This is a genomic window from Paenibacillus lautus NBRC 15380 (assembly GCF_004000945.1).
Taxonomy (GTDB): domain Bacteria; phylum Bacillota; class Bacilli; order Paenibacillales; family Paenibacillaceae; genus Paenibacillus_AQ; species Paenibacillus_AQ lautus.
The window spans coordinates 57,672-173,014 of record NZ_BIMF01000012.1 but is presented as its reverse complement, the minus strand read 5'-3'; the positions used below and the strand labels follow the sequence as shown (position 1 = coordinate 173,014).

At 51.0% G+C, this 115,343-nt stretch carries 103 protein-coding genes (1 of these 103 only partly in view); 67 read left to right on the top strand and 36 right to left on the bottom strand.

Annotated features, from left to right (window positions below; all coding sequences use genetic code 11):
- From PLA01S_RS20570 to PLA01S_RS20560, 3 genes are all read right to left on the bottom strand, one after another.
- On the bottom strand, nt 1-156 hold the 5' portion of the coding sequence (locus PLA01S_RS20570) for a response regulator (RefSeq protein ID WP_127593818.1). The gene continues 1,443 nt to the left of window position 1, outside the view; only the first 156 of its 1,599 coding nucleotides appear in the window; it begins with the start codon at nt 154-156; the stop codon falls past the left edge of the window.
- Nucleotides 131-1,948, bottom strand: coding sequence for a cache domain-containing sensor histidine kinase (locus tag PLA01S_RS20565; protein ID WP_127593817.1), 1,818 nt, complete (start codon nt 1,946-1,948; stop codon nt 131-133). Before PLA01S_RS20565 ends, PLA01S_RS20570 begins: the two co-directional genes overlap by 26 nt.
- Before the next feature lie 116 nt (nt 1,949-2,064).
- Nucleotides 2,065-3,354, bottom strand: coding sequence for a Gfo/Idh/MocA family oxidoreductase (locus PLA01S_RS20560; protein WP_127593816.1), 1,290 nt, complete (start codon nt 3,352-3,354; stop codon nt 2,065-2,067).
- 125 nt (nt 3,355-3,479) lie between these two features.
- Here PLA01S_RS20560 and PLA01S_RS20555 point away from each other — a divergent pair, with 125 nt between their 5' ends.
- Together PLA01S_RS20555 and PLA01S_RS20550 are read left to right on the top strand one after the other, a co-directional pair.
- Nucleotides 3,480-4,346 (top strand): AraC family transcriptional regulator, encoded by an 867-nt coding sequence (locus PLA01S_RS20555; RefSeq protein WP_127593815.1) that lies wholly within the window; start codon nt 3,480-3,482, stop codon nt 4,344-4,346.
- Between the two features lie 220 nt (nt 4,347-4,566).
- Nucleotides 4,567-5,673 carry a GIY-YIG nuclease family protein gene (locus PLA01S_RS20550; RefSeq protein ID WP_127593814.1) on the top strand — a complete coding sequence of 369 codons (1,107 nt, stop codon included), beginning with the start codon at nt 4,567-4,569 and terminating at the stop codon, nt 5,671-5,673.
- Between the two features lie 133 nt (nt 5,674-5,806).
- On the opposite strand, the gene PLA01S_RS20545 is transcribed toward PLA01S_RS20550, so the two are convergent.
- From PLA01S_RS20545 to PLA01S_RS20530, 4 genes are all read right to left on the bottom strand, one after another.
- Nucleotides 5,807-6,316, bottom strand: coding sequence for a hypothetical protein (locus PLA01S_RS20545; protein WP_127593813.1), 510 nt, complete (start codon nt 6,314-6,316; stop codon nt 5,807-5,809).
- A gap of 24 nt (nt 6,317-6,340) precedes the next feature.
- Nucleotides 6,341-7,303, bottom strand: coding sequence for a phosphotransferase enzyme family protein (locus PLA01S_RS20540; RefSeq protein WP_127593812.1), 963 nt, complete (start codon nt 7,301-7,303; stop codon nt 6,341-6,343).
- A gap of 169 nt (nt 7,304-7,472) precedes the next feature.
- Nucleotides 7,473-8,147 (bottom strand): beta-phosphoglucomutase, encoded by a 675-nt coding sequence (pgmB, locus tag PLA01S_RS20535; protein ID WP_127593811.1) that lies wholly within the window; start codon nt 8,145-8,147, stop codon nt 7,473-7,475.
- A 200-nt stretch (nt 8,148-8,347) separates the two neighbouring features.
- Nucleotides 8,348-10,636, bottom strand: a complete 2,289-nt coding sequence (locus tag PLA01S_RS20530; RefSeq protein WP_127593810.1) for a glycoside hydrolase family 65 protein — start codon at nt 10,634-10,636, stop codon at nt 8,348-8,350.
- A gap of 111 nt (nt 10,637-10,747) precedes the next feature.
- On the opposite strand from PLA01S_RS20530, the gene PLA01S_RS20525 reads away from it, so the two are divergent.
- The 9 genes from PLA01S_RS20525 (at nt 10,748) to PLA01S_RS20485 (ending at nt 23,059) form a co-directional block, all read left to right on the top strand.
- The gene (locus PLA01S_RS20525; protein ID WP_100539877.1) at nt 10,748-11,491 is read left to right on the top strand and encodes a helix-turn-helix domain-containing protein; all 744 of its coding nucleotides are present in this window, start codon (nt 10,748-10,750) and stop codon (nt 11,489-11,491) included.
- Nucleotides 11,492-11,528: 37 nt separating this feature from the next.
- Nucleotides 11,529-13,331: a sensor histidine kinase gene (locus tag PLA01S_RS20520; protein WP_127593809.1), complete on the top strand. Its 1,803-nt coding sequence runs from the start codon at nt 11,529-11,531 to the stop codon at nt 13,329-13,331.
- Nucleotides 13,332-13,337: 6 nt separating this feature from the next.
- Entirely contained in the window at nt 13,338-14,894 is a 1,557-nt protein-coding gene (locus PLA01S_RS20515) for a response regulator transcription factor (RefSeq protein ID WP_127593808.1), read from the top strand.
- Nucleotides 14,895-15,067: 173 nt separating this feature from the next.
- Entirely contained in the window at nt 15,068-16,315 is a 1,248-nt protein-coding gene (locus tag PLA01S_RS20510) for an ABC transporter substrate-binding protein (RefSeq protein WP_127593807.1), read from the top strand.
- Between the two features lie 98 nt (nt 16,316-16,413).
- Nucleotides 16,414-17,358: a carbohydrate ABC transporter permease gene (locus tag PLA01S_RS20505; protein WP_006207847.1), complete on the top strand. Its 945-nt coding sequence runs from the start codon at nt 16,414-16,416 to the stop codon at nt 17,356-17,358.
- 5 nt (nt 17,359-17,363) lie between these two features.
- The gene (locus PLA01S_RS20500; RefSeq protein ID WP_127593806.1) at nt 17,364-18,188 is read left to right on the top strand and encodes a carbohydrate ABC transporter permease; all 825 of its coding nucleotides are present in this window, start codon (nt 17,364-17,366) and stop codon (nt 18,186-18,188) included.
- A 26-nt stretch (nt 18,189-18,214) separates the two neighbouring features.
- Nucleotides 18,215-20,344 (top strand): glycoside hydrolase family 3 N-terminal domain-containing protein, encoded by a 2,130-nt coding sequence (locus PLA01S_RS20495; protein WP_127593805.1) that lies wholly within the window; start codon nt 18,215-18,217, stop codon nt 20,342-20,344.
- Nucleotides 20,345-20,368: 24 nt separating this feature from the next.
- A complete protein-coding gene (locus tag PLA01S_RS20490) occupies nt 20,369-22,441 on the top strand; it encodes an amylo-alpha-1,6-glucosidase (RefSeq protein WP_127593804.1) in 2,073 nt (690 codons plus the stop codon).
- A 147-nt stretch (nt 22,442-22,588) separates the two neighbouring features.
- Nucleotides 22,589-23,059, top strand: coding sequence for a DinB family protein (locus PLA01S_RS20485; RefSeq protein ID WP_127593803.1), 471 nt, complete (start codon nt 22,589-22,591; stop codon nt 23,057-23,059).
- 143 nt (nt 23,060-23,202) lie between these two features.
- On the opposite strand, the gene PLA01S_RS20480 is transcribed toward PLA01S_RS20485, so the two are convergent.
- Entirely contained in the window at nt 23,203-24,900 is a 1,698-nt protein-coding gene (locus PLA01S_RS20480; protein WP_127593802.1) for an NPCBM/NEW2 domain-containing protein, read from the bottom strand.
- A gap of 21 nt (nt 24,901-24,921) precedes the next feature.
- Nucleotides 24,922-25,977, bottom strand: coding sequence for a LacI family DNA-binding transcriptional regulator (locus PLA01S_RS20475; protein ID WP_127593801.1), 1,056 nt, complete (start codon nt 25,975-25,977; stop codon nt 24,922-24,924).
- Nucleotides 25,978-26,558: 581 nt separating this feature from the next.
- Here PLA01S_RS20475 and PLA01S_RS20470 point away from each other — a divergent pair.
- From PLA01S_RS20470 to PLA01S_RS20425, 10 genes are all read left to right on the top strand, one after another.
- Nucleotides 26,559-27,113: a glycerol-3-phosphate responsive antiterminator gene (locus PLA01S_RS20470; protein ID WP_127593800.1), complete on the top strand. Its 555-nt coding sequence runs from the start codon at nt 26,559-26,561 to the stop codon at nt 27,111-27,113.
- A gap of 300 nt (nt 27,114-27,413) precedes the next feature.
- Nucleotides 27,414-28,751: an ABC transporter substrate-binding protein gene (locus PLA01S_RS20465; RefSeq protein ID WP_127593799.1), complete on the top strand. Its 1,338-nt coding sequence runs from the start codon at nt 27,414-27,416 to the stop codon at nt 28,749-28,751.
- Nucleotides 28,751-29,707, top strand: coding sequence for a carbohydrate ABC transporter permease (locus PLA01S_RS20460; protein ID WP_371860441.1), 957 nt, complete (start codon nt 28,751-28,753; stop codon nt 29,705-29,707). Before PLA01S_RS20465 ends, PLA01S_RS20460 begins: the two co-directional genes overlap by 1 nt.
- A complete protein-coding gene (locus tag PLA01S_RS20455) occupies nt 29,697-30,557 on the top strand; it encodes a carbohydrate ABC transporter permease (protein ID WP_127593797.1) in 861 nt (286 codons plus the stop codon). Before PLA01S_RS20460 ends, PLA01S_RS20455 begins: the two co-directional genes overlap by 11 nt.
- Nucleotides 30,558-30,800: 243 nt before the next feature.
- The gene (locus PLA01S_RS20450) at nt 30,801-31,520 is read left to right on the top strand and encodes a glycerophosphodiester phosphodiesterase (protein ID WP_127593796.1); all 720 of its coding nucleotides are present in this window, start codon (nt 30,801-30,803) and stop codon (nt 31,518-31,520) included.
- A gap of 354 nt (nt 31,521-31,874) precedes the next feature.
- On the top strand, nt 31,875-33,323 hold the full coding sequence (locus PLA01S_RS20445) for an MDR family MFS transporter (protein WP_371860444.1): 1,449 nt from the start codon (nt 31,875-31,877) through the stop codon (nt 33,321-33,323).
- Nucleotides 33,324-33,381: 58 nt separating this feature from the next.
- Complete coding sequence (locus tag PLA01S_RS20440; RefSeq protein WP_246059708.1) at nt 33,382-33,951, top strand: TetR/AcrR family transcriptional regulator; 570 nt, start codon at nt 33,382-33,384, stop codon at nt 33,949-33,951.
- 165 nt (nt 33,952-34,116) lie between these two features.
- Nucleotides 34,117-35,148, top strand: coding sequence for a copper amine oxidase N-terminal domain-containing protein (locus tag PLA01S_RS20435; RefSeq protein WP_127593793.1), 1,032 nt, complete (start codon nt 34,117-34,119; stop codon nt 35,146-35,148).
- Between the two features lie 146 nt (nt 35,149-35,294).
- A complete protein-coding gene (locus PLA01S_RS20430; protein WP_127593792.1) occupies nt 35,295-36,617 on the top strand; it encodes an MFS transporter in 1,323 nt (440 codons plus the stop codon).
- A complete protein-coding gene (locus PLA01S_RS20425; RefSeq protein WP_127593791.1) occupies nt 36,589-37,506 on the top strand; it encodes a polysaccharide deacetylase family protein in 918 nt (305 codons plus the stop codon). The genes PLA01S_RS20430 and PLA01S_RS20425 overlap by 29 nt, the downstream gene beginning before the upstream one ends.
- Before the next feature lie 126 nt (nt 37,507-37,632).
- Here PLA01S_RS20425 and PLA01S_RS20420 read toward each other — a convergent pair whose 3' ends face one another.
- Nucleotides 37,633-38,352, bottom strand: coding sequence for a hypothetical protein (locus PLA01S_RS20420; RefSeq protein WP_127593790.1), 720 nt, complete (start codon nt 38,350-38,352; stop codon nt 37,633-37,635).
- Nucleotides 38,353-38,515: 163 nt separating this feature from the next.
- Between PLA01S_RS20420 and PLA01S_RS20415 the strand changes: the two genes are divergently transcribed.
- From PLA01S_RS20415 to PLA01S_RS20405, 3 genes are all read left to right on the top strand, one after another.
- Complete coding sequence (locus PLA01S_RS20415; protein ID WP_127593789.1) at nt 38,516-39,235, top strand: response regulator transcription factor; 720 nt, start codon at nt 38,516-38,518, stop codon at nt 39,233-39,235.
- Nucleotides 39,232-40,596 (top strand): sensor histidine kinase, encoded by a 1,365-nt coding sequence (locus tag PLA01S_RS20410; RefSeq protein WP_127593788.1) that lies wholly within the window; start codon nt 39,232-39,234, stop codon nt 40,594-40,596. Before PLA01S_RS20415 ends, PLA01S_RS20410 begins: the two co-directional genes overlap by 4 nt.
- 219 nt (nt 40,597-40,815) lie before the next feature.
- Nucleotides 40,816-42,276, top strand: coding sequence for an aspartate ammonia-lyase (locus PLA01S_RS20405; RefSeq protein ID WP_246059706.1), 1,461 nt, complete (start codon nt 40,816-40,818; stop codon nt 42,274-42,276).
- Nucleotides 42,277-42,446: 170 nt separating this feature from the next.
- On the opposite strand, the gene PLA01S_RS20400 is transcribed toward PLA01S_RS20405, so the two are convergent.
- A complete protein-coding gene (locus PLA01S_RS20400) occupies nt 42,447-43,058 on the bottom strand; it encodes a hypothetical protein (RefSeq protein WP_127593787.1) in 612 nt (203 codons plus the stop codon).
- A 239-nt stretch (nt 43,059-43,297) separates the two neighbouring features.
- Here PLA01S_RS20400 and PLA01S_RS20395 point away from each other — a divergent pair, with 239 nt between their 5' ends.
- The gene (locus tag PLA01S_RS20395; protein ID WP_127593786.1) at nt 43,298-44,929 is read left to right on the top strand and encodes an ATP-binding protein; all 1,632 of its coding nucleotides are present in this window, start codon (nt 43,298-43,300) and stop codon (nt 44,927-44,929) included.
- Between the two features lie 128 nt (nt 44,930-45,057).
- On the opposite strand, the gene tsaA is transcribed toward PLA01S_RS20395, so the two are convergent.
- The gene (tsaA, locus tag PLA01S_RS20390) at nt 45,058-45,516 is read right to left on the bottom strand and encodes a tRNA (N6-threonylcarbamoyladenosine(37)-N6)-methyltransferase TrmO (protein ID WP_127593785.1); all 459 of its coding nucleotides are present in this window, start codon (nt 45,514-45,516) and stop codon (nt 45,058-45,060) included.
- 19 nt (nt 45,517-45,535) lie between these two features.
- On the bottom strand, nt 45,536-46,336 hold the full coding sequence (locus tag PLA01S_RS20385) for an AraC family transcriptional regulator (RefSeq protein ID WP_127593784.1): 801 nt from the start codon (nt 46,334-46,336) through the stop codon (nt 45,536-45,538).
- Between PLA01S_RS20385 and PLA01S_RS20380 the strand changes: the two genes are divergently transcribed.
- From PLA01S_RS20380 to PLA01S_RS20295, 19 genes are all read left to right on the top strand, one after another.
- Complete coding sequence (locus tag PLA01S_RS20380; protein WP_127593783.1) at nt 46,335-46,526, top strand: hypothetical protein; 192 nt, start codon at nt 46,335-46,337, stop codon at nt 46,524-46,526. The genes PLA01S_RS20385 and PLA01S_RS20380 overlap by 2 nt on opposite strands.
- Before the next feature lie 15 nt (nt 46,527-46,541).
- The gene (locus PLA01S_RS20375; protein ID WP_127593782.1) at nt 46,542-46,994 is read left to right on the top strand and encodes an SRPBCC family protein; all 453 of its coding nucleotides are present in this window, start codon (nt 46,542-46,544) and stop codon (nt 46,992-46,994) included.
- Between the two features lie 351 nt (nt 46,995-47,345).
- On the top strand, nt 47,346-48,677 hold the full coding sequence (locus PLA01S_RS20370; RefSeq protein WP_127593781.1) for a hypothetical protein: 1,332 nt from the start codon (nt 47,346-47,348) through the stop codon (nt 48,675-48,677).
- Nucleotides 48,678-49,144: 467 nt separating this feature from the next.
- The gene (locus tag PLA01S_RS20365) at nt 49,145-50,239 is read left to right on the top strand and encodes a DUF4349 domain-containing protein (protein ID WP_127593780.1); all 1,095 of its coding nucleotides are present in this window, start codon (nt 49,145-49,147) and stop codon (nt 50,237-50,239) included.
- 119 nt (nt 50,240-50,358) lie between these two features.
- Nucleotides 50,359-50,493 carry a hypothetical protein gene (locus PLA01S_RS32870; protein WP_272868163.1) on the top strand — a complete coding sequence of 45 codons (135 nt, stop codon included), beginning with the start codon at nt 50,359-50,361 and terminating at the stop codon, nt 50,491-50,493.
- Between the two features lie 204 nt (nt 50,494-50,697).
- Nucleotides 50,698-51,714, top strand: a complete 1,017-nt coding sequence (locus tag PLA01S_RS20360) for an NAD-dependent epimerase/dehydratase family protein (RefSeq protein ID WP_100539907.1) — start codon at nt 50,698-50,700, stop codon at nt 51,712-51,714.
- Nucleotides 51,714-52,796 (top strand): dihydrodipicolinate synthase family protein, encoded by a 1,083-nt coding sequence (locus tag PLA01S_RS20355; RefSeq protein WP_127593779.1) that lies wholly within the window; start codon nt 51,714-51,716, stop codon nt 52,794-52,796. Before PLA01S_RS20360 ends, PLA01S_RS20355 begins: the two co-directional genes overlap by 1 nt.
- A gap of 39 nt (nt 52,797-52,835) precedes the next feature.
- Nucleotides 52,836-53,519: an L-serine ammonia-lyase, iron-sulfur-dependent subunit beta gene (gene sdaAB, locus PLA01S_RS20350; protein WP_100539909.1), complete on the top strand. Its 684-nt coding sequence runs from the start codon at nt 52,836-52,838 to the stop codon at nt 53,517-53,519.
- Nucleotides 53,516-54,448 (top strand): L-serine ammonia-lyase, iron-sulfur-dependent, subunit alpha, encoded by a 933-nt coding sequence (sdaAA, locus tag PLA01S_RS20345; RefSeq protein WP_127593778.1) that lies wholly within the window; start codon nt 53,516-53,518, stop codon nt 54,446-54,448. Before sdaAB ends, sdaAA begins: the two co-directional genes overlap by 4 nt.
- A 511-nt stretch (nt 54,449-54,959) precedes the next feature.
- Nucleotides 54,960-56,570 (top strand): ABC transporter substrate-binding protein, encoded by a 1,611-nt coding sequence (locus PLA01S_RS20340; RefSeq protein WP_127593777.1) that lies wholly within the window; start codon nt 54,960-54,962, stop codon nt 56,568-56,570.
- 79 nt (nt 56,571-56,649) lie between these two features.
- On the top strand, nt 56,650-57,615 hold the full coding sequence (locus tag PLA01S_RS20335) for an ABC transporter permease (protein ID WP_127593776.1): 966 nt from the start codon (nt 56,650-56,652) through the stop codon (nt 57,613-57,615).
- Nucleotides 57,609-58,490 (top strand): carbohydrate ABC transporter permease, encoded by an 882-nt coding sequence (locus PLA01S_RS20330; RefSeq protein ID WP_127593775.1) that lies wholly within the window; start codon nt 57,609-57,611, stop codon nt 58,488-58,490. Before PLA01S_RS20335 ends, PLA01S_RS20330 begins: the two co-directional genes overlap by 7 nt.
- 65 nt (nt 58,491-58,555) lie before the next feature.
- Nucleotides 58,556-60,796 carry a helix-turn-helix domain-containing protein gene (locus PLA01S_RS20325; RefSeq protein WP_127593774.1) on the top strand — a complete coding sequence of 747 codons (2,241 nt, stop codon included), beginning with the start codon at nt 58,556-58,558 and terminating at the stop codon, nt 60,794-60,796.
- 21 nt (nt 60,797-60,817) lie between these two features.
- Nucleotides 60,818-61,843 (top strand): zinc-dependent alcohol dehydrogenase, encoded by a 1,026-nt coding sequence (locus PLA01S_RS20320; RefSeq protein ID WP_127593773.1) that lies wholly within the window; start codon nt 60,818-60,820, stop codon nt 61,841-61,843.
- A 319-nt stretch (nt 61,844-62,162) separates the two neighbouring features.
- Nucleotides 62,163-63,386: a family 8 glycosyl hydrolase gene (locus tag PLA01S_RS20315; protein ID WP_127593772.1), complete on the top strand. Its 1,224-nt coding sequence runs from the start codon at nt 62,163-62,165 to the stop codon at nt 63,384-63,386.
- 276 nt (nt 63,387-63,662) lie between these two features.
- Complete coding sequence (abnB, locus tag PLA01S_RS20310) at nt 63,663-66,068, top strand: arabinan endo-1,5-alpha-L-arabinosidase AbnB (RefSeq protein WP_127593771.1); 2,406 nt, start codon at nt 63,663-63,665, stop codon at nt 66,066-66,068.
- Nucleotides 66,069-66,356: 288 nt separating this feature from the next.
- Nucleotides 66,357-66,761 carry a DoxX family protein gene (locus PLA01S_RS20305; protein WP_127593770.1) on the top strand — a complete coding sequence of 135 codons (405 nt, stop codon included), beginning with the start codon at nt 66,357-66,359 and terminating at the stop codon, nt 66,759-66,761.
- 22 nt (nt 66,762-66,783) lie between these two features.
- Complete coding sequence (locus PLA01S_RS20300) at nt 66,784-67,413, top strand: nitroreductase family protein (protein WP_127593769.1); 630 nt, start codon at nt 66,784-66,786, stop codon at nt 67,411-67,413.
- Between the two features lie 168 nt (nt 67,414-67,581).
- Complete coding sequence (locus tag PLA01S_RS20295) at nt 67,582-68,691, top strand: hypothetical protein (RefSeq protein ID WP_246059705.1); 1,110 nt, start codon at nt 67,582-67,584, stop codon at nt 68,689-68,691.
- An 84-nt stretch (nt 68,692-68,775) separates the two neighbouring features.
- On the opposite strand, the gene PLA01S_RS20290 is transcribed toward PLA01S_RS20295, so the two are convergent.
- The 6 genes from PLA01S_RS20290 to PLA01S_RS20265 form a co-directional block, all read right to left on the bottom strand.
- Nucleotides 68,776-69,210: a DUF6376 family protein gene (locus PLA01S_RS20290; RefSeq protein WP_127593767.1), complete on the bottom strand. Its 435-nt coding sequence runs from the start codon at nt 69,208-69,210 to the stop codon at nt 68,776-68,778.
- A 145-nt stretch (nt 69,211-69,355) separates the two neighbouring features.
- Nucleotides 69,356-69,853: a hypothetical protein gene (locus PLA01S_RS20285; RefSeq protein ID WP_127593766.1), complete on the bottom strand. Its 498-nt coding sequence runs from the start codon at nt 69,851-69,853 to the stop codon at nt 69,356-69,358.
- Between the two features lie 264 nt (nt 69,854-70,117).
- A complete protein-coding gene (locus tag PLA01S_RS20280; protein WP_127593765.1) occupies nt 70,118-70,768 on the bottom strand; it encodes an amino acid ABC transporter permease in 651 nt (216 codons plus the stop codon).
- Nucleotides 70,769-70,810: 42 nt separating this feature from the next.
- The gene (locus tag PLA01S_RS20275) at nt 70,811-71,464 is read right to left on the bottom strand and encodes an amino acid ABC transporter permease (protein WP_164817482.1); all 654 of its coding nucleotides are present in this window, start codon (nt 71,462-71,464) and stop codon (nt 70,811-70,813) included.
- A gap of 142 nt (nt 71,465-71,606) precedes the next feature.
- A complete protein-coding gene (locus PLA01S_RS20270; protein ID WP_127593763.1) occupies nt 71,607-72,416 on the bottom strand; it encodes an ABC transporter substrate-binding protein in 810 nt (269 codons plus the stop codon).
- A 105-nt stretch (nt 72,417-72,521) separates the two neighbouring features.
- A complete protein-coding gene (locus tag PLA01S_RS20265) occupies nt 72,522-73,295 on the bottom strand; it encodes an amino acid ABC transporter ATP-binding protein (RefSeq protein WP_127593762.1) in 774 nt (257 codons plus the stop codon).
- 147 nt (nt 73,296-73,442) lie between these two features.
- Here PLA01S_RS20265 and PLA01S_RS20260 point away from each other — a divergent pair, with 147 nt between their 5' ends.
- The 11 genes from PLA01S_RS20260 (at nt 73,443) to PLA01S_RS20215 (ending at nt 85,889) form a co-directional block, all read left to right on the top strand.
- The gene (locus PLA01S_RS20260) at nt 73,443-74,624 is read left to right on the top strand and encodes an acyltransferase (protein WP_127593761.1); all 1,182 of its coding nucleotides are present in this window, start codon (nt 73,443-73,445) and stop codon (nt 74,622-74,624) included.
- 225 nt (nt 74,625-74,849) lie between these two features.
- The gene (locus PLA01S_RS20255; protein ID WP_127593760.1) at nt 74,850-76,490 is read left to right on the top strand and encodes a glycoside hydrolase family 5 protein; all 1,641 of its coding nucleotides are present in this window, start codon (nt 74,850-74,852) and stop codon (nt 76,488-76,490) included.
- Nucleotides 76,491-76,518: 28 nt separating this feature from the next.
- Complete coding sequence (locus PLA01S_RS20250) at nt 76,519-76,983, top strand: pyridoxamine 5'-phosphate oxidase family protein (RefSeq protein ID WP_127593759.1); 465 nt, start codon at nt 76,519-76,521, stop codon at nt 76,981-76,983.
- A 304-nt stretch (nt 76,984-77,287) separates the two neighbouring features.
- Nucleotides 77,288-77,488, top strand: coding sequence for a cold-shock protein CspD (cspD, locus tag PLA01S_RS20245; protein WP_006207896.1), 201 nt, complete (start codon nt 77,288-77,290; stop codon nt 77,486-77,488).
- 96 nt (nt 77,489-77,584) lie between these two features.
- Nucleotides 77,585-77,821 (top strand): cold-shock protein, encoded by a 237-nt coding sequence (locus PLA01S_RS20240; protein ID WP_071222231.1) that lies wholly within the window; start codon nt 77,585-77,587, stop codon nt 77,819-77,821.
- Nucleotides 77,822-78,009: 188 nt separating this feature from the next.
- The gene (locus PLA01S_RS32065) at nt 78,010-78,183 is read left to right on the top strand and encodes a hypothetical protein (RefSeq protein ID WP_164817479.1); all 174 of its coding nucleotides are present in this window, start codon (nt 78,010-78,012) and stop codon (nt 78,181-78,183) included.
- Between the two features lie 335 nt (nt 78,184-78,518).
- The gene (locus PLA01S_RS20235; protein WP_127593758.1) at nt 78,519-79,508 is read left to right on the top strand and encodes an ABC transporter permease; all 990 of its coding nucleotides are present in this window, start codon (nt 78,519-78,521) and stop codon (nt 79,506-79,508) included.
- Between the two features lie 31 nt (nt 79,509-79,539).
- Nucleotides 79,540-80,421: a carbohydrate ABC transporter permease gene (locus PLA01S_RS20230; RefSeq protein ID WP_127593757.1), complete on the top strand. Its 882-nt coding sequence runs from the start codon at nt 79,540-79,542 to the stop codon at nt 80,419-80,421.
- Nucleotides 80,422-80,560: 139 nt separating this feature from the next.
- Complete coding sequence (locus tag PLA01S_RS20225; RefSeq protein ID WP_174819232.1) at nt 80,561-82,225, top strand: extracellular solute-binding protein; 1,665 nt, start codon at nt 80,561-80,563, stop codon at nt 82,223-82,225.
- 180 nt (nt 82,226-82,405) lie between these two features.
- Nucleotides 82,406-84,331, top strand: coding sequence for a cache domain-containing sensor histidine kinase (locus PLA01S_RS20220; RefSeq protein ID WP_127593756.1), 1,926 nt, complete (start codon nt 82,406-82,408; stop codon nt 84,329-84,331).
- Entirely contained in the window at nt 84,306-85,889 is a 1,584-nt protein-coding gene (locus tag PLA01S_RS20215; RefSeq protein ID WP_127593755.1) for a response regulator, read from the top strand. Before PLA01S_RS20220 ends, PLA01S_RS20215 begins: the two co-directional genes overlap by 26 nt.
- A 151-nt stretch (nt 85,890-86,040) precedes the next feature.
- On the opposite strand, the gene PLA01S_RS20210 is transcribed toward PLA01S_RS20215, so the two are convergent.
- From PLA01S_RS20210 to PLA01S_RS20205, 3 genes are all read right to left on the bottom strand, one after another.
- Nucleotides 86,041-86,790 carry an ArsR/SmtB family transcription factor gene (locus PLA01S_RS20210; protein WP_127593754.1) on the bottom strand — a complete coding sequence of 250 codons (750 nt, stop codon included), beginning with the start codon at nt 86,788-86,790 and terminating at the stop codon, nt 86,041-86,043.
- Nucleotides 86,791-86,972: 182 nt separating this feature from the next.
- Nucleotides 86,973-87,125 carry a hypothetical protein gene (locus PLA01S_RS32060; RefSeq protein ID WP_164817478.1) on the bottom strand — a complete coding sequence of 51 codons (153 nt, stop codon included), beginning with the start codon at nt 87,123-87,125 and terminating at the stop codon, nt 86,973-86,975.
- A 183-nt stretch (nt 87,126-87,308) separates the two neighbouring features.
- On the bottom strand, nt 87,309-88,178 hold the full coding sequence (locus PLA01S_RS20205; protein ID WP_127593753.1) for an AraC family transcriptional regulator: 870 nt from the start codon (nt 88,176-88,178) through the stop codon (nt 87,309-87,311).
- Between the two features lie 156 nt (nt 88,179-88,334).
- On the opposite strand from PLA01S_RS20205, the gene PLA01S_RS20200 reads away from it, so the two are divergent.
- The 4 genes from PLA01S_RS20200 to PLA01S_RS20185 all read left to right on the top strand — a co-directional run bounded on the left by PLA01S_RS20200 (nt 88,335) and on the right by PLA01S_RS20185 (nt 92,914).
- A complete protein-coding gene (locus tag PLA01S_RS20200) occupies nt 88,335-89,726 on the top strand; it encodes an MATE family efflux transporter (protein WP_127593752.1) in 1,392 nt (463 codons plus the stop codon).
- Between the two features lie 153 nt (nt 89,727-89,879).
- Nucleotides 89,880-90,422 (top strand): RNA polymerase sigma factor, encoded by a 543-nt coding sequence (locus PLA01S_RS20195; protein ID WP_100539938.1) that lies wholly within the window; start codon nt 89,880-89,882, stop codon nt 90,420-90,422.
- Entirely contained in the window at nt 90,412-91,227 is an 816-nt protein-coding gene (locus PLA01S_RS20190; protein WP_127593751.1) for a hypothetical protein, read from the top strand. The genes PLA01S_RS20195 and PLA01S_RS20190 overlap by 11 nt, the downstream gene beginning before the upstream one ends.
- Before the next feature lie 469 nt (nt 91,228-91,696).
- Nucleotides 91,697-92,914 carry an asparaginase gene (locus PLA01S_RS20185; RefSeq protein ID WP_127593750.1) on the top strand — a complete coding sequence of 406 codons (1,218 nt, stop codon included), beginning with the start codon at nt 91,697-91,699 and terminating at the stop codon, nt 92,912-92,914.
- A gap of 193 nt (nt 92,915-93,107) precedes the next feature.
- Here PLA01S_RS20185 and PLA01S_RS20180 read toward each other — a convergent pair whose 3' ends face one another.
- Nucleotides 93,108-95,108: an alpha/beta hydrolase family protein gene (locus PLA01S_RS20180; RefSeq protein WP_127593749.1), complete on the bottom strand. Its 2,001-nt coding sequence runs from the start codon at nt 95,106-95,108 to the stop codon at nt 93,108-93,110.
- 300 nt (nt 95,109-95,408) lie between these two features.
- Between PLA01S_RS20180 and PLA01S_RS20175 the strand changes: the two genes are divergently transcribed.
- The 3 genes from PLA01S_RS20175 to PLA01S_RS20165 all read left to right on the top strand — a co-directional run bounded on the left by PLA01S_RS20175 (nt 95,409) and on the right by PLA01S_RS20165 (nt 97,079).
- Nucleotides 95,409-95,993 (top strand): nitroreductase family protein, encoded by a 585-nt coding sequence (locus PLA01S_RS20175; RefSeq protein ID WP_127593748.1) that lies wholly within the window; start codon nt 95,409-95,411, stop codon nt 95,991-95,993.
- Nucleotides 95,994-96,093: 100 nt separating this feature from the next.
- Nucleotides 96,094-96,465, top strand: coding sequence for a hypothetical protein (locus tag PLA01S_RS20170; RefSeq protein WP_127593747.1), 372 nt, complete (start codon nt 96,094-96,096; stop codon nt 96,463-96,465).
- Nucleotides 96,466-96,746: 281 nt separating this feature from the next.
- A complete protein-coding gene (locus tag PLA01S_RS20165; RefSeq protein ID WP_164817477.1) occupies nt 96,747-97,079 on the top strand; it encodes a COG3415 family protein in 333 nt (110 codons plus the stop codon).
- Nucleotides 97,080-97,239: 160 nt separating this feature from the next.
- Here PLA01S_RS20165 and PLA01S_RS20160 read toward each other — a convergent pair whose 3' ends face one another.
- Nucleotides 97,240-97,695 (bottom strand): MarR family transcriptional regulator, encoded by a 456-nt coding sequence (locus PLA01S_RS20160; RefSeq protein ID WP_127593745.1) that lies wholly within the window; start codon nt 97,693-97,695, stop codon nt 97,240-97,242.
- Nucleotides 97,696-97,810: 115 nt separating this feature from the next.
- On the opposite strand from PLA01S_RS20160, the gene PLA01S_RS20155 reads away from it, so the two are divergent.
- The 3 genes from PLA01S_RS20155 to PLA01S_RS20145 all read left to right on the top strand — a co-directional run bounded on the left by PLA01S_RS20155 (nt 97,811) and on the right by PLA01S_RS20145 (nt 100,618).
- Nucleotides 97,811-99,067 (top strand): FAD-dependent oxidoreductase, encoded by a 1,257-nt coding sequence (locus tag PLA01S_RS20155; protein ID WP_127593744.1) that lies wholly within the window; start codon nt 97,811-97,813, stop codon nt 99,065-99,067.
- Between the two features lie 239 nt (nt 99,068-99,306).
- A complete protein-coding gene (locus PLA01S_RS20150) occupies nt 99,307-99,651 on the top strand; it encodes a transposase (protein ID WP_272868162.1) in 345 nt (114 codons plus the stop codon).
- 136 nt (nt 99,652-99,787) lie between these two features.
- Complete coding sequence (locus tag PLA01S_RS20145; protein ID WP_127593742.1) at nt 99,788-100,618, top strand: aldo/keto reductase; 831 nt, start codon at nt 99,788-99,790, stop codon at nt 100,616-100,618.
- Between the two features lie 107 nt (nt 100,619-100,725).
- Here PLA01S_RS20145 and PLA01S_RS20140 read toward each other — a convergent pair whose 3' ends face one another.
- The 4 genes from PLA01S_RS20140 to PLA01S_RS20125 form a co-directional block, all read right to left on the bottom strand.
- On the bottom strand, nt 100,726-101,310 hold the full coding sequence (locus tag PLA01S_RS20140) for a PadR family transcriptional regulator (RefSeq protein ID WP_127593741.1): 585 nt from the start codon (nt 101,308-101,310) through the stop codon (nt 100,726-100,728).
- A 4-nt stretch (nt 101,311-101,314) separates the two neighbouring features.
- Entirely contained in the window at nt 101,315-102,817 is a 1,503-nt protein-coding gene (locus PLA01S_RS20135) for an MDR family MFS transporter (protein WP_127593740.1), read from the bottom strand.
- Nucleotides 102,818-103,063: 246 nt separating this feature from the next.
- Nucleotides 103,064-103,471 (bottom strand): VOC family protein, encoded by a 408-nt coding sequence (locus PLA01S_RS20130; protein ID WP_127593739.1) that lies wholly within the window; start codon nt 103,469-103,471, stop codon nt 103,064-103,066.
- Nucleotides 103,472-103,746: 275 nt separating this feature from the next.
- A complete protein-coding gene (locus tag PLA01S_RS20125; RefSeq protein ID WP_127593738.1) occupies nt 103,747-106,209 on the bottom strand; it encodes a UvrD-helicase domain-containing protein in 2,463 nt (820 codons plus the stop codon).
- 290 nt (nt 106,210-106,499) lie between these two features.
- Here PLA01S_RS20125 and PLA01S_RS20120 point away from each other — a divergent pair, with 290 nt between their 5' ends.
- Nucleotides 106,500-106,694, top strand: coding sequence for a hypothetical protein (locus PLA01S_RS20120; RefSeq protein WP_127593737.1), 195 nt, complete (start codon nt 106,500-106,502; stop codon nt 106,692-106,694).
- 202 nt (nt 106,695-106,896) lie between these two features.
- On the opposite strand, the gene PLA01S_RS20115 is transcribed toward PLA01S_RS20120, so the two are convergent.
- The 8 genes from PLA01S_RS20115 to PLA01S_RS20080 form a co-directional block, all read right to left on the bottom strand.
- Nucleotides 106,897-108,147, bottom strand: coding sequence for an anti-sigma factor (locus PLA01S_RS20115; protein ID WP_127593736.1), 1,251 nt, complete (start codon nt 108,145-108,147; stop codon nt 106,897-106,899).
- On the bottom strand, nt 108,144-108,644 hold the full coding sequence (locus tag PLA01S_RS20110; protein ID WP_127593735.1) for a sigma-70 family RNA polymerase sigma factor: 501 nt from the start codon (nt 108,642-108,644) through the stop codon (nt 108,144-108,146). Before PLA01S_RS20110 ends, PLA01S_RS20115 begins: the two co-directional genes overlap by 4 nt.
- A 202-nt stretch (nt 108,645-108,846) precedes the next feature.
- Nucleotides 108,847-109,608 (bottom strand): stalk domain-containing protein, encoded by a 762-nt coding sequence (locus PLA01S_RS20105; protein WP_127593734.1) that lies wholly within the window; start codon nt 109,606-109,608, stop codon nt 108,847-108,849.
- 55 nt (nt 109,609-109,663) lie between these two features.
- Entirely contained in the window at nt 109,664-110,290 is a 627-nt protein-coding gene (locus PLA01S_RS20100) for a phage tail tape measure protein (RefSeq protein ID WP_127593733.1), read from the bottom strand.
- 174 nt (nt 110,291-110,464) lie between these two features.
- Nucleotides 110,465-111,565, bottom strand: a complete 1,101-nt coding sequence (locus PLA01S_RS20095; RefSeq protein ID WP_246059703.1) for an ArnT family glycosyltransferase — start codon at nt 111,563-111,565, stop codon at nt 110,465-110,467.
- Nucleotides 111,566-111,744: 179 nt separating this feature from the next.
- A complete protein-coding gene (locus PLA01S_RS20090; protein WP_100539963.1) occupies nt 111,745-111,975 on the bottom strand; it encodes a YczO family protein in 231 nt (76 codons plus the stop codon).
- 99 nt (nt 111,976-112,074) lie between these two features.
- Entirely contained in the window at nt 112,075-113,931 is a 1,857-nt protein-coding gene (locus tag PLA01S_RS20085; RefSeq protein ID WP_100539964.1) for a bifunctional diguanylate cyclase/phosphohydrolase, read from the bottom strand.
- A gap of 266 nt (nt 113,932-114,197) precedes the next feature.
- The gene (locus PLA01S_RS20080) at nt 114,198-114,815 is read right to left on the bottom strand and encodes a DUF5317 domain-containing protein (RefSeq protein ID WP_127593731.1); all 618 of its coding nucleotides are present in this window, start codon (nt 114,813-114,815) and stop codon (nt 114,198-114,200) included.
- Nucleotides 114,816-115,114: 299 nt separating this feature from the next.
- Between PLA01S_RS20080 and PLA01S_RS20075 the strand changes: the two genes are divergently transcribed.
- Nucleotides 115,115-115,318: a cation transporter gene (locus PLA01S_RS20075; RefSeq protein ID WP_100539966.1), complete on the top strand. Its 204-nt coding sequence runs from the start codon at nt 115,115-115,117 to the stop codon at nt 115,316-115,318.
- The last annotated feature ends 25 nt before the right edge of the window (nt 115,319-115,343 follow it).

Genomic DNA, 115,343 nt, shown 5'->3' with positions numbered 1-115,343 from the left:
GAGCAGGTCATACGAATGGGATTTCATGAGCTCTTCGGCTTCCAGGCCGTTCGCGGCCTCCCCCGAAATGGCAAAGCCCATGCTTTCCCAGTCGACTTTCAGCTTCAGCCCTTCACGAACCTCGATCTCGTCATCTGCGATCAATACGTTGTACATGATATTCCTCCTGTACCGGTAGAATCAGTTCGATGCATGTGCCCGCTTCGTTCCCGTTCCGGATATGAACGGCAAATAAGTCGTCGTAATGCAAGCGGCAGCGTGCAATCACGTTGCCGAGTCCAATGTGCCAGCTCTCGCTTCGGAGGATCGGCTCCAATTGCGAGGCCGCCGCGGGATCCTGGAGCTTGCGGATGATCTCGGGGGGCATGCCGGGACCGTTATCCGCGACGTGGAGATGCAGGCGGTTGACCTGCCTGCTGATCCGGATGTTCACCTGTGCCGTGGTCTGATGCTGAAAGCTGTATTTAACCGCATTCTCGATCAAGGGCTGGAGAATGAACTTGATTATCACCAGTGAATCCAGTCTGCCTTCCTCGTGGACGGTGATGTCGAGTTTATGACCGAAGCGGGTTTGCAAAATGGAGATATAGCGGCGGACATAAGCCAGCTCTTCGGCTAGGGGGACTCGGTCGTCGCTGGTATTCATGGAGAAGCGTATCATTTTGCCCAGGTCCTCGATCACCTGCACGGTATCGTCCGTCCGGCGCTGCATGGCAAGACTGCTCACCAGCTCCAGGGTGTTAAACATGAAATGGGGATTGATCTGCATGAGCAGCGCTTTATATTCCGCTTGCTGGCGGAGCAGCTTCAGCTCGAATTCGTTCTGGATATGCTGCCGCAGGCGGCTGACCATATAGCGGAAGGTGGAGATGACGTAACTGACCTCGCTTTTTACGTTTTTGTCAGGAGGAAGAAGGGACTCGGCCTGGTCGAAGGCTCCGCGCTGCACCTGCCTCATCGCCAGAACCAGGCGCGTTAAAGGCTTGGTGACGCCATAGGAAAGCCATGCGGCGGCAAACAGAGAGACCAAGATCAGAACGACCGTGACCACCATAATCGTGCTCTGAAGCTTGTGAAGAGAGGAGTACAGCTCCTTTTCCGGCGCCAGGCCGGCCAGCATCCAGCCGGTGCGTCCCAGCTTTTTGTAAACCAGAATGTCTCGCTGTCCCTCATCGTTGGTTAGATAGACGACGCCCGATTTCAGCGGGCCGTTTCGAATGCGATCGATCTCCGATAGAGCTCCGGCGCCGAGTTCATGTGCCTGCTGGGATAGAATCGGGCTTCCTTGCTCGTTCAACAGAAAAATCGTGCTGTTCTTGGCCAGATGGATCCGGCTGAGCGGCTCCAGAAAATAAGACTCGCTGACGTTAACCTTCATCACGTTCTGGGCCGTGGCATGATGGAAGGTTCCGATGGGCATCAGCAGGCTGACGACGGGATTACCGTGATCCCGGACGCGTTCATGTTGATCCATATGCGCTGGCAGCCATCGGTCCCCGGACGCGAAGAAGTTTGTGTACCACGATTCCCGCAAAAAGGCAGGGTCACTTTCGACTTGGTTCTCGCCGCCGATCCGAAGCCCGCTGCGCCGGTAGATGGATACATCGGAGATACTGGTGTAGCTGTTGGTCGCCTGGGTCAGGAAGCGGCTCATGGCAAGGTTGGCGAGCATTTTCTCCCCTTCGGGCAGCAGCGGGTCGCCGATGGCGTTATCCCAGTTCTTGGCCGTGTCACTGTTGAAGACCAGGGAAGCGACATCATAAATTTGCATCTGGACCATATCCACATAGGAACCGTATTCCTCCATCTTTTCAAGAGCCGAGGATTCGATGTAGGAGCGGATCACGGTGCGTGATTCCGTAAACAGCAGGAAGGAGAGCGTGCCGAAAGAGAGGACGAAGAGTGCGACGATAAAAGCGATCAGACGGCTTTTTAATGAGAAGAACATCGATTTCCTCCTTTACGAAAAGTGGATTTCAAGGCGGTCTGCGACATGTGAAAAAAGGCTGCGCGAAAATACGCAGCCTTTGATTGGAAAAGTTGCTTGAAGCCGCCTTGTACGGCTTAGAAACGAACCAGATTGTTGATTCGTACAGGCATACCGGTTGCGATGGCGCGGTTGGCTGCAATTCCTGTTAGTATGGATCTCGCTCCATCGATATGGTTGGCCGCACGGGCGTACGGATCTTCCACGGGTTCCCCGAACAGATCATTCAGGAGAACGGGGTCGCCTCCGCCATGCCCGCCTTTTTGCTCTTCGACGTGAACCTCGTACGGGGCATCGAACATCGGAAGCACCCGCAGCGTTTTGCCGATTAACGCGCCTTCTTGGTTCTTGTCGCCCAGCGAATTCACGTAGGATTGTTCAACAATGTTCATCTCAATCCGGCCTTTGGTGCCGTTGATAGCGATGCGATATCCTTCCCACGGCTGGTAAGCGACTAGCGAATACGTCAAAATGGCTTTGTTCTGATATCGCACGAGGACACCCATCGTATCCTCAATGTTGATGCCGTCCCCGAAGACGCTCTGATCCCGCTGATAGCCATCTTCCGGCTCAGCATCCAGATACATGGCTTTGAGATGCGCATCGGAATCCAGATGGAGCGCGAAAGGATCCTCCTTCGCAACCTTGTTGCCGGTGGCACGATTGTAAAATTGCGTTACGCCCCGTGCTTCGGCATTCTCTCTACCATAGTACATGAGATCTCCAAATGCGAAAACGGTTTCAGGATGCGAGCCGATCCAGAAATTGACTAAGTCGAAGTGATGGGTGGATTTATGGACGAGCAGTCCGCCGCTGTTCCGCTTGTCCCGGTGCCAACGCCGGAAGTAATCCGCTCCGTGGCGGGTATTCAGCAGCCATTCGAAGTGAACCGAGGTCACCTGGCCGATGGTATCATTCATGATTAACTCCCGTACCTTGGTATGGTGGGGAGCGTAACGGTAGTTGAAGGTGACCCTGATATTTTGTCCGGTCCGCTTGGCGGCATCCAGGATGGCTTGGCATTTCTCCTCGTCGATCGTCATTGGCTTCTCGGTCACGACATCGCATCCAAGCTCCATCGCGCGGATAATGTACTTGTGATGGGTCCGGTCGATGCTCGTGACAATGACGAAGTCGGGCTTCTCGTTCTCGATCATCTGGTCGAATTGGTCCGCCGGATAGGTAGGCACCTCGGTGTACTTATATTTTTCCCGCAGCAGCTGATTCGCATAATTCATGCGGGTTTGGTTAATATCGCAAAAGGCAGCAAGCTCGGATTTGTCGCGGAAATTCCGGGCCAAGGCGCCATAAAAAAATTCGGCTCGGCCGCCAGTTCCGACCAATACATAGCGTTTCTTGTCACTCATCTCTATCGCCTCCTTGAATATAGCTCTAGCCTATAACAAGGGAGCACTGCTTTCGCCGCATTTTATGCGTAATCGCTTTCAAATGCCGCATATTTTGCTATAATCCAAGAAAAGGGGGCAGCGACATGACGAAGCCGTTTCGAGCGGACTACCATGATCCCACCGGATATTTGGACATTGAATATGACCGTCGCATTGGATATTTCTCGATGACGGTTGACCATCTTCACGGTCATTATGAGCTGTATTACCTGTTATCGGGTGAGCGGATCTACTTCATTAAGGACCGTTCTTACCGGGTCCGGGCCGGTGATCTTGTTTTCGTGGACCGGAACGCCGTTCATAAGACGCTGGACAGCGGCCGGCCCGATCATGATCGGCTTGTCCTTTATATAAGCCCGGAGTTGTTCGCGGAACTGGCCGTGCCGCCTGATCTGGCCGAAGGGCTGAAGGAGCCGTTCGGCTGGGATGTTCCGATTTTAAGGCTTCCTTCGCCCGCAGGTGAAGTCGTGGAGCGAATGGTCGGCGAAATGGTGAATGAGATGATCCATCCCCAAGCGGGAAGCAGCTGGCTGCTTCGGCACCGAACGGTCGAATTGCTGCTCTTCGCCTACCGCAGCCGGCATCTGGGCACGGTTCGTTCCGCCGATACCGAGCCCATTCTTCATCCGAAGACCCAGGCGGTCGTCCGGTATCTTAATGACAACTACCAGAAGGCCTTAACGCTGCCCGAGATAGCGGAGGCGTTCCGAATCAGCCCGCACTATCTCAGCCGGCTGTTCAAGCAGACGACGGGTTTTACCTTTAGCGATTATCTCAACCTCCTTCGGGTTAAGGAAGCGCAGCGCCTCCTGCGGGAGAGCGATGATTCCATCACGGATATCGCCATGCGCTCGGGATTCAACAACTTCTCCCACTTTGGGAAGATGTTCAAGCGGGCGGTTCAGATGTCACCGAGGCAATATCGGCAGCAGTATCGAATGCGAAGTTAGAGGGATCTGGTTATGTCTTCTTTCTGGTTCACTAGAAAAAGCTGTATTGAAATGATAGTCTCGGGTAATAGAGACTGTAGCCCTAGTCCCTAATAGAGGCACCACGTCCATCGAGTTGGATCAGCCCGTGACTGTGGTGCTTTTTGATGTGCATATGGTATCTTGGAAGTGAACGAAAACGCCATGTTTGATAGATTCGTTGAGAGGATCGACAGTCAAAATGAAAACAAAAATACAAGAGTTGCCGCTGTCACCGGGCGTATATCTTATGAGAGATTCGCGGGGAACGGTCATTTACGTTGGCAAATCCAAAAGTCTCAAGAAGAGAGTACAATCGTATTTTTACAACAATAAATCGCATTCCCCAAAAGTGAAGAGGCTGGTTCAGCATGTCAAAGACCTGGAGCATATCGTCACCGACACGGAGTTTGAGGCGTTCATGCTGGAATGCAGGCTTATTCAGGACATAAAGCCGATGTATAACCGCAAGATGAAAAATCCGCTAGGTTATAGTTATATCGTATTGCGGCAAAAGCGAGATTGGCGATGGCTGGAAATTACAGATACACTGGATGAAGGCGGTACTGACCGGTCTCGTTTTTTCGGCCCCTATACAGCCAGTAGACATAGTCTTGAACATGCAGTGCAAAAGGTTAAGGAATGCTGTAAAATCGCCTGTAATCATACACCTGCCGCTTCTTCGGCAAATACTCCCTGCTTGAATTATTCGATTGGCCTCTGTCTTGGCAAGTGTCTTGGCGGCGAAACCGCGCGGCAATTTGATGAAATCATGGATCGATTCATTGCTCTGCTTCAAGGGGACGACCGAAGTTTATATGATGAAATGGAGCGAAACATGCTCGACGCCGCAGAGCGTTTCGATTTTGAGCAGGCTGCAAAATACAGGGACGGCATGGAGGCGGTGAACCTGCTCTTAAGTAAACGGCATGTGATCGAGTTTGCCGAAGAGAATCACAGCATTGTTGTCTACGAGTATTTAAACGAAGAAACGATCAAGTTATTCCTGATTAAGGGGAACGTTGTGCTGCACAGCGAGCGATGCTCTGTGGCTGCAACAGTGGACATTGAATCGTTGAGGCAGAGGGTCAAAGCCTGGATTCTCAGCTATTTCACGAGGGATATGGAATGCGATGCTGTCGAGGTTACCCGGGAAGATATCGATGCTGCACAAATCATCTACAGCTATTTGCAGAGCAGCGCCTGCTGCTATCTTGTTCTTCAGGATTCATGGATCGAAGACGGAGGGGAGCTTGCTATGGAGGCTGCACTGCGGGATTTTTTGAATAATTATGTTGTGTCATCTTAATTTGAGAATGAACCGGGCTGCTGCAGCCCGGTTTTTTATCGCCCATAAATCTCCAATCTTATTTTGAGGAGACGTTATCCCGCTGGGCGGAGATTGTATCGTAGGAAAGCTATCAGCAACACATCTATGATGATTAAGGTTTATTGAAAAATCGCCCCATCGGCATCTCCCTCGTAAACGTGATGCCCCCATACTTATATTTCACTTCAATTTGGGTGATGGGCTCATCGTTATAAAGACGGATGCCGTAATTAAGCGGAATCCGCGAACCTTGATTGAGCGCAGCTCTCTTCTCATCCGGCATGAGCTCGGGCTTTAGCGGCAGCTCCCGAATATCCACGAATTCGATATCGGGATCTTCATCAAGGCCCTCGCCGCCGACCAGATGAAGGGAATAACTGACGCCCAGCTCGGCCTTGGCTGGCTTCATGCCATCATTCACCCGCACGTCCAGCAGCTCCACATCGGCGAATCCTTCATTGATCACCTCGAAGATCAGGGCATTTTCATCCGTAAAGGATGTAAATCCACCCACCTTGATGGGCGTGGGGCGAAGGAATAGCAGGAATAGAAGGATGGCCGAGAGGAGCAGCCCCAGGCCCAAATAGCAGAGCCTGCGGAGAGGTTTGGATTTTATTTTCATGGTTGAGCAATCTTCCTTCTCTTATTAAATAGACAGCTTTACAACCGATTTGCCTGCCTCAATATCGGCTTTCATCCCTAAGAGATAATTCCGAGTACGTTCATCCAACTCGTTCCAATTTACGAATTTGGCGAAGTATACATAGGAGTAGATATTGCGGAAGTCGACGAACAACGGGATCCGCTGGATCCATTCCTCGCTCAACGTATTCTCTTGAAGATAGCCGGATAAGAACGAGTCGAGAAATCGGGCCACAAATTCGGCTTTCCGGTTTTCCGGAACCGTCTGGACCGCATGATAGATGGCGATGGCGATATCATAGGCGAACCAATGGTACGAGACATCCCCGAAATCGAAAAAGATAATCTCCCCGTTATGTACGTGAAAATTGTGATGGTGGAGGTCATTGTGGACGATGCCGTAACCTTCCTGATCTTGCGGGAGGGACTCCAATTCCTTCAGATACTGCTTCCACTGCGTATGGACTCTTTCACCTGCAGCCTCCGGGAACGCATCGGTAAAGACTACATGATCATTCCACTGGGGAAAGGCCATTCGGTGAACGAGCGAAGCTGCGGTGGCGTCCTTTTTGCCGAGTTTATGCATACGGCCCATCCCGCTCCCCCACTGCTTGATCATCGCAAAATCCGATGTTACATCCGTTAACGGGCTGCCGGGAGCCTTCGTAAAAGCGATGACATGATATTGTTTGGAATCGTGGGTTACCTCTTCAATAAGAAGATCCTGAGCGGATCGAATGGACTCCGCTATGTTCAGACCCTGCTCGGCGAGATAGGCCATCCACGTAAGCTCGCGAATGATGGAGGCTTTGCGGTATTTGGACGCGTCCAAGAATTTAATAATGAATTGGCGTCCGTCTTCACCGTTGTATTCAAATACATTCTGATCGAATCCCCCAAGCAACTTCAGCGAATAAGTATCTCGTCCGAATCGTTCGGCCCCTTGATCCAAGACAGCCTGTTCCATGGAAAGTCCCCTTTATCGTATTCTCGATATGATGCTCATGCGTACATACCGGATAAGTTACATTTATTTACCAACAACTACAGTCTAACGAAGATAATGAGTAGTTGCAAAAAATGGGAGGGCATACGAAAAAGGGCGCTCCCTTAGGAGCACCCTTACATTTTCTTTATCAACCTTCGAATTTCTGCGCCAGCTCGCGGAAGTCCAACTCCGCCGTGCTGGACAACACGATATCCGCATGCGGGAAATGGGCTGCGTTGCCGATCGCGACGGCGAACATACCGGCGCCCTTGATGGCGTCAACGCCGGATGCGGCATCCTCCACCCCGATGCAGTCGGCAGGCTCTACGCCAAGCTCTGCGGCAGCGGTGAGGAAGATCTCCGGGTCCGGCTTGTTGTTCTTCAGCTTGGTGACGTCGACAATCACGTCGAACTGGTCCATGACCCCAAGCCGTGTAAGCACGGCAATGGCGTTCTTGCTGGCTGACGCGATGCCGGTCTTCAGGCCGGCCGACCGGATGTCTGCCACAAACTCCGTAATGCCCGGCAGTAGATCGGCTGGCGTAATCGTTTCGATCAGCTCGACGTACAGCTTATTTTTGCGGTCTGCCAGCTGTACCAGCTCTTCATCGGTATAGTTTACAGGCGTCTCCGCCTGGCTTAGCAGGAGCTTCAGGGAATCCATGCGGGATACCCCTTTGAGATTCTCGTTGAATTCTCTCGTGAAGGGAATGCCCAGCTCGGTTGCCGTGGCTTTCCATGCCTGATAATGATACTCCGCGGTATCGGTAATGACGCCGTCCAAGTCAAAGATGACAGCCTTCAGCTTGCGTGTTTCATTCATATCTTATAGCTCCTTTTTGAGATATCGGAAAGTATAACCGAAACAGGGACCTTCCTGAAATCGCAAGAAAAATAACGGTTTATCGCAGTCTGTTTTCATAGAAAACTTGTCGGGAAATGTGTCGATCGATCGTTTTCTTCGTAAACCGGGAGTGATGCCCTATGGATAGGGAGGGCAATCACCTCAAGACATAAACATCATTAATTGCTCTGAAGCGCATGTTTCAGGGGTTTCCCGGCTTCAAGCGTTACGGCCTCGTCGTACAGCTGGATCTCAATGGAATCGCCCTCCACGATCTCCAAGGTCACGCCGTCCTTCTCGATGGATACGCCGATGAGGCGGCCGCGGAAGTTCAGGCGGAATGCATACTTCTCCCAGTCCTTCGGGATGGCCGGGGAGAGGGAAAGTCCGCTTTCCTTCAGACGCATGCCGGCAAAGCCGTAGACGATCGACATCCAGGTACCGCCCATGTTGGCCATGTGCAGGCCGTCCTTCGTGTTGCCGTGCGTATTGTCCAGGTCAAGGCGTGCCGTCTCGATGAAATACTCATACGCTTTGTCCATATTGCCGATCTTCGAGGCCATGATGCTGAAGATACAGGAGGACAGGGACGAATCATGCGTCGTGATGCCTTCATAGTAGTCATAGGAACGCTGTATCGTTTCAAAGCTTTGCTCGTCTTCCAGCAGGAAGTGAGCGAGCACCGTATCCGCCTGTTTACACACCTGGTAACGGTAAATGGTCAGCGGATGGTAGTTCAGCAGCAGCGGATATTTGTCCTCCGGCGTGTTGTCGAAATCCCATACCGCTTTGCGGAGGAATGTATCATCCTGCGGGTTAATGCCGAGTGCTTCATCATACGGAAGCAGCATAGCATCCGCCGCTTTCGCCCAAGCTGAAATTTCATCCTCGGTTACGCCAAGTCGGTCACACAGGGACTTGAAGCCTTGCGTATCGTAGGATTCCAGAATGGCGCAGCTCTTGGCAGCCCATTTCAGATTATGCTTTGCCATGACGTTGGTGTAATAGTTGTTATTCACGCAGCAGGTATATTCATCCGGCCCCGTCACCTCATCAATATGGAAAGCGCCGTTATAATAGTGGCCGATGTCGGCCCACAAGCGGGCGGTTTCGATCAGCACCTCGGCCCCGTAAGACAAGAGGAAATCCCGGTCCTGCTCGGCGAGATAATACTGAATATAGCTGTAGGCGATGTCTGCGCTGATATGGTATTGCGCTGTTCCCGATGGGAAGAAGGAGGAGCATTCCGTTCCGGATATCGTGCGCCACGGGAACAGAGCGCCTTGCCGGTGGCCCATTTCCCGGGCTCTGTCTCTCGCTTGCTCCAGCGTGGAATAGCGATACAGCAGCAGCTGGCGCGCAATGTCCGGCTGCGTCATCAGGAATACAGGGAACATGTAAATTTCCGTGTCCCAGAAATAATGGCCTTCATAGCCTTCGCCGCTCAGTCCTTTGGCGGAAATATTGCTGTGCTTGTCCCGACCGGCGGATTGCAGCAGCTGGAATAGATTGAAGCGGATGCCTTCCTGGAGCTGGTCATCGTTCTGAATCACCACATCGGCCGATTTCCAGTAGGCGTTCAGATACTGGGCCTGCTCGGCAAGCAAGTCCTCGAACGAAGTACCCTTCAACTCCTCCTGCAGCTGAATGCCACGCTCGATCATCTCCTGCCCGTGACGAAGACTGTCGGTATACAGATTGTATTTCGTAAAGTGGATCGGTCCGGTCAATGGAAGGGTAGCCGTGAACGTAACCACTCCGGTTCCAGCCTCGAGCTGAATGTCGGCCTCGGCATCCAAGCGGTGACGGGTCACGCAGGCAGCGCGCAGCTTGGACGCCATCGTCTCGTCAACGACATAGGCATCGCTGCCCTTGACGCCGGCATCGATGACGGTCATCCGTTCCGCATGCCCTGCGCCGACCCGGGGATCATTGGCATTGGTGTAGTTCTTCACGTTGCCGTTCACGGTGGAGACGATGCGGATCTGCCCGTTGAAATTAACCGGTTCGATCCTTACATGGATCGCAAACAATTCCCGGTGTGTGAAGGACACCAGGCGGCGGAAGGTCAGCTTGATCTCTTTGCCTTCAGGCGATTTCCACTGCACAATTCGCTCTGAGTACCCCTTGTCCATATGCAAGCGGCGGTCATGCGAAGTGATCGTGCCGTGATCGAGGCGGAAAGGTTCTTTTTCGTCGCCTAAATAGATCAGGACCGTTTGGGCATCAATATTGTTAACGAGTTTTTGCTGTGTATCGGGAAAGGCGAAGAGCTTTTCGCCGTAAGGGATTTCAATCACGTCGTGGAAAGCGTTCAGATAGGTACCGCGAATGGTGGACATGCTCTCTCCGTAGCCTTCTTCGAAATTGCCGCGTACACCCAAGTAACCGTTTCCGAGTGCAAAAATACTTTCCATATTCAGCAAGGCTTGCTGTGACAAATCAGGATTTGATATATTCCAGGTCATGGTCTACACTTCCTTCCTAGCATGGTTATGCTTGAATTTTAGAGCCAATCGGGGTTATGTTATACTAAAATATCAAGGTTTTTATCAATATTTTTAGGTGGTGTGGAAATAATGAAAGAGCCTTCACGCTCGGGAAACCGTCCTTTTTACTTGTCTTCTCGCATGCATTATTTGCGTGAGAATTTTATCCATCCCCCGTTTGACTATGAGCACGAGCTGCTGGAAGCGATCCGCTTCGGCGATGAGAATAGAGCCATGGACATGCTGCGCAAAATTAACGAGCTGGAAGCGGCTGTGCTGGCGACGTATCCGCTTCGGTCGAAGAAGAATGCCCTGATTGCGTCCTGCACCTTATTTACCCGGGCGATTATCAAAGGCGGCGTGGATCCTGAAATTGCATTTCATTTAAGTGACACGCTGATCCTGGAGATCGAGCGAATGAGCGATGTGGAGCGGCTGGTTCATTTTGAATATGAGATGCTGGTGCAGTTTGTGTCGATGATTCGCTCCGAGAAGGAAGACGTGTCTTTCTCTCACATTGTGAACCTGGCGATCTATTACATTAGGGAGCATATTTTTGAGGAGCTGACCCTGCAGAGGGTTGCGGAATATTTGAAAGTCCACCCGAGCTATCTGTCCGATCGTTTTAAGCGGGAGACGGGCGTATCCATAACCACCTTTATTAATCGGCGGAAGATTGAGGAGTCCAAGCATTTGCTGGCCAATACGAATCAGTCGATATCCGAAATTGCTTTTACGTTCAAGTTCTGCAGCCAGAGTTATTATACGCAATTATTCAAGAATTTTACGGGGATGACGCCGAGAAAATTCCGAATAAGCGGGACGGCGCGTTAAAGGACGATCATATCGAGCAACGAGAAGAGAGACACTCATGAAGAAACTAAAGCAGAACATGCTTCACTTAAGTCTGGAGAAAAAACTGATTGCGGCGTTCTCCGCCTTTATCATCGTTCCCCTCCTTCTGATCGGGGGAATTGTATCCTGGGTATACGTGGAGAACAACCGAAGTACGATGATTGATGCAGCCGTTGAGAACAACAAACAAATTATTAAAAATATCGACACCTCTTTACAGCCGCTGCTGCGACTGTCCATGTTCCCGATTCAGGATTCCACGGTGTACGCCATTATGCGCAAGGATTACGGCAAGGTGACGTATCCATTGCTTGAACGGGGGCAGGATTTCGATAAAGTGAACGGCTTGATCCAGAGCGGGATCATGCTGTATTCCGATTTGATTGACTCCGTTGTCATCTACCACGAGAACAGCCAGTCCATTATTGGACGAAGCAACCGGGAATATATGAATTTTGCATACTTCAAGGAGCAGTTTACCGGCGAGCCTTTTGTCCGGCAGATCCGGGAAGCCTACGGCGGCTTTGTTCCTGTAGGGATTCATCAGGAGCGGCTGCTGTCGACAAAAGGAATTCCGGTCGTGTCGGTGGGCAGGGCCATCATGGATCCGTACACGAAGGAGGATCTCGGTTTTATCCTCTTTAATATTTCGGTGGATAAACTCAAGACGCTGTGGAGTCAGTCGGCATTTTCCGAGAATACGAAATTTTACTTGATCGACGAAACCGATCATATCGTGCACAGCGTCCATCCCGAGGAAATCGGGCTGGCGGCGTCCGAGGTATTGGGGAGCGACTTTCAATATAACGCGGACGGCCAAGTCAACACGCAGATCAATCGCGATACCTACATGATTTCTTCTTCCTCCTCCATGGCGAATTGGAAGGCGGTTACGGTCATACCGAAGAAGGACTTGTTCTCGATTGTTTATCTTATGGTTGCCATCTTGATCGGCGTATTGATCCTGCTGCTCGTGCTGTCCATCCTGATCTCGGCCCGGATCGCCACCACGATCATGAAGCCGTTGGCGGTGCTGAACAGCAAAATGAAGCTTGTCTCCCAAGGGCAGCTTGACGTAAGCTTTGATACGAGACAGCACGGCGAAATCGGCGTGATCAGCCATACCGTGGACCAGATGCTTCACGAAATTCGCGATTTAATCGAGCGGATCTATGTGGAGGAAGAGGAGAAGCGGAATCTGGAGATGAATGCGCTGCAGTCGCAGATCCGTCCGCATTTTATATATAATACGCTGAATGTGATCAAGTGGATGGCCAAGATCCAAGGGGCAACCGGCATTGAAGAAGCGCTGCAGGCCTTCTCTTCGGTCATCAAGTTCACGGTGAAGAAGGAAGGCGACTACGTGACCATTGCGGAAGAAGTCGAATTCATGGAGAACTATACGAAAATTCTCGATTTTCGTTATTTTAATAAATTTGATGTCACGTACGAGGTGGATCCGGCCGTAATGAATCATAGGACCCTGAAGTTTCTGCTCCAGCCCCTTGTGGAGAACGCGGTCTTTCATGGCTTTGAAGGCATCGATTACAAGGGCAGCCTTGTCATATCGATTTATGAGGAATCGGATGCTCTGATTATGAAAGTAAGTGATAACGGGCGCGGTTTTCCGGAGGGCGGACAAGCGAAGGTGGAGCAGGGCGGTCCGCAGGATACCTTCAACTCGATCGGATTGAACAATATACGGAACAGGATATCCCTTCATTTCGGGCCGGAATACGGCCTGTGGATCCAGAGGGGAGAGCATGACGGAACGGTCGCATGGCTTCGGGTTCCGATCATCACAGAAGAAGCAGGGTGATAGCAAGTGCGAATACTTATAGTAGATGACGAGCCGCTCGTTCGGATCGGGATCAAATCGGCGATTGACTGGGAAGCCCAGGGCGTAGAAATTGTCGGTGAAGCGGGGGACGGCGAAGAAGCGCTGCGTCTGATAACGGAAACGGCGCCGGACGTGGTACTGCTGGATATCAAAATGCCGAAGATGGACGGGCTCGAGGTGCTCCGGACGATCAAGGACCGGCAGCTCCCGGTTCAAACGGTTGTGTTGAGCAGCTTCGATGATATTGCCTACGTGAAGGAAGCGTTGAAGCTGGGGGCTTTTGATTATTTCCACAAACCCGACATGAATGAACGCGAGCTGACCGCGATGCTGAAGAGCGTCCGGGAGCAGTTTGGGAGCCGGGGGATTCCCGCTCAAGTAGGGCCGAATGCAGCAGGCAACCGGAAGGAGCAGATTTTATATAATGCTCTCCATGGCCATGTTCATGATCTGCATGAAACGGGGCTCAAAGAGGGCAATATGTACGTCGTCCTTTTCAGAATCAAAAATTATCACACGGTCATCAAAAGGTATGCCAAGGAAACCGAATCGATTCTGCCGAATACGGTGCAAAACGTCGTCAGCGAGATTCTGTCCACGGAGAAGGAAGTCGAGTATCTTCAGCTGGATGAACAGTGCAGTGCCGTATTCATCAGCAATAGTGAGCTGAAGAGCCTGCTGGCCTCGTTGACGCGGGTCAATAAAATGGTGCAAATGATCAGCTCGGCGCTCAAACGGTTTGTCAATATCGACATCGTGCTGGGCATCAGCGACTGGTTTGCCGATTTCGACGGCATTCGGACGGGGTACGAGCAGGCGTGCAAAGCGCTATCCCATCAATTTTATCACCCGGATACGTCGATCTTCTATTATCAGCATCTGAAGCAGAAGGGTGAGCATGTCTATAAAAAGGCCGATGCCTATTTAAGCCAGATGAAGTCTGCGCTAAGGGAAGAAGCGAACGACCGGTTTATGGAGCTGCTGTCCAAGTGGGAGAAGTTTCTGGCGCAAGAAGAATGCATGGAAGAGAAGGATGTCCGCAAGGTATACGAAGGTCTGCTGTTTATGATCGGGGAAGGCACGGGCGTATCGGGCGGGGAAGACGTTCAAGAAGAAACATCAACCTTTGAAGAGATCCATGAATTCGAGCAGCTGTCAGCCGCATACCGGGCCTTGTTCAAGGAGCGGTTCAAGAATCGCAGCCATCTGGAGATGAAGGGATACAGCCAGCTCACGCGCAATATTATGGAGTATACGGAAGAGCACTACCCCGAGAGTCTCTCCTTGAAATTGTTCGGGGAGCTGTTTCATGTCAGCCCGAATTATGTCAGCCGGTTGTTTAAGCAAGAGGTCGGTCAAGGACTGTTCGATTATATTAATGAGCTCCGGATCGAGAAGGCGAAGGTGCTGCTCAAGGACTACCGTTACAAAATCTATGACGTTGCCGAGATGGTAGGATTTAATAATCAGGCCCATTTTGCGATTGTATTTCAAAAATACACGGGCTTTTCTCCTAAACAGTATAGGAAAGAAGAAGTGTGATAATCGAAAAGAAAGTGTGATTTTTCATAAAAACACTCATGCAGTGCAATCTATTTATAAAAAAATAGTCAATTTTAAAAAATTAATCATCATTTGATTAATTTTTTTTATTGTCTCGGGTCTATATGATGAAGGTGCAAGGTAAAACGAAAAGAAACGTGGGGGGTAGCATCATGGGTAAATGGAACAAGAAGTTTTCAGCCATGCTGGTGTTGTGCCTGGCTCTTGTTGTTGGTTTAACCGCTTGCGGCGGCAATAAAAGCGCTGACAATACAGATAACGGAGCCGGAGACGCTGCTGAAAAAGTAACGGTGAATTTCGGATTCTGGGGTACAGCACAGGATTTGGAGATTTATCAGAAAGCAGCGGATACCATCTCCGAGCAGTATCCGGAGATCGAACTGAAAATCAAACAATATCCAAGCAGCGAGCAGTTCTGGAACACGCTTCCGGGTGAAATTGCTGCAGGCGTAGCGCCTGACTTCATTAAAATGTCCAACGAAGGTGCTTACGAGTACATCAACAAAGGATTGTTCTCGCCAATCGATGACTTGGTTCAAGCGACGGGCGTAGACATGAACCGTTTCCCGGATACATCGAAGAACATCTGGAACGTGGATGGAAAACAATACGGTGTGCCTAACAGTGATATGCCAGCGATGTTCTTCATCAACGAGCAAATGTGGAAAGATGCTGGCCTCGGCGAGTACCCAACCACTTGGGATGAAGTGATCGAAGCAGCGAAAGTGCTGAACAAAGGCAATGTGAAAGGCATTATCGTCAATCTGGACGCCTTCCATATCACGAACTACGTGAAGAGTTTCGGCGGCGGCTGGGGTAACGGTGAGACCATCAACTCCCCTGAGAACGTAAAAGCGCTGGAAATGATCATCGATATGTATGATCAGGGACTTGCTGTAACTCCTAAATCACTTGGCTTTGGCTGGGACGGCGAAGTATTCAGCAACGAGCAGGGCGCTATGAGTACAGGTGGTTACTGGTACAAAGGTTACCTGAAGGATGCAAATCCGGACCTCAAAATGGTAGCTATTCCGGTTCCGAAAGGAACAACCAACGGCAGCACCATGAGCTCTGACGCTTACATGGTACTGAAAGACGCGAAGAACAAAGAAGCTGCGCTCAAAGCTGCTTATTACATGACCAATGACGATACGCAAACCGCATTCATGGAGCTTGGCTTCAATCCGGCGGTAGCCTCATTGTCCGAGCAGTACTTCGAGAAGAACCCTGAATTCAAAGCGCTGCAGCCTGCGCTGGAGTACAGCACAGACTATGGTTATCCGACAGATACCAAGCGTTTCACGGATGAACTCGTTAAAGAATTGGAAGGCTTGATTCTAGGCGGCTCCGGTAAAACGGCTCAGCAAATTCTCGACGATATTCAAGGTCAATTCAAATAAGAAAGAGGCAACACCCGCTCCCGCTCCTTGTTCTCAGGGGAGCGGGAGCCTTTGTTCATGAATCCAACCAATTTAAGTTTGGAAGCGGGGGATAACTTATGTCCGATTACAGCAGCAAGCACGCTGATTTGAAAGGAAACAAGATTAGGCAATCCTGGTTCCGTTCGCTGGCAGACTCCGACAAGACGCTGGGCTGGTTGTTTTCACTGCCCTTTTTGATATTGTGGGCGTGGTGGTTTCTCTATCCATTCATCCAGTCTTTCGTAAGGAGTTTTCAGGACGCGAATTTCGCTGCCTTGGACCAGGCGAAATTCATCGGTCTCGAAAACTATGTCACCATTCTTCAAGATAAAGAATTCTTCCGGGCGCTGCTTCATTCCCTGGAAATTGTGGTCATCTCGATTCCGATTCAGACTGTCCTCGGTCTGCTCTTGGCGATCCTGGTCAATCAGAAGCTGAAGGGCAAGGGGATATTCCGGACGGTATTTTTCATTCCGTATATCACCTCGCAAATCGCGATCACAACCGTGTTCATGATGCTCTTCAAGCAGGGCACCTTCCTAACGGAATTTTTCGGAGCGTTGGGCTTCGGGAATGTGACATGGTTTGCGGATACCAACTATGCGCTCTTATTCGTATGTATTCTGTTTATCTTCCAGCAAGCGGGCTTCACCATGATCGTTTACTTGTCAGGCCTGCAGGAAATTCCGAAGGATCTGTATGAAGCGGGTGAGATTGACGGAGCGTCCAAGTGGAACAAATTCCGCTACATTACGGTGCCGTTCCTGAAGCCGATCACGTTCTTCATCGTGTCGGTATCGACGATTGCCGGCTTCCAGATCTACGACCAGATTGCGGCGATTTCCCGGTATGGCGCACTCGGTTCGCCAGCGGGCGCTACCAGTACAGTGGTCACGTATTTCTACCAGCACGGGATCCGTTACATGAACATTGGTTACGGAAGCGCGGCGGTAGTGCTGTTCTTCATGATCATCATGCTGATTACGTACCTGCAAAAAAAATTCTTGGATGAGAAGGAGTGAGAGTAATGAAGACCCGTACGAACAACGGTCGGCTGTTTCTATATATCGGCACGATCATTCTAGGGCTCTTATTCGCCCTTCCTTTTCTCTATACCATCTATACGTCCATTATCCCGATGCGCCATGTCAATACGCTGACGTCGCCGGCGAACTGGACGTTCGAGAACTTTAAAATCTTCTTCACGAACGATGCGTACAACGTGCCGAGATGGTTCTTGAACACGGTAATCATGACCGGCGTCGTTGTCATTGGGAACCTAATCATTAATCCAATGGCCGGCTTTGCATTGGCCAAGCTGAATTTCAAGGGAAAAGGCCTGATTTACTGGATCGTCGTGGCTACCATGATGGTGCCTTACCATATGATCCTGATCCCGGTGTACGTGAATGTGGCGCAGCTTGGATGGCTGAACACGTTCTGGGGGTTAACGGTGCCTTTCCTGTATCAGGGCTTGTACATCTTCATGCTTCGTCAGTTCTTCATCTCGGTTCCGAATGAATTTTTGGAGGCTGCGCGGATGGATGGCCTGACAAAGATGGGTGCTTTCTGGCGGATCGTGTATCCGCTGGCCCGTTCATCACTGATTACGATGTCGATTCTTGCTTTTGCCGGAACCTGGAACAGTTACCTCGTTCCGAGCACGCTCGCGAATACACCCGAAATGTATGTGCTGGTTGTGGGTCTGAACAGCGTGAAGGATATGTTCTTTGAGAATACGCCGATGATTATGGCCGGGGTCGTGCTCTCCACGCTGCCGATCATCCTGTTCTTCTTCCTGTTCCAGCGTCAATATATCGAGGGGATTTCGAACGCCGGGGTCAAAGGCTGATAAAGAAGCATCGGGAGGGATTAGACATGGATAACGTGGAACAGCGTGCGAAGGATCTTCTCGCGCAGATGACCTTGGTCGAGAAGATCGGTCAAACGGTGCAGTACGGCCGATGCGAGGAGCAGGAGCTGAAGCTGGTTGCCGAAGGCAAGATCGGATCGCTCCTGAATGTGCATGGTCCGAAAAAAATCAACGAGCTCCAGCGGCTGGCCGTGGAGGAAACGCGGCTGGGGATTCCCCTTCTCATCGGGGACGATGTCATTCACGGTTTTCGCACCATTTTTCCGATTCCGCTCGGCGAAGCCGCCAGCTGGGATCTCGAAGGGATGGAGAAGAACGCCCGCATGGCGGCAGAAGAGGCCGCAGCGGACGGCATCCGCTGGACCTTTGCCCCGATGGTGGACATCACGCGTGATCCCCGGTGGGGCCGCATCGCGGAGAGTACGGGGGAGGATGCCTATCTGTCCTCCCTGGCCGCTGCCGCGAAGGTTAGAGGATTTCAAAGTCCGAATGAGGATGGCTACCCGACGGTAGCGGCATGCGTGAAGCATTTTGCCGGTTATGGCTGGATTGAAGGCGGCCGGGACTATGATACGACGGACATGTCGGAGCGGACGCTGCGGGAAACCGTACTGCCGCCTTTTGAGCACGGGATTCGGGCAGGGGCTCTGTCCGTGATGAGCGCCTTCAGCGAACTGAACGGGGTTCCCGCTTCTGGAAGCCGTTATCTGCTGCGGGATATCTTGAAGCGGGAGTGGGGCTTTGACGGCATGGTGGTCAGCGACTGGGAATCGATCGAAGAGCTGATCTACCATGGCTATGCGGAAGACCGGAAGGATTCCGCGCGGAAGGGATTGAACGCCGGGGTCGACATGGACATGCATTCCGGCGTCTATCTCGATCATCTGGAGGCGCTGGTCCAGGATAACCCTGAGCTGCTCAAGCTGTTGGATGATGCGGTGCTTCGCATATTGCGGGTGAAAATCCGCCTCGGATTGTTCGAGAACCCGTATGTAAGCGAAGACGCAGAAGAAGCCGGAGATCCGCTGAAAGGGCAAGCCATTCCTGCGGCACATCTGGCTCAGGCCAGGGACAGCGCCCGGAGATCGATCGTGCTGCTGCAGAATAACAGCGGGATTTTGCCGCTGGATATCGCTAAGCACAAAAAGCTGGCCTTGATCGGGCCGCTGGCCGATGACCGCCACAACTCGATGGGCTGCTGGGCTTGGAAAGGCCGCGATGAGGACGTTGTCACAGTATGGGACGCTTTTCAATCGGAAATCGCACCGAAGGCTGAGGTGTTCTACGAGCAGGGCAGCGGCATTCTGGAGGAAATGGATGGGGGAGTGGAACGGGCTGTGGAGCTCGCTGGACAGTGTGATGTCGCCGTAGTCGTTGTGGGTGAATCCGAAGCAATGACGGGCGAACACTACAATGTGACCTCCATTACGCTTCCCTCCTGTCAGGAGCGATTGATTCAGGAGCTGAAACGGCAGACCGGCACGCCGATCGTCGTCGTGCTGATGAACGGCCGTCCGCTTGCCACTCCATGGCTGCATGAACATGCAGACGCCGTAGTGGAAGCTTGGCATTTGGGAACCGCCACAGGCCTTGCGCTTGTGGACGTGCTGACCGGCGCTCACAATCCGAGCGGCCGCCTGCCGGTTACCGTTCCGCGCGCAACGGGGCAAATTCCGATGTATTACAACCGGAAGAATACCGGACGTCCTCATTTGTACGAAGATTATATCGATTGCGACGATGCTCCGCTGTATCCGTTCGGGTACGGCCTCAGTTATACAACATTCGAATATACGGATTTGCAGCTGGATCGGCATCAAATTGGCCGGGACGGGACCGTGCATGTATCCGTGAGCATAACGAATACCGGATCCAGAGCCGGCGAGGAAACCGCGCAGCTGTATATCCGCGACTTGGTGGCAAGCTCGACCCGGCCGGTCAAAGAGTTGAAGGGATTCCGCAAGGTACAGCTGCAGCCGGGCGAAAGCCGGACGGTACATTTTACGCTGGGGCGTGAAGAATTGGGGCTGTTGGATGAAAGGCTTGAATTTACGGTAGAGCCCGGAAAGTTCCATGTCTGGGTCGGACCGCATTCGGAAGAAGGACTGCAGGCTGAGCTTGCGGTTGTTGAATAAACCGGAATCAAAGGGGGATTTTACATGGACTACCGCGTAATTAAAGAAGGAGACGTATTTTTTCTGACCGGGCTTAATGGAGATATCGTCCAAGGGGACGATCAGGGCCATGGCTTGTATACGAAGGATACCCGTTTCCTGAGCCGCATGGAGCTGTTCATCGATGGCCAGAAGCCTTCGCTCCTGTCCTCCACGGGGGATAAAAGCTATGTGGCCTCCTTCCGCCTGATGAAGGATGCCAAGGATGAAGGGGCGATCGAAGTACTTCGGGAGCGTTTCATCTATGATGGCGTCCTGTATGAGCGCTGCACGCTGACCAATTACTTTGTGACCGATTCGAATATCGAGTTCGCCGCGTCCTTTGATGCCGATTTTCAGGATATGTTCCTGGTGCGCAAATACCGTACAGGGGAAGTCGGCAAGATGGAGGGTATACGGACAGGCGATCAAGAGATGACACTGGCTTATGTCGGCGCTGACAACCTGAGAAGACAGACGCGCATTGCTTGGGATGCGGACGGTGGCCAAACGGATCAAGCCGGGAATGTTTCGTTCCCTTTGTCCCTGAAAGCCAAAGAGCAGAAGGTGATTACGTTCTTTGTCACGCCGATGACGGAGCAGCATTCCGCAGTGGCGCCGCTGACCTACGAAGAGGGGCTGAAGAAACTCGAAGCCTCCTATGAAGCTTGGTACGCGAACAGCTCGCGGGTCCAATCGGATTCCGCGCTGTTCAGCGGCTTGTACCAGAGAGGATTGCAGGATCTGCGCATGCTGACGACCGATGTGGGCTTCGGTGATACATCGGTCGCGGGACTGCCGTGGTTCGCGGTTCCATTCGGCAGAGACAGCTTGATCACGGCGCTTTTCATGCTTCCGGCGAACCCGCAGCTTGCCAAGGGAACCTTGAGAACGCTGGCGGCTTATCAAGGCGAGAAGAGTGACCCTTGGCGGGATGAGCAGCCGGGCAAAATCATGCATGAGATTCGCTACGGAGAGCTGGTCACGACGAATCAGTCTCCGTTCTCGCCGTACTACGGCACCATCGATTCCACGCCGCTGTTCCTGGCGCTGATCGGCGAGTATTACCGCTGGACGGGCGACCTCTCCCTGGCGGAGGAGCTCAAGCCGAACATGCTGCGGGCACTGGAATATATCGATGCCGCGCTGGAAGCGGGCTCCGGCTTCATGGCCTATAAGCAGGAAGCCGAGAAAGGCTTCCCGAATCAGGGCTGGAAGGATTCCGCCAACTCGATCGTCCATGAGAACGGCGAGTATGCGGAATCTCCGATCGCGCTGTCGGAGGTTCAGGGTTACGTGTATCAAGCGAAGAAATCGCTGGTACCCGTCTTCGGGGAGCTGGGCGAGCTGGAACTGGCCCACAAGCTGGAGACGGAAGCCGAGGAGCTTCGCGTCCGCTTCGAAGCGGCCTTCTGGATGGAGGATGAGCAGTGTTACGCCATCGCGCTGGATAAGGATCTGCGCCAGGTACGCAGCGTGACCTCGAATCCCGGGCATCTGCTCATGAGCGGCTTGCCGGAAGAGAGCCACGCGAAGGCGCAAGCTGAGCGGATGCTTAGAAGCGACATGTTTAACGGTTACGGCATCCGCACGATGAGCACGGACTCCACCGGATATTACCCGATGAGTTATCATAACGGCAGCGTATGGCCGCATGACAATGCGATGATTCTGCTGGGACTCGGCAAGCAGGGATTCAAGGAGGAGGCAGGCAAGGTGATCTCCGGCCTGCTGCAGGCTTCGGCTCATTTTGAGTACCAGCGTCTGCCGGAGCTGTTCTGCGGTCATGATGCGAAGCTGGGCCATCCCGTTCCGTACCCGACGACCTGTTCGCCGCAGGCTTGGGCGGCGGGAACCTCGATCGTCTTCCTGCAGGCGATGCTCGGATTGTATCCGAACGCGGCGAAGAAGGAAATCGCGTTGTCCCCGTTCCTTCCGGAAGGGATGAACGAACTGAAGGCCGAGAAGATTGCGATCGGAAACGGGCACCTTTCGGTTAGCGTCGTGCGCGAGGCTGACGGCAGCACGTTTCATGTGGAAGTGCTTGAGAATACAACAGGATTTCATCTCGTTGGCTGATCGGTCATAAGACGTATGGCGGAACAACCTGACTCTTAGCTTTTAAGGGTCAGGTTGTTTTTTGTTGAAATATTAGGAACGTATGTTCTATAATAATGAGGTGATTTTGAACAGATTAGTGTACACATATCGGATTGGAGAGAACATATGAATTCTTATCGTACATATGCATTGCATCAAATCGAGGTTGCTGTCGTCTCTGTTGTTGCGATGATCGACAGGCTGGATGAGGCGGATCTGCTCGTCAAGCCGACGGAGGGCAAGCATTCCGTTGGAGAGCTGCTCAAGCATATCGCAGTGATCTGCCGGGCCGATTTTCACATATCCGGAGGAGCCACGCAAGAGGAGATGAGCGCCTATTACACAGGTGTGTCGTTAAATAACCTGAAGGACATACAGGCGGAGTTATTGAGCAATTATTCTTATCTGGAGCAGGCGTTCCGAGAAATGACGGAAGAGGAGCTTCATCAGGAGATGACCTCTTATTGGGGTGTCACCTATACCAGGTACGAATGGCTGCTCGAAATCGTGGCGCATGTGTATCACCACAGAGGACAGCTGCATGCGATGCTGGTTCATTGTAACGGGAAGGATCCGAAGGTACCGTTATTCGAATAGCCTTTGCCCGGCAGAGGAGCTAAAGGAGGGGCCACGCAACGATCCCTGTGGGATTCGTATGTAATTCAAGGTATGCAAAAGGCACCCCAAATCCGGAAATGACCGGGAAATGGGGTGCCTTTTGACCCTTTTTATTAGCCTTCCTAGCTGTTTACATCGGATATGGTTATATGGGCATTTGCCCAATCTGCATGGTCGTAGCCAGTGCCGTCTCCGCCATCAGTGACGACCAGTTTCAGTACGTTTGCGCCGGAGATATCAGCATGAACTTTTTTGACGGAATCAGATCCGGTAACAAGCCCGCTGTCATATACCTTCTCGCCGTCTGCCCAAATTTGAAAAACGACCGACCCTTTATTTCCAACTTCATCATCGATTCCGATATCTGCGGTAAATGTCGAGAAGCTGCCGCCTATATAATAAGCAATCTCAGCATTCGCATGCACACCTAAGCCTTTCGTATATTCTTCACCGCCAATCGTTATGGTTTTCCCGTCGTCTTTTGCTTTTTCACCGTTGCTTTGATCCCGTTCTACGGGCCCCCAATGATTTGCGGAATGAATCCATTCCACATCACTTACATAAGAATCGGCAGCGGGAAGCCGTTCTGGTATCCATACGATAGAGTCGGCACTCCATTTTGTTTGCTTATTATTTTCCCCATATTCAAATGAAACGGCTGCATCTAATTTTGCGAATCCAGGCTCAGCAGTATCAGGGGGCGTCACACGCCAATCTGTTTCAATCGAACTTCCAGGCGAAAGATTGGTGACCAGAGGATCAGTTACTGCCTCTACACTCCAACCATCAGGGGCCGTTAAGTCCAATTGGACGGCCTCGACTGTGTTTTGTCCATAATTTGTAAAGGTTGAGGTTAATAGGGCGGTTTCACCCGGAATAACATAGTCATTACGATAAGAAAATGTGGTTGCCGATTGGACATCAATCGTGTAATGCACTTCGGGAATCCATTGCTTACGGTAAAAGTCGCGTCCTTGGACTACGACCCTGTCATCGTAAATTTGCACATACAATCCTTGGCTTTCGTCCCAGTTTACTGTCGGTGCGAAGGTTGTATAATAGACAGAAGCTGTATTGATGCTCGTAAATTCATTCTGTGTTAGGTTAATATTTGGAAGTCGCATATCCCGATGGGTATGGCCAGAGAATAAAATAACTTGCGGATACTTCGAGAAGAGATCGGTTAGACGCTTTTCTGCTGCTTCATATACGGCGGAAAGGGGCTGATGAAGAAAAACAAACATAGGCTTCTCGCTCTTGCTGCGTTTCTCCAAAGTATCTTCCAGCCAATTCAACTGCTCATCGCTCAGATAGGCATCGTCTTTGGCGGGAGAATCGACAGGCCCCCAGCTTTCAGAGCCAAGGAATATAAAAGGATAGCCTTTCACCATTTTCTCGTAATACACATGCTCTTCTTCGATAAAGTCTGTGAACCGACTGGTGTTCACTTCATTTCCATCTCCATTAAAAAATTCATGATTTCCAATGGTCATATACAGATTCATCGGTTTAGGCGATTGATCAAGAAGCTCGCGAGCCTTTGCATATTCTTCGGGAAAACCGTTATTCGTTATATCTCCGTTGATGACCATAGCATCTGCCAGCGGGTCAATGGAATGCAGGTCGTGAAGCGCTTTCGAAAGCTTGTTATGAGAGAACGATGTATCCCTAATATGCAGGTCACTGATCACTTGAAAGGTTGCTTTTGGTTTTTTTTCATTTGCATTTATGTCCCCTTGGGCTGATTGCGCGTGCAACGGAGCACCCAAGGGGAAAAGCATACAAGCGGCTAAACCGAGACAAGCCATTACTTTTTTCATTATTATACCCTCCTCAAACGTTCATATAGTTTTCACTTCGCTTTTCTCGGTACAGCTACTGCGGACCATTAGTTTTGTCGGCAAATAGCTGATCAATGGCAAAGGTATCCCCCCTTCCATGCGCTGAAGCAGTAATTTGACTGCGATTCTCCCCATTTCCTCCTTGTGGACCTGTACCGTTGTTAACGGAGGGTTAATGAATTCTGACATTTCGACATTATCAAAAGAAACAACAGATATATCATTTGGAATCGATAGCTCATATTCACCAATTGCCTTGTACGCCCCAAATGCCATTTTGTCACTAGCTGTAAATACGGCCGAGGGCGGACTCTGCGTGTTTAAAATTTTTTTCATGGCTTCATAACTCTTGGTCAGATCAAAGCAGCCGTCTTGAACCCACTCCGGAACAATGTCAAGATGGTTCAACTCCATCGCTTCTTTATATCCATAGAAACGTTCTTCTTGATCAATCGGCATTCCAACTTGAGAGCTTCCGCCAATATAAGCAATATTGCGATGACCAAGATCTACCAAATATTGAACTGCTTGCATTGCCGCATTACGAAAATCCACCGTAACATAATCAATGTCCAGCTTAGGTATTCCGCCCACCGATATGACAAATGGAACCCGCTTATTAAGCTCATTTATAAAATCATGCTTAAGCGGCCCGATACAAATAACTCCTAAGTCACTCTCGTTCATATCCCCAAATAAATTGAAATTGAAAATATCTTGCACCTCAAATGTAAAATCCAATATACATTCTTGATCCAGCAATTCACTTTCGATCCCGTAAATGATCTCTGAAAAATACGGATCCTGGTATTTAGCTTTTACATCATATAAAGCGAGTCCCACTCTCTTTGGAGCTTTTTTATTCACTGAAAAATTTTCATTTTTTTGCAGTGAATTGTTAAACTTATGGTAACCCAGGTCCTTGGCAGCTTGAATAATGCGCAGACGCGTTTGGTCGTTTACAAGTGCTGTCGAATTTGCGTTGTTTAAAGCCCTCGATACAGAAGAAATAGATACATTTGCATGGTCGGCAATGTCTTTTAAAGTTATTTTCATTTCGGCATAGCACCTGTCTATTGAAATTTTGGAAAGCGCTTACCCTTTCTTTTGTTGCAATCTTATTCTATATTGGAAAATTATTCAACGCCTTTTTTGCGCAATTTTTCATTTTTTTGCTGCAAATCCCCGGAAACCTTGGGAGTTCCCGCCGGTCCGGGAATGTATCGAAGTGAGATGGTGTTAGCATGGTCTTTCAGGTGATGCGATATCATGAAATCGTCGTTCGCGCCATGATATTTGTTACATTGAGTTGATATTCTTTTAAATTCGACAAAATAATACAAATTTCGCTATAGACTATGGCCAAATCATTCCTCTATGATAGATATTAAATAGCTTGGCAAGCTATTTCTGAAAGCGCTATCCTAATCTTCGCTTAACCGAATGATCCTAAGTATAGGGGGAATCCGCCAAACCAGGGATACAGTAGAATCTGTTGTTAACGGAATGGTAAGCGTATACACGATACATCGAAGTCCTAATGAGCGTCGTTAACACAGGTTTTACAAATCGTTAATACTGTCATGATCTTATCGCTTTATCATAAAGAGTGTTCGGTAAAAGGGGGACACGCACTTATGGCAGAGCAAAGGACACGGCGTCTTCCCGTAATCGCTTCGATTACCAAGCTGGAACAGATCGATGCGGCTGTGAACAGCACGGTGGAACGGGTGAACCTGATGACAGGCGATATCTTAAAACTCAGGGATATCGTTAATCGACTTCACTCCTCAGGCAAAAAAGTGTTTGTTCATCTGGAAATGGTAAGCGGCATTGGCCGGGATCATTCGGCAGTGCAGTATTTGGCGGATTCGTACAAGATCGACGGGATCATTACGACGAAGACGAATACGGTATTGGCTTCGCGCCAAGCTGGCATTAGCACGATACAGCGAGTGTTTGCCATTGATACGACAGCTTTAAGAACCGCAGTGAAAATGATCGGACAAGCCCGTCCGGATGAGGTGGAATTAATGCCGGGACTCATGCCCCGTGTAATCCGCGACCTAAAAAAGGAAATTCACTGTCCGCTTATTGTGGGAGGTTTTTTACGAAGCGAGGAAGAAATCGATGAGGCGCTGGCAAACGGTGCAGACCTCGTATCTACAGGAGATACCCGTTTTTGGACGTAAGGTTCCCTGTACGGTTGATGGATTAACTATAATTACATATTTGCTAGGGGTGGAGACGATGAGATAACCCGAGTAGCAGCTACTTTAGCTTTTATAGGAGGTGGTGGCTCTTAGGTTGCGCTCTTTTGACGTCTCTATTTTTGTGCGCTTTTTAAGGGGTAGACGGGTTGATTGGATGGGAGAATTCCCTCATTCATTTAGGATCCGCGTGCCGTTGAACCGGCTATTTGATGAAGTGGATAGACAGCAGTGATGAAGGATGAATGATGAATAGATTCGAGAGGGGACAACAGATCATCTATGAAAAAGAAATCATGGTTGTTAATGTTACTGACCATATTTATGGTGATTACCACGGCTTGCGGAGGCGGCGGTGGAAGTGAAAGTGCCGGAGGCGAGGTTTCGCTCGATGATGTGGAAGCCGCTTCGATGGATATGAAGAATGATACAACGCCTGTCAAAATCCAGTACTGGCATGCCCACGCGGATGCCCAGCTGGAAGGCTTGAACTACATGATCGCAGAGTTTCAGAAGAAGTACCCTCATATTACGGTAGAGCCGGTGTTCCAAGGCGGCTATCCTGATCTTCACAAAAAATTGTCCGCGGCGGTCGCTGCTAACGATGTGCCGGCGGTTACCAATGTCGAGGTATCATCACTCGCCAACTTTGCGGACAGCGGCGTTTTTGCCGATTTGGGTCCGTGGATCAAGCGCGACGAAGTGAAGATGGACGATTTCGCTAAAGGGATGTTGAACGCTTACGCATACAATGGAAAACAATACGGATTCCCTCTGATCGTCAGCACCAGCGTATTCGTTTACAACAAAACGATGCTGGACGAGCTGGGCGTAGAACCGCCGCAGAAGTGGGACGAGATTGAAGACTTCAATGCGAAGGTAACGAAAAAGGAAGGCGACAAAACGACGCGTTATGCCTTCTCTGTTCCGGGTTGGGACACATGGTACTATGACCCGTGGAACATTAACGGCGGCGGTCAAATTCTGACGGAGGACCTGAGTGCTTCGGCTGTCGAGACCGAAGATTCTCTCCGTTACCTCCAGAACTTCTACATGTGGCAAAATGACGGCAGCATGCATATGGGCTTCGGTAAAGGAGCCTCCGATAATATGCGTCAAATGTTCCTGAACGGTGAAATCGCCATGGTGCAGCATACTTCCGCTATGCTGAAAATGTACCGCGAGAACGCGGACTTTGAGGTTGGCGTGTCTTTTATCCCTGGCGATAAAGTCCGTACCTCCAACATTGGCGGCGCAGGCATCGTCATGATGGACGGTGCCGAGGATTTGGAGAAAGAAGCGGCTTGGAAATTCATCGAGTTCATGACTTCGGCTGAGCATAACATTAAGTGGGCTGAATCCGTTGGATACCTGCCGACAAGAAAATCCGCAATCGAGTCTGAAGAAGGCGATCAATATTTCGAAAGATGGCCGCAATACAGAGCGGTATACGAGCACTTCGACGAAGTAACGCCGCGCCTGCAGCACCCGGCTTACCCTGAATTCAGCGAAGTTTACAAAGAAGTCGTAGGGGAAATGGTGCTGAACAAAAAAGATCCGACACCACTTATGCAGGATGCAGCCAAGAAGATCAACGATATTCTGGCTGACTATGAGTGATGCCTATGGAGACCAATAAACAAGTGACAAAGGCGGCGTCCAATCGGGCGACCGCTTCGGTCTCTAAACGGATGTCCCATACGTTGATCGAGAAGTGGAAGGACTTTTCGTTCGCGGTTCCGGCGTTGTTATTCATGGGCGTGTTTCTGTATTATCCCCTGGGCTATTCCGTGTACATCAGCTTTACGAACTGGAACATGACCCGACCCGTGAAGAAGTTCGTGGGTGTCGATAACTATACGCGCTTGCTGTCGAACCCGGATTTCTATCATTCCTTGAAGGTCACATTCCTGTATACCGTCATGGACGTTGTGTTCACGCTTGTCATCGGGCTGCTGTTGGCGCTGCTGCTCAACGTGTCATCCTCACGGTTGTTCGGTTTCATGCGCGGCGTTATCTTTATGCCGTATTATGTCTCGATGGTTGTCGCCGCCATGGTATTTACCTGGATTTACAACGGGCAATACGGGCTGCTAAATTCCGTTGTCTCCTGGTTCGGCATGGACCCGGTCGAATGGCTGACCAACCCTTCGACGGCATTGCCGGCGCTGGTTGCCGTTTCGGTCTGGAAGGGCGTCGGCTTTGCCATGATCCTCTTTATTGCAGGCATGCGTGGGATTCCGGCCGAGTATTATGAGGCTGCTTCGATTGATGGAGCCAGCAAGTTCCGGCAGTTCCGCAACATTACGCTGCCGCTCTTGTCGCCAATGACACTGTTTCTTGTCATCACCAGCTTTATCTCCTCCATGCAGGTGTTCCAGTCGATCGACGTCATGACGGACGGCGGTCCACTTAAGGCAACGAATGCGATTGTGTACTGGATCTACACGATGGCCTTTGATGAATTCAAAACAGGAAGAGCCTCGGCGCTTGTCATGATTCTGTTTGTAATCATATTGCTGTTAACATTGGTACAATGGGTGGTCAGCAGGAAGAAGGTGCACTATGAAGGATAATTATATGGCCGGGTCCGCCAAGAACCGAAAGACCATGATGACGCTTCGCATTATCGGAGCCGTGATCGTGACGCTATTTATGTTCTTTCCGGTGTATTGGCTGCTGATCAGCGCGCTTAAGACGCAGTCTGAGATGCGGATGGCCGTACCTACATTCTGGCCGGAAACCTTTGCTTGGCAGAACTTTGCCGAAGCCTTCCGGGTTATCCCTTATGCAAGATTTTTCGGCAATACGCTGCTCATGGCGGTCGGAACGATTATTCTGCAGCTGAATGTGGCGCTTATGGCGGCGTTTGCATTTGCGAAGGGGAAGTTCTGGGGACGGGACGCCCTATTCTTGCTCGTTCTCGCTGCATTGATCGTGCCGGAGCAGGTTATTTTCGTTCCGGTATACGTCATGATGTCCAAGCTGGATTGGCTGAATACGTTCTGGGCGCTCATTGTGCCTCACGGGGCTTCCGCCTACGCAATATTCCTGCTCAGGCAGGCGTTCAAAACGATTAACAACGACGTGCTAGAAGCGGCGCGCGTGGATGGAGCCGGTCGTTTCTCCATTCTGTACAAGCTGTTGTTCCCGATGGCGATGCCAACGATCGTTACCATGGGCGTGTTAATCTTCATCTCGTCCTGGAACTCGTATTTCTGGCCGCTGATCATGACCAACAACAACGACATGCGCGTGCTTACCGTAGGTATTGCGATGCTGAGGGATTCTATCGCCGGAAATGAAGCCATGTTCTTCAATGTCATTATGGCGTCCAGCGTCATGGCGATTATCCCGATCGTGCTGGTCTTTACGGTCATGCAGAAGCATATCGTGGCCGCGATGGCGAATTCGACGTTTAAATAACCGTATAACCGGATGAAGCAGGTATTCTAGACGGTGTGGAAACGGTGGGTAAGGATACACCGCCATACCGTCTCTTTGTTTTCTCCCGAAGGTTATGATCTGCTGCAGACAGCAGGGATCGGAATGTTCATGGCGAACAGTCCTATAGAGCTTCAAACGGCGATTCGATCACGTACGTCCGCCCTCTTGTGGCGACAGTGTGATGGAGGCCGTCAATCGACTTATATATGGAGGGAATGGCACATGGAAGTACGTGGATTGGCTCATAGAGGGTATCCGCTAAAATACCCGGAGAACACGATGCTGGGCTTTCGGAAAGCGTTGGAGCTTGGCTTCTCGCACCTGGAGCTGGATGTCCAGCTGACGAAGGACGGCGTGCCCGTTGTGATCCATGATCCGACGGTAAACCGGACGACCAACGGAACAGGGGCAATCAATGCCTTGACGCTGGAGGAAATACGCAAGCTGGATGCAGGCCAGGGAGAAGTCATTCCCACGCTGGAGGAAGCACTGCGTTTTGCCAAGGATCGGATGATCGTTGACATTGAATTGAAGCAGATGGGGGATACCTACCCCGGCCTGGAACAGAAAGTCATTGACGTGATAAAGGAAACGGGCATGGAGAAGCAGGTATTCCTGACCTCCTTCGATCATTATTCCATTGAACGGGCTCGCACGCTTGATCCGGACATCGAGCTGGGCCTGGTGATATATGGGGCCACGCCATCCGTTTTTCCTTACCTGGAGGAGATTGGCGCTCGCTATGTGTCCGTCAAATATGTGTACGTGACTCCTTCGTTTATGGAGGAGGCGCGCAAGCGGGGCATCCAGCTCATTGTCTGGACGCCGGATGATGAGGCCGTGCTGGCCTCCCTTGCCCAGTATCCCGACCTTTTGATTGTGACGAACAATCTGGAGGGCTGGGCCAGAGTTTACAAGGAGAAGATTGCGCTGAACGCGTAACGGTTCCAAGGGCTAAACGTGCTTATCCGAGTGACGTATACAGGACACTTGCATTTGATACGTCAGGGATCTTTCGGAGGCGAACCCTATAGTCGGCATGTGTATAGAATAAGGATCTGTCCTTAGTCGCGATTAGGGGCAGATCTTTTTTATGAATAGCTTGAATATCTGATATCCTGCGTGTTTCTGCTGCTGAACCCAGCCGGACAACGCTGCGGGATTCATCTTTGCTGCCAATTTTGAAAATTAAATGAAAATTTTCAGTTGACCTGCGGACAATTGTCCGTTAAAATGAAAAACGCATTACCGGACAATTGTCCGTATACAGAGATAAGGGAGGATAAGGTCTTGGATATGGGAGTGGGGCCAAGTTCGGCCAAGATTGATTTAAGCAAAATAAAAAGAGGGCCGATTGTTGCCGCACTGATTATTGGCGCGTTCGTTTCCATCTTGAATGAGACACTGCTGAACATCGCTTTCCCAAGCTTGATGGAGCAGTTTGGTATCGGAGAGTCTACGGTTCAGTGGCTTTCAACATCCTATATGCTGGTTGTCGGTATTCTGGTGCCGGTCACGGCGCTGCTGCAGCTGTGGTTCACGACAAGACAGATGTTTATAGGCGCCATGTCGCTATTTCTTATAGGTACGATTGTCTGCGGCTTTTCACCGGTATTTGGTGTGCTGCTGATAGGACGTATCCTGCAAGCGATCGGAACGGGGCTTATGCTGCCGGTTCTGATGAACACGATACTTAGTATTTATCCGCCTCAGAATCGCGGAGCCGCCATGGGGATGATCGGTCTTGTCATCATGACTGCCCCGGCGATCGGACCGACGCTGTCCGGCTTGATTGTGGACGCGCTGAACTGGCGCTGGTTGTTCTATCTGGTCATTCCGCTTGCTGCGTTCTCCATTGCATTTGCAGCGGTTTTCCTGAAGAACGTATCGATACTGACCAAGCCGAAGGTCGATTATATTTCGATTATTCTGTCTACTATCGGTTTTGGGGGTATCGTATATGGATTCAGCAGTGCCGGAGAAGGCACTTGGTCTGACCCGAAGGTAGTATGGTGCATTACGGCAGGGGCTATCAGCTTGCTGCTCTTCGTATGGCGCCAACTGAAGATGAAGGAACCGATGCTGGATCTGCGTACCTTCAAATTTCCGATGTTCTCGCTCGTGACCGTGCTGATGCTGGTGCTGATGATGAGCATGTTCTCCACCATGATCATGCTGCCATTGTTCCTGCAGAACGCACTGGGCTTAACTGCGCTTGCAGCAGGCTTAGTCATGATGCCGGGCGGTATCATCAACGGATTGATGGCGCCGATTACAGGAAAGCTGTTCGATAAATTCGGACCGAGAGTTCTGATTATCCCGGGTCTTGCTCTTTTGAGCGTCGCCATCTTCCTGTTCTCGCGCATCGACTCTTCATGGACTGGTGGTTATGTCATCTTCCTTCATGTTATGATGATGATAGGGATTTCGATGGTTATGATGCCGGCCCAGACTACAGCCTTGAATCAGCTGCCGCGCTTGCTGTATCCGCATGGAACAGCCATCATGAATACACTGCAGCAGGTAGCCGGGGCCGTAGGTATGGCACTCTTTATCAGCATCATGACAGCAGGTGCTAAAAATTACGTTGAAACAACCGGGGATCTCAATCCGGTAGAGAGCATGGTTGCTGGTCTTCATAATGCTTTCGTAATCGGACTCGTTCTTGCAATCATCGCCTTAGTACTGGGCTTATTTGTTAAACGTACAACTTCACCCGTTGAAGAAGAACAGTCTGCTGCATAAGGTTCCCGTGTGTTCAAATTAGAAAGGGATGCGTGCATTGCCGAAAGAGAATGACGAGTTGGGTCAAAAGATTTTGGATACGGCTCAGGCTTTATTTAATAAATACGGAGTCGAGGACGTCTCCATGCATCAAGTGGCGAAAACGGCCGGAATCGGGCAAGGCACCTTGTACCGCCGTTACCCCAGCAAGAGCAAGATTTGCTTCACACTGATGGAAGCCAAGATCGATCGGTTTATGGAGGGGCTGGACGTTTACCTTCAGAGCAGCGATGGTGAACCGGTGGCTCATCGGCTGCGTACGGTGATGACGAAGGTCATTCTGCATTTCAATGAAGATTTGGAGTGGCTAAGGGTGATGCTGACCTCTGACCGTCTGGAGGACACCAAGAACATTATGTGCGAGAACCCGCCCTTCACGTTTTTGCGATTACAGATCAAGCGCCTGCTGGAGTGTGCGGCGGAGCAGGGAGTACTGATGCCGCTTGACCCTCAGTTTACCTCTGTGATGCTCGCATCTCTGCCGCGCGCGGATATCATTCTGTACATGCGTGATATGGGATACAGCGCGGAGCAGATTGCGGAGGAATATTGCAGAAGCTTTGTTGACCCGCTGTTTATCCATCGCTAAGCCAGATAAAGAGGCCGTTTTGGGAGACTTGATAAGTCTATCCCGGAGCGGCCTTTTTCGCGTATTCGGTACGTTTACTTATCATTTCATTGCAACATTTGGCAAATACGCCCCGTCAGTATAGTAGTACACGATCATTTAAGGCACCTAGAAAGGATGATGAGCATGAACAAACAATGGAAGAAGCAAGCGGCGACGCTGATGGTTGCGGCCATGGCAGTTTCCGGTGGCGCAGCGGCTTATGCAGCACCCCAGGCTGGAGGCAGCCAGGAACAAAAACCAGTCGTGATCTCGGCTGTCATTGATTATGGAGTTCTGGTTAACGGTAAGGAAGTGGCGGGCGCCGGTTATATGAACACCGATGCGAAGCAGGTCATGATCCCGTTGCGCAGCGTATCCGAGGCACTCGGATTTGAACTGGGCTGGAATCAACAGGACCGCTCTGCGGAGCTGACTAAACCGGGATCCCCGATCTGGACCCTCGTGCAAACGGGTAAAGACCAGTATACGGTTAACAAAATGTACAAGTCCCTCGGTGCTGCGCCGGTAAACGTGAAGGGCACGCTCTATGTTCCGGCTAATTTCTTCAGCGAAGTGCTCCAAGCTAACGTATCGGTCGATGGCACGAAGGTGAGCATCTCGTCCGAAGAAGAGATCAAGAAGGAAACCGTGAGTGGTACAATCAGTGAAATTATGAATAATGAAGAGCGTAAAGCCGTTCACATTAACGGCACGGGAACCGAGGGAATCGTGCTGAATGTGGATGAGAGCACCATCATCCGCGATGCGGAAGGCAAGAAGATCGAGTTTAAGGATCTTGCGAAAGGGATGGAGATTGAAGCCGTTCACAGCATGGCGATGACGATGAGCCTGCCTCCTCAGACCTATGCTTATGAAATCAGCGTGAAATCCGACAAGGAAGAGACGGAGCAGCTCGCTACAGCTGGTGCCATTACGGACATCAACGCCGATGGCGGTAACCTGCGCGTAACGATTAAGGGAAAGGGATTAACGGAACAATCGCCGAGCGAAGTGATCCTGAATCTGACGCCTGAGACGGTTGTCGTGAATAGAGACGGCAAAGCCTTGAAAACGAGCGACTTGACTGACAATGCTGAAATTATCGGCTACTACGGCCCGGTACTGACCAAGAGTTTGCCGCCAATCGGCAATGCCATCAAAATCGTTCTTCAATAAGTCATGTAAATAAGAAGCCTGGCGGATAACGCCAGGCTTCTTTAGTCGTTTGACAAGATCCCTTACCTCCCTGATGAGCAGGTATATTCTTGCCATGCGCAGAATACTGTACAACAAAATCGTCCATGACGGATGGAGGGAAACGGATGAAGCGCAGTTGGGTGAATTCGCCGTATTCATTTTCGCTTGGCATGTTTGCTATGATGGTCCCGAGCCAGGCGTTCAGCTCCTTTTACATCTTTTTCTACGTGGATATCTTGGGTCTTGGCATAGGATTGGCTTCCTTGGCACGCACGGTATTTCTGATCTGGGATGCGGTTAACAATCCGCTGATGGGGTATTGGTCCGATCGCACCAAGACCCGGCTGGGGCGGCGCAGGCCGTGGGTATTCGGCGCCATTCCGCTGTTCATGCTGACCTTCGTGCTGGTGTTCTCGCCGCCGGAAGGATTATCGCAGAACGGACTGTTCATGTGGTTCCTGGTTGCTCTTATCCTGTATGAAGCGGTAGCGACCGTATTATGGGTCAACTATGGGGCGCTGTTCCCCGAACTGTTCCGCGGAGACCGCATCCGGGCGAAAGCCTCAGCCATCCAGCAGGGCTACCAGGTTGTGGCGCTATTGATCGGTACCGCGCTGACCCCGATTATTTATGACGCCATGGGATTTTCGAATATGGCGATTCTGTACGCGCTGCTGTTCGGGGTGTTCATGTTCCTCTGCATGATGAGCGTGCGGGAGCAAGAGGTGTACAGTGCAAGCGAGCCGCTCAAGCTTGTCGAAGCATTCCGTGAAACCTTGCGCAATAAGAAGTTCTGGGTGTTTAATATCTCCAATTCATTTGCCCAGACGGTAAACGGACTGATAAGCTCGACGATCCCTTTTTATGCAAAATACGTGCTCCGCATCCCTGACAATCAAGTATCCATTCTGCTGGCAGCTGTGTTTGTATCGGTCATTCCGCTGGTATTCGTCTGGTATTGGATGATCCGAAGAATGGATGGTGTGAGAGCATGGCGGTTGTCGCTCGGCGTGTATGGTCTTTCGGTCATTCCGCTCTGGTTTGGTTACGATCTGATCAGCGGGATTCTGGCAGGCATCGGCGTTGGGTTCGGTCTGGCGGGATTTCTGGTAACGCCGGCCATGGTTAGCGGCAACATCATCGATGAGGATGCGAAGCGGACGGGGCTGCGCCGAGAGGGGATCTATACGGCTGTCAGCGGATTTATTACGCGTTCCAGCGGATTGATTTCTGCCCTGGCATTTTTTGTTGTAGGCATGATATTCGGGTATGAAAGCGGTGACAATCCGGGAAGCGATCCGGAATCGACCTTCAGGTATTTGATCAGTGTCGTTCCATTATGCTTGCTGGCCATTTCGTTCCTGCTATCTTTTGCAACCAAAATCGAATTCTCTAAAACCATAGGAGGCGGGCATGAACATGGAACGAAGACTGATCATCAACTGTGACGATTTCGGGCAAAGCAAGGCCATGAATGAGGCGATCCGGCATCTGCTGGAGGAGAACAAAGTCTCCTCGGCAACCATCATGACCGTGGCTCCCGGCTTTGAAGAGGCGGCCTCCTGGGCGGCACGCCGACGCCAACCGAATGTGGGACTGCATCTCACCATGACAAGCGAATTTGAGGCTCTGCGATGGCGCAGCTTGACAGGGCATCCGTCCCTTCATGACACCAGCGGCTATCAATACCGGACCGTTCAGGAGTTTGAACGGGGAGCGGAGACGGGGGCTGTGCTAAAAGAGCTGGAGGCGCAATACCGGTTGGCGAGCAAGGCCGGCATCCGCATCAGCCATGTGGATAATCACATGGGCAGCCTGTACGGCATGGAAACGGGACGGAGCCTCGTTCCGCAGATGCTGTGGAAGACTTCGCGTTGGCGCCTCCCCGCACGACTATTCCGCTATATCTACCCGGAGGACCCGCTGCTCAGCTCGCTGCCGAATATCGAGCGGCCGGTCGCACTCGCCTCAGGCCTTGCTGATACGTTTGGGGTGCCGATCCCGGATTATCTGCTCTCGCATCCGTTTCCTGTTGTCGAGGGGGAGACCTATGAGAGCTTCAAGCAATCGCTGATTGATAAGCTGTACAGACTCCCTGAAGGAGTCAGCGAAACCTATGTCCATCCCGGAGCGGAAGATGAATGGATGCTGGCGAATATCCCGAATTGGGAGAAGCGGGTATGGGAGTACCGGCTCCTGTTCGATGACGATTTTGCTTACGGACTGCGGGATGCCAAAGTGATCCTGACGGATTACCGCTATGTGGAGGAGAACTTGAAGCGGTCCCGCGTGCGCTCGGCCGTTAAGCTAATAAAGGTGATGACGCAAAAATCATAATAGAATCAGCAGCATAAACACCCCTTGCCGCGGCACCGGCAAGGGGTGTTTTGTTAAGTATGATCGGGTGTGGGCCGCGCGTTGTGAGTTACAACTGTATTTAACAGTACTTAACAGTATTTATCTTTACTTCGCTGCAGCTTCCAGCTTGGTGATCTGTTCCTTGTATTGGTCCAGCAGTTTCGCGAGCGCTTCTTTTATGGCATCCGAGTCCTTGGAATCCACCGCTTTGAAGAGGTCTATTCTTGCATGAATGAAAGCTAGATCCTCATCGCTGAGCTTCACAGCTTGCACACTCGCTATTTCATCTTGAACCACATCGTATTGAATCTCACCGGAATCGGATTTATCGGGTTCCGCTACTTCAATTACTCCCCCTTCAATTGGAGTGAGAGCGCCCTTGATCTTGATCTCCAGGAACTCCTTGGTGTCCTTGATCTCCTTGATGTCTTTCATATCTTTGGCATTCACCGCAGGAGTTGCGGCTACAGCGATTGAAATTTTCATTCCACCTTCTGTCGGTCCCGGCTCTCTTTCTCCTTCAGTGGGGCTTAAAGATTTCGCCTCTGAAAAATAAAATACTCCTTTGCCCTCATCTCCGGCAAGTTTTCCGTATTTCTCAAGCGTTTCTTTCCAATCTTGAACGGTTTCCGGCGCATACTTCTCTGCCAATTCCAGCGGGCCCGGCACACTGTTGATCGTGGTAATAGCCTTTGTGTGCACACCTTTAACCGTTTGATTCGGTACGTCACCTGTGGTGTCAGCACCAGAGGCATGTACGGGGACGGCTGCTGTACCGAGCAGGGCGGCGGAAAGGGCGAGCTTGCCAAACAGTTTGTATTTCATCGAATATAACACTCCTTATCGGGTTGGTTTGTCTTACAGTACCCAGTGTACAAGTCAGCATTGGCAGAACATTGGTGTATTTGTGGAAAAATAATGGCAATCCCCATTCGATTCCCGCAGCTTGGTATACTGAGGGAAGATGAAGCCCGGAGGTCTATATAATATGAACCAAAATTATCTCATCGCCGTGGTTGATGATGATCAGCATATACGAAATTTGGTGGAAGCTTATTTGCGGAAGGAAGGCTATCGGACGGTGGGCCTTGCAACGGCAGAGGAAGGCTGGGAGATGTGGAGAACGAACCCGCCGGATATGTGGGTGCTGGATATTATGCTGCCTGGCATGGACGGCTTCGAATTGTGCCGGCGGATCCGTGCAGAGGCCGAGGTCCCGATCATCATGATCTCTGCCAAGGACAGCGAAGTGGATAAAATACTGGGGCTAGAGCTGGGAAGCGATGACTACATGGTCAAGCCGTTCAGTCCCCGCGAGTTGGTTGCACGAATTAAACGGCAGCTAAACCGATGGTACAAATTCCATCATGAGGAGCGTGTTCCGCGGCTTGCGGTGGCTTCCCCGGAGCTTAGCAACGGTCGGCTTCAGTTAATGCTGGAGGAGCGCCGCGTGTTCTGGGATGGGGAAGAAGTGGATATGACCAACAAGGAATTCGAGATGCTGAAAGTGTTTGCCGAGCATCCGAACCGTGCGTTTACAAGGGATGAGCTGCTAACCTCCGTATGGGGTGACGACTACTTTGGTAGCGACCGTGCGGTCGACCATCTCATTAAACGGCTTCGCAAGAAGGTGGAGCAGCTTCCGATTGAGGCCATCTGGGGGCATGGATACCGAATGAGAATGGATGGGGAGGAATCATCGATATGAAGCTGGTGCATCAGATCAATCTTGCGTTTGCCTTATCGCTAATACTCGTGCTTTCCGTGACGGCGGTTGTGATTCATTATGTGCTGATGGACCATTTTATCGGTACGCAGAGAAAGGACATGCAGACCATAGGGGCAGAGCTGACGGCAAAACTCGAAACCGCCGCCGCCCAGAGCATTCCTATTGAGAGTGCGCCTTTGGCCGTTAGCGGGTTGACCTCGGCACAGGTTGCGGAGGTAGGCGTAATCATCCAGGACAACGAAGGGAATGTGGTCAGCTCGAGTCCGGTAACTCCCTCCGCCCACTTCATGGTAAGTCAGGCGATCCGTCCGGACTATGTGGCTTCGTACTCATCCGCAGCAGGGAGCGGACAATTCCTCACCGAGGTGACGGCGGTTCCCCAAGGGACGATGACGCTGATCACGCCGATCAGCAAGATCAAGGCCATTGAGCAGGCGCTGATGGGGCGTTTGATGCTCGTCTTTGGTGTGGGGGGCGTGATCATGGTTATCTTAAGCTTGTTCATCACCAAGAGATTGATTAAGCCGCTCATGCTGCTGCGGGAGGAGCTGAAGAAGGTGAAAGAGCGCCAGTTCTCCGAGGTTCAGCGGGTGTCGGCAAGCGGAGAGATCGGCGTAGTTGCAGAGTCTGTGTACGAAATGGCGGGTGAGCTGGAGCGGTACAATCATGTGCAGAAGCAATTCTTCCAGAACGCATCCCACGAGCTGAAGTCGCCGCTCATGTCCATCTCCGGGTATGCGGAGGGAATTCGGGACGGGGTATTCGAAGGGGAGGACATTCGCAAAGGGCTGGATATCATTACGAGTGAGAGCAGCCGCATGAAAAATATCGTGACCGAGATGACGCTGCTCGCGAAGCTGGACAGCGAGGGCGATATCTTTAAGGCAACAGCGGTCAATTTGAAGGAGCTCGTGGAGGAAACGATCGAAAGAGTCAATCCGGTCTTGGTGAAAAAAGGACTGTTTGTGCATCCTTCCTATGGCGATAACGAATCGTTAATGGTGTATGCTGACCGGGATAAGCTGCTGCAAGCGCTGTTGAACATCGTTTCGAATGGAGCGAGGCACGCGAGCAAGCATATATACATTCAAGCCGGTATCCAAAATGGCCGGGTATTCCTCACCGTTTCCGATGATGGCGAAGGCATATCCGAAGAACTGCTTCCGTATTTGTTCCACCGGTTTGTGAAGGGCAAGAACGGGGAGTCTGGTCTGGGTCTGGCCATTGCCCGCGCAATTGTGGAACGCTGCGGAGGTCTGATCACGGCAGGGAATCGCACAGAGGGAGGGGCCGTCATCTCGGTCGGATTGCCTCCATATAGGAAGACCACCATGGTCTAGTTTATGTGTGCCCCAAGCATTGTTCACGAACGGAATCATCACGATTGGGTAAGAGAGACTTTTTCTGGGTAATTATACTTAAAAAAAGTCTCTTTTTTTGCGTATTCGCACATATCATTCAATATTCTCTAACAAAACGCGTAAGCTATAGAGGATTTCAAGTTGGAAGGCAGAATTCTGTATATATCCGGGCAAGCTGGATGATAACAGGTGACAAGCATGATACAAAATAATCAAAAGGCGATGGTGATGTTGTCCATGGATATGCAGTATCGAATTGAAAAAGATTTTCTGGGGGAAAAACAGCTTCCTGTGGAAGCCTATTACGGCATTAATACGGTTAGGGCGGTAGAGAACTTTCCGATCAGCGGAGTACCCATCCATGCCGAATTGATTTCTGCACTGGGCGAGGTTAAGAAAGCCGCAGCCCTGGCGAACATGGAGCTTGGCCTGCTGCCGAAAAAGATAGGCAGTGCCATTATAGAGGCGGCAGACGAGATCATCGCGGGCAATCTTCGTTCCGAATTCATTGTCGATTCCATCCAGGGCGGAGCAGGTACTTCGATCAATATGAATATGAATGAGGTCTTGGCGAACCGAGCACTGGAGATTTTGGGGAAACAGAAGGCCGATTATTTCTACTGCAATCCTAATAATCATGTCAATATGTCGCAATCCACGAACGATGCCATCCCGACGGCTATCCGCATTGCGTCTTACCGTCTGACGCAGGATCTGCTTGAGGTGTTCCGGACCTTGGTTGCCGGCATTCAGGAGAAGGCCAAGGAATTTGACGATGTCATCAAGATGGGGCGCACGCATCTGCAGGATGCGGTACCGATTCGACTAGGACAAGAGTTCGGGGCATATGCCAATGTTCTGACGCGTGACATCAACCGGATCGACCGGGCGGCGCAAGGTTTATTAGTCGTTAATATGGGCGCGACGGCCGTAGGTACGGGGCTTAATGCAACGCCGGACTATATGCACAGCGTCGTTCAGCATTTGATTGAGCAGACAGGCTACTCCTTGAAGCAAGCCGAAGATTTGGTCGATGCCACCCAGAACACCGATGCGTACATGGAATTATCGGCTGCTCTCAAAGTGTGCGCCGTGAACTTCTCGAAAATGTGCAACGATATCCGCTTGATGGCTTCCGGCCCGAGAGCGGGCTTGAACGAATTGAACGTGCCGGCTAGACAACCAGGTTCGTCGATTATGCCGGGCAAGGTCAATCCGGTGATGGCCGAGGTCATGAACCAGGTGTCGTTTCAAGTTATCGGCAATGACCATACGATCAGTTTGGCATGCGAAGCCGGACAATTCGAGCTTAACGTCATGGTTCCGGTCGCAGCGAACAACTTGATGCATTCCCTCAAAATCCTGAAGAACGGCATGGACGTGTTCTACAAGAATCTGATGGTCGATCTTACAGCGAATAAGGAACGCTGCAAGTACTTCGTCGATAACAGCTACGGCATTATTACGGCATTGAACCCGCATCTGGGTTATGACGTGGCCTCCAGACTGGTGAAGGAAGCGCAGAAGACAGGCCAGAGCATCAAGGAGATTATTCTGGAGCAGGGGCTTTTGACAGAGGAACAGATCCAGGTCATTCTGGACCCTTACCATATGACATCCCCAGGCATTGCCGGAGAAGAGTTCCTGCTGAACCAATAAGGTGTACCCTTGTTTTATCGATACAAAGAGCCGACCAAGATGTTGATCCTGGATCGGCTCTTTTTTGGTGCTGTCGGTTATCTCTTGACGTATGACATAGCTGAAGGCTTATGAAACGTTTGAGTCCGGACGCAAGATGTTAACGGCAGGGTAAGGATGGTGTGTTGGTATTATGGATGGTTGAGTGCGGCTATCAGGGAGGCGATGACGTTCTTCTCGTGATCATTCAGCGCCTTCTTCGTTTGCCACTGATCGAGTTCTTGTTTCACCTGTGAAACATCCTGGTAACCGAGCTGATACGCAATACTGGAAATGACGCTTTGCCTGTTAGCATCGTCACTCAAATCGGCGAGTGTTTGAACTACGCCCTCCATGTCTTTCGTAAACAATTCCCCCACGATGGCGGCATATTGTTCGGCAGAGGCACCGTCGAGATTGGTGGTTGCCAGAAACAGGCTCCTGTAATGTTCGGGTTTGATAAGGGACTGGTGGGTATACAGCAGCTCAAGAGTCTCCAATGTTTTGCCATTGCTCAGGCGGTTATATTCTGTCCAGTCCATGCCTTCCAATTGAGCAAGAATGTTCGTGACTTTATCCTCGGTACTCATGTCTTCTCCTTCATATAATGAAAATACGTTTTCCGCCGTACTGTTGTAGTCCGTCACTGCAGTTGTCGGAAGTTCAGATGATGGAGCCGGGGCTTCAGCTTGATTGCTCGAACAGGCTGTGACAAGAAATAGAACGGCCATGAGGAACAAGTAAGCCATATTGGGTTTGAACATGGATTCTCATCTCCTTTACATCCTAAACGGATATTTGCTGTAAATAGTTACATAAACAGGAGGAGAATATGAGAATATGTTTCCAAATATCTGCTTATCCCGTATACCTTGATAAATGTTAAGATGAAGGCTGCCATGTTCACATTCGATTAAGTTTTACTGGCAGGCTCCATCTGCCGATAAAAGTGATAGAATAAACGTTAGGTTACATTAAGTGGCAGTATGATAAAAAGGGGTATGTGGTTTTGGATAATCGATGTGGTGAAATAACCGATCAGGAGATCATTCAGCGAACTAAGCAGCAGTGTATAGACAAGGGGATGAACCCGGAGCTTCTTCCAACACATACGAATCGATTGAATGATGAGGTATTGGCCGCAAGGCGTGCAAAATATAAAGAATACATCGAAGTGATTCAAGTTTTCGTGAATAAGTTCCTTTCCTCCGGATCAGGAAATCCTGTCGTGATTACGATTACGGATAACGAGGGGTTCATTCTTGATATGGAAGGGGACCCGACCATCATCGAAACAGCCCGGTATTTGGGGATCACCGAGGGCAAAGGCTATTCCCAAGAAGACGGTCCAAGCTCAATTGATCTCTGTCTCCGGTACGAGCGGCCGTTTACGTTGATAGGAGAGGACCATTTTCATCACATTCTTCACCGCATGGCATGTTATTCGGCCCCCTTTCACGGTGAGGATGGGAAGGTGATCATAGGAACGATCTCTCTAATGACGAACAGGGAGTTTGTTCACCCGCATTTGCATGCTTTGTTGTGCACGATGGCCGATTCCCTGGAACGGGAGATGGTTACCCGCAAACAGAACACGCAGCTGCAAACCTTGAATCAGGTGCTCCTTGGAACGAATCATTATGGCGTGATCATTACCGATGCAAAGGGTCGGATTCTGGAGATGAACGAAACGAGCTTAAGCCTGCTGTGCCCGGACGACAGCACCCGAAACCGCACTCAATATGTGGGCCGCACGGTGTTCGGTATTAAGCCGATTGGCGAGTATTATGAGCGGGTGATACACCGGCAGCAAATCTGCATCGGAGAAGAGCTTTCGCTTGAGATATCGGGAACCATGAATCACTATATACTTGATGTTCAGCCTGCATATGGCCGTGAGGGACAGCTCATGCGGGTGGTAGGTTTTCTTCGTGATATTACAGAGATGAAGCGTACGGAGGAAGTGCTGCGGAATACGGAAAAGCTGGTGTTTGCCGGACAGGTTGCCGTAAGCATAGCCCATGAAGTGCGCAATCCCCTCACCACGGTGAAGGGGATGCTCCAGCTAGCGAATAAGGACGCCTGTCTTCGGCACTATGACCTGATCATGTCCGAGCTGGAGCGGGCCAATCTGATGGTAGGGGAATTTATGATTCTAGGCAAGCCCCAGGCTGCGGTCTGTAAGCTTGAGGATTGCGGTGAAATTCTGGAAGAGGTGCTTCACTTGTTTGCCATTCAGGCGGAGCTTGGCGGGATCGAGATGACCCAAAACATCGGGCAGAATGCAACGATTCTATGTGACCGGAACCAGATTAAGCAGGTTTTTCTTAATATTCTGAAGAATGCGATGGAAGCTTTGCCGCATGGCGGGAACATCCACATTCATCTGGATGTGCAGGAAGGATATCAACGCGTGATCTTTACGGACAACGGCTCCGGCATGACGGACGATGTGCTTCAGCGGATTGGGGAGCCTTTTCATACGACTAAGCCGGACGGCAATGGCCTTGGCATTATGATTGTCCACCGGATCATGGAGAGCCACAATGGCCGGATCGTCATCCGGAGCGAGGAAGAGCGGGGAACATCGGTTGAGATAAGTCTGCCGATCTCGAGTCAGAGCCCGTCTAGTTAAGCTGATTAACGATTAAGGTTATGCAGAATGATGTGATCAACAGAAACAGCGCTGACCAAGCCAGTCCCTTGAACCACAAGGACAGGCGCGGCAGCGCTGTTGTTTTTGTAGGATGAAGTACTTAATCATTATTCCCAGTAACGGGACATGATGTCTGTAGCCCATTCGGGCTGCTTGGTCTTCGTCTTCGGCAAAAATTCTTCCATGACAGGTTTGATATCAACGACGGGAGTCCCGTCTATGGCATCCAGCCCTTTAACGAAAACGGATCTGCACTCTCTGCTTACCAACTCCACTATGGTGGCTCCTAGCTTGTTGGGGCGGTTCTTGCCGCGCTGGGCGAAGATACCGACCTTGGGAAAGCTCGGATTATTTCGCGGATGTCTCGCCGCGTATTGGATGCTGTCGTCCTGGACGAGATGGAATACATAGATGATTTCAAGGTGGCTGAACGTTTCAATCCCATCCAGGGAGCTTTCATCCCATTCTTCGCCCAGCTTGATCTCCGAGATGACATCCCCCCAGTAATCATCCTGAATGGCCTTTCTTTCGTTATGGATCGTTCCGATCGCCTGTATCGTATACATACTGTTACCTCCCTTAGATTTATCGTTCCTTCATATAAACTTCGGGCGTTTTACCGATCACCGCTTTAAAATCCCGGATAAAATGCGACTGGTCATAATAACCCATATCCATGGCCAGCTCCAGCACATCCTGATGATCCAGGCCATCGAGCATTTCGGCGGCATTCTGCAGCCGGTACAGGCGAATCACCCATTTAGGGCTTACTCCGACGTATTGCTTGAACAGGCGCTGAAGTGATCTCGGGCTCATCTGGAACCATTCGCTAACCTGCTCGACCCGAATGATGTCCCGGTTGTGATGAATTTGATCGATCATGGTATGAATCCGCTCGATCTGTTCATCCTCTTCGGGAAGAATGCGGCGAATAAGCTCCTCCATGTACCTAACCTTTTGCTCCGGCTCCTCTGCGGTCAATAGCTGCTGCTCCAGCGTATGGGGCTCGACTTGGAGAATCTCCATGGTTCCTATGGAGGAATCCGTCAGACGGTCCATGGACGTGTTCACGAACGGATAGAATCCGCCGGGTCTGAACTTGATTCCGAATACTTGCCCTCTGCCCTCCAGATGGTGGGAGTGCCTGGTGCTGGATACGCCATAGAAAGCGGTTCGATGAGGCTGAACAACCATGTTGGCGCAAGGATTAGGAACAACATCCTGCAGATGAGGCTCCTGATCGGTTAAATCCCAATGAATGATCCAGTAATGCTTGATGAAATAGGAAAGGTCCCTGGATGGGGGAACTCGCAGGAGCTGGAACTTCTCTTCGGCTCTTTTCATGTTCAAGATGCCGAGACTGGGCTGATGAGGATACTGAATCATGGATATAAACACCTCCGATAACTCCGTAACAGGCCTGGAACGATGGACCACTGGCCCTCACACGGGACTTGAGCTTGAAGTGATTCCACAGGTTGCAGACTGTCGCATTTTTACAATACTTGGATCACAGCTGCTTGATAACATCATCATATCACAGGAGGACAAGCCGGTCTTACTGGATATTTCATGATGGGAGGAAACTAAAATGGAGCCGTTACAATATGAGTTTTATATCGGAGCTTCGCCGGAGAAGGTATGGGATGTCTTAACTTCGCCGGAGGGAACGCGGGCCACCTTTTTCGGGAGTGAGCTGAGGTCTTCTTTTCAAGTAGGAGAGCCTTACGCTTATGTGGGACCAGGGAATGACGGGGAGGAGACGGTTCATGTCTATGGGAATGTACTGGCTTATGAGCCGCAGAAGACACTGAGCCTCTCCGAGCATCCGGGTCCGTCGTATTACGCGAATCATGAGGAGCTGGAGTCCCGCATTACGTTCACCCTCGAGCCGGTAGGGAATTGTACCAAGCTGACGCTCGTCAATGATCAATACACGCCGGATCATCCGTCCCGCGCCAAGGCAGCGGACAGCTGGTGGATGGTCATGAGCATTCTGAAGACCTATGCGGAGACGGGGAAGACCCTGGATCTGGGCTGGTAGCCTTATGGTGAATAATCGGCATACGGTCGACAGCACCCAAGCATGCCCCGGACCGCGCAGTGTCATGATTTATGGATTCGTTATATAATCCAGGAAAGAAAGCCTATTAAAGAGCCGTAATGGCTCTTTTTTGTTGCTTTTGGGTATGTGTTTGTTCTGGCTCGCGGTGTCATGATGGTTGTCGCATGAGACACCAGGTCAACGCTCGGGCAGTACGCCGGGCGCATTCATTTATGCAGGTAGACTGCGTTTCACTTGCCAAATCTTCGGTAGCGGGTATGATTTAGGTATCCGTGCCGGCTTGCCGATAAGCGGCTTCTCGGCAATGGGAAAGATGGGAGTGAAGGAAACATGGTAGAGCGGAGGCAACTTCCTGTCCAGCAAATTCGTATCGGTATTATCGGAACCCAGACGATCGTTGATAAAATCATGAAGGTTATTGAAACCTTTCCTTCCTTTGACCCCGTGCCGCTTGTTTTTCAGGATGATGACGAAGCGCCGGCACTGGCTAAGCGGATCGGAGGCGAGGTTGAGGTGTTGTTCCTCTCGGATCCGCTGTCTCAGCGCAAGGTGAAGGAGCTTGGACAGGTCTTCATCCCTGTGCATTATGTCCCCGTCACGGACGCGGGTTTATATAAAGCGCTGTTCCATGCCGGGCAGCGGGGAAGACTGGGTGGCGGCATATCGGTGGATACTTTAACCGAGACGATGGTGGTCCGGACGATAAGGGATCTGGGTATCCCGGCTGTACAAGCTGTTATTTACGATGGACCGGCTTATGCCCCGAAGGGGAAGCTGATTGATTTTCACCGTCTTCACTATGAATCCGGCGGGTGCTCCGTTGCGTTCACGGGCGTGGAATCGGTGGCCCATGAGCTGACGAGGCTTGGGGTCCCTAATGAGTGGCTGCTGCCTTCCGATCAGGATATCGTGGTATCGCTGGAGCGGGCTTTGCTGTCCACGGCATCCCGCCGGAGCAGGGAAGGTCAGATCGTGGTCGGGATGATCAATATAGATGATTTTGGAACCCAGGCGTTAAGACGGAATAATGAGCACGAGGTGCAGAAGCTGAAGCTGGATATTCACCGGATGGTGCTCGATTATGTGGAATCGCTGGACGGCTATTTGACCCATCTGGGCGGGGACGAGTATCTGTTCTTCACGACGCGCGGCATCTTTGAACGGGAAACCGGCGGCTACAAAACGATTCCCTTGGCCAAAGACGTGAACAAAACCTATGGTATCTCGCTCAGTATCGGCATGGGTTTCGGCCAATCGGCGAGCATGGCGGGAACCAATGCTCGCATTGCGATGCGGAAATCAAAGGAGGTTGGCGGCAACGCCTGTTTTATTGTCCGCGAGGATGGAACGCTGATAGGACCGCTGGAGATGGCAGACCCTGTGCAGGAGGTGCTGTCTTTTACGGATGCAGAGCTGATCAAGCGGGCAGAGGACGCCGGAATGACGAGCGCCTATTTAAGCAAGCTGCTGAACCAGCGTGCCCGTTCGGGTAAATATGAATACAAGGTCCATGAGCTAGCTCACCTGCTGGACATTACCGTCCGCAGTGCACATCGGCTGCTCCAGCTGTGGACCGACAATGATCTGGTCGAGATTGCTGGAATCGAAAAGGTGCCCAGAGGAAGGCCAAGGCAAATCTTCAGATTTACGTTTTTGGAGTAGCGCTGCGAAATTGCTTTGGGAACGGGCGCCTCTTCCGTTATGCGACGGAGGAGGCGCTTTTCCTGCGCCGTTTTTTGAACGAAAAAGGCGCGCTGGTGCCATATCGACATGTCGAATACGGTCCAGGTCGGCCAATATAGTGTCCGTTAATTCGTCGCGATAAACTCCAGCTTCATGATTTCCCTCCTCTATCGCTTGATGCCGACTGTTCGGAAACGAAGTTGCAAAATGACAGGCTATCTGCCGGGAGAGTTCCGGAAAAGCTGCAGGCCAGTTTGAACATCCCGGTGTGCATTGACAATGACCTTCGTACTTACCGTATACGGCGAAGCGATGCATGGAGCGGGCAAGGGTTTCTCGAAGTAATGGCCCCGCTTTAATAATTTTTTTAGCGCGACCGCAACCTTCCATATGATGGAACCGTTAGTAGATAAAATGGAAGAATCCATCTTTAAGGGGGTTAAAGTATGAGAAAGCGGGGTTCATGGATCGCTGCGTTGATGCTTACCGTATTGCTGGTCAGCGGCTGCTCTTCGGGTTCTCAAGACAAAAGCGCCGGAGGTGCCGCGCCCGTCGAACCGCAAGCAACATCGACGGATCAAGCCTCAAACAAAACAGATGGAGGTGCGGCGGAAGCCGAAAGCGATACGGCGGTTACGAGCAAGAACAGCGCCGAGGAGCCGGCATCGGTGGTTGCCGAGCTTCCGAATATGCCATCGCCTGCCCAGACTTCCGGCGCAGGGTTTAACTCGCAGGATTTGTCAAGCGGTCTCAACCAAAAGCTGATGTACAAAGCGAATATCGTGATGGAGATTCAGGACTATGGAAAAGCGCAGTCGGAAGTCCGGAACTCGGTGACGCTCTCCGGCGGTTATATCGTTAATTTCAGCGAAACCCAGTCCAGCAGCGAAAAAGGCGGCACGTTTATTGTGAAAGTTCCTGCAAACGGTTTCTCCTCCTTTATAGACCGTTTGGAGAACATTGCGCATGAAAACCTGCAGCGAAGCATCGAAGGGCAGGACGTGACCGAGGAATACGTCGATTTGGAATCCAGGCTCAAGGCCAAGCAAATCATGGAGGAGCAGTACGTCGCCTTCATGAAAAAAGCGACCAAAACGACTGACCTTGTCGCTTTTGCCAACGAGCTGGAGCGTATTCAATCGGAAATCGAGCAGATGAAAGGCCGGATGCGTTACATTGACCAAAACGTGTCTTACTCCACGGTGGAAATCCGGCTTTACGAGACGCCCCCAAAAAAGGATGATCCCAAACCGTCCGCCATTCAGGCGCCGCTCGGGCAGCGGGTTTCCGAAGCTTTTCAGGGCAGCATCGACGTGATCACCATCATCGTCCAATGGATTATCGTCATCCTTTCAGGCTCGCTTCCCGTATTGGTCATCGCGGCCTTCGTTCTGATCATCCTATGGCTGGCGCGAAAATCGGGTCAGCGGAAAAGGGAAGAGGCAGCCCGAATACGAAAGCTGCTCAATAACGGGCCGACATCTGAGCAAGGGCGCGTGGAAGGCCATGAGAACGAGGAAAAACGATTGAAAGACGAATAACGGCAGGAACAGATTCGAAACGGCAGAAAATCCAGAGGAAGGCCAAGGCAAATCTTCAGATTCACCTTTCTGGAATAGGATATCAGATATGTACTATAATGGAATCCGAGGTGATCGTGATGAATAAAACGAAGGTCAAATTTACTCGGTTTGAGAAAATCGTCATTTTCACGATGCTGGGGCTGGCTGCCTCCTTTATCGCTGCCTTCTTTGTGCTTCGATATATCGTGCTGAACGTTTCGTTTGCTCCCTGAGACCAGGGGGCTTTTTTTCTGTGTGGTCATGATGAATTATGAGTCTATCGCAAAGGCCCTGGTAAAATCCCCATTTCCCGCTGGTGAGCCGCCGAAACGGAGTAGTGCATCTCTATCTATTTAAAGACGATTTAAAGATTTGTCTTTATATCAAGCGGAGCCGTATGATGAAGATGAATCATCAATCGGAGGAGGAGATTGTTTATGTTAACCGTTGCAGAATTAGAAGCGAAGCTGGCTGAGCCTTCAGCACAGCTTGTAGCCGATCTGGCGTCTTTGGAGGGGGATATCCTTGTCCTGGGTGTTGGGGGGAAAATGGGTCCGAGCCTTGCAAGGCTGGCTGCTAACGCCGTACGCGAAGGCGGTGGCGGCAAACGGATCATCGGCGTATCCCGTTTCTCGAACCAGGAGGCCAGACGCGAGCTGGAGGAGGCGGGCGTCCAGACGATTTCGTGCGACCTGCTGAACGATGTTGAACTGCAGCAGCTGCCCGAGGCTCCGAACGTGATCTACATGGCGGGCAATAAATTCGGCACGACTGGTCGCGAATATTTTACTTGGGCAATGAACTCGTATTTGCCAGGCCGGGTGGCCGAGAAATTCAAGCAATCTCGAATGGTGGTGTTCTCGTCGGGGAATGTGTATCCGTTCTCACCAGTGGGCAGCGGCGGAGTCAACGAATCCGTAGCGCCGGAGCCGGTTGGAGAGTATGCGCAGTCCTGTCTTGGCAGAGAGCGCGTCTTTGAGTACTTCTCCCACCAGAATGGTACGCCGATGGCGATTTACCGTCTGAATTACGCCATTGATATGCGGTACGGCGTTCTGCATGAGCTCGCCAGATCGATCCACGAGGACCGGCCGATTCACCTGGCGATGGGGCATGCGAATATTATATGGCAAGGGGATGCCAACGAGATGGCGCTCCGTTCGCTCCTGCATTGCAGCTCGCCTCCCGAAATCATCAACATCACCGGACCGGAGACGATGTCGATTCGCTGGGCGGCACAGGAATTGGCGGCACGGATGGGCAAGGAAGTGACCTTTACGGGTACGGAATCCGAGACCGCACTCCTGAACAATGCTGCGAAATCCCACCAGCTGTTCGGTTATCCGAAGGTGTCTCTGCTGCAGATGCTGGACTGGACCGCAGCATGGGTGCAATCCGGCGGCGAGAGCTGGAATAAGCCGACTCACTTCCAAGAGAGAAAGGGGAAATTCTAATGAGCGGACAGGTTCCTGCAACTCAGCATTTGGCCTCCGAGAAGCTTAAAGCCCTTCATGAAGGGCTCGTCATTCCGGCGCACCCGCTGGCTTTGGACGAGAACCGGAAGCTGGATGAACGCCGCCAGCGGGCATTAACCCGCTATTATGCGGCATCCGGTGCGGGCGGTGTGGCGGTCGGCGTTCATTCGACCCAATTCGAGATCCGCGACAAAGGCATTGACTTGTATGAACCCGTGCTGCGGCTCGCGGCGGAAGAGGTCCGCAAGGCAGAGCTTGACCGGCCCTTCATGATGGTGGCCGGCGTGTGCGGCCCCACGGAGCAAGCCGTGGAGGAAACGGAGATCGCTCGCAAGCTCGGTTACGATGCCGTCCTGCTCAGCATGGGCGGGTTAAGCGGCTGGAGCGAAGAGGATATTCTGAAGCGCACGGAGGAGATTGCGAAGAGGATGCCGGTGATCGGTTTTTATCTCCAGCCATCGGTTGGCGGCAAAATCTTCTCCTTTGACTTCTGGCGGTCCTTCGCCGAAATTCCGAATATCGTTGCGATCAAGATGGCTCCCTTCAACCGCTACCAGACGATTGACGTCGTTCGTGCGGTCTGTTATTCGAGCCGGAGAGATGACATTGCGCTCTATACGGGGAACGATGATAACATCGTTAATGATTTGCTGACGACGTATCAATTCCAAGTGGACGGAACGTTGGTCGCCAAGCCAATCGTCGGGGGTCTGCTCGGTCATTGGGCGGTCTGGACCAAGAAGGCGGTGGAGCTGCTGGAAGAGATCAAGGAGGCGCGCACACAGGATCAATTCGCGAAGGAATGGCTGACACGCAATGTGGAGATTACCGACTCCAATGCAGCCTTTTTTGATCCCGCCCATCAGTTTGCAGGCTGCATTCCGGGCATCCATGAGGTGCTCCGCAGGCAGGGGCTGCTGCAAGGCACATGGTGCCTGAATCCGCATGAAACGCTGTCTCCCGGCCAATCGGAAGAGATTGACAGAGTCTACAGAGACTATCCGCATCTGAACGATGACGATTTTATTCGGGAGCACTTGGAAAGTTGGCTGGCGGACTGATACAATGAGTGCAGAATAGTCGAAAGTGGGGAATCGCGCATGCGGTTTAAAGATGTGTTTTCTATTATTGGGCCCAGCATGGTGGGGCCGTCCAGCTCTCATACCGCTGGGGCCGTGCGGATCGGAAGAGCTGCGCGGCGCATATTTGGAGCATTCCCCGATCAGGCGGAAATTGTATTCTATGGATCCTTTGCCGAAACCTACCGCGGCCACGGCACCGATCTGGCTGTCGTGGGCGGACTGCTTGATTTTGCCACGGACGATATGCGCATCCGGAATTCGATCGAGCTTGCCGAAGCGGCAGGCATTGAACTTACCTTCAAGACGGCACAGAATGTGGCCTTTCACCCGAATACCGTGGAGCTGAGGCTGACGGACGGTGATCATACCGATGTCATTGCAGGCGCTTCCATTGGCGGAGGCAGCGTGGAAATGCTGCGCGTGAACGGCTTTGACGTCAAGTTTACGATGAATTATCCGGTGCTGCTGGTCTTTCATGACGATACGCCGGGCATGGTCGCGCATATCACCCGGCTCCTGGAGGCCGGCGGCGTCAACATTGCCTATATGGACGTGGACCGCAAGGGAAGGGGCGGCGATGCCATGACGGTGGTGGAGTCGGACGAAGCGGTTCCGGCCGAGCTGATGAAGCATATCGAAGGACTGCCGAGCGTGCACCGCGTCGTCGTTGCGGATTTGACAGTAGAGGAGGCGCAGTCATGAAGTTTTCTACGCTGGAGCAGATCATCGCATGCTGCCGGGAGGATCAGGTTACGATCGGCCAGCTGATGCTGAATGAACAGATCAAGGAAACGGGAAAAAGCCGGGACGAAACGTTCAAGCAAATGGGGGATTACTACGGCATCATGAAGGAAGCGGTGCACCGGGGGATCCATGAACCCGTCCCTTCCAAAAGCGGCCTGACCGGCGGCGATGCCGTGCGTGTCCATCAATATATGAGCAGCGGGGTACCCGCGCTCGGTACCGACGCTTGCACGGCGCTGGCCTACGCCCTGTCCGTGTCCGAGGTGAATGCCTCCATGGGGCGCATCGTGGCTACGCCGACAGCGGGCTCTTGCGGCATTATTCCCGGGGTGTTCGTCAGCACCCAGGAACGCTTCGGCTGGGAAGACGAGCATTTGGTGATGGGGCTGTTCAGCGCTGGCGCGATCGGCTACGTCATTGCCAACAATTCGTTTATTTCCGGCGCGGAGGGCGGCTGTCAGGCTGAAGTTGGCTCAGCTATCGGTATGGCGGCAGGCGCATTGACGGAGCTGCGGGGCGGCACGCCGGAGCAGGCTGTTCATGCCGTGGGGCTCGCGCTCAAGAATTCCTTGGGACTTATCTGTGACCCGGTTGGAGGGCTTGTCGAGATTCCTTGCATCGTGCGCAACGGCTTCGGCGCGGTGACGGCGCTGGCGGCATCGGATATGGCGCTTGCCGGCGTGCGCAGCGTCATTCCATCGGATGAAGTGATTGACGTGATGCTGGAAGTCGGCACGGCCATGCCGTCCAAGCATAGGGAAACGGCGAAGGGCGGACTTGCGCAGACGCCGACCGGCAAAAAGATCCTGAAGGATCTGTACGGCAAGGAAGGCAAGAAATTAAGGGAAAAGGGTGCCAAAGCCAAGAAAGACGAAACCGGTGATTGATTTCACACCCATTTTCCTATAACGCCTAAGACGTTTTGCTTCTTTAAGGTACGATGAGGAAGAGAAGAAATTTAACATGCTCCGTGAGGGATTTCGTGATGAAACCCCTCTATTTTTTTTATCTATTTCTACCGCTTTAGCAATTTCCACATGCCTAAAAAGCCTGATACTATGCGGGTTTTCGGCATTTTATCCGCTTGGACGAGAAAAAACAGCATCTCGCCGAAATACGCTTCTTTACGAATCGTGGAAGCGTTTTTATGATGTGGATGGGTAGAAAATTCCGTGCCGGACGATCGGTATCGGATACCTGATCATTTTAGAATATTCCCTGCGCTCAGCTAGGGATCTTCGTCAACAAGGAGGAATGATAGGAAGCATCTTGCATTTGTAACGAGGACCGTATGAGTAAGCAAAGACACACAGATGAGAAGAAATGACGGGGGTAGAGTAGCGATCGCACAGATTCAGTCAGCCACAATCAAATGATGGATTTAGAGGAGGAACGCACATGACAAGAAAGTGGTTTCGTATGGCACTCGTGTTCACACTAATCATTTCGATCTTGGCCGCATGCAGCGGAGGAGATAAAGGGGCAGCTCCCGAGAAGGGCGGAGACACAGCGCCACCTCCAACGGCACCGGCAGATCCGAATCAATATGGGGATACTGGAGGTCTCGCGCTTCCATTGGTCGATAAACCGACAACAATCAATTGGATGGTCGTCAGCGAGAAAACCGACCTGAACGATTCCTTGCTTGCCAAGGAGATTGAGAAGCGAACCGGAATCAAAGTGAATTTCCAAGCCTATTCTTCGGCTACGTTTCAAGACAAACTGAAAGTAACCGTTGCCTCCGGCAAGCTCCCGGATATTATCCACGGGCTGACGCCTCCGGAGCTGAAGAAGATCGGCAAGCAGAAGGCGGTCGTTGCCATCAACGAATATCTCGACATGCTGCCGAACTTCAAAAAGATGTATGTCGATGAGAATCCGTGGGTCATTCCGTCCTACGGAGACGAATCCGGAAACATCTATACCTGGCCCGTTGCAAACATCAACCGTGACGTCAACCACGGCTTCCTGTACCGTAAAGATATTTTCGACGAGCTCGGCATCAAGGAATGGACAAATACCGACGAATTCTATCAGGCTCTCAAAAAATTGAAAGAAGCTTATCCGGACTCCTATCCTTACGCTTCCAAGACGAAGGAGCACATTTTCCGCGATTGGGCCTTCGGCTGGGGAATCGGCGGAGCCAACTATCCGACGTATTACGACGAGACGGCCAAGGTATGGAAGTACGCTACCATACAGCCCGAGCATAAAGAAATGCTGGATTTCATGAAGAAGCTGTACAACGAGGGACTCCTTGATCCGGAATTCATGACGGACACCGACGATTCCTGGACGGCGAAAATGACGTCAGGCAATAAATCCTTTGTGACCTATGACTGGATCGGACGTTTGGACCTGTTCTACAACCAGGTCAAGGATCAAAATTCGAACTATGATCTGCGATACGGCAATCCGGTTGGACCGACCGGCAACGGCAAGACGATCGAGAGCATTACGAACGGCTTCAGCATCGCGGTAGCGAACAACGACAACAAGGAAGCTTCCCTGAAGCTGCTCGATTACCTGACGAGCCCGTCCGGCGCCACGCTGGTGACGATGGGCGTAGAAGGCGAGACGTTCAAGATGGAAGGGGATAAGGCCGTCTATCCGGAGCTGACTGACGTGCCGCTGGTGGATATCAGCGTGCTGGAGGACCGTTACGGCCTGTGGCTGCAAGGTTTATATGTCAATTCCGATAAGCGCAGCGTGTACTTCAATTATACGGAAAAGGAACAGGAGGCTCAGGATAAGCTCCTGAACGGCAATAAATTCGAGCCGCTGGATCCGGTCGTGAATTTTACGGATGACGAAACCGCAACGATTGCGGAAATCCAAACCTCACTGAAGAAACTGGCGGATGAATTTAACGCGAAATACATTCTGAACAAAAATTACGGTGATGCCGAATGGCAGCAATGGCAGGCTCAGGCTGAGAAGCAGGGAGCCAAGCAGATCGTCGATATTTTCAACGCAGCCCAGAAGAGATTGGATGAAGCTACGAAATAATCTGCAGAAGAAATAGGAGTGATGGCGGCATCCGGGTACCATGCCCGGGTGCTGCTCATCATCTTAAGGAGGGAACACCATGTCAAGTGCAGGGACAGAGACAAAACTGGCCAACCCCCGCGGCGGGCTTGGGAGAAGAATGGTTTCGGCCTTTCAGCATATGAAGCGGGATAGACAGCTGTTGATTCTGTTTATCCCGTGCCTGTTGTTTTACGTTATTTTTCGTTACGGGCCCCTGTACGGCTTAATCATTGCCTTCAAGGACTACAGCGTATTTACCGGCATCATGGAGAGCGACTGGGTGGGGTTCAAGCATTTCGAGAAATTTTTCAGCAGTCCCGATTTCTGGCTGTTGTTCAAGAATACGCTGCTTCTCGGCGTATATAATCTGATTTTCGGCTTTCCTTTTCCCATCATTCTGGCGATTCTCCTCAACGAGGTCAGAGTGAAATGGTTCAAAAAGTCGGTTCAAACGCTCAGCTATCTCCCTTCGTTCCTGTCGGTGGTCATTATAAGCAGCATGATTATCGACTTCCTGTCGCCCAATCAGGGGATCATTAACCAGCTCATCGCGGCGTTAGGTTTTGAAAAGACGTATTTTCTCATTGAACCGAGCTGGTTTAGAACCATCTATGTTTCATCGGATATCTGGGCAACCGTCGGTTATGAGGCCATCATCTATATGGCTGCGATCGCCGGGATCAGCCCGTCGCTTTACGAAGCGGCCAAGGTGGATGGTGCCAAAAGGCGTCACATGATCTTCAGAATCACGATTCCTGCCATTCTTCCAACGATTATTATCATGTTTGTTTTGAAGACGGGGTCGATGCTTCGGATCGGATACGAGAAGGTACTGCTGCTTTATAATCCGATGACCTACGAGGTAGCGGACGTATTCTCGACTTATGTCTACCGGAAAGGTCTTCTGGAGAGCAATTATAGCTATGGCGCAGCCGTGGGCTTGTTCGAAGCCGTTGTCGCCATGATATTGCTGCTGTCCTCCAACTACTTCAGCAAGAGATTGGGAGGTAGCGGACTATGGTAAACAACAAACGATTCAGCCTTCGGAATATCTCGTTATTCGGCATCATCAACACGCTGATTCTGACATGCCTTGCCATTATTACCGTGTATCCCGTCGTATATATCACCGCCGTTTCCCTCAGCGCGACTTCCGAAGTGGTGCAGGGGAATATCACCTTGTTTCCCAAGGGTTTTAATCTGGACGCCTATGCCCAGGTGCTGAACGATGACCGGGTGCCGCGCGCCTACCTGAACACGATTTTTTATACCGCGCTCGGTACGGTCATTAACCTGCTGCTTACGGCAGTAGCGGCATATCCGCTCGCACGCAAAAATTTTTTCGGGCGCAAGTTTTTCCTGCTGGCGATCATCATGACCATGTTCCTGAATCCGGGGATCATTCCGAACTACCTGATCGTATCCGAGCTTGGCCTGCTGGACAGCGTATGGGCACTCGTGCTTCCGAATGCGATCTGGACCTTTGAGCTGTTAATCCTCAAAAGCTTTTACGAGAATATGTCGGAATCCCTGCGCGAGGCGGCCGTTGTCGACGGCGCTTCCGAGTACCGCATCCTGTTCCAGATCGTGCTTCCGCTGTCCAAACCGGCGCTGGCCTCGATCGGCCTGTTTTACTTCATGGGCCATTGGAACAGCTTCTTTATCCCGCTGATTTATCTGAACGATGCGAATATGTATCCGCTCCAGGTCGTGCTTCGGGATATGCTGATTTTCAGCGAGAACGGAAGCAACCCGAGTCTGGTGGATGCGTCGGCGCTCGCTCCGCAAGCCATGAAGAATGCGACGATTGTGCTGTCGATGATTCCGGTGCTGCTGATCTATCCGTTTGCCCAGAAGTATTTTGCTAAAGGGGTTATGCTTGGTTCCGAAAAGGGATGACGGGAAGGTGCCCGGGGCTTTCATGTTGAATATGAAGGGATGACATCCAAGAGAGGTGAATCCGTATGAATCGATTGATCGCCAACAGAGGCTTGCTTCAGATTTTCTTCGCTCTGCAACTGGTCGTCGGCATCATGTTCATATTCAATTACATCGTGTACAAGAATTCCATTACCGGAATTTACGACAAGGTGAGCGAGAACAACCGGATGGTGATCAGAAACATTATTCAGTCGTTTGATACCAGTTTCTCCTCCGTAAACAATTTGGTTTTTAATATTCATGCGCTTCCTTCGGACCGGATGCAGCTGGATAACGGCAAACTTGACATGGAGAAAGTCATCTCCCTGCAGGACAGCCTCACCAGCATTGTTTCCAATGTGGACATCGTGGAGGATGTGGTCATCTCGTTCGACAATCACGATCTGGCCATTACGACGCGCGGAACCAGCAATTTGGACGCTCTGTTCGACAGGCGGTACAAATCCCAGAAGTTCAACTCGATGTTCTGGAAGACGTTTACCCGATCGGAGCACGAGCTCACGATTTTTCCAGCGGAGGTTTATGCGGATCAGAGCAGCGGGTACGGCCGAAATCTGATGATTGCCGTGGACGGCAACAAGGTCAGAATGTCGAATAAAAACCTGATGATCCTGATTAACGTGAACCGATTGCTTAAAGGGATCGATCTGAATTCGATGATTCCGGGAGCCTCGCTCATCGTGCTGGATGCGAACCGGAACGTCATCTTGAGCACCGAGAAGGATCTGGATCTGGTAGGCATTCTAAACGACGTATACTTTAACCCGTCGCAGGAAGCCTCCCTCACGCATGACGATTTTGAGTACAATTTTTACAAATCGGACTATAACGGTTTTATATATATCAACAAGCTGCCGTACAAGTTTCAAAATATCGATTCCGTTACCAATGCCAATACGTGGATCATGTACGGCGCGATTGCGTTGAACGTCATTCTGTCGGTGCTGCTCAGCATTTATCTGTACCGGCCCGTGAAGAACATCGTGCAGCTGCTCGGGGGAAGTTCGCTGAAAGGGAATGATTTTGTAAAAATCCAGAGCGGCATCATCAAGGTCCAACGGGAGAATGAATCCCTGAAGAAGCAGATGGACCTGGTGGATGAAGATATTCGCCGCGGCGTGTTTCTGCAAACGCTGGACGGCCATCACCATTCGCGCGAGCAGGAAATGCAGATGCAGAAGCATTACACGCATTTTTTCCAGTGCCGGCATTTCATGATGGCGGCCGTGTATTTGCAGCCTGCCGGCAAGGGAGCATCGAAGGTGGATTTTGTCCTGGAGGAATTGACGGCCCAGATCCGAAGCAGCCTGCAGGGACGCTATGAACATGTGGTGGTTTATCATGTCGAAGAGCTGAGGTTCCTCGCGCTCATCGGTTTGGATCAGCCGTCGGACCGCAAACAGCTGGTACGGAAATTCGAAGAGTATATCCGCCTGTGCAACCAGGAGTATACGGATATGTTCACGGTGTGGGGCTGCGTAAGCCGGACGTATGAATCCAAGATCAGCAACTGCTGCGAAGCATACCGGAATATTAAGGATGGTCGGTTATACCGAAACGTGAATGCGGACACGGATATGGTCGATACGGAGCAAATCCGTTATGTCCCGGATATTTATTACCCGCTTCAGAAGATTGAGAAGCTGAGCAACTGCATGCTGAGCGGCAAGGTGGATGAAGGATTGCAGATCGTGAGTGACATTTTTCAGCAGAATGCGGATCTTCACATCCACCATCATCAGATGGTGCATATTGCGAAGAGCATGTTCTTTCTGGTCATGAAGCAGGCGGATTCGCCGTCCGTTGACCGCAACGAGCTGTTTTTGCTGGAGAGTGATTTCATCCGCAAGGTTGATCAAGCCTTTACCTATGAAGAGATTCAGAAGGCGCTGTTGGAAGTGATGCGCGTTGTGGCCAACACGCGGAACCATGATCCGCGGAGCAAGCTGAATCCCGCCTTCATCTCGCAATACATCGAACTTCATTATATGGAGAATCTGTATTTGGACCATATGGCCGAGGTGCTGGATACAAGCTCCAAATATTTCTCGAATTATTTCAAGAAGACATTCGGCGTGAATTATGTGGAGTATTTGAACAAGGTCCGATTATCGCACGCACGTGAATATCTCCGGAACACGGATCTCAGCATTGCCGAAATCGGAGAGAAAACGGGGTATTCGAACTCTTCCACATTTACGACAACGTTTAAGAAGTATAGCGGCGTATCGCCGAGCGAATATCGGAAAGCATCAGGAAAATAAGGTGGAGCAGGAGGGTTCATATTGAAGGCTGTTGCCACGATTCATGGAAAAGTGATCGTTGATCAAATTGAGAAGCCGGCCGAATTGCCGGCAGGTCATGTGCTGATTCGTACCGAATACTCGGCGGTCAGCCCGGGCACGGAAATGATCTTTATACGAAGGGCTTCGGATCAAAAAGTCATTATGGGTTACAGCGCCGTGGGGATCGTCGAAGACTTGGGAGAAGGCGTGAAGGGACTTGCCGTCGGTCAACGGGTGGCCTGCTATGGAGCACCTTACGTGCGCCATGCCCAGTGGCTTACCGTGCCTTCGAACCTGACGGCGATCGTTCCGGATGGAGTAGACCCGCAGGAAGCCGCGTTTGCGGGACTGGGAGCGATTGCGATCCATGCCCTGCGGGTTGCGGATCTGCGCTTCGGCGAATCGGCCGTGGTGGTCGGGCTTGGCATCCTGGGCCAGATGATTGCCCAGATCGCTCACGCGGCGGCTTGCCCCGTTGCGGGATTTGATCTGAATCCGGAGCGGGTTCAGGGATTGAAGCGGCATATTCCTTATGCCTATGACAATCAGGAACGGCTTGAGGAGCAGATTGGCATCATGACGGGCGGGCATGGAGCCGACAGCGTCATCCTGTGCGCAAGCGGTCCCGGGGAAGAGCTCATCAACGCGTCGATGACATGGATTCGGGATAAGGGGAAAATCGTCATCGTTGGCGATTTATCCATGACGTACGCGCGGGACCGGATGTTTGGCAAGGAAGCGCAGGTGCTCATATCGCGGGCCGGCGGTCCGGGGCGGTACGACGCAAGCTATGAACTCCGCAACACGGATTACCCGATCGGCTTTGTGCGCTGGACGGAAGGCCGCAACATCGCGGAATATATCCGTTTATTGGCTGAGGGGAGAATCTCGGTCAAACCGCTGATCTCGCATGTGGTCCCCGTGGATGAAGCGGGCAAGGCTTATGAGCGGTATGGCCCCGGATCAACGACGCTGGGGACGATATTTAGATACGATTCGGAGGCGGTGGGTGCGGGGGCCGACTAGATTGGCCAAGCGAAATAGTGATTGCCGTCTTTCCGGGCAGTGAATACTGCTAGCGGAAAGGCGGCTATTTTGCTTGTAGACGAATCCTGCCTGCGAAACTAATAATTTACAATAATATACAATTCTATTATACTCGTAGTAGATATGGATAATATCTCATTTTATATGGAGACAGTTACATATCTATCTATTCATACATACAAGCAGCAGTTCCCTCGTTTCCATCGATCATTGGAAGGGTGGTGGTTTATTCGAAACCGGTTTACCAGACTGTAGTGGTAATGGCTTTCCAATTCGAAAAACAAAGGAGCGAAGCGTGATGAAAGTATTCCGAAATTCGATCATCCGTAAGTCGGCTGTGTTGTTCTGTGCTGTTCTACTGATCTTGCCAGCCGGATTGTCTCTGGCGGCCAACAAGCCGTTTCCCCAACATACGTCGTATACGAGCGGTTCGATTAAACCAAACAATGTGACTCAGTCCGCGATGGACAATGCGGTCAAGAGCAAATGGAACAGCTGGAAAGGGTCTTTCTTGAAGCCTGCAGCGACAGGGCAATATTACGTAAAATACAATTCGGCGGGCGAGACGGTGTCCGAGGCTCATGGCTACGGGATGCTCTTCACCGTTCTGATGGCGGGATACGACAGTAATTCCCAGTCGTATTTCGACGGACTTTATCGCTATTACAAGGCGCATCCGAGTAATAACAATCCGTATCTGATGGCTTGGAAGCAGAACAGCAGCTTTCAGAATATAGGGGGAGCCAATTCGGCAACGGACGGCGATATGGACATTGCTTACGCACTCCTGCTGGCGGACAAGCAGTGGGGAAGCAGCGGATCGATTAATTACCTCCAGGCAGCTAAGGATATGATCAATGCGATCATGAGCAATGACGTGAATCAGTCGCAGTGGACACTGCGACTAGGCGATTGGGCAACCAGCGGCATTTTCGACACCGCCACGCGGCCATCGGATTTCATGCTGAACCATATGAAGGCATTCCGTGCGGCTACCAGCGATGCCCGTTGGGATAACGTCATTAACAAAACCTATACCATCATCAACTCCATTTATAACGGCTACAGCTCCAATACCGGCTTGCTTCCGGATTTTGTCGTCATGTCGGGCAGCAATTATCAGCCTGCGGAAGGGGGATTCCTGGAAGGGGCGAATGATGGAAAATACTATTACAATTCGTCCCGGACTCCTTGGCGGATTACGACGGACTATCTGATGACCGGCGATACGCGCGCGCTGAATCAATTGAACAAGATGAACACATTCATTAAATCAGCCACAAGCAGTAATCCAGCCAACGTCAAGGCAGGGTATAACCTGAACGGCACCGTGCTGGTGACATATAACAGTGGGGCGTTCTATGCTCCTTTTGGCGTAAGTGCGATGACTTCGTCCAGCCACCAGAGCTGGCTGAATTCGGTATGGAATTACACGGCGAACGCATCTGCAGAGGGATATTATGAGGAAAGCATTAAGCTGTTCTCGATGATCGTCATGTCGGGTAACTGGTGGACATATTAAAACATTATGCTGTTTAACTTCATGTAAATATAAAATAAACCCTCGATCCGTATTGGATCGGGGGTTTTTAGGACTTTCCTACCAATAATTGATTTATAGCAAAAAATGATAAGAATTCGCATTGATATTTTATGTTGAGCAGTGTTAATATCTTATCAAATATAAAACATTTTATATTATTATAAATTAAATAACCAGAGGTTTTATCGTAATTGACATCTTGTTTTTTATTTATGAAAGGGTTTACAAAAAAGAGCGAATCGAAGGGAGAATCGTATGAACAAGAGCATGCTGCGTAAGACAGCTGCGGCAGGGATAGCCGCAGTTTTAATGGCTGGGGGCTTAGGCACTGCAGGCCAAGGGCCCGCATCAAGCGGTCCGGACGTTTACGCGGAGGCAGCCCCGCTGAAGAAGGGGGAGAAGGCACCGGTATTCCGGGAGGCTTCCGTGCACGATCCGTCCGTAATCAAAACAGGAGATACATACTATGTGTTCGGTTCCCATCTGGCTGCGGCCAAATCGAAGGGCCTGATGAGCTGGGATATGGTCGCGTCCGGAGTCGCAACCGGCAATCCACTGATTCCGAACGTAACGGAAGAGCTGAAAGAAACGCTGGAATGGGCGCAAAGCGATACGTTGTGGGCGGCCGACGTGATTCAGCTGGCAGATGGTAAATTCTATATGTACTATAACGCCTGCAAAGGGGATTCCCCTCGATCCGCCATGGGGATCGCCGTTGCCGATCAGATCGAAGGCCCGTATAAGGATACCGGCATCATTCTGAAATCCGGCATGTGGGACGAGATCAGTGAAGATGGAACCATCTATGATGCAACGAAGCACCCGAATGTCGTCGATCCGGATGTGTTCTTTGATAAGAACGGCAAGCTGTGGATGGTATACGGCTCCTATTCCGGCGGCATTTTCATTATGGAGATGGATCCCAAGACCGGAAAACCGCTGCCTGGGCAAGGATACGGCAAGAAGCTGCTGGGGGGGAATCACAGCCGGATCGAAGGGCCTTACATGCTGTATAACCCGGCCACGGACTATTATTACCTGTATCTGTCCTACGGAGGATTGGATGCAGTTGGCGGCTACAATATGCGGGTCGTCCGCTCCAAAAATCCGGATGGTCCTTTCTACGATGCGGAGGGCAACGATATGACAGAGGTGAAGGCCGATCCGGCCCTTCCGCTTTTTGATGACCGGTCGATTGAGCCGTATGGCGTAAAGCTGATGGGGAACTATTTGTTTAAGCGTATGATCGGTGATCCGGGAACGGGGATCGGCACCGGGGCCGTATCGCCGGGCCATAACTCCGTCTATTATGATGAGCAGAGCGGAAGAACATTTCTTATCTTTCACAGCCGCTTCCCGCAGCGGGGAGAAGAGCATGAAATCCGGGTGCATGAATTGTATATGAACCAGGACGGCTGGCCGGTATCGGCTCCATACCGCTATGCGGGCGAGGAGGCCAAGGAATCCAAGAAAATTACGCCGAATGATGCGGCTGGAGACTACAAGCTGATTCAACACGGTAAAGATATATCATCCGCCATGAAAGAATCGGTGCCGATTGAGCTTCATAAGAACGGTAAAGTGACGGGTGGGGCATCCGGGACATGGAAGATCAGCGGAAAGCGGGATGTAACGCTTAATCTGGATGGGAAGAGTTATAAAGGCGTACTGACTCTGCAGTGGGACCCGGAGGCGAAGCGGCAGGTGATGACCTTTACAGCCCTTTCGGCGGACGGTACAGCGGTGTGGGGTGCGCGTCAGCTTGATCGCAGCGACAGGGAACTCGTGGATGCCGTGAAGAAGGACCTGTCCCTCGGGGATGTGAGCGGAATTTTCTACGATCTGGCTTTGCCGTCCGAAGCTTCCGGCGGTGCCGTCATTCGCTGGACCTCCTCTCATCCCGAGGTCATATCGACGGAGGGTAAGCTGAATCGTCCTGCGGCCGGGGCGGGGGACGCGAAGGTTACGCTGATCGCCCAGATTACGAAAGGCAAAGCGAAAACTTCCAAAACCTTTGACGTGACCGTGCTGCAGCAGTCGGCAGGGCCAGTGCTGCTGAACTATCCGTTCAGCGAGGATAAAGAAGGCACGGTGTTCGACACCTCGGATAACGGATTTCATGGGAAGGTTCTTGGTGGAGTCCAGTGGAATGAGAAGAGCTGGCAGGGAGGCGGAATGGACTTTAACGGCTCGGACGGCTATATTGAACTGCCGAATCGGGTTACGGATACAGAGGACTTTACCTTTGCTGCTTGGGTATATTGGAAGGGTGGAGCACCATGGCAGCGAGTACTGGATGCCGGCAGCGGGCTCGCCAGGCATATGTTCCTGACGCCATCCCAGCACGCCGGCGTCCTCCAGTTTACGATTCACGATAATGGCGGAGACCAGAGCCTCCTTAGCAACGCGCCGCTTCCGGTGAATGCATGGACGCATGTAGCCGTGACCCTTCAGGGGGATACGGGCAAATTGTACGTGAACGGTCAAGTCGTGGCCGCCGGAGATCATATGAAGCTGAATCCGAATGAACTGCTGACAACGGAAGCTTATTTAGGTAAAAGCCGCTTTGCGGCCGACCCATATTTTAACGGGAGCTTGGATGAGGTGCGGATGTATAACAAGGCGCTGACCGACAATGAAATCAAGAAACTGGCCGAATGACTTTACACGATGAATCATGAGTTATGCGTGCAGACTACCGTCTGCACGCTTTTTGTATTGGCGTTTAAAATAACGGTTGACAGGAGGATGTATTTCATATATCTTGATATTAAGTTAAGCGACTATATAAAAGTTAGTCGATTGAAAGGAGTAAGTATAAAGTGCATAAACGTTAGCGAAGTAAAGCGGGTTAATCATTCTACACCTATATATCTTTATATAAAGATATTAATGAACAGGGTCGATGAATTTCTATAAATAATGAACATGAATATGGAGGCGTACAAAATGGCTATAGATATTGGATTGTTGATACTTCGTTTGGTGGTTGGGTTGTCGTTCATGGCGCACGGCGCACAGAAGCTGTTTGGATGGTTTGGTGGTTACGGGCCGAAAGGCACGGGCGGCTGGATGGAATCGGTTGGCATTAAGCCTGGGGTCGCGATCGCGGTGTTGTCAGGTTTGATGGAGCTGGTTGGCGGGCTGCTGCTGGCGGCCGGATTTCTCACGGTGCTCGGCGCCGCGTTGATCACGCTGACGATGCTGGGCGCCATCGTGAAGGTGCATGGCCGGAACGGGTATTGGTCCACAGCGAATGGATACGAGTATAATTTGCTGTTGATCGCAGTGGCCGTTGCACTGGCACTCACGGGTGCAGGCGCGTATTCACTGGATGCGGTAATCTCTAACTAATCGATGATGGGGGCGTGCAGATATGAGTGATCTGACAACATTAATTAAGAGCCGGAGATCGGCTAATCTGTTTATGGAAGGGATTGAAATCCCGGATCAGGATTTGAATGATATATTTAATGAAGTTAAATATGCTCCTTCGGCTTTTAATTTGCAGCATACGCACTATGTTGTAGTGAAGGATCCCGATATCAAGCACAAGGTTTACGAAGCCGCCAACAAGCAGCATAAGATACTCACCGCGTCGGCCGTCATCGTGGTGCTGGGGAATAAGCAGGCCTACCAGGATATCGGGAGAATGAATGAGGGCTTTCTGAATTTAGGCGTGATCGACAAGCTCGAATATGACATGACGGTTGAATCAGTGAAGAACTTTTATGAAGCAGGTGGAGAATCCTTTATGAGGGATGAAGCCATCCGGAATGCCAGTCTATCCGCCATGTTAATGATGATGGTGGCCAAGGACAAGGGATGGGATACCTGCCCGATGATCGGATTTGATCCCGAGGTCCTGCAGAAGGATCTGAGCATTCCGGACTCTTATGTGCCCGCCATGCTGATCGCGATCGGCAAGGAGGATGTAAGAAAGCCTCGTCCCCGGGGCTATCGCAAGCCAGTATTGGAATTTGTAAGCTATAATCAATTTAATTAATGCATGATATGAGAAGGAGCTCCCGCAACAGGTCTTTAGATCTGGCGGGAGCTTTTTTCATCCGCAATGATAAACATTCCTCTCTATTATGACGATGATGAATATAAAGAGATCGGTGCAGCGCCAATCCTAAAATACATTTGTACTCGTTATATGGGGGTGAACGAAATGAAGACGAGGAAGCAGCCGTATCAGCGATCCGGACAGATCCTGGTTCTGACTGTCATGACGATTATGCTAATGGTCGCATGCACGAAGGAGGTGCCGGGATCCATACAGCAAAATAGATCGACTGCCGCCGCGCCGAGTGCAGGAGAAGCCGGGAATCAATCGGAAATGCCGGCAGCAGCAACGGAAAGTTTGCGTACGGCATTCCAGCCGGAAGATCAAAGCAATCACCAGGCTAAGCAAGAATCGGAGCCGTCGGAGGGGGAGTCCAACCACAATCCGATTGAAGCGGTTCTCGACATGTATGAGGCGCTTCAGGCTAACGATTTCGCCACGTATTTCCGTCATGCTGACATTCCGAGCGTCCGTATGTCCCCTGCCAAGCTGGAGGTGTTATTCGAAGAGGCCGGCAAGCGTGAAGTGAGACCGGAACGATTCAAGCTTTTTAATCGAGAGGGGCTGGATCGGGAAAGCCGTCAGTTGTTATCTCTTACGTACGGCAGCCAAGCCGAGATTGTGCTGGAGGAGCTCAGTCAGGGCGATCAGAATCTGTGGTTTGTGACGGCGTTCACGGATGGACTTAAAGTTGTGGAGCAATCCACGATCTACCCCGGAGCCTACGAGCTTGGAAGAGAGGCGACGATGGAAGAACTTATCGCTATAGAGATCCAGCATACAGCTGGAGACAGGGCATTTCTTGCCGCGAAAGCGAAAAAGCCTGTATGGAACCCGGTGCAGACCGTTTCCCTGCTGTATCAGGCAGCGCAGACGGAGGATACGGAAACCTTTTACGCGATGTCGGGCGGAGGTGAGGGGTACTTTTCAGGTCAGTACGCCCGGGACATGGTGGAATTTACGGAATGGATGAAGTCTTTTGAAAGCGTGCAGCATATTTCAATCGAATCGGTCCCGCGGGAGAATATGGCCGCGAGTTATAGAGAAGAATATAATGAACGCTTTGGCGACGCATGGCAATTCATTGTGGCTTGGGACCCGAAGGATGAAGCGGGCTATCAAGGGACATACTGGATTATGGCGCCTAGCGAAGACGGAACGCGATATGTCGTAAAGCAGACGCTTACCGCCAACCTGGAATCCTTTTTTAAATGAGGAATACATACATAGCGAAGACAAACATAGCAGCCCCGCTCATGAAGAGCAGGGCTGCTATGTTGTCGGCAAGGGTTTGCCTGATTACGGCTGAAGATTTTGGAGCATATCCATCGTTTCGTTAATTTTATTGATGGTTTGAACGATGTTGGAATTCTGGAAGTCGGTCACTCCGTTCTGGATTTGATCCATATAGCCGTTGATGTCGGTCAGCAGCGTGTCGTTTAAAGCGACCAGCTGTTCATGGATGGTCTGCGCAAAAGCAGGGGCTTCGATGCCATTAAACTCCGAGATCCGGGTTTTCATTGCTTCGAGTTCTTGGGTCAGCGTTTCCTTGGCATCTGTATTCGTGGCGGCCTGTTGGGCAAGCTCCGGAATGGACTCGGCAAATTGGGATGTTTCATTTATAAAAGTGGTGGCTTCTTTCGTATAATCCAAGGAATTGTTCACGCTGTCCACCAAGGAACAGCCGGAGAGAACTCCCAGAACAAGTGAAATTAACAATAATCTTTTGATCATTTCTCATCCTCCTGTCGTCTAAACGCAGTTCTTATACGTTGTATACGTATGACAAGGAGAATGGTTGTATTTTTTTCGCGCGAGCGGGCAGGTACTTTCAGGCAACGCTGAACAGCCAACATTTCCTGAGAAGGCTGGGAAGGGATTAATATTTCCCTAGCAGGTAGCGAACAAGCTCAATCAAACCCGCCAGGATAACGCCGGACTTTGGGCTTTCGGCTGACCGAGTCGGCTTCTCAGGCTGGATGCCTTCCCCCAGCGAAGTCACGTCAACGGATGAGGAGGGACCGGTATTTCCGCATAGATGGGGTTTCAGCTTTTCCCCGCTTTTCTCGGCGAACACGATATATTCCTTGCCTGTTTCAAAGGATTCCCAGCCATTGGAATAAAGGGTGACGGTTGGTGAATCCGATTCCCCCTTCCACCACTCGGAAACCTGGAATACATATTTGCTTTTGGATATATCGGCTTTAGGATTGGACGAGGCCAACGTGCCCCTGAATACCGCGTCCGAGGTGTTTAACTCTTCGGTAACCTTTCGAGGCTCCGCGCATGACAAGGCGGATACCGTGGAGTGATCTGCGCCAAGCCATAATCCGACAGTAAGGGAAAGAGCGATCATGGCGAGAAAGCCTTTTTTCATATCGGCGTCTCCTTTCGGGATGATTATGTATTTAGACGAGGAGGGGTTTGCCATTGTTGCAGCGTACTTGGAAATAAATCCGATGCCCATATGGCTGCAGGTGCGGGGAGCTTGGGTTTTAGAATTCGCAGGTGCTGCAGAAGCGCAAATACCCCGCAAGCCAAAATGGCTGCGGAGCATGGACGTAAACGCGTATGGTGGGCCGTTGTTTTTTTCACGATAATGGTTAGTAGTCCAGGACAGGAGCGGGAACAGCAGACCAGATTAGATCTGTCTTGCTTCCAGCCGTTTGGCGATAATGGACAGAAGATAATTCAGCGTGAAGTACAGCAAGGACGCAAAAACAAGGGCAGGAATAACATAGGCATAGCTGGAACCGCTAAGAATTTGCACGTTGCGCATCAGCTCAGGCAGTGAAATGATCACGGCGAGCGATGTGTCCTTAATGAGCGAGATGAACTGGCTCACCATGGGTGGGGACATCCGGCGCAGCGCCAGCGGGAGAATCACGTGCCGCAGTGTCTGCATATAAGAGAGACCGGAGGCCCGGGCCGCTTCGATCTGGCCTTTATCCACCGATACGAGGCCGCTGCGGATAATTTCGGCGATCATGGCTCCTTCAAAAATGCTCAGGCCGACGACGGCCGCCCAGAAGGTGGGAATACGAATCCCGGTCTGGGGCAGAACCATCCCGATGAAGAAAATGATCAGCAGCAGCGGCAAATTGCGGATAATATCCACCAATATGGCCGTCGTCCTCGACAGGAAGGGGGTTTTCGTATACCTCACGGTCCCGAGCACGGTTCCAATGATGAAGCTGAATACAATGGATAAGCCGGCAACCTGCACCGTGATCCAAAAGCCTTGAAGGAGATATCGCAGATTCGGCCAGGAGTATGCACCGATAAAATCCATCTCATGCCACCTCCTGTTTATTAGGCAAACTTCGTGTTAACGTCAATTGCTTCTCGCAAAGCGGCGTTCCATGTAATGGACGGCCAGGCTGAGCGGTATGGTCAGGAGCAGGTAGAACAGGGCTACAAACGTATAGACGGGAATGCCTTTGAAGGTGCTCAGGTTAATCAGATCGGCGTAATACATCAGGTCGAGTCCGGCGATAACGCCCAGGACCGAGGAGTTCTTGACCAAATTGATCAATTGGTTGCCGATGGCCGGCAGTACGATTTTGATCGCCTGCGGAAGAATGATGTAGCGCATGTTCTGGATATAACTCAGCCCGGAGGAGCGAGCCGCCTCCGACTGTCCGGAGGGTACCGCCTGGATCCCCGCCCGAATGGCTTCGGCAATGAAGGCAGCCGTATACACCATCAGCCCAAGCGTACCCGAGGTGAACGGATCAACCGGTATGCCGAGAGAGGGCAGGCCCAGGAAAAAGAAAAAGACAACCACCAGGAGCGGAATGTTACGGATAAACTCTACATAGATGGCGCCGATGGTTTTTAATATGCGGAATGGGGCAATCCGCAAGATGGCGATCAAGGTGCCCAGCACCAAGCTGCCGATCAGCCCAAGCAGGCTGGCGAGAATGGTCTGGCCCAGGCCAGCCATGAATTGATCCCAATGCTGGGTCAGAATGTTGAAATCCCACAAGGTCACAATGCTTCACCTCCAATGAGGGATGATGGTCGTTTAGCCGGTCGAAAGCAGCCAGGCAGTCCCGCCCGGGTAAAAGGGAGGAACCTGATTGGAGCCATGACGCCTTAGGCCCGGCCCGACCATTACATGCTTGCAGTTATTCCGGTTTCACGCCCATCCATTGCTCATACAGTTTGTCGTATTCGCCGCTATCCTTCAGCTCCTTCAACAGCTCGTTGACGGTTTTCACAAACTCCGGATTTCCTTTTTTGATGGCCATGCCGTATGGTTCATCCGTAAAGTTGCCGCCGACCAGCTCAAAGCTCGGGTCCTGCTGCTGCATGCCGAGGAGGATGGAATTGTCGGTGGTCAGGGCGTCCCCCTGTCCCGCCTTGAGTGCGGTGAAGGCGTCCTGATAATTCTCGAATTCGAGAATGACTGCGTCGGGCGCTTTCTCGCGGATATTTTGCGCGGATGTGGAGCCTTTTACCGTGAGCACCTTCGTATCTTTGTTCAGGCTTTCCAGACCCGTGATCGGGCTTCCCTTCTTCACCAGCAGCGATTGGCCGGCCTCAAAATACACATCGCTGAAGTCCACCTGCTCCTTGCGCTCCTCCGTTATGGTCATCGTGGCGATAATGATGTCGATGTCCCCGTTCTTCAGCATGTCGATCCGGGTTTTGGAGGTAACTTCCTTCAGCTCGACCTTGGTCTCGTCACCGAGAATCTTTTTGGCCAGCGCTTTGGCGATGTCGATATCGAAACCCTCCACATTGCCGGTGGCAGGATCCTGCAGTCCAAACAGCTTTGTATCATATTTTACGCCGGCTACAAGCTTACCCCGTTTCTTAATCGCCTCGAGGGTGTCCGTATTGCCGGAACCCCCGCATCCGGATGCGATCAGCATGATCACTAACGCTAACAAGGCCGCGCTCCACCTGAAGGTCCTCGTAAATCTTCTTTTCATATCCCCAGTTCCCCCTAAAAAGTATATTTTCTCTTCATGAGCAAGCCCCTGAAGAGCAGCATTGCGGAAATTCAATCCTTCCCGCCCCTACGCACCAAGTCCGGGTTAGTGATGCAGCAGACGGCTCAGGAAGGCCCGTGCTCTTTCTTCCCGCGGCTGATTGAAAAACTCGGAGGCGGGCGCATCCTCGATAATCCGGCCTTCGTCCATAAAGACGATTCGATCCGCGGCTTCGCGGGCGAAGCCCATCTCATGGGTAACCACGGCCATGGTCATGCCTTGGTGGGCGAGTGAGCGCATGACGTCGAGCACTTCGCCGATCATCTCCGGGTCGAGTGCGGACGTCGGTTCATCAAACAGCATAATCTTCGGGTTCATGGTCAATCCGCGGGCAATCGCAACCCGCTGCTGCTGGCCGCCCGAGAGCTGGGATGGATAGCTGTCCGCTTTGTCCGCGATGCCGACCCGCTGCAGGTACGTCATCGCTTTTTCCGTCGCCTCCGCTTTGGACATCCCCAGAACCTTCATGGGGGCGAGAATAATGTTGTCGATCACTTTTTTGTGCGGGTACAGGTTGAAATGCTGGAAGACCATCCCGATATTCCGCCTGAATGCATTGATGTCGATCTTTCTTTCATGCAGCTTGACGCCATTCACGACAAGCTCCCCATCCGTAATGCTTTCGAGCCGATTGATGCACCGCAGCAGCGTGCTTTTACCGGAGCCGGAAGGTCCAACGATGACAACGACTTCCCCCTGGGAAATGGTCAGGTCGATTTCTTTCAGAACATGGAAGGTTCCGAAAAATTTATTGACGCGGCTAAATTCAATCAGTAGAAATCCCCTCCTATTCACTTCGAATTGGACGCCTGCATGCATGTAAGCTATTGTCCTGTTTGGGTGCCAGGCCCTTTTTACACTGGTATGGCAAAGGGAGCTTGTTCCATGCCACTTTTAGGAAAATTTAGTATCCAAGCGGTGGGGAGTGAGATATAATAGGGGGCGTAATCATATGGAGGAGGCAACATGGAGAAACGTGCAAAATTAACCGAAATCGACCTGGTTCGGGGCTTTGCGATGATGGGCGTGCTGATGGTGCATGCAACGTCGTTCGCCACAGTTCAGATGCGCGGGGACGATTTTTTTGGCTTGTATAACTTCCTGAACATATTTTCGAAGGTGGGAACGACGACCTTTATATTTCTGAGCAGCTTTGTGCTGTTCTATAATTATTATCACCGTCCGTTCAAGGGCCGTGACCTTGCGCGGTTCTTCAAAAACCGGCTGATGTATATCCTGGTGCCGTATTTGCTGTTCTCGGTTTTGTTCTTTACGGTGGCCTGGTATCATCGCGGGGGCGAGACCGATCTGGCGGCGATGCTGGAGAGCTTCTGGCCCAAGCTGGCAACGGGAAAATCCTACACGCACTTATATTTCATCTTCATTAACATTCAGTTCTACGTGCTGTTCCCGCTCGTGCTGATGCTGCTGAAGCGATTCCGCGGCTTCGCGGCGGTCTGCGTGCTGGTGGGCATTGCATTGCAGTGGCTCTTCTATTTCGGCAATGATGCCTGGTGGGACGTAACGAACCGAAACAGCTGGTCGCTGTCGTTTCTGTCGTATTATTTTCTCGGAGGATGGACTGGCATTTATTATGACCGGGTCAAGGATTGGCTGACATCAGCGCAGCATGCTGCAAGACCGGCGCTGCGCAAGCTGGGCTGGATCTCGCTCTGGGCGGTATGGCTGGGCGCCGCGCTGGTGCATATCGGTCTTCGATACAATCAGCGGCTGCTGGGGACGGAATATCATCCGCTGCTCTACGATGCTTTTTGGAATGTGCATACGTTAACCACCGCCCTGGTCATGCTTCAGGTCGCGCTGTTCTTCGGGAATAAGAGAGTTTGGTGGTTGAACGGGTTCCGGCGGCTCGGGGTGTATTCCTTCGGCGTTTATCTAGTGCATCCGCTGGTGCTCCTCCTCTACCGGGATTTTCCTCCACAGACGGAGAACTCCTGGCTGCTGCTCGCGTGGTATGCCGGCGGTCTTGTCAGCGCGGTGGCGGTTTCTTATATAGTGGTCTACAGCATGAGCCGTCTGGGAGGCTGGACCTGGATCTTCTTCGGTAAACTGCCGGGCAGCTTGCGGAAGGGTAAATCATCAAGTCCTTCAGTTCCGGCCAAGCCGGTTACGGAGGTATCATCATAATCTTGGTAGACGGGAAAGGCGTTATCCTCGATAAGAGGAGAGCGCCTTTTTCTTTTGGCCGGTGGCCGATATTTCAGAATGGTTCCCTGATTTTCGGAATGAGGCTTATTGCCCGGCATGGCATGTTATATTTTGTTTGATGTTTGGCCTGTGGGACGCATGTCGTCGTTGGTATGGACAGGTCAATTACATTCGTTACAGACATGGAAGCGAGGGAATGCCAATATGAATGATAGCAGAAATCCTTTGGTAAACGGTTTTGTTAAGGCGGACGGCAAACGCGTGGTGAATGGGGACGGGCAGGAAATTCTGCTGCAGGGAGTCGGACTTGGCAGCTGGCTGCTGCCGGAAGGATACATGTGGAAAATGCCGGAGCAGGGGGACCGCCCGCGGCGCATCGAGGGCATGATCAGGGATCTGATCGGCGAGGAGAAGGCGTCCGTGTTCTGGGAGACCTATTACGAGCGGTATATCGCAGAGGCCGACATCCGGCAGATCGCTGCCGAGGGCTTTAACTCCATTCGGGTACCGATCAATGCCAGGTTTATGATGGAGGAAGGGCAGCAGCCACCCTTTGTGTACCACGAAGGACATTTGAAGCTCATCGATCAGGTAATCGATTGGTGCAGGACGTATTCGCTGTATGTTATTCTGGATTTGCATGGCGCGCCCGGCGGACAGACCGGCGCCAATATCGACGATTCCGAGCGGGATTTGCCGGAGCTGTTCACGGATCGACTGAACGCGGAGCGGACCGTGGCGCTGTGGCGTTTGCTGGCGGAACGATATAAAGACGAGTGGATCGTTGCCGGTTACGACCTGCTTAACGAACCGCTGCCTGACTGGTTCAGCAAGTATAATGACCGGGTGATGCCGCTGTATAAGGAAATCACCGCGGCTATACGCGAAGTGGACAAGCGGCACATGATCATTCTGGAAGGCGTGCACTGGTCTACGGACTGGAGCATTTTCAACGATACATTCGATGATAACCTGATGCTGCAGTTCCATAAGTATTGGAACAATCCCGACACGGAGAGCATTCAGAAGTATATCGATCTGCGCGAGGAGTGGAATGTGCCGATCTTTATGGGAGAAGGCGGGGAGAACAACCCGCAGTGGTATACGGGGGCCTTCCGGATGTTCGAGGACCACAACATATCCTGGAACTTCTGGACCTGGAAGAAGATGAACACCCAGAATTCGCCGTTCTCGATCCGCATGCCGGAAGGCTGGGAGAAGCTGACGGGTTACCTGGAAGGCGGTGAGAAGCCGTCTTCAGCCGAAGCCGAAGCGATTCTTGACGAATACCTGGACCGTCTTCCGCTGGCAGCCTGCGATGCTTACCCGAATGTATCCCGGTCGCTGCTGCGCCGGCTGCCCATTCAGATCCCGGCAGAGTTTTACGGATATCGGGGCGAGGGCATTTCTTATCATATTGAAACGAAGGCCAGCCAGGGTATCGGCTTCCGGATTTCTGACGGCGTTCCGATGCGGATGATTACGGGCAAGGCGGAGAAACCAAGCTACGCTCCGGAAGGCGGCAAGCCATGGATAGAGGATAACCTGGTATGCGTTCAGCTCCGGGAGGGCGATTGGCTTGCATATGATGCACTTTGCGATTCTGTAGATGTCTTTCATCTAGACATTCGGGCCCTGATTCCCGAGGGAACGGTGGATATCATGCTCCAGATCGGGGACCGGGAGCCTGAGCTTATCTCCTTGTCTGACTCTGGCGAAGGACAGTGGGACGTCCATAGGTTGGCTGAGGCTATGCCGATTGAGGAAGGCCCTGTGGATCTGGTGTTGATGGTGAATAAGGGCCGAATCGAGCTGGATTGGCTGGAATTTACCGAAGCGCGTTAAATTTATAAGTTGAAGGGGAGATGGCGCTGTGACGAAACAGGCTGCAATATCGGAAGGGTTGTGCCAATGGCTGGATGGCTCGGATCTGGAGTCGAAACAGTATGAAGCGATGATGCTATTGAGCGTAACCGAAGATGGATGGCCGAATACGGCCATGCTCAGCGTGGGGGAGGTGCTGGCCTTAGACCGGAGCCGGCTTCGACTTGCATTATGGCAGGGAACGGTTACGACTGGCAATCTTCTTCGCACCGAACAAGGCACATTGGTGGCGATCCATGATGGAGCGGCCCATTATGTTCGGCTGCGTCTTCAAGCGCTTCCCGATCTGCCGGATGCCCGGCATCCGCTGCAGCGTTTTGATGCCGAGGTAGTGGCTGTTCGCGAAGATATCGCGAAGTATGCGGATATTATATCGGCCGTGAAGTTTCAGCTGCACGACCCGGATGAAGTCCTGCAGCGCTGGAAGGAAACGCTGGAGGAATTGCGAAAGTAAACGTTTACGCGTAAAAAACCTGCTCCGGATCCAGCTCCCGGCATATGCCGGGAGTTGTATATGCCTGCTTGTGCTTAATCGGAATGATGCCGAATAAAATAACTTTAATTTTTCCGCAGAATCTTTTGCATTGGTATTTGCTATCGTCGGTCAAATGTGTTAAGATATGAATATCGAAATCGACCTGAATTCACATATTGTAGAGGGTTGTCATTTCTGATAACCTTGTGCAATATGTGAATTTTTTTATTCCGTCTGCGAAGAAAAAAAGGTCATGTAAATATATATCAAGGAGGATTCCCCCATGCAAACAGGAACTGTTAAATGGTTTAATGCTGAAAAGGGCTTTGGTTTCATCGAAGTTGAAGGCGGTAACGATGTATTCGTTCACTTCAGCGCGATCCAAGGCGACGGCTTCAAAACGCTTGACGAAGGCCAACGCGTTGAATTCAACATCGTTGAAGGAAACCGTGGACCACAAGCTGAGAACGTTGTTAAATTGTAATTACAATTGAAGACTGCCCTTAATGTGCGACATTAAGGGCAGTTTTCTTTTATACGGCGTTTCTATTTTCTAAGACGAGAATAAGGAGGAGCGTTCATGTATTCGCGTAAAAACTCGATGGAGAGTATTCCTGAAGAAATAACGGAAGTTTGGGCATGCACAAAGGAAGACTGCAAAGGGTGGATGCGGGACGATTTTGCGTTCGACACGGAACCGGTATGCCATTTGTGTCAATCCCCTATGGTCAAGGAAACGAGAAGCCTGCCGCAGCTAGTTAATACCAATAAACAACAGAAATCTCTGGCTAAGGGGATTCAGATCGAGCGCAAATAGCAGCTAATACCTAGAGAAAGCGCTGGGCAAACACAAATTCTTCTTGAAGCTACCTTCGGATTTTATGGTAAATCCGTCTATTTCTGTTTCATTGGAAGGAGAATGGTTAGTAATACGTGTACCCTTTCATTCTGATTCAGAATGATGTTACATCATAAGGGACGCAAAATTCAAAGGAGTGAAATGTATTGAACACGCAAACCGAGGTACTGAAGCGAAACATTGACAACATGATCAGCCAGGATAACCAAGGCGGCTTGAACGATCAGGAGAAATTCATCATGCAGAAGCTGATGCGTGAGAAATACCAACAGGAACACGAAAGCAAACAGGAACAACACGGGGAAGACAAAGGGGAATAACTGGGGAACCGTTTGATATACGTAAGGAAAAAACGATAACGCCGCCATGACGATCCGATAGATCGCTTGCGGCGAAAGATCGTTAGCAAGAGGGAAGGCATGAATGGCAGCTGTGGAGGCTGCTGTTCATGCCTTTTTTTGTTCCTGGAATGAGCATAGGGCGCAATATTTCGCTTTTGGGTAACATTTTTTCGTAAATGCCGGAGTCTACCCGAAAAATGAGCCCCTTGAAACGAAATCTGAAACCTTTCGTGCAGAGAAAGGACGATCTACAATATAAACATAGAGAATGTAAAGGTTTTCAAAATGATAGGATCAACTTGGAGGTCATAACCATGCAAAATCAACTTCATGCCGATGTTTCCGAAACCGGTGTCGGTCCCTCAATGGAGCCTTCTGTACAGAAGAAGCTTGACAGAAAAAGATGGCTCAGAAAGCTCTACGGCCAACGACATCTCCAAATTATGGCGCTGCTCGGCGTTGCGTGGATGATCATCTTTAACTACATTCCCATGTACGGTGTCATCATTGCATTTAAAGAATTCAATATCGTGAAGTCCATTGGCGAAGCTCCATGGGTAGGGCTTGCGCACTTCAAGGAGTTTTTCTCCGACGAGGACTTTACAAACGTCATGCGGAACACGCTCGGGATCAGCTTGCTGAAGCTGTTTATCGGATTTCCGCTTCCGATCGTTTTTGCACTCTTTCTGAACGAAATCCGGTCCGTTCGCTACAAGAGGACCATTCAGACGATTTCTTATCTGCCTCACTTCTTGTCATGGGTCATTCTCGGCGGTATTCTGATGACCTGGCTTGCGGATATCGGGATTATCAACAATATCTTGCTGGCTCTGCATATGATCGATGAGCCGATCACCTATCTGGCCGAACCGAAATACTTCTGGGGAATTATTATCACTTCGGATATATGGAAGGAGCTTGGCTGGTCCGCGATTATCTATCTGGCGGCCATTGCCAGCATTTCGCCTGAAATGTACGAGGCGTCGACGATTGATGGCGCAGGCCGGTTTCAGAAAATGTGGTATATCACGCTGCCAAGCATCAAATCGACCATATCCATCCTCTTCATTCTTGCGGTTGGTGGTGTGCTGAACTCCAACTTCGATCAGATTTTGGTGCTCCGAAACTCGCTGAACGAAAGCGCGAGCAACGTCATCGATATTTTTGTGTACCACACCGGGATGCAGAACGGACGTTACTCTTATGCGCAAGCCGTCGCATTGTTCAAATCCGTCATTGCGATTATCCTGCTGTTGATCGCGAACAAGGTAACCAAAAAACTGAACGACACATCACTATTTTAGCGGGAGCAGCGAGAAGGGAGACGAATAATCCATGTTTAAGCGCAGAACCAAAGGCGAAGCCTTCTTCGATATATTCAATAATTTCGGCATGCTGATCGTATGCTTTCTGACCATCTACCCGATCTGGTACGTGCTGGTGAATGCCTTTAATGACGGGCAGGACGCCATGCGGGGAGGGATTTATTGGTGGCCGCGGATGTTCAGTCTTGAGAATTTCAGCGCGGTGTTCCAGAGCTCCGGCATCATGACGGCGATGGGCATTACGGTAGCCAAAACCGTGATCGGCGTGTTCATTCACGTCCTCTTCACCGCCATGGTGGCTTATGCATTTTCCCGGAAGGGTCTGATCGGCGGCAAATTCTATATTTTGCTCGGAACGATAACGATGTTTTTCGGCGGCGGATTGATTCCTACCTATCTGTTGATCAAGGATTTGAATATGCTCGACAGCTTCCTGGTGTACATTATTCCGTTCATGTTCAGTTTCTTCGACCTCATCATCTTCATGACCTTCTTCCGGGAAATTCCGGACGGTCTGGAGGAGGCGGCGAAGATTGACGGGGCTAATGACTGGTCCATCTTCCTCCGGGTCGTGCTGCCGGTATCCATGCCGGTTATCGCGACGATTGCGTTGTTTCATGGGGTGTTCCAGTGGAACGACTATTTCACTGGCGTCATCTACATCAACAATACGGATCTGCAGCCGATTCAGACGTATCTGTATAAGGTCGTCGCTCAATCCAGCTCCAATCAGATGATGGCCCAGGTGCCGGGCGGCGTGGCCAAGACGGTCACCTCCCAATCGATCAAGATGGCAACCATGGTCGTAACGACGGCGCCGATCGTCTTCGTCTATCCGTTCCTGCAGCGGTACTTCGTCAAAGGGATGATGATCGGCTCCATTAAAGGTTGATTCATGCGTTCGTTGATAGCTTCGTTTTCCATCTCCCGGGGAACCCGGGGGGAGGGAAGATCTTAGAGGTAGCTTCTCTTGCCTAATATGGCGGGAGTTCTATATAATCATATTTTTAAATAAGAAAAGGGGTAAACAGATGAGCAAGATGCTTAAGCCAAAGAGCCTTCTGTTGTTGATGTTCGCACTGGTCATGGCCTTTACAACAGCGTGCTCGTCCGGCGGTGATAATAACGCGTCGGAAAAAGAGGAAGATAAACCGGCAGAAGAAGTAAAATTGACTCAGGATCAGCCGGGATGGGAAGTCGATACATCCCCAATTACATTTGACTGGTACATCAACTTTGCCTGGTTCCCGAACAAATGGGGCGAGGACATTACGTCCCAATACGTAACGAAGAAGACGGGAGTGAATGTCAACTTCATCGTACCGGCAGGGAACGAAGCCGAGAAGATGAATACGATGATCGCTTCCGGCACATTGCCTGATTTTATTACGCTGGGATGGTATGAAGACGCTGTCAAAAAAATGATCGAAGGCGACCTCGTTCTGCCGCTGAACGAACTGGCCGACCAATACGATCCGTATTTCTATAAAGTTACCGACCCTGCGAAGGTGTCGTGGTACACCAAGGATGACGGCAACATTTACGGTTACCCCAATGCCTCCTCTTCACCGAAGGACTATGAGAAGTTTGGCGATAACATTACCTCCAACCAAACGTTCCTGGTCCGCAAAGACATGTATGAGGCGCTCGGAAGCCCGGATATGCGCACGCCGGAAGGTTTCCTGAAAGCGCTTGAGGACGCCAAGAAAATGTTCCCGGACGTGAACGGACAGCCGCTCATTCCGTTTGGATTGCATGATTTCCATGAAAAAGGCAACAGCTCCCTCGAGGGCTACCTGCAGAACTTCCTCGCCATTCCGCAGGATAAAGACGGAAAGCTGTATGACCGCAGCACGGATCCGGAATATGTAAGATGGCTGAAGACGTTCCGTACGGCGAATGAAAAAGGATTGATGTCCAAGGATATTTTCGTGGATAAACGTCCGCAGATGGAAGAAAAAATCGCACAGGGCCGCTATTTCGCCATGCTGTATCAACGCAGCGATATGGCGAACCAGCAGAACGCGCTGTATGCAAACGATCCGAACTCGGTCTACATCGCGGTGGACGGACCGGCTAACTCCAACCTGGATCAGCCGACCTTGTCGGGTCCTTCGATCTCCGGCTGGACGGTAACCCTGATCTCCAAGAACGTCAAAGACAAAGCGCGCGCCATCCGCTTCCTGGATTACCTGATCTCCGAAGAAGGCCAGCGTGATACCTACCTTGGCGAAAAAGGCGTGACATGGGACACGATTGACGGCAAAGATCAATTCCTGCCTGAGGTTGCAGAGCTGCTGAACAGCGACCGCGGCGCGTTCGACAAGAAGTACGGAGCATCCCATACCTTCTGGATGATGATGGATAACAACGTTACGCAGCCTTGGATGCCTGCTGCCGTCGAGCCGTTCAAGCAGATGGAAGACTGGACTCGCGGCAAGACCCAGAGCTTCTCGCAATTCGATCAACTGGATCCGGATGCAAGCTCCGAGGAAGGCATCATTAACGACAAGGTAATGAACGAGTGGGGTAAAATCCTGCCGAAGCTGATCTTTGCCAAAACGGATGCCGAGTTCGATCAAATCTGGAACGATTACCAAGCGAAGCGTGAATCCCTCGGTTTCTCGAAAGTTCAGGAATACAGACAAAAAGAATACGAAGAGAACGTGAAGAAGCTTGAGGAGTTCTTGAAGTAAGGATATTCTCTCGCGCGGAAGAACAGAATGAAGGCTTAAGGTACCCTATTATCGATTTTGTCGAAATAGGGTGCCTTTTGTCGCATCACGAGCTAATATAGGATGGTATCCGATCAGCTATACTGCCTTTCCATCCAGGACTCGGTTACGGTCATTTCATGAAAACGGGATGTGACAGTCATGATTACGCGAATGAGATCGCTTATTCAATCGTTTACGTATTGGTTTGGTCGCAGGTCGATGCAGAGCCGTTTGGTTGCTGCCTATATCTTGATTTTGCTCATTCCGAGCATTATCGTGTCGAACTATTTTTTTAAGCAGATTCGGGATACCTATATCAGCGATGCGCTCAACCAGAACTCATTCCTGCTGGAAATCGAGAAGATGAACATGCTGAATCAGATTGAGGCGATTGAAATGGCGGCACAGCTGGCGATCTCGGATGATGGCATCAAGGATTATCTCCGAGTCCATGAAGAACCCGAGCCGGCGTGGCTGATGAATTTGGCCTGGGGGCCTTTTAAGGATATCCAGCGGATCCAAACCAACAATCCGAATATTGCGCACCTTCGGTTATATACAAACAACTCTAACGTGACGGAAATGTGGCCGATTATTTTCCAGGAGATACGGATCGCTAATGAGCCTTGGTTCCCTAAAGTCAAGGATTTGGATGGCGGAGAGCTGTGGGTGTTCAACCACCGCGATCCTGATATACTGCAGCGCTATGCAGCGGACGTGTCAGAGGAGCTGCCGAAGGTGTCCTTGATTCGCCAAGTCCCTAACGGGAGTTACAGCGGCGTGATCCAGGTGGATATGCTGCTCAAGCACTTTGCTCCAAAGACCTTTGCCGGTATCGTGGATGACAGCTCGCAGATGGTCATTGTCGATCAGGAAGGGCAGCTGTTCATGGACCGAAGCCAATCGTTCATGACCGGTCATGAGGGACTCCGGGACGAGGTGGCGATCCAATTCGCTAAGCTAAAGTTGCATACGGGTGACTCCGAGGAGACCGTGCATGCCCGCTTTATTTTAAACGGCTCCTCGTTCCTGCTCATTGCGACGCCAATGGAGCGGCTTCATGCCCACGTGCTGAATGTCGTTTCATTGGAAGGGGCCCTGAATAACGTATCCAAAGCCCAGGGGCAGATTATTGCGGCCAACATCGTATTGATTATTCTGCTGTCGATCATTACGTATTACCTGAATTCCATCATCCTGAAGAGTCTGCGCCGTTTGACGGAGACGATGAAGAGGGTCCGCAAGGGAGAAGTGACCGCGACTATTGCCATTCGGGGCGGCGGCGAGGTGGGAGAACTGGCGCATCATTTTAACAAACTGATCCGGACCATTAATGAACTGATTGCCCAGGGCGTACGCAAGCAAGCGGTGACCAAGGAAGCGGAGCTGCGAACGCTGCACAGCCAGATTGACTCCCATTTCCTATACAATACGCTGGAAAATATTAAGATGCTGGCCGAAATCGAGGGGCAGCGGACGATTTCGGACGCCCTGACCTCCCTTGGCGGGATGATGCGCTACAACTTCAAATGGTCGGGGGAGTACGTCAAACTGAAGGATGAAATTCGCCATATTCGCAACTATATCGATGTGATGAATATCCGGTTCGATGAGCCGATCCGGCTTGAACTCAACATTCCGTCCGAATTCATGGAGCTCGAGGTATTGAAAATGTCGCTGCAGCCCATCGTTGAAAATGCCGTCAAGCATGCCTGGCCCGAGTTCCCGGATCAGGAGAAGCGGATCAAGATCGATGCCATTGCATGGGAAGAGAACCGGATCACGATTAACGTCACGGATAACGGCATCGGGATCGAGCCTTATCGACTGGGCAGGCTGGGCGAGATTCTGCGAACGGCGGACAACGAGGAACTCTCCTCCGTAGATTACGGGCGCGGCGGCGTGCAGGCTGGAGGAATCGGACTTCGGAATGTGCACCAGCGAATCCGGTTGTTCTACGGGAATGAATATGGAATCGAAGTGAAGAGCGAAGAGGGGAAGTTCACGCAGGTGACCATGACATTCCCTAAGGTTCTGTTAACAGGAGGAGGCGGTGGACATGAGAAGTCTGATGATCGTGGATGATGAGAAGAATATCCGAAATGGATTGAAAACGATGATTGAACGGGAATTCCCGGATCAGTACGAGATCCGCTTGGCTGCCCAGGGGCAGGAAGCGCTGGATTCCTTCCGCGAGGAACCGGCCGATATCGTCATTACGGACATCCGGATGCCGGTCATGGACGGAATCCGCCTCATTGAGGCACTTGCTGAACTGGAAGGAACACTGGAGGTTAAACCCGTCGTTCTGATCCTGAGCGGATATGACGATTTTGAATATGCGAAAGCGGCGATCCGCTACCAGGTGAAGGAGTACCTGCTTAAACCGATTCGACGGGATGAGCTGTTCGCTGCCCTCCGAAAGACAGAAGAAGTTTTGATCCGGCAAGCGGAAGTGCACAACCGGGTGGCTGCCAGCGAGGTATATCTTCAGCAGCTGCAGACCCATCGGCTGAAGGAGCTGCTGGAGCTGCCCCAAGGGCAGGGGATGGACATGGGGGCTGCCACGAACGAAATCGGGTTTGATTCGTTCGTGAAGCCATTCCGAGTCGCTGTGATGAAATACAAGTACGAAGACGGCAATCCCATGAACAAGGATGAGCTGAAGCAATTGATTGATAACATGAGGGCTTCAGTGGAGGGACGGATCAACGCTTGCTTTCTGGACAGCAAGGGGAGGATCGTGCTCATCGGCAGTCCGGACGGACAATTCGAGGAGTTGGCACGGCAGTTTACCGAACGGGAGATGGACGGGCTTTTCGTGGGCATTAGCCGGGAAGGCTTCCGGATCGAAGATATTCGGATCTGTTACATTCAGGCGCTGACCGCTCTGAGCTATACGTTCATTCATCCCAACGTCAGGCTGATGAGCCATGATGATATTCAGGGGGAGCTGCGCACGTATCCGGTGCCGGAAGAGAGCATCCGCAAGCTGGGCAACATGCTCGGCACGGAGCGGGAGCGGGAGATCAAGGCGCTTCTGCTGGATATATTTCATATCGGGGATATGCCGCATGTGGCCATCGATTATTTGGAACATGTCAGCAAGCGGATCAATGAGCAGGTGCTGGATGAGGTGTTCCGCGTGTACGGGGAATCCATGGTAGAAGTGTTGAAGCTGTACCGCAAGGTAGGGACGATGGACAATTACCGTCATTTTCACACCTACTTCAGAAATTTGGAGCATCTGCTGCTGCATGTGAATGAATATGTTAAAGGGATTCGTTCCGCACACAGTGAGCATTCCGAGATCAAGGCAGCGGTAAGTTACATGGAGGAGAATTATCACAAGCCGCTGAACATGGCGATGGTCAGCAATTATGTGTCTTTGAATTATTCTTATTTCAGTGAAGCGTTTAAGGCCCATACGGGTGAGAACTTTGTGGTTTATCTTAAAAAGCTGCGGATTACGAAGGCCAAGGACCTGCTCCTGGACGGTACCATGAAGCTTGCGGACATTGGCAAAGCGGTCGGCTTCGAGAACACCAAGCAATTCTCGCGCGTATTCAAAGAGCTGGAAGGAATTTCGCCGCATGAATACCGGATCAAGGTACAAACGGGTGCGGGATTGCAGCAGGGGTAGTTTGGAAAACGCCGGGAGGACAAAACAGCAATAATCATATTGTCTTATACAAGGAGGGAGAACCTTGACCGTCAAGCGGCAGGGTTCTCCCACTATTATTAAATGGCTTCTGTTATTTTACATGCGAATCCGTTTTTCACCGTTGATGCCATTATTGACTAGTAAGCGTTGAACCCGTTTCAAGTAAGGTTTTCAATCCCGACAGTACGATCGGCAAGCCTAGCTCGAGCGTATTCGCCGTATGTTTGGCCTGATCAAACTCATCATGAATAACCGTTACAAGGGTCACACCGTCAAGCTCAGTATGAGGATCAATTTCCCACGTAATGCGTGAGGGATTCTCGCTGGCAGTATCATCGTTTATTAACATCCTCCAGCTCAGGGACAGCTTATGCGGAGGATCTATGCTTATAATGCTCCCTTCTGCTTGTACCTTGCCCTCGGGGTTCTTAAGTTCGAAAGGAGAGCCGATTTCCCAGTTGGATTGGATGGAGCAGTTGTACCAGAACTTTGATGTCTTGGCCAGGTCGGTAATGGCGCGCCATACTTGCTCGGGTGCTGCTTTAATAGCGATCTGGTTTACATGCCGGGGTTTCTGTTCCATATTCGGTTCACGCTCCAATTCATTTTTAAGGGATGTTAATTCCAGGGCCCAGGGCTCAGCGTATTTGCTGACCCACCGGTCGTATATTTGACGGATCGGCACGGAGTTCAGATAATGCAGCTTCTCCCTGCCGACCTTTCTCGTTGTGATAAGACCGGCTTCCTCCAGTATATGAAGATGCTTCATGACACCGAATCGGGTCATCTCCAGGGGAACGCACAGCTCGCTTAAACTTTGCCCATCAGATTTATACAGCAGATCCAAGAGAGTTCGCCGGCTGGGATCGGTTGGATCGATATGGTGACGATGTGGCGCTAAATTCGAGGCAGCTAAAGAATCGGCGATCCAGTCCCGTGACTGGGTCGTTTTATTCTATTCGCAGAAAAAAAAGACACCGGATCGGCTTTCCTGGGACATGCCTGGAATTCGCGATCGGGTGTCTTCCTATATGCAGGATTATGTAATCCCTATGATATTATTTATTGAGTTGCAGTCTCCAACGTAGACAGCGTCATTTCCATTTTGCGGGTGATTTCTTTCTGCCATTTCACGTCTCCAAGCTGGATGGCGAGGTTCAGCAGGTCCAAATAATCATCGATTTGCAGAGAACAGCGGCGGGAAGTCGTTTTCATAAGTCAATCGGCTCTCCTTTATATATAAACTCTCCAAGCGAAGCGTGTAGGAGCTCAAACGCCCATTCTCAACACATTCTCACTTGTCCGGTAATGATAATCATTATCATATGGTTAATTCTCATTATAAAGACTTCCCGCACAGGTTGCAAGCCACTTTCTAAGATTTTGCGTAAAAATGAATTAATTCATGAAGAACCGCTGCCTGTATTTACGCGGTGAGATCCCTTCCTGCTTTGTGAAACAGGAGGTAAAGTACGCTGCATGATTGAAACCAACCTCTTCAGCAACCCGGCTGATGCTGAAATCGGTCTGCATGAGGAGCATTTTGGCCTGCTCGATCCGGTAACGCTGCAAATATTCAACGGGCGAACAGCCGAATTCCTTCTGCATGCAGCGTGCGATATAAACAGGGTGGAAGTTAATGCGTTCGCCCAGCTCCTGCACCTTGAACTCTTCGCGATAATGCTTCCGCAGATAAGCCGCGGCCCGCTCGGCACAAGCGGAGGAAGGGGAGGACACCGGCGTATCCAGTGCGGCGGCCAGCTGCTCGATGAGCTCTTGGAACACCACCTGCTGCCGCCACAGAAATTTGGCCTGGTGACCGTACTGAACCAACGAAGACATGGTAGCCAGGAGCTCCAGGGCCTTTTCCGGTTGAGGCAGGGTGCCGAATTGGGGGATGTTGACGGAAAAATAGTTCGGCGTCATCGCCTTCAGTTCCGGAGCCTCTTCTCTTCTAGGCGATTGGCAGGCTTCGTCCGCATGCCAGTCCCCGGAGGTTTGGAAATGAAGCCAGTAATAATCGGTCTCCTCCGTACATCCCTTCGTGCCGAAATGATGAGTATCGGGACGCAGGATGAGGAACATGCCAGGTTTGATTTCATAAGGATTGCCATTCTCCGTGACATGGAGCTGCCCCTTCATGACCACGAGCAGATCAAAGATGCCAATGTTCTTACGGTTGGGGTGTCCACTGTGAATGGGGGCCCGGGTAAGCCCGCTATTGATGTATTCCGGCAGCGGCGGAACGGTAAAATTCAGGATTGTCATAAGAAAGCCCTTTCGTGATTCGTGAGGTTTGAATTTTGATAGTTTTCGTTCGGAAAATGATATTATAACTCCAGTATACCATCTATAATTTGAGAAGGTTAAAGACCGTTTCATCATGAATTGTGTTTAACCCTTACATCATGGGTGGAGGTTGGAATGTTGGATAAAAACACAAACAAATTTACATTATGGGTTCTTGCATGGCCCATATTCATCGAGCTGTTCCTGCAGTTTTTGCTGGGAGCGGTGGATACATTGATGGTCAGCCGGATTTCCGATGATGCGGTTGCGGTGGTCGGATTCTCCAATCAGCTGTTTCAGGCCATGACAACGCTGTTCATGACGGTTGCCAGCGGTGCCGGCATTCTCATCGCCCAGAAGATCGGTTCGCATAAAACGGGCGATGCCCGAACGATCGGCATCATGGCGGTGAGTGCCACCACGATCATCGGATTGGTGTGCAGCGTCATATTGTTTGCGATGCCGGAGGCCATCGCTTCGATCCTCCAGCTGCCGGATCACCTGCTTCCGCTAGCGGGAACGTATATCTCCATTGTCGGCGGCGGGATGGTGCTGATTGCCATGATGGCTACGATGAGCACCGTCATCCGGAACACCGGCAACACGCGTGCGCCGATGTATGTAGCGATCGGAATGAATATCATTCACGTCATTATGAACTATGGGTTTATTTTCGGCGCTTTCGGCTTCCCGCAGTGGGGACTTACCGGCGTCGCCATTTCGACGGTGGTCAGCCGGCTGCTCGCTGTGCTCTTACTGCTGTATATATTCCTTCGTTCATTTGAATACCGGATCAAATGGAACGAATTCCGGGTGTTTAACCGTCCGCTGTTCGGCGAAATCCTGAAGATTGGATGGCCGCTCGGCATCAATATGTCTTGTTGGGTGTTTACGCAGCTCATCATCTATTCCTTCATTGCAACGCTGGGCGCTGCCGAGCTGGCAGCACGTACGTATATGAATACCCTGGAATCCTTCTGTTTCTTGCTGGGCTCATCGATCGCGATGGCTGCCCAGATTCAGATCGCGCATCTGTTCGGCGCGGGCCGGATCAAGGAGGCTTATCGGAGCGCGTACCGCGCGCTGGGCATCGGGGCTGTTTACGTTGTCGTCAATGCCTTCCTGCTGTATGTGTTCGGGAAGCAGCTGCTGGGGCTGTTTACGGACGATAAGACCATCATTGCGATCGGCGCATCGCTCCTGGGCATGAATCTAATTCTCCAGCCTGGCAAAATGCTCAACATGGCACTCGGCAACTCGCTGAATGCCGTCGGAGACACAAGGTTTACGATGTATATTTCCCTTGGCTCGATGTGGCTGGTCGCGACCGTGCTCTCTTATGTACTCGGCATTCACATGGGGTGGGGGCTCATCGGCATATACTCCTGCATGATTGCCGACGAGTATTTGCGGGGCGTGCTGTCCTTCTTCCGCTGGCGCGGGCAGAAGCACTTGAGAAAGGCAGAGCAGGTCGAGCCGGTGAGTCATCAGGCACAGCCGATGGAACCGATCCCGGCGCAGGCGTAATGACAGGTTATGATGTGAAAAAGGATACTTCGGCCGTGCGGCATCGGGGTATCCTTTTTTTGCCATACTATAAAAATGACACATTCGAAAACTTTTTACCCGCATGGCGGGGTATTGTAAGTGATTGGCCAAGTGAAAGGAGGAAAGCGCGGTTTGGTACACGACCTTATACAACGACTAAAGACGGAATACAGTGACGAATGGTTCGAAGAACTTTACCGGTTATACGCGGATCGGGCGATTCGAACGGCTACCGCAGTAACCGGAAGTCCGGCAAGCGCTGCCGACGTGGTCCAGGAAACGTTTATCCGGGTTTACCGAAACCTCGGTGCCTATGATGGAAGCAAACCCTTTGACCCGTGGTTTAACCGGATTCTCTATAACGAGTGCAACCGATATTTGAAGAAACATGCGAGAGTGGTGCCCTCCGAGATATCGGAGGAGAGGGATCTTCCAGCGGAAACCGATACCTACGATTTTGACCGACACGGCGAGATATATGAGATGGTACAGCGGCTGGATGACCAGCACAGGATTCCCGTGATCTTGAAATATTTGAATGATTTTGCCGAGAAGGATATCGCGGACATGATGGAGCTGAATGTTAACACGGTGAAGTCCAGATTGTTCAAAGCCCGAAAGAAGTTGAAGGAATGGATGCTGCAGAATAGGGGAGGGAATCAGCATGGGACGTGATCCATTGGATCAAGAGATTAAAGACGGCTTGAAAAAGGGTACGGATGACGCGATGCGACAAAAAGACGAGATTTGGACGGCGATTAAGGAGCGGATTCATAGCGAGCAAGCCCAGCGGCCAGTGGAAGCCGAAACAGCCTATGCTCCGCGGGAATCGAAAGGACGCCGCCGTTCCGGTCGAAGATCGGCAGGATGGATTGCGGGAACCGCCGCTGCGGCAGCCATTGTGCTGACCGTCAGCTTCCAGACGGCACCGGTTCAGGCGTTTATTGATCAGGTGAAGGAATGGTTTGCTCCCCAGAAAACGGTCGAGCAGGAGCTTGAAGGCACGCCCGAAACGAGCGTAGATCAGCTGCATGAGGGTGCGGATTACGTGATTTATATTGATGAGAGCCGGTTTAAAATGGTTCATGAATCGGACGTGGACCGCATCGAATTGAAGGAGAAACCGACGGATGACCGCTATCCGGACGTGTTCATGGAAATTTCGCAGGAGGGCATTGATCCGAAGACCGCCGCGGAGCAGATCCAGGCGGAACTGCAAGAGTATCCGAAGGTCGAGGCGAATCTGGTGGATGAACCGATACAAGGCTGGGAGGTGCGTGCAGTAGGCGGAACCGGCGGTAAAGCGTGGGATGATCCGGTGATACGGTATTACGTTTTTGATAACGGGCAGGGCGGCAGCTTTGTCGTGAAGCAGCAGTATTTCCTGGAGGCCGCCGAAGGCTTCGGCGCACGCTTCCATAACATGATGAAGGAATTCCATATTACGACCCATACAAATGCAGAGTCTGACGGTGAGTAGGGAGCTTAAGTTCAATTGACTCTTTTAAGAGAACGCGCGGTAGCGAGCTCCTATTCGATCAATCACATCGTGGTTGATAACATTATGGCATATGGCGCATGATGATGCCGGTATGAACTTATATCGATAACCAACGACAGTATGTACAAGGATAGTCCAATCGTATGATGAGGGGCTATCCTTTTTTGTGTTCAAAGGATCGGTTTAAAAAGTTGAGTGGCTAATCCATATGTAATGTTATATTACATAATCCGCATCTACCATATCATTTGGGACTCCCTTATTCTGGAATATAATATTTTTAATCCGTTGAAAAAGTATGAAAATATAATGATATTGATGTTTATCTTTAATTGTAAACGATTTCTCTATCATATGTTCGATTTGTTATATTAAATAACATTAAATAGAATAACTCTAACAAATACATATTCATATGTAATATATTATAACATTAAGGGAGAGTGCCATGATGAAACCAAAGTCAAAACGTCCTTTAGCGGTCTGGAGTACCGCTGCATTCACCGCTTTTGTTATTTCTTTATCTCCTGGAACCTATGCGGCACATGCTGCCACGGTGACGGAAGTGAAAGGCACGGTTAGTACGGCTGCACCCGTACAGACCTCTGCAGCGCCGGGAAGGAATACGACGGTACCTCCTCTATCGGAAGTATCTAAGCAATCGACCAAGCCCAACGTGCTGGTGGTTGCGACTGGCGGCACGTTGGCGGGCCAATCGACGGATGCCACCAGCTTCCAATCTTATCGGGCAGGTACGCTGAAGATCGAAGATATGGTGGGCGAGCTTCCCAATACGGACAAGATTGCGGATATCAGCACGCTCCAGTTCGGCAATTCCGGATCAAGCGCGTATACGATGGCAGATCTGTATGATCTGTCCCGGACGGTGGACCATGCGCTTGAGGTCTATGACAGTGTAGTTGTAACGACGGGGACGGATACGATGGAAGAGATTGCGTACTTCCTTGATCTGACGGTGCAAAGCGACAAGCCTGTAGTCATTACCGGCTCCATGCGGCCTTGGACGGTAATCGGCTCCGATGCGCAGGCGAACTTGTTCAATGCCATCAAGCTGGCTGGAAGCGGCCGCACGGAATCCTTCGGCACGGTGCTTATGCTGAATGATACGATTCATCTGGCGCGCGGCGTAACCAAGACCAATGACTACCGTACCGACACGTTTGAAACGCCTATGCTGGGTGCCGTCGGATATATCGATGATGAGAATATTCGAATATACCGTGCTCCCCTTCGAGCGATAAAGGCGGAAGGCGAAGGCAAACCGGCATTTGATCTGAGCAAAATCACGAAAGAGGACCTGGCGAAGGTTGAAATTGCAATCTCCTATCAGGAAGCCGGTGGTGGTGCAATTAGAGGCTTTGTGGCAGACGGAGCTAAAGGCATTGTTACTTCCGGTACCGGTGCAGGCGGCATCTCGAGAGAGATGAGCGCGGCCCGCAAGGAAGCCATTGAGAAGGGGGTGGTTTTCGTAACAACGACCCGTACAGGCTCCGGCAGCGTATACGGCGGCGGTGAAGGCATCATTTCAGGTGACAACCTGAGTCCTCAGCAAGCCCGCGTTCTGCTGCTGCTCTCCCTGTCCTTTACGGATGATTTCAATACCCTTAAGGGTTGGTTCGCAACCTACGGAACACCTGAAGTGTAATCTCAGTCTCAGTCATTTTTTAGCTGCTCCTTATTCCTACTGAACCATGAACTTCCTTCCACCCATATATATTGCCGCCAGGATTGTCCTGGCGGTCTTTTTTTGGCGGTGTATATTAACGTCTCATATAGAAATCATCCCCATGTAAGCCGCTCATAGAGCAAGTTCACACGGGGATGATTTTTTGTTTGTTTTATCTTTCGATATGCTCCACAAACCAACGGACGATATGACTCAAGCGTTTAACCCGCAGATGCGGATGACCGCTTCGGGACAAGTTATGATCCGCGCCAGGGAAGCGAATCAACTGGGTTTCCCGGCCCAGTCGCTTTAAGGCGATAAACAGCTGTTCTCCCTGCTCGATCGGGCAGCGGAGATCCTGTTCTCCATGAAGGATGAGCAGCGGCGTATTGACGTCCTTCACGTAAGCGAGCGGGGAGTGCTTCCACAGCTTCTCGAGATCGTCCCAAGGATTGCCCCAGATTTGATCCTGTGTAAAGGTATAGCCGATATCGCTGACGCCGTAGAAGGAAATCCAGTTCGATATCGAGCGCTGGGTTACCGCAGCCTGGAACCGGTCGGTATGACCGACAATCCAGTTGGTCATGAAGCCGCCGTAGCTGCCGCCGGTTACGCCAAGACGGGAGGCATCGACATAGGTGTAGGTATCCAGAACATAATCTACCGCTTCCATCAGATCCTGGTAATCCCGTCCGCCGTAATCGCCTCTGACGGTGTTGACGTGGACTTGACCGTACCCGTGGCCACCCCGCGGGTTGGTATAGAATACGGCATAGCCGGCTGCAGCAAGCAGCTGGAACTCATGCATGAACGTATGTCCGTACATGGCTTGCGGACCGCCGTGAATTTCAAGCACGGCAGGGACTTTCGCGCCTTCCGTGAAGCCGGCTGGCTTCATGATCCACCCTTGGATCGGCCAGCCGTCCGACGTCCGGAATGTAAAGGACTCCGGCGTGCTTAACGTAAGCTCGTTCCACAGCTCCTCGTTGCAGTTCGTCAGACGTTTCTCCTCGTTCTTAGCGATAGAAAAGCTGAACAGATCGCCGGGCTGCAGTGGGTCGGCAGCGGCGAACACCACGTTCTCCTCTGGTGTCAGAGCATATTGGTACACCTCGCGTTCACCCGATACCACCAGCTCATAGGATGAACCGTCCAGGGCAAAACGTCCAATATGGACGCCGCCATCCTGGCTGAGCTGGATGTATACGGATTGACCGTCCTTACTGAACAGAGGAGGCGTTCCGGCTCCGGCTCTCATGTCGCTGACCGCGGCGTGCCCCAGCTGAATATCCATGTCCGTGAAGAGCACGCGGGATTCTCCACCCGAGAGCGGGACCAGGTGGATTTTGGTCAGCGTGGCAAAACCGCAGCTGAGATCGCTGGCAAGCATGAGCATATACTGCCCGTCCGGGGTGAATGCAATGGAGCCGTTCGAGAGGGTTCCATCCGTCAATTCGGTTACGGATCCGCTGGCAAGGTCCATGACGAACACATCGCCCGTCAAACGAAGATCCGGATCCGGGAATTGCTCCGTGGCAAGGCTGCTGCTGTATGCGATGCGGGCGCCGTCCGGTGACCAGGCGAAGGCATATACGTCAAAATCTCCTTCTGTAATTTGCTTGGACTCTTCCGTTGCCGGATTCACGAGGTATAGATGATGTCGACGTTCATTCCACAATCCGGCGCCATCGGCTTTATATTTAATGCGATTAATGATCTTTTCCTCAGGCAGCTTGTTGTTACCGTCTTTGTCTGATTCTTGGCTTTCCGTAGGTTCTGCAGCTTCCACCTCGCTTCTAACGAGCAGGCGTGCGCTGTCCGGGGACCATCTGAAGGCGCTGACTCCGTGCTTCATGTCGGTAACCGGCCTTGCTTCCCCTCCGTTGGCAGGCATGATCCATACCTGCGGCTTATCGCCTTTTTTGCGCAAGAAGGCAAGCTCCGACCCGTCAGGGGACCAAGCGGGTGCTGTATCCGCCTCGCCGGACGTGAAGGGAACGTCCTGGTCTCCGTTTGGAGGAAGCAGACGGATATGGGAACGGTAACCGTCGAACTTTTCGCTGACGGATTTATGTACATAGGCTATGGCTCCGCTAGCCGGGGAGACGACAGGGTCATTCACCCAATGCATCCGGTACAAATCCTCTGGCGTTATGAGTCGCTTATCAGTCATGAATCATCCTCCTAATCTTCTTGTGAGTTAAACCTCATTATCCCAGATAATGGCATGGAAATCTAGATAAAAAATGAGAGAGCAAATGTGAACGTTTCGTACCAAATGCTAGTAAAATAGAGGGTGAATTACAATATTTCTAGATTATAATATGAGGCTTTAGAAGTGAAAACAGCTCATTAATTTTCAACTGGTCAATTTAGAAGCGATATGGTGTGCTTTTTGTTATAATTGAGACAGGCTCTCAATTAGGAGTAAGCAAATTACACCAACTATATATAGCTCGGGAGGAAATGAGATATGAACGTAAGTGAAGCTATCCGCACGCGCCGCAGCCTTGGCAAGGTCAAGCCTGACGCCGTGCCGCAGGAATGGATCGAACAGATCATAGAAGCAGGAACCTGGGCGCCGAACCACAAGCTCACGGAGCCGTGGAAATTCTTTGTCATGCAAGGGGAGGGGCGCGACGTGCTCGGCAACGCCCTTGGTGACATTCAGGCGGCAGGCGGCGATGATACGAGTGAAGAGGCTGTAAATGCAGCACGCGAGTCGGGACGTACGAAGGCATACCGGGCTCCGGTTGTCATCGGTGTGGCGGTTGAACCGTCCACGGATCCCAAGGTGATCGAGCTTGAAGAGTACGGAGCGGTATTCGCCGGCATTCAGAACATGCTCCTGCAAATTCATGAGCTGGGTCTGGGCGCCGTGTGGAGAACGGGCGAGCCGTGTTTCCATACGCTGATGAATCAAGCGTTCGGATTGAAGCCTGAAGATAAAATGCTGGGTTTCCTGTACATCGGATATCCGGATATGGAACCTAAGCAGGGGAAACGTCAACCGGCAGCGAACAAAACGGTGTGGCTGAATAGTGCTGCAGACCTGTAGTGATCTACCCTCAGCCGCAAAAATCCGGTATAATGAAGCCTAAGTTTGTCTAAAGGGTGTTATGGCATCCAGGCGATTGACACTAGGGGAGTGTACATGGATGAAATTTCGGTTCAAGCAGTGGGATCTGGGGAGCAAGTTTATTTTTATAGCCACCTGTTTAGCGATGGCCTCTTTCTTTTTTAAATGGCTGGATATCGGCGTGGCTGCAGAGAATGGTTTTTTGCAGGGCGGCGTGTTTTTTATCGTATGTTTCATCTATCCATTTTTGAAAGTGGTTCGCGAGAAGAAGATGAATAAGATCTTAGCATACGCCTTTGCGCTGGTCGCTATTTTTTTAACGATGATGTACGTGTCATCCAAGACCGTAGAATTCTTTGGCCAGACAATAAGAGGGGCGGCAGCGGGGCCGTATCTGTTCTTGGCGTCATGCGGACTGCTGAGCTTCGGTATTTTTAGACGCAAGTACTAGACTCGCTGCGCATGCTTTTGCATATGGAGTGATAGGGATGAAGGGCTGAACCCGGAGGCGACATACCTCTGACAGGGACAGCCCTTTTCTATTGGAGACGGATCACCACCGGGTGAACGGTTTCCATAAGTTCGTGAATCCTCCTGTTATAGCTGCTATATAAAACGCAACTAAGAAACTACCAAGGTCACTCCAATCGCCAGATAGGGTAATGAATAGTAACTTACCCCAAGGCGGCGATGAAGATGAGAAAGGAAGAATTCGAGCGTTTGAATACAGCGATGAAACAAACATCAGATAAACGACTCTACGAAAGGCATCTGGCGGTCCGTCTTCGTCTGGAAGGACATGCGTTTGATGAGACCGGTGGTCTACTAAGCCGCGCGCGTCAAACCATCAGTATCTATTGGCAAACTTACCAAACGCATGGTCTGCTCGGCATGAACATGGATCATTCCCCCGGACAACCGGCAAAACTCACGGAGGAGCAGCGTAGTCAGTTAGCCACGATGCTGGAGCAGCAACAACCGGTTACGTGGGTTTTGAAGCTCGGTACACCTGGACACTCCCGCTGGTGGCGGAGTGGATCAAGCAGGGGTTTGGCATTACCATGAGCATGCGTGGAATTGATTTCGGTGATCAATAGATTCGGATATACACAGATACTAGAAAAGCGGAGCCGCTACAGGGCAGGGAGCGCTGCACCGGCGAAAGCTGATCGTGTGATCGAGCCGAATCTAAAGACCAAGAAAGCGGAGGGACTTTTTCTGGAGATCATTTAATTATTTTTTCTGTAAAATCCTTTAACAAGCAATTACATTGTCTTATAAAATCGAGTGCGTTTTGAAGTTCCTTATCGTTATAGCTCGATAACATTTGATTCAGTTGTTGACCGAATGAATGGAAGAGGGGCAAAATATCCTTTTCCGCCTTTTCCCGATCGACGGAAATCAAGACCGACCTTTTATCTTTCGGATCTTTGACTCGGAAAACATACCCTACTTTCTCCAGCCTGTCTAATACACCTGTGATCGCACCAGTTGTTAACCCGGTTAAATCGGAAAGACAGCCGGCAGTAATGGGTTGATTGTTCAATATGACATCTAAACATTTGTGATCCGTCGCATTTAATCCCAGTTTTGTACCGATCGCTTGGTGAAACATGATCGTCACCGTACTGTTATTTCGTAATTCTTCCGCAAGGGTGTCTATGATTTGATTTCTTGACATTCAGATCATCCTTTGTTTAAGATTATCTTATCTCGTGAGATAAAATAGTTGTGGTCAAATCTCATTTTACCAATTAAACGATTGATAATCAAACTTAAAAGGGGATGGCTGTAATATGTCCGAAATTTCAGTGGCCATAGCCGGTGCCGGGTTAAGTGGCTTGTGCCTGGCACATTCGTTGCTTCATGCCGGGTTTGATGTGCAAATTTATGAACGCGATCCTGCTCCACATATCCGTCGCCAAGGATATCGAATCAGTGTTGACGAGCACGGTATCGCAGCTCTTCAGCGATGCCTGCCGCCTCACTTATTTAAGCTGTTTCTTGCCACCGCTTCCCCTACGGACAAAGCGAGCTATTTTCGCGTAACTAACAAAGAGCTTGGCGAGGTATTCAGACTCACTTTTAAAGGCGATCCGAGCGGTGCTGACTTGCGAACGCCGCGGCAGGTGGATCGCCAAACTCTCCGCACCATTATGCTCGAGGGACTTCAAGATAGGGTGCATTACGGCAAGGAGGCGCTGCGTGCTGAGACAACATCGGATGGAGCAACACTTTACTTTTCGGATGGAAGTTGTATCCGTGCTTCACTCGTAGTTGGTGCGGATGGTGTTAACTCGGCCCTTCGCAAGCAGCTTTTGCCCGACTGTGAGCCGGATGATACCAACAGCTGGGGGATTTATGGCCGCTCGCTCCTCGTTCATAATGGACAATCGCTAGTTCCTCATCCTCTGGAAACCAGCGGAGTTTTCGCAATGGGCCCATCCGGCCGCGGATTCTTTTTTACCGCAATGCGCTTCGGTGAGGCACCGCAAACGGCTTTTGCGCGTCATGGAGTGAACCAAGCACCGCCAATAAATGATGATTACGTGATGTGGGGAATTCTGCTGCCGAAAGAACAGTTTCCGGAATATCAAGAGAAACTTGGCGCCGAGGCGCTGCAACGCCTTGCACAAGAGGCCGTACGCGACTTTCATCCGGTTGTCCAACGTTTTGTAGAGCGGGCTGATGTCGACTATACCATGCCAGTAAGATTTAGAGTGGCCAAAAAACCGGATATGTGGCCAGTCTCCCGAGTTGTATTTATGGGAGATGCGGTCCACGCCATGCCCCCTACCGGAGCGCATGGAGGTAACACAGCATTGCGTGACGCGGCACTTCTCGCGGATAAGCTTGAAGCCATGGCGATCCAAGGCGAAACGCTTGAGAGGGCGATCCTCTCCTATCATGAGGGAATGAGCAAGTATGCCTTTCGTGAGGTTGAAGCATCAAAAGCGATGATGAAACGATTCTCAATTAAAAATCCGCTAATGAGTTGGGTCATGTTACGTGCGATACCATGGATGCGTTCGATTACAAATAAATCGCTATAATAAAACGCAACTAAGAAACTACCAAGGTCACTCCAATCGCCAAACAAACATCAGATAAACGACTCTGCGAAAGGTATCTGGCGGTCCGTCTTCGTCTGGAAGGACATGCGTTTGATGAGACCGGTGGTCTACTAAGCCGCGCGCGTCAAACCATCAGCATCTATTGGCAAACATACCAAACGCATGGGCACACCTTCGTACAACTCAAGAAGCAGGTTGAAGCCGAAAAGATCGATCATTTGCTCTTTGAAGACGAATTGATGATTCGCTCCTATCAAGCGCTGCACTACAATTGGTTCCCTCGTGGCAGACAACGCAAAGTGCCAACGTACGGCAAACACGAAGGCGCCAAGTTGTTTGGTGCGATTAACTATGAAACCGGGCAGGTGTATCACCGGGAAGAAGAAAAGGCCGATGCAGCGGCCTTTATTCGATTTCTACAGGATATTCTCTCTGCGTACCCGAGTGGGGAATTCGCCTTAATCCTGGACCACTGCAGATCGTCTGCTTGTCAGGTTATGATCTTAATTGCGGTTTATATAATAGCGTATAAGATAGATTCCATTGTAACGGACGAAGTTTAAACCCCGGTTAAATGTAGTTAAAAAATGAAAGCAACCCTGGCAAGTGGTGTAACGTTGAGCGGGATACTGGGATTTTGATATACTGGAGAAAGCGGCTTTACAACCGCTCCATTACATAAACAGGAGGGATTTCAGAATGGCCAATCAAACTTTTACCGATGGACCTACTTTGAATGACGGCGTAAAAATGCCGTGGTTGGGCCTTGGCGTATGGAAGACCAAAGAAGGCGAAGAGGTTATTCAGTCCGTAAAATCTGCAATCGCTGCAGGGTACCGCAGCATTGATACTGCTGCCATCTACGGTAATGAAGAGGGCGTAGGGCAAGCCATTCGCGAATCCGGAGTTTCGCGGGACGAGCTGTTCATCACCACCAAGGTGTGGAACGATGACCAGGGGTATGAGAAGACACTGCAAGCTTTTGAGACGAGCCGCAAGAAGCTCGGGCTGGATATCGTTGATTTGTATCTCGTGCACTGGCCGGGAAAAGATAAATACCTCGACACGTGGAAAGCATTGATTCATCTGCAAAAAGAAGGACTCGTTCGTTCCATCGGCGTCAGCAACTTCCAGATCCGCCACCTGCAGCATATCATCGAGGAAACGGGTGTCGTACCGGTTGTCAACCAAGTCGAATTGCATCCGCTGCTCTCCCAGAAGGAGCTGCTGGGGTATGCACGCGAGAACCATATCGTCCTGGAGGCATGGAGTCCGTTGATGCAGGGCAATCTCGATCAACCGGTGCTCGCGCAGATCGCGGAGAAATACGGAAAAACCACGGCGCAAGTCATTCTGCGCTGGGATATTCAAAACGGTGTCATCGTCATTCCGAAATCGATTAAAGAGCATCGTATTCGCGAAAATGCAGGCATCTTCGATTTTGAGCTTTCGGCGGAGGATATGGCAGCCATTGACGGCTTGAACCAAAACAAACGTTTTGGCTCCAATCCGGATGAAGTCCTGTTCTAAATTTCGTTTCCCTATAAAAAGAGCGAGCACAACCCGGAATGAGGGAAGTGCCCGCTCTTTTTTTACGTATTCAGAGATTTCATGATCAGGATGGAGGGTTCTTCCAGTTATCGTTCTTCGGGCCCCTCCTCCGGCGGAAACAAAGGTTCACCAATCGTACCGAGCTTTCCCTGTACTAGATCTTCATGCAATCTTTTCAGCCAGTTCAGGTCGGTCTTGGCATGTTCATACATCCCGATCATCAGGTGCTGGGTGCTGCGGGGGACGATATGTTGGTGTTCCACGTATAATTGATATGCCTGGTTCACCCGATGCTCTGCCTCCCGGATGCGGGACTGCAGGATCGGGGCCAGAACGGCCGGGTCCGCGTGTCGCGAGAACGGCAGCGCAATATAGAGCGGGTGGTGCACGGGCTCGATGTCCCTGAATTTTTTGAGCAGCAGCTGCTCAAAAAGCTTTCGTCCGGCATCCGTGATCCGGTAGATGGTTTTGTCCGGGCGGCTATCGCTCTGTATGGTTTCCACTGCCTCAATATATCCGTCCTCGGCAAGCCGGTCTACCGCGTAATAGAGAGAGCCCATCTGGAGCTTTGTATACTGATCCATGCCGCGATCCTTCATCTTGATCCGAATCTCGTACGGATGATGGTCTCCTTCCAGCAGCAAGCCCAGGATGGCCAGCTTCATTGACATGCCATTAGGCTCCCTTGGCCTTGGCAGGAACGGTCACCCGTTCGTTGCCCATCATGAGCACGAACACCAGAGCCAGCACCGCAGGCACAAGCGCCCACAAGAACGTATTCGCAATGGAATCCGCCAAGGAAGCCGTGATCTGTTCACGCACGTTCGGCGGGAGCTGCCCCATCACTTCAGGTGAAAGGACGGCATCCGCATTTAACTCGGCACCGGCCGGCGCGTTTCCTCCGGCATCCGCGAGCCGGTTGTTCAGGCCGTTGCGCTGGATGATCCCGAAGATCGTAATCCCCACCGTCATGCCGAAGGAGCGAAGGAAGGAGTTCGTCGATGTTGCCGCACCGCGCTGTCTGGCATCAAAGTTATGGATGGAGGCCATGCTGAGCGTGGAGAACGAGAACCCGACGCCAAAGCCGGTCAGGACCATGAAGAGCGTTAACAGGTAGCGCGGCGTATCCGGGCTGATCGTGCTCAGGCAGAAAATGCCAGTGATAAAGCACAAGACGGACAGAATCATGATGTTTCTAAACGAAGTCCGGGTTGTCAGCATACCGCCGCCTTGGCTGCCGAATACGCTGCCGAGCATCATCGGCATCAGAATGAGGCCAGAATTAGTTGCCGATCCACCGTACACTCCGCTCACAAAGATCGGGATGTAGATGGTTGCCACGATAAAGGTTGCTCCATAGAACAAGGCAACGATATTGCTCGAAGCAAACAGGCGTTTACGGAACATTTGGAAGGAAATAATGGGTTCGGCTGCTCGGGTCTCTGCGAACAGAAACACGATAAACAGAGCAATGAATCCCCCGAACAACCCCAGAATTTGCGGTGAATCCCATGGATAGGTTTGCCCGCCCAGCTCCAGACCGAACATCAGGCAGATGATCGCGCCTACAAGCGTTGCAGCCCCCGTCCAGTCAATCTTTTGCTTGGCATGGGAACGGGACTCCTTGTAGGAAGTCATGATGAAGATAAAGGATACGATCCCGATCGGAACATTGACATAGAATATCCATTCCCAGCCGATGCTGTCGGTAATAAAAGCACCCAGCAGCGGTCCCATAATGCTGGAGGTACCGAATACGGCACCGAGCAAACCCGTCATTTTACCGCGCTTCTCCGGCGGGAACAGGTCAAAGACGATGGTAAACGCAATCGGCATAAGAGCACCGCCGCCGATTCCTTGAATCGCCCGGTAAATAATAAGCTCTGTCATGTTGTTCGCCATCCCGCAGAGGGCGGAACCAATCAGGAAGACAACCAGCCCGAATATAAAGAACCGCTTCCGTCCGTACATATCGGACAGCTTGCCGAAGATCGGCGTGCCGGCCATAACGGCAACCATGTAGATCGAGGTTACCCAGACGACTTGGTCGAAGCCCTGAAGATCGCGGATAATCGTCGATAACGCGGTCGCTACAATCGTGTTATCGATGGCGGCCATGAAGATGCCGAGCAGCAGACCAGCCACGACCAATTTGATGTTGCTTTGTTGTGCATTCATGTTAAGGATACTCCTTTTCCATATTCAACTATGTACATATTATTCAAATTTGAATAATTCGGTGGTTATATTGTAGCCGGATTAACAGAGGTTGGCAAGATGTTTAATGACACAGCCTATCTCTACATTCTGGACAAGAAAAAACAAGGCCAACCCAAAGCTTATGGGATGACCTTGCGATCATAAAGAGTCAGCTGCCGGAATGCCTTCGCGCCGAACGCGCTGCTAGCTGTGCCGATTAAGGCCCTAACCGTTCATCTGCGGCGATTTGGGATCCATCTGCATGAATTCGATCCGGTTGCCGTCCGGATCCCTTGCCCAGCACTGCCAGTTGAAGTCTTTCCCTTGGACCGGCGGGGCGTCCAGCTTCACACCCTGATTGCGGAGATGCTCCGCGATGCGCTCGATATGTTCCACCTCGAGGCAGAGATGGGAGAATCCGACGGGCCGCTCCACTTGCTCCGGTTTCTTTTGCCCACCGTAAAACAATTCGATAAACTGTCCTTCACGCACCTTAATGTATTCGATCCAGGGCTCGCCCTGATCGTTAGGAATATCAAAAGCACGGGTGAAACCAAGAATATCACAGTAAAAATGCAGAGACTTCTCCATATCGGCGACATCGAACGCCAGATGGGCGATACCTTTAATCATGACGGCATTCCTCCTTGGTATGTATTGAAGCTTAAGGATCAGACGTATTCATAAGTCTAATTGTAGCTTATTCTGTATACGCTTCCATATATATTTACAAAATCGGGGTAATAAAACAATGAAGAGTAAAAGGACCGACCTGATACGTTCGCTGAAGAACGAAAAGGGTCGGTCCTTATTTGTATATTGGATAGCAACCTACTAGCATACGGATTCATGATTGCAGAAAAATGATCGTTGTCATTATTTTCGGTAATTCCAGGAACTACTGGTCCCTAACGCCTCTGATGCACCGGAACTTCTTTACGCCCCTGTTTCATAGGCGACTGGCATAAAGGACAGGCCTTGCTCTCCCGATCCCGTGTGCCAGCAGGGATTCTCTTGTTGACTCGCTGCCAGCCTTTGCAATTGGCGCTGGTGCACAACCACACGTCGACGATCTCCGTCGCAGCGGGTGCAGCCTGATGCTGTAAGCTGGGAGCGGAGCCTGTACCGATGGGTTGGCTCCTCTGACTGGCAGCGCTCACCGTTGCCCGCCCAGCAGATGAAGGCAGGGATGAGCGCTTGGTTGAGGTTGAGGTAGAGGACTCTATGCGGATCGTGCGTTTTGGCGTAAACGACGAGCGCGCCGTTGACCCGCCGCCCTTGCTTTGTATGCTGTTGCCTTGTTTGCTTTGCTCGTCCGTGACAAACACATCGCGGAAGAAGCGGGAAACCTCCGCTTTTCGACCCCGATAAAAGCCCGGCGAACTGATAATCAGTTCATCCCGTGCCCTCGTGATAGCAACATAAGCCAATCTGCGCTCCTCTTCAAGCGCATCCAGCGCCTTATCCTCTTTGCCCGACAGCGGACGCTGATCGTCCCTGCGTTCGGCGTCCAAAGCGGACGTATGCGGCAGAATGCCCTCGCTTGCCCCGATCAGGCATACCGAGGGAAACTCCAGCCCTTTGGATTTATGGATCGTCATTAACCGGACGGCATCGGCATGCTCGTCCCGTTTCATAGCCGCCATTTCCTTATGAATGATGATCAGTCGATCAACAAATTCGACGAACTCAGCTATATCGCCAAAGCGCTTCGCCGAAGCCTCCAACTCATCCAGTCCTTCCTGTATGAATTCCTTATGGAGGGTGATCTCCTGCCGCTCGTCTGCCTCCAGAAACTTGTCATAGAATTGCCGCCTCATTTCCTGTACGGCCTGAAGGGGCTCCATCGCCTTTAGTCCCTTAATGAGCTTTGTGCGATCTCTAATATTCTCGACCTGGAAATCCTTCAGGCCAGGAAAGGATAGAAGATGAGATAGAGGGCCCTTCTTGGGACGCGGAGCATCCTGCTGCCGAATGAAAGCCATGCCTTTGTCCCGGTTCATGTACAGCGTATGGAGCATGCCCTCCATTGCCGTAAAATTGCGCCGGTCCAGCGACAGCCGCAGATGGTCCATGAGCGGTTTGACAATCCACTGCTCGTAGAACAGATCTCCATTCTCGTAATGAATGAACGGAATCTCCCGCATCACGAGCTGTTCGAAAATAGCCCGGCTGTTGTTCGCGGTTCGGTACAGAATCGCATGATCGCGGTACTGCTTTCCGTGCTCCCGGACCTGTTCGGTAATATGGGTCAGCAGCAGCTCCGCTTCTTGGTCGGGATCGCCTGGACGAAGGTACAGCGGTACGCTGCTGCTCTTGCGGGTAGACCGCAGCTGCTTGGGACGGCGGCGTTCATTGACGCGGATTATTTCATTCCCCAGCCCGACGATCGAGGAGAGGGATCGATAATTGATATCCAGTGTCACCACCTTGGCCCCGGGAAACGTCTGGTCGAATTCCAGAATGAATTCGTTACGCGCCCCGTTGAAGCCATATATGGTCTGGTCATCGTCACCGACAACCATCAGGTTGCGATGCGGGGCGACCATCTTCTTCAGCAGCTCATAGGGCAGCAGTCCCGTATCCTGAAACTCGTCGACCATCACATAACGGTACCGCCTTTGAAGGGAGGCCAGCAATCCGGCATCCTGAGACAGCAGACGGTAGGACATGACCAGAATATCATCGAAATCCATCTGGCCGTGGTCTTCCTTCCACTCTTCATAACGGGCGAAGATTTGCCTTTGCTCCACTTCCGCAGGTGTTTTGACAGGCAGCTCGTCAAGTCCGGTCATACTCATTCGATGGGCCGACCAGAGCGATAGCAGCGTCTCGGCTTCGTAGCTATCCTGCAAGCCCATTTCCCGCAGGATCCGCTTCATAATAAATTGCTGATGCCTGGAGTTGCTCAGGATTTCCTGCCTGTAGCCGCGGGTGCGCAGCAAGTACAAGAAGAAGGAGTGGAAGGTTCTTGCCGTTACTTTGGCGGTTTCGCTAGCCCGTAAGCCGGGAAGCGCCATGATGCGTTCCTTCATCTCGGCTGCCGCCTTGGATGAGAAGGTGACAAGCAGGATGGAAGACGGATCGATCTTTTTGGCCGCAATGAGGTAGCCTGTCCGGCTGACCAGCACGGAGGTCTTCCCGGAACCCGCGCCTGCAAGCGTAAGCAGCGGTCCTTGCGTATGTCGTACGGCCTGGATTTGGGCGCGATTAAGCAGCAGCCCCTGTGATTCCAAGCCGCGAAAAAAAGCCGCATCCGGCGCGTCATCGCTGATCAGGTCCTGGCTGTTCTCGAAGGTAGCCAGCTTGGCAAACGGAATATCCTGACGCTCACCGCCGTATGGGCGTTTATAAAAGGGTATGGATGTCATGAAATTCACCAATCATTTCGTATTTCGGTTATCGTTCTACCAGTTTACCGGATTCTCGGAAGTCTGGCAAAGCGCAGGATATGGATAAGAACCCCGGGATGCGAACACTTATGAATTCATGATGTGAATTTCAGAGGCGCACGCCAGAATTGGGCTGATTTGCTCCGATACATCCGGCAGCCAAACCCGCGGATACGAACCAACTTTACACCCGGGGAAAGTGTTATATCATTTAGGAATGTTTTTAGAAGAGCAAAGAAGAGAATAGACCATGTTCAAGGAGGACTCTTATGCTGGTTGTTATTGCTATTTTGCAGCTCATTATGATAGGCATTTTGCTGAACATCAACGGGAAGCTGAAGCCGCGAGACTATATTGCTGAAGCGATGGAGAGGGACCGCCGCATCCGAGAGGAGCGGGAGAGGAAGCAGCAAATGGAGTTATGGTCACATGAGGCAAGTGCTGACAGCGCAGATCATTCATGACCTGAATCATTTATATGAATAACAAAAATCCCGGGCTCAAAATAGGGGAGTCCGGGATAGCTGTTGTCCTTATGTGATTTGCCACGTCGTGTGCACGGCTCCCTGTGGTGCACGGTGCGTAGTCGGGGAGTGGCCTGGATGGCTGTTGACAATATTCATGTCAGCAAGCCTGTTGAAGTATACGGCATTCGCCAGAAGACCATCACTCGGTCCAATTCCACAGCCGCACTTCTCCGACCCGCAGGTCGCGGACCCAGGATACCTCACGCAGGGTCAACAGCTCCTTAACGGGGCCGGTAATGACGGCACCATAGAGACGAACGCCGTTCTGTTCCACGTAAGCTAACGAAGCATCTACGTCAACAAACGGAGCCACCCGGTCGGCAATCAGGTCATATTCTTGCAGCAGCCGCAGCGATTTGATGAAGTGTTCATTCCGCAGTTCCCCGTCTCCATAGGTTTCTATTGAAGGGTAATGTCCGCCGCTGGACACGATTTTGCCAAACCAACCGCGTTTTTCTTCCTTATAGGAGGTAATCGTCAAATCATCATGATGCCAGACGGGATAAGACGGAAAGCCGACAGGATTGGAGATCACATCGTCTCCGCCGCCGAATCGTTCATCCGGTCCGGTATCTACGGCAAACCAGACGGCCTCCATATTCCGGTTCTCGAACTGCTTCAGCAGCTCGTCGGTCGTGAAGAAGCGGTTAAACGATACATAAGCCTCGGCTACGGTGCCCTCGGGGAGTTTTTCAAGCCTGGACCAGTCCCCGCTCTTGGCAGAAGAGGTGACAGCGTTCTGTTCTTTTGACTGTTCCTTGGGATCTTCTTCTTTGTCCACTGAAGACGCCTCCGATGGGCTGTCCGGTCTGTAGAATACGGATGATGGACTAGAACTGCGAGAATTCCAGTCCACGTCGACGGACGGCAGACCGAACAGGAAGTTGACGGTGTATTCGCCGACGGTCACACGTTCTTTCCCTACTTTCTTGTCTATATCCCCGTACACTTCCTGCATGAAGAAGATTTTACCCTGACTGTTTAGTGGAACCTCTATGTTAGGATGGGAGATCGAGATGGCGGAAGCAATGGCATCCCGGTATTTATCGTTTCGGCTCGGATCGCCGACCCCGTAAAACAACGCCGTAATGATCGAGCTAATGACCGTTATAGCCAGAAACGCCGATATCACCGTCAGCGTATTGGAGATTCGGGCTTTCCATTTGCCCCTGCGCACGATTCGTTTTTCTTTCTTAGGCGACAGGCCGGCCTGATCGTCAGCGGCATGTGGAGGGCTGGCATCGCTCGAACCTTCGTTATCCATCATTTCGTTCACGTAAGCCTGGTATTCCTCCAGCTTCTCCATTTCCCGTTCGATTTCGATTTTTTCCTCGTCAGACAGCTTGCCATCTGCATAATCCTTCAGCCGCTGCTTGAATTCCTCGCTCATAACGTCCCGTCCTTTCGTTTCATTTCCCGCAGCCGCTGCCTGGCCCGAAATAACGTGATTTTGATATGGGATAAGGTGATGCCCATAATATCCGCCGCCTCCTGGTATGAGAATTGATGAAAATCCACCAGAAGCACCGCTTGCCGCTGCTTCTCCGGAATATCGGTTAACATCCGTCCGATTTCTCTTTGGACTTCTTGCTGGAGCAGCGCATTTTCCGGGGTGTTCCGATCAACCATCTGCTCGAAAAAACCAGCATCCTTGACGATGCTTCGGCTCGCTTTGCGCTGATAATCCACATAAGCGTTATGGGCAACCCGAAATAGCCATGGCTTGATTCGTTCTTCCTTCCAATCCTCGAGATACAGATATGCCCGGTAAAAGGTTTCCTGTACCAGGTCTTCGGCCGTATGGTGATCGTAAGAGAGGGAGTACAAGTAACGATAAACGTCTTTCACGTAATATTGATAAATCGATTCCAGACTGTTCAGTTTCATGTCCTCCCCTCTATGTAACACACGTATAACCAGGGCATAAAGTTACAGTTAGGCTGTGAAAAATGGGACGGGGCTTTAACCCGATAACCGCAAAAGCAAAAGCCCGCCAGGTGAGCGGGCTTCCGATAGAATATGAAGTGCTGCATCGAAAGGGGAGACTGCGGTAAACGGTGGGGCTCACGCGCTGTGCAGCATTCGGAAATCACTTGCTGTTCTTGTTTATGTAGGCTGAAAGCGTTTTGTATGGCTTGCTGTCTTTTTCGGCATAGTCCAGCGCTGTTTTTCCGGATGCATCTTGAATGGAGGCATCCACCTTGTGCTGGTTCAGCAGCTTGTCGATGAAAAAGTCATTTTTGTGGATGACAGCCAGATGCAGCGGTGTTTGACCATCGGAATTTTGCAGGTTGTAATCAAACTCACCGGCTTTTCCGTCCATCTGTACAAACGGCTCGTAAAGGGAAGAATCGCCGTTTAGAATCAAATAGTGCAGCAGTCCGTTGCCGGTTGCTTCATCTTGGGAATACAGCTTCGCTTCACCGGCAGCGATAACAATATAAATCTTTTGCATATTCAATTCGCCATTCATTTCGATCATCTTACCAAGATTCTTCACCAAATGGCGTTCTTGAGCAGGTGTTCCTTCCGACTGGGAAGGTGTAGTCGGGTCGACGGGGATTGCCTCTCCATTCGAGGATTTGGGAATAATCCCGATCGCATCGGCACCGACAGAGCCGACCTGATATCCAAGCGCTTCCGAGAAGTTCCGCAAGGGGACATAGAGCTTGTTCTGAATGACAACGGGGGACTCGGACATCTTGGCTTCCGATCCGTTGACCAGGATTTTGGAATGGGACGGTACGGCCTTTAGATAAACAGCAGCGCCAACGGCCGTGCCGGCTGTCAGCGCCACGCCGACAATCGCGCCGAGTGCAAAAGCAGGAACAGAAGAGAAACGTTTTTTCATATTATCCTCCCATGGCGGTATATGGACTTTTACACCATTATATACCAATACGGCATTACCTCAATTGAATATCCGGATCCAACACGATAATTCGCTGTTCATCCAACGCGGTGTGCAGCAGTTCATCCTTCAGTTGCTGTGTGCTGGTTATGACGTCAGGCTGGTTTGTCTTCATATCCGTCGTCAGTTTTTTCACTAATCGTTCGATCGATAACATATCCCGATATTCTGGCGGAGAGTAGTCTTCCCAGTACTGATCTTCGCTGATGCCCATCGTATCCAGTATGCGCAGGTGTTGTTCTTGCACCTGCCGCGGCTGGGTCTGGAGCGTTTGCCGAAGCGCCTTGGCCCTTTGAATTCCATCCTCCAGACTCGCCGCAACGCCTTGTTCGTCGGCCAATTGAAGCATCAATTCCTTCGTTGCCATTTCTTTAAGAAGCGTGGAGTCATCAGGAAGGGGCGCGGTGTTATGCGCGAGGTTATGCTTATAGGCAGTTAAATTTGTATGCGTGATGTAGGTGGAACCGACTTGAATCAGCGCCTGTCCGTTCATATTGTCGTTCATGCGATGATTCTGGCCCGAGCGATGCGAAGCATCCGTAAAAAATAGTATGATGCTTACCGTCAGGACGCTTGCCACAGCGATGCTGAGAATGGTGATATATTTACGGTTTATTTTCATACCTACCTGACACCTCTCTTGGCTGGGATATATGAAAACGAAGTTATAATTATAGACGTTTTATCAGCCTGAAAGGTTCTGGAAAAATGTAAAAAAACGCCTGAAGGCACGGATCAAAGTGCTTTCAGGCGCAGAAGGCTCATGATGATGGAATGATAGGCTTCGCGTTGAAGCTTACTTACGAAGCAGGCGGGTCTTATGTGCATAGATAATCGCTTTGTCCGCGAGAAAAGCAGCGTAGAGGAGCAGGAAGACCGAATAAGGAAATCCGGTACCGTCCAGGCTGGGAACCAACCATTCGGCGGCAATAAAATACAGTAGGGTCAGCAGCACCGGGAGCTGCCGTTTCAGACGATATTTCCAAACCGACCAGATGACGCCGGCAACCCCGGCAAACAGCATGACGAGACGGACGGCGTCCAATGCGGATTGTACGACCTTTCTTGCCTCCTCATTTCCGATCGCTGCTGCATATTTGGAGGTACGGCCAGCAAATATGCTCCGGAAGAGATGAACCAGAGGGTTGCCTTCGATGTATCTCGATTCCAGCCACAGCGAGGCAAGGTTCCACGGACCGGACATATACATCAAACGATTGAAAAGCGGGATGTTTAGCCACCATGGAGACAAGATGAGCAAATACCCCACGCTAATAAGAACGAGCCCGCCGGTTACGATTTTGACCGGACTGCGGTACTTGATCCAAAAGGGAATGAACAGTACAGGGTACAACAGCGCCTGAAGGTTGTAGCAAGCCATAAGCGCCGTAAGCGCGCCGGCAGCCGCGTACCATCCAGCCTGCTTCAATTCAAGCGCTCCGATGACGGCGCAGACCAGAAGCAGCATCAAGGTTTGCATGGTCGTATCCGGCAGGATCAGCCGGACTGCGCCGTAAGCCGGCCAGAACAGCGCGTAGATCAAACATGATAGAAAAGCGATTCGCGTATTAAACATGTAGCGGGACAGCACGAAAACCAAGTAGACGGAAATTGCATGAAAGACGCATTGGAGCAGCTGGTAGGCAACCAGGGCAGCATCCATGCTTCCGAATAAGGCTGTAAGTCCGGCAATCATAAGCGGCACACCGGGCATGACGCTGGAGGCATGGACTTCCAGGTCTCCACCGGGGTGGCTGATCATGGCCGCACTTTGAATATATCGTTCTTCAATCACGCTGCTTATGCTCGGGGAACGTTCATGAAGACCGGTAAGAACCAGCAGACATGACATAACCAGAACCGCTGCAATCAGTACCAGCAGCATCCTTCGCTGCACACGGTTTAACGTCCATATGGAAAACAAAGGGTCCACTCCACTCTTTTATATAATCTCTAGGGTTCAAATCAGCATACATACTCTTATATAGTAAAGAAAAAACGGTGAAATAAAAAGGCTCCGCCAAAACGGAGCCCGTAAGTTCAAGTTACGTTGCAGCGACAGGGTCAGTCCCACTATTAAAAGCCGCTGTGATACTTATCGTTACTGGATGAACGATTCTTTGACGTCCCGTCCCGCTGCTTCTCTTCCTGGCGCTCCAGCCTGGCGTCCTCCATCGGAATCGGGTCCACATGCTGTTCGCTCTCGTGCATATCGAACAGGCTTTCTTGTTCCGTCGGATATTGTTCAGGGTGATCCATGTTGCCGGGACCGTTGTGAAGCGGTAGATCCTTTTTCTTGTCAGCCACCGTTTCTCACCTCATTTATCGTTGTGATACTACCTTTATACCTTATTTGGGGAAGTATCAAACATGATGAGGTGATAAAGGGAGGGGGCATAGGTCTTATTAAGACGTCTCCGAACCGGCTGCAGGCTGCTGCTGCGCTTCCGCTTTGAGTCTTAAATAACGGATAAACAGCTCAACAAGCTCCGGGTCGAATTGCGTGCCCGAGCAGCGGAGCAATTCCTCAATTCCCTCCTCGAAGGTTTTTGTTTTTTGGTAAGGCCGTTCCGTTGTCATCGCGTCAAAGGAATCGATGATGGTCAGCATCCGGCACAGCTTGGGGATTTGGCTGCCCTTGAAGCCGTGCGGATATCCGCCGCCATCATATCTTTCATGATGCAATTCGATGTAAGGAACCAGTTCCTTGAATTTCTCGTTCGTTTCCGCAATGCGTTTACCCCAGCTGACATGCCGTTTGACGGTTTCCCATTCGCCGGCCGTGAGCTTGTCCCTTTTGTTCAAGATCCCCCAAGGAATCTCCAGCTTGCCGATATCGTGAATGAGTGCGCCGAGTACAAAATTGCGTCGCTCCACACTATCAAGCCCGAGCACTTCGCTGATGTCCATGGCATAGCGGAATACCCGTTTGGAGTGTTTGAACGTATCTACATCTTTATACAAGAACAGCTTCAGCTGCTGCTCAATATCGCGGACATCTTCCGCGAAGTCAATTTCGGATTCTTTTTCGGCGCCGCTCCCGTATACATGCACATTATTCTTACCCTGTTTCTTGGCATAGTACAGCGCCTGATCGGCAAGCTCGACAAGCTGTGACTTGTCATGGATATCGATCCGATAGGACGCAACGCCGGCAGAGAAGGAGAGACACCCGGAGGGGAAAATCTCGACGCCGTCAAAATAGGTATCGTTCAATTTTTTGCGGAGCCTGTTAATGAAGGAACGGGCTTTATTGTCATCGTAACCCGGCATTAGAATCGTGAATTCCTCACCGCCGAAACGGGAGGCCACCACCTCGGCCGTTTCGGATTCCACCTTGAGGTAATTGCCGAGAAATCCTAGCAGCATGTCCCCTTTCAGGTGTCCGAATTGATCGTTGTATTTCTTGAAATCATCGATATCGATCATAGCCAGCGACAATGGCGTTTCATTGGCCTTGGCTTTCTTGATCTCGTCTTCCAGCAGGCTTTCAAAATAACTGTGATTATACAGGCTCGTCCGTTGATCCTTGATTGCTTTTTCCTGTACTTCGTTATACATCGTGAATAGCTGTTTAAAGGAATAAGAGAGCATCACGCTCAGGCCTATGAATAAGGTAAGACCGAATACGCCGTTATGTACGATAAGAACGGAGAGGACGAGCGACAGTATGAGCGTACTCAAATAAACGAGCAGGGTGTCTTTAATGAAGGACTTCAGAATGTCGTATAAAGATCCCCGATATAACAAGTAATAATAAAATCCAAGCAGAAAAACGTTAATAATAAAATAGACGAGCAGGGCGCCAAGATAAGCACCAAAATGATCATTGATGATGGGGCCCGGTTGTCCTCCTGCTGCCTTAAAAACAAGTGAGGAACCAACGATCATGAGTGTATATATGGAGAAGTTGACAAAATGCTTCCAAAAAGGGATCTTCCTGTCATACAGTGCTGTTGCCAGAGTATTGAATAGGATTACCGAAAGAGCAAAGGGGGCGCCATATATAAATATGCAAGCTAAATAAACGGAAGAATCCATAGATTGCAAATTACCCTCAGGCGGCAGCTGGAAGGTGAAGTAATTTAATATTAGGGCGGCGCCTAACATTGCATAAACCCATACCCACTGTGAAGGAGAGTAGTATATAAATTCTCCTTGATGTACTAGTAGAAAGGTTATACAGCCCATAAGTGAAATGAACACAAAGTACAGCTGTCCCGGAAGTTCCCTGGAAATCTTAGGACGCTTGAATATGGACATAACGGTTTCTCCTCAATTAAAAAAGCATGGTGTATTCTCCACATTTTAAGATATATTGCGTCGCAAAACAACGAAAAAGATGTAAAAAAACAGGCTGAGCATTCCAGCCTGTTTTTTTGGGTGTTTATGTTATCCCAATCTGTATCCGGAAGTCAGAGCGACAACAACGGAAGCAACGATGATCGCATTCAACACGATGCGGGAATACTTAATTTTATCAGTTTTCTTCATAGTTCTCCCTCCTTTCCAGGTGGTATGATGTATGATTAATTCTGCGGTTCAGCATGTTCAGTCGTATCGGATTTGCGCATTAAGGTTTGAACATTGGTATTCTTCCCGGAAGTCACAAGATGGACAATGTAGAGGAATATACCGATATTCATGATAATATCTCCGATACTGATTACCTGCGTTCTTGGATAGGGTGGAGATAACGGAATGATGTCACCAAGAAGGGACAGGCGGGTAGAAGCGTCCATAAGATAGTGCTTGGTAGTAGCTGTGGCATCCATTAGCATGTCCACATAAACGGGATCCAGCACGGAAGCTGCGCTCATGGAAACGGGCATTCTGCCACCGTTCACTGCCATGACAAGGAAATTCAGAAAGACACCTGCCAAGATGCTGCCAAAACCTTTCTGATCTCGGTTCATCCAGAGAAAGATCATGCCGGCAACGTAGATGAACATAAAGACGTAGCCGCTTGCGGCTGCCAACCAATCAGAGTTCACTTGAAAGCGGAATATCAGCAGCTGCACAATCAGGAGTATAGGGAAGATTAAGCCGCCCTTCAGACGAATCTTACTGAATTGCTGCAGTCCATGACGGAGTCCGCCACGTATCAGTCCGACAATTAACCCAAGTATAATGCCGTCAAATACCATGATAGAATTCCTACTTTCATAGTTCATTATCTCTGTAATTAAGATAGTTCGACAGCGAATTGGAAATTCCTTCAACAAAAATCAAATTTTATGAAAAAAATGTGAGGGTCTGATAAAAAGCTTGTCCCTTCCTGTATGAATCTAATGAATTATGTACATTATAACAGATTAAAAGGATAAATCTTCCTACTTTTTTCGTGTTTCTGTTGCAGAAAAGAGCAAATTCTTGAACTTTACATACCTATGGGGGGTATAGTAAGGTTAAATGGTACAACATTATATGATAGGAGGACGACAACATGAAACAAGTGACATTGACAGTGGAAGGCATGTCCTGCAACCATTGCGTGAACTCGGTGGAAGGCGCGCTGAAGAATGCGGGAGCTTCTGGTAAAGTCGATCTTGCATCCAATACAGTGGCCGTCGAATACGACGAAACCAAGGTCACCCTTGAAGCATTGAAAGAAGCGATTGAAGAGCAAGGCTACGATATCGTGTCCTAACGAAAGATTCCCTGGAATAATCCAA

Bases quoted from the DNA above. Each gene is read 5' to 3' on its own strand.
- PLA01S_RS20200 (WP_127593752.1), top strand. From the start codon at position 88,335: ATGTTGGATAAAAACACAAACAAATTTACATTATGGGTTCTTGCATGG.
- PLA01S_RS20545 (WP_127593813.1), bottom strand. From the start codon at position 6,316: ATGAAAATAAAATCCAAACCTCTCCGCAGGCTCTGCTATTTGGGCCTG.
- PLA01S_RS20165 (WP_164817477.1), top strand. From the start codon at position 96,747: ATGAAACAAACATCAGATAAACGACTCTACGAAAGGCATCTGGCGGTC.
- PLA01S_RS20230 (WP_127593757.1), top strand. From the start codon at position 79,540: ATGTTTAAGCGCAGAACCAAAGGCGAAGCCTTCTTCGATATATTCAAT.
- PLA01S_RS20370 (WP_127593781.1), top strand. From the start codon at position 47,346: ATGGTAGAGCGGAGGCAACTTCCTGTCCAGCAAATTCGTATCGGTATT.
- PLA01S_RS32060 (WP_164817478.1), bottom strand. From the start codon at position 87,125: ATGAAAACGACTTCCCGCCGCTGTTCTCTGCAAATCGATGATTATTTG.
- pgmB (WP_127593811.1), bottom strand. From the start codon at position 8,147: ATGAATGAAACACGCAAGCTGAAGGCTGTCATCTTTGACTTGGACGGC.
- PLA01S_RS20555 (WP_127593815.1), top strand. From the start codon at position 3,480: ATGACGAAGCCGTTTCGAGCGGACTACCATGATCCCACCGGATATTTG.
- PLA01S_RS20105 (WP_127593734.1), bottom strand. From the start codon at position 109,608: ATGAAAAAACGTTTCTCTTCTGTTCCTGCTTTTGCACTCGGCGCGATT.
- PLA01S_RS20255 (WP_127593760.1), top strand. From the start codon at position 74,850: ATGAATGATAGCAGAAATCCTTTGGTAAACGGTTTTGTTAAGGCGGAC.
- PLA01S_RS20445 (WP_371860444.1), top strand. From the start codon at position 31,875: ATGGGAGTGGGGCCAAGTTCGGCCAAGATTGATTTAAGCAAAATAAAA.
- cspD (WP_006207896.1), top strand. From the start codon at position 77,288: ATGCAAACAGGAACTGTTAAATGGTTTAATGCTGAAAAGGGCTTTGGT.
- PLA01S_RS20415 (WP_127593789.1), top strand. From the start codon at position 38,516: ATGAACCAAAATTATCTCATCGCCGTGGTTGATGATGATCAGCATATA.
- PLA01S_RS20085 (WP_100539964.1), bottom strand. From the start codon at position 113,931: ATGTCCATATTCAAGCGTCCTAAGATTTCCAGGGAACTTCCGGGACAG.
- PLA01S_RS20540 (WP_127593812.1), bottom strand. From the start codon at position 7,303: ATGGAACAGGCTGTCTTGGATCAAGGGGCCGAACGATTCGGACGAGAT.
- PLA01S_RS20235 (WP_127593758.1), top strand. From the start codon at position 78,519: ATGCAAAATCAACTTCATGCCGATGTTTCCGAAACCGGTGTCGGTCCC.
- PLA01S_RS20330 (WP_127593775.1), top strand. From the start codon at position 57,609: ATGGTAAACAACAAACGATTCAGCCTTCGGAATATCTCGTTATTCGGC.
- PLA01S_RS20460 (WP_371860441.1), top strand. From the start codon at position 28,751: ATGCCTATGGAGACCAATAAACAAGTGACAAAGGCGGCGTCCAATCGG.
- PLA01S_RS20285 (WP_127593766.1), bottom strand. From the start codon at position 69,853: ATGAAAAAAGGCTTTCTCGCCATGATCGCTCTTTCCCTTACTGTCGGA.
- PLA01S_RS20340 (WP_127593777.1), top strand. From the start codon at position 54,960: ATGACAAGAAAGTGGTTTCGTATGGCACTCGTGTTCACACTAATCATT.
- PLA01S_RS20225 (WP_174819232.1), top strand. From the start codon at position 80,561: ATGAGCAAGATGCTTAAGCCAAAGAGCCTTCTGTTGTTGATGTTCGCA.
- PLA01S_RS20500 (WP_127593806.1), top strand. From the start codon at position 17,364: ATGAAGACCCGTACGAACAACGGTCGGCTGTTTCTATATATCGGCACG.
- PLA01S_RS20260 (WP_127593761.1), top strand. From the start codon at position 73,443: ATGGAGAAACGTGCAAAATTAACCGAAATCGACCTGGTTCGGGGCTTT.
- PLA01S_RS20075 (WP_100539966.1), top strand. From the start codon at position 115,115: ATGAAACAAGTGACATTGACAGTGGAAGGCATGTCCTGCAACCATTGC.
- PLA01S_RS20315 (WP_127593772.1), top strand. From the start codon at position 62,163: ATGAAAGTATTCCGAAATTCGATCATCCGTAAGTCGGCTGTGTTGTTC.
- PLA01S_RS20495 (WP_127593805.1), top strand. From the start codon at position 18,215: ATGGATAACGTGGAACAGCGTGCGAAGGATCTTCTCGCGCAGATGACC.
- PLA01S_RS20410 (WP_127593788.1), top strand. From the start codon at position 39,232: ATGAAGCTGGTGCATCAGATCAATCTTGCGTTTGCCTTATCGCTAATA.
- abnB (WP_127593771.1), top strand. From the start codon at position 63,663: ATGAACAAGAGCATGCTGCGTAAGACAGCTGCGGCAGGGATAGCCGCA.
- PLA01S_RS20185 (WP_127593750.1), top strand. From the start codon at position 91,697: ATGATGAAACCAAAGTCAAAACGTCCTTTAGCGGTCTGGAGTACCGCT.
- PLA01S_RS20110 (WP_127593735.1), bottom strand. From the start codon at position 108,644: ATGAAACTGAACAGTCTGGAATCGATTTATCAATATTACGTGAAAGAC.
- PLA01S_RS20470 (WP_127593800.1), top strand. From the start codon at position 26,559: ATGGCAGAGCAAAGGACACGGCGTCTTCCCGTAATCGCTTCGATTACC.
- PLA01S_RS20375 (WP_127593782.1), top strand. From the start codon at position 46,542: ATGGAGCCGTTACAATATGAGTTTTATATCGGAGCTTCGCCGGAGAAG.
- PLA01S_RS20115 (WP_127593736.1), bottom strand. From the start codon at position 108,147: ATGAGCGAGGAATTCAAGCAGCGGCTGAAGGATTATGCAGATGGCAAG.
- PLA01S_RS20480 (WP_127593802.1), bottom strand. From the start codon at position 24,900: ATGAAAAAAGTAATGGCTTGTCTCGGTTTAGCCGCTTGTATGCTTTTC.
- PLA01S_RS20465 (WP_127593799.1), top strand. From the start codon at position 27,414: ATGAAAAAGAAATCATGGTTGTTAATGTTACTGACCATATTTATGGTG.
- PLA01S_RS20430 (WP_127593792.1), top strand. From the start codon at position 35,295: ATGAAGCGCAGTTGGGTGAATTCGCCGTATTCATTTTCGCTTGGCATG.
- PLA01S_RS20425 (WP_127593791.1), top strand. From the start codon at position 36,589: ATGGAACGAAGACTGATCATCAACTGTGACGATTTCGGGCAAAGCAAG.
- PLA01S_RS20550 (WP_127593814.1), top strand. From the start codon at position 4,567: ATGAAAACAAAAATACAAGAGTTGCCGCTGTCACCGGGCGTATATCTT.
- PLA01S_RS20140 (WP_127593741.1), bottom strand. From the start codon at position 101,310: ATGTCAATGAAGCTGGCCATCCTGGGCTTGCTGCTGGAAGGAGACCAT.
- PLA01S_RS20120 (WP_127593737.1), top strand. From the start codon at position 106,500: ATGCTGGTTGTTATTGCTATTTTGCAGCTCATTATGATAGGCATTTTG.
- PLA01S_RS20205 (WP_127593753.1), bottom strand. From the start codon at position 88,178: ATGACAATCCTGAATTTTACCGTTCCGCCGCTGCCGGAATACATCAAT.
- PLA01S_RS20190 (WP_127593751.1), top strand. From the start codon at position 90,412: ATGGGACGTGATCCATTGGATCAAGAGATTAAAGACGGCTTGAAAAAG.
- PLA01S_RS20510 (WP_127593807.1), top strand. From the start codon at position 15,068: ATGGGTAAATGGAACAAGAAGTTTTCAGCCATGCTGGTGTTGTGCCTG.
- PLA01S_RS20490 (WP_127593804.1), top strand. From the start codon at position 20,369: ATGGACTACCGCGTAATTAAAGAAGGAGACGTATTTTTTCTGACCGGG.
- PLA01S_RS20525 (WP_100539877.1), top strand. From the start codon at position 10,748: ATGAAAGAGCCTTCACGCTCGGGAAACCGTCCTTTTTACTTGTCTTCT.
- PLA01S_RS20365 (WP_127593780.1), top strand. From the start codon at position 49,145: ATGAGAAAGCGGGGTTCATGGATCGCTGCGTTGATGCTTACCGTATTG.
- PLA01S_RS20420 (WP_127593790.1), bottom strand. From the start codon at position 38,352: ATGAAATACAAACTGTTTGGCAAGCTCGCCCTTTCCGCCGCCCTGCTC.
- PLA01S_RS20175 (WP_127593748.1), top strand. From the start codon at position 95,409: ATGAACGTAAGTGAAGCTATCCGCACGCGCCGCAGCCTTGGCAAGGTC.
- PLA01S_RS20530 (WP_127593810.1), bottom strand. From the start codon at position 10,636: ATGACCTGGAATATATCAAATCCTGATTTGTCACAGCAAGCCTTGCTG.
- PLA01S_RS20305 (WP_127593770.1), top strand. From the start codon at position 66,357: ATGGCTATAGATATTGGATTGTTGATACTTCGTTTGGTGGTTGGGTTG.
- PLA01S_RS20300 (WP_127593769.1), top strand. From the start codon at position 66,784: ATGAGTGATCTGACAACATTAATTAAGAGCCGGAGATCGGCTAATCTG.
- PLA01S_RS20170 (WP_127593747.1), top strand. From the start codon at position 96,094: ATGAAATTTCGGTTCAAGCAGTGGGATCTGGGGAGCAAGTTTATTTTT.
- PLA01S_RS20280 (WP_127593765.1), bottom strand. From the start codon at position 70,768: ATGGATTTTATCGGTGCATACTCCTGGCCGAATCTGCGATATCTCCTT.
- PLA01S_RS20180 (WP_127593749.1), bottom strand. From the start codon at position 95,108: ATGACTGATAAGCGACTCATAACGCCAGAGGATTTGTACCGGATGCAT.
- PLA01S_RS20435 (WP_127593793.1), top strand. From the start codon at position 34,117: ATGAACAAACAATGGAAGAAGCAAGCGGCGACGCTGATGGTTGCGGCC.
- PLA01S_RS20450 (WP_127593796.1), top strand. From the start codon at position 30,801: ATGGAAGTACGTGGATTGGCTCATAGAGGGTATCCGCTAAAATACCCG.
- PLA01S_RS20335 (WP_127593776.1), top strand. From the start codon at position 56,650: ATGTCAAGTGCAGGGACAGAGACAAAACTGGCCAACCCCCGCGGCGGG.
- PLA01S_RS20135 (WP_127593740.1), bottom strand. From the start codon at position 102,817: ATGAATGCACAACAAAGCAACATCAAATTGGTCGTGGCTGGTCTGCTG.
- sdaAB (WP_100539909.1), top strand. From the start codon at position 52,836: ATGCGGTTTAAAGATGTGTTTTCTATTATTGGGCCCAGCATGGTGGGG.
- PLA01S_RS20160 (WP_127593745.1), bottom strand. From the start codon at position 97,695: ATGTCAAGAAATCAAATCATAGACACCCTTGCGGAAGAATTACGAAAT.
- PLA01S_RS20130 (WP_127593739.1), bottom strand. From the start codon at position 103,471: ATGATTAAAGGTATCGCCCATCTGGCGTTCGATGTCGCCGATATGGAG.
- PLA01S_RS32870 (WP_272868163.1), top strand. From the start codon at position 50,359: ATGAATAAAACGAAGGTCAAATTTACTCGGTTTGAGAAAATCGTCATT.
- PLA01S_RS20475 (WP_127593801.1), bottom strand. From the start codon at position 25,977: ATGAAAATAACTTTAAAAGACATTGCCGACCATGCAAATGTATCTATT.
- PLA01S_RS20360 (WP_100539907.1), top strand. From the start codon at position 50,698: ATGTTAACCGTTGCAGAATTAGAAGCGAAGCTGGCTGAGCCTTCAGCA.
- PLA01S_RS20405 (WP_246059706.1), top strand. From the start codon at position 40,816: ATGATACAAAATAATCAAAAGGCGATGGTGATGTTGTCCATGGATATG.
- PLA01S_RS20505 (WP_006207847.1), top strand. From the start codon at position 16,414: ATGTCCGATTACAGCAGCAAGCACGCTGATTTGAAAGGAAACAAGATT.
- PLA01S_RS20400 (WP_127593787.1), bottom strand. From the start codon at position 43,058: ATGTTCAAACCCAATATGGCTTACTTGTTCCTCATGGCCGTTCTATTT.
- PLA01S_RS20240 (WP_071222231.1), top strand. From the start codon at position 77,585: ATGTATTCGCGTAAAAACTCGATGGAGAGTATTCCTGAAGAAATAACG.
- PLA01S_RS20220 (WP_127593756.1), top strand. From the start codon at position 82,406: ATGATTACGCGAATGAGATCGCTTATTCAATCGTTTACGTATTGGTTT.
- PLA01S_RS20560 (WP_127593816.1), bottom strand. From the start codon at position 3,354: ATGAGTGACAAGAAACGCTATGTATTGGTCGGAACTGGCGGCCGAGCC.
- PLA01S_RS20565 (WP_127593817.1), bottom strand. From the start codon at position 1,948: ATGTTCTTCTCATTAAAAAGCCGTCTGATCGCTTTTATCGTCGCACTC.
- PLA01S_RS20145 (WP_127593742.1), top strand. From the start codon at position 99,788: ATGGCCAATCAAACTTTTACCGATGGACCTACTTTGAATGACGGCGTA.
- tsaA (WP_127593785.1), bottom strand. From the start codon at position 45,516: ATGTATACGATACAGGCGATCGGAACGATCCATAACGAAAGAAAGGCC.
- PLA01S_RS20100 (WP_127593733.1), bottom strand. From the start codon at position 110,290: ATGAAAATAAACCGTAAATATATCACCATTCTCAGCATCGCTGTGGCA.
- PLA01S_RS20455 (WP_127593797.1), top strand. From the start codon at position 29,697: ATGAAGGATAATTATATGGCCGGGTCCGCCAAGAACCGAAAGACCATG.
- PLA01S_RS20265 (WP_127593762.1), bottom strand. From the start codon at position 73,295: ATGCATGCAGGCGTCCAATTCGAAGTGAATAGGAGGGGATTTCTACTG.
- PLA01S_RS20385 (WP_127593784.1), bottom strand. From the start codon at position 46,336: ATGATTCAGTATCCTCATCAGCCCAGTCTCGGCATCTTGAACATGAAA.
- PLA01S_RS20355 (WP_127593779.1), top strand. From the start codon at position 51,714: ATGAGCGGACAGGTTCCTGCAACTCAGCATTTGGCCTCCGAGAAGCTT.
- PLA01S_RS20155 (WP_127593744.1), top strand. From the start codon at position 97,811: ATGTCCGAAATTTCAGTGGCCATAGCCGGTGCCGGGTTAAGTGGCTTG.
- PLA01S_RS20270 (WP_127593763.1), bottom strand. From the start codon at position 72,416: ATGAAAAGAAGATTTACGAGGACCTTCAGGTGGAGCGCGGCCTTGTTA.
- PLA01S_RS20290 (WP_127593767.1), bottom strand. From the start codon at position 69,210: ATGATCAAAAGATTATTGTTAATTTCACTTGTTCTGGGAGTTCTCTCC.
- PLA01S_RS20520 (WP_127593809.1), top strand. From the start codon at position 11,529: ATGAAGAAACTAAAGCAGAACATGCTTCACTTAAGTCTGGAGAAAAAA.
- PLA01S_RS20080 (WP_127593731.1), bottom strand. From the start codon at position 114,815: ATGGTATTTGACGGCATTATACTTGGGTTAATTGTCGGACTGATACGT.
- PLA01S_RS20125 (WP_127593738.1), bottom strand. From the start codon at position 106,209: ATGACATCCATACCCTTTTATAAACGCCCATACGGCGGTGAGCGTCAG.
- PLA01S_RS20325 (WP_127593774.1), top strand. From the start codon at position 58,556: ATGAATCGATTGATCGCCAACAGAGGCTTGCTTCAGATTTTCTTCGCT.
- sdaAA (WP_127593778.1), top strand. From the start codon at position 53,516: ATGAAGTTTTCTACGCTGGAGCAGATCATCGCATGCTGCCGGGAGGAT.
- PLA01S_RS20295 (WP_246059705.1), top strand. From the start codon at position 67,582: ATGAAGACGAGGAAGCAGCCGTATCAGCGATCCGGACAGATCCTGGTT.
- PLA01S_RS20485 (WP_127593803.1), top strand. From the start codon at position 22,589: ATGAATTCTTATCGTACATATGCATTGCATCAAATCGAGGTTGCTGTC.
- PLA01S_RS20215 (WP_127593755.1), top strand. From the start codon at position 84,306: ATGAGAAGTCTGATGATCGTGGATGATGAGAAGAATATCCGAAATGGA.
- PLA01S_RS20380 (WP_127593783.1), top strand. From the start codon at position 46,335: ATGGATATAAACACCTCCGATAACTCCGTAACAGGCCTGGAACGATGG.